At 51.6% G+C, this 115343-nt stretch carries 87 protein-coding genes, 1 tRNA gene and 1 pseudogene; 68 read left to right on the forward strand and 21 right to left on the reverse strand.

Annotated features, from left to right (window positions below):
- Positions 1-218: 218 nt before the first annotated feature.
- The 17 genes from HMPREF2756_RS07100 to der all read left to right on the forward strand — a co-directional run bounded on the left by HMPREF2756_RS07100 (position 219) and on the right by der (position 20103).
- On the forward strand, positions 219-1349 hold the full coding sequence (locus tag HMPREF2756_RS07100; RefSeq protein ID WP_070619793.1) for a tetratricopeptide repeat protein: 1131 nt from the start codon (positions 219-221) through the stop codon (positions 1347-1349).
- Positions 1350-1411: 62 nt separating this feature from the next.
- Positions 1412-2446 carry an HAD-IIA family hydrolase gene (locus HMPREF2756_RS07105; RefSeq protein ID WP_070619796.1) on the forward strand — a complete coding sequence of 345 codons (1035 nt, stop codon included), beginning with the start codon at positions 1412-1414 and terminating at the stop codon, positions 2444-2446.
- Between the two features lie 3 nt (positions 2447-2449).
- Complete coding sequence (locus HMPREF2756_RS07110) at positions 2450-2650, forward strand: hypothetical protein (protein WP_004004338.1); 201 nt, start codon at positions 2450-2452, stop codon at positions 2648-2650.
- Positions 2651-3385, forward strand: a complete 735-nt coding sequence (locus HMPREF2756_RS07115) for a TlyA family RNA methyltransferase (protein WP_070619799.1) — start codon at positions 2651-2653, stop codon at positions 3383-3385.
- A gap of 127 nt (positions 3386-3512) precedes the next feature.
- A complete protein-coding gene (locus tag HMPREF2756_RS07120) occupies positions 3513-4481 on the forward strand; it encodes an NAD kinase (RefSeq protein WP_048777715.1) in 969 nt (322 codons plus the stop codon).
- Positions 4482-4622: 141 nt separating this feature from the next.
- A complete protein-coding gene (recN, locus tag HMPREF2756_RS07125) occupies positions 4623-6332 on the forward strand; it encodes a DNA repair protein RecN (RefSeq protein WP_070619802.1) in 1710 nt (569 codons plus the stop codon).
- Between the two features lie 239 nt (positions 6333-6571).
- Entirely contained in the window at positions 6572-8269 is a 1698-nt protein-coding gene (locus HMPREF2756_RS07130; protein WP_070619805.1) for a CTP synthase, read from the forward strand.
- A 155-nt stretch (positions 8270-8424) separates the two neighbouring features.
- Positions 8425-9147: an NUDIX domain-containing protein gene (locus tag HMPREF2756_RS07135; protein WP_083301694.1), complete on the forward strand. Its 723-nt coding sequence runs from the start codon at positions 8425-8427 to the stop codon at positions 9145-9147.
- A 6-nt stretch (positions 9148-9153) separates the two neighbouring features.
- Entirely contained in the window at positions 9154-10329 is a 1176-nt protein-coding gene (locus tag HMPREF2756_RS07140; RefSeq protein ID WP_070619808.1) for a site-specific tyrosine recombinase XerD, read from the forward strand.
- A 343-nt stretch (positions 10330-10672) separates the two neighbouring features.
- Positions 10673-12100, forward strand: a complete 1428-nt coding sequence (locus HMPREF2756_RS07145; RefSeq protein WP_004004345.1) for a C4-dicarboxylate transporter DctA — start codon at positions 10673-10675, stop codon at positions 12098-12100.
- Positions 12101-12335: 235 nt separating this feature from the next.
- Positions 12336-13232 carry a ParA family protein gene (locus tag HMPREF2756_RS07150; protein WP_013398802.1) on the forward strand — a complete coding sequence of 299 codons (897 nt, stop codon included), beginning with the start codon at positions 12336-12338 and terminating at the stop codon, positions 13230-13232.
- A gap of 144 nt (positions 13233-13376) precedes the next feature.
- On the forward strand, positions 13377-14369 hold the full coding sequence (locus HMPREF2756_RS07155) for a segregation and condensation protein A (RefSeq protein WP_048777721.1): 993 nt from the start codon (positions 13377-13379) through the stop codon (positions 14367-14369).
- Complete coding sequence (scpB, locus tag HMPREF2756_RS07160; protein ID WP_048777723.1) at positions 14366-15301, forward strand: SMC-Scp complex subunit ScpB; 936 nt, start codon at positions 14366-14368, stop codon at positions 15299-15301. The genes HMPREF2756_RS07155 and scpB overlap by 4 nt, the downstream gene beginning before the upstream one ends.
- A gap of 86 nt (positions 15302-15387) precedes the next feature.
- Entirely contained in the window at positions 15388-16461 is a 1074-nt protein-coding gene (locus HMPREF2756_RS07165; protein ID WP_048777725.1) for a pseudouridine synthase, read from the forward strand.
- A complete protein-coding gene (locus tag HMPREF2756_RS07170) occupies positions 16461-17597 on the forward strand; it encodes a prephenate dehydrogenase (protein ID WP_048777726.1) in 1137 nt (378 codons plus the stop codon). Before HMPREF2756_RS07165 ends, HMPREF2756_RS07170 begins: the two co-directional genes overlap by 1 nt.
- Positions 17598-17695: 98 nt before the next feature.
- Positions 17696-18421, forward strand: a complete 726-nt coding sequence (gene cmk / locus HMPREF2756_RS07175) for a (d)CMP kinase (RefSeq protein WP_070619811.1) — start codon at positions 17696-17698, stop codon at positions 18419-18421.
- Positions 18422-18513: 92 nt separating this feature from the next.
- Positions 18514-20103: a ribosome biogenesis GTPase Der gene (gene der, locus HMPREF2756_RS07180; protein WP_070619814.1), complete on the forward strand. Its 1590-nt coding sequence runs from the start codon at positions 18514-18516 to the stop codon at positions 20101-20103.
- 93 nt (positions 20104-20196) lie between these two features.
- Here the strand turns inward: der and HMPREF2756_RS07185 are convergent, their stop codons facing one another.
- Positions 20197-20796 carry an NAD(P)H-dependent oxidoreductase gene (locus HMPREF2756_RS07185; RefSeq protein WP_238789178.1) on the reverse strand — a complete coding sequence of 200 codons (600 nt, stop codon included), beginning with the start codon at positions 20794-20796 and terminating at the stop codon, positions 20197-20199.
- Positions 20797-21087: 291 nt separating this feature from the next.
- Here HMPREF2756_RS07185 and HMPREF2756_RS07190 point away from each other — a divergent pair.
- From HMPREF2756_RS07190 to HMPREF2756_RS07200, 3 genes are all read left to right on the forward strand, one after another.
- Positions 21088-21161: transfer RNA gene (locus HMPREF2756_RS07190), tRNA-Pro, on the forward strand.
- 617 nt (positions 21162-21778) lie between these two features.
- Complete coding sequence (locus HMPREF2756_RS07195) at positions 21779-23437, forward strand: L-lactate permease (RefSeq protein ID WP_070619817.1); 1659 nt, start codon at positions 21779-21781, stop codon at positions 23435-23437.
- Between the two features lie 187 nt (positions 23438-23624).
- On the forward strand, positions 23625-24020 hold the full coding sequence (locus HMPREF2756_RS07200; RefSeq protein WP_070619820.1) for a DUF1304 domain-containing protein: 396 nt from the start codon (positions 23625-23627) through the stop codon (positions 24018-24020).
- A 109-nt stretch (positions 24021-24129) separates the two neighbouring features.
- Here HMPREF2756_RS07200 and HMPREF2756_RS07205 read toward each other — a convergent pair whose 3' ends face one another.
- Complete coding sequence (locus HMPREF2756_RS07205) at positions 24130-24834, reverse strand: DNA-3-methyladenine glycosylase I (RefSeq protein ID WP_070619822.1); 705 nt, start codon at positions 24832-24834, stop codon at positions 24130-24132.
- Between the two features lie 98 nt (positions 24835-24932).
- Positions 24933-25526 carry a methylated-DNA--[protein]-cysteine S-methyltransferase gene (locus tag HMPREF2756_RS07210; RefSeq protein ID WP_070619825.1) on the reverse strand — a complete coding sequence of 198 codons (594 nt, stop codon included), beginning with the start codon at positions 25524-25526 and terminating at the stop codon, positions 24933-24935.
- 194 nt (positions 25527-25720) lie between these two features.
- Here HMPREF2756_RS07210 and HMPREF2756_RS07215 point away from each other — a divergent pair, with 194 nt between their 5' ends.
- The 6 genes from HMPREF2756_RS07215 to HMPREF2756_RS07240 all read left to right on the forward strand — a co-directional run bounded on the left by HMPREF2756_RS07215 (position 25721) and on the right by HMPREF2756_RS07240 (position 36159).
- Complete coding sequence (locus HMPREF2756_RS07215; protein WP_070619828.1) at positions 25721-26698, forward strand: hypothetical protein; 978 nt, start codon at positions 25721-25723, stop codon at positions 26696-26698.
- Positions 26699-26937: 239 nt separating this feature from the next.
- Positions 26938-28173, forward strand: coding sequence for a Swt1 family HEPN domain-containing protein (locus tag HMPREF2756_RS07220; RefSeq protein WP_141747839.1), 1236 nt, complete (start codon positions 26938-26940; stop codon positions 28171-28173).
- Positions 28174-28208: 35 nt separating this feature from the next.
- The gene (locus HMPREF2756_RS07225; RefSeq protein ID WP_210393540.1) at positions 28209-31664 is read left to right on the forward strand and encodes a helicase-related protein; all 3456 of its coding nucleotides are present in this window, start codon (positions 28209-28211) and stop codon (positions 31662-31664) included.
- A 96-nt stretch (positions 31665-31760) separates the two neighbouring features.
- Entirely contained in the window at positions 31761-34703 is a 2943-nt protein-coding gene (locus tag HMPREF2756_RS07230; protein ID WP_070619839.1) for a DNA methyltransferase, read from the forward strand.
- A gap of 178 nt (positions 34704-34881) precedes the next feature.
- Positions 34882-35322 (forward strand): hypothetical protein, encoded by a 441-nt coding sequence (locus tag HMPREF2756_RS07235; RefSeq protein WP_070619842.1) that lies wholly within the window; start codon positions 34882-34884, stop codon positions 35320-35322.
- Between the two features lie 204 nt (positions 35323-35526).
- Positions 35527-36159, forward strand: a complete 633-nt coding sequence (locus tag HMPREF2756_RS07240) for an endonuclease III domain-containing protein (protein WP_070619845.1) — start codon at positions 35527-35529, stop codon at positions 36157-36159.
- Between the two features lie 203 nt (positions 36160-36362).
- Here the strand turns inward: HMPREF2756_RS07240 and glpK are convergent, their stop codons facing one another.
- From glpK to HMPREF2756_RS07255, 3 genes are all read right to left on the reverse strand, one after another.
- On the reverse strand, positions 36363-37919 hold the full coding sequence (gene glpK / locus HMPREF2756_RS07245) for a glycerol kinase GlpK (protein WP_037230800.1): 1557 nt from the start codon (positions 37917-37919) through the stop codon (positions 36363-36365).
- Positions 37920-38025: 106 nt separating this feature from the next.
- A complete protein-coding gene (locus HMPREF2756_RS07250) occupies positions 38026-38817 on the reverse strand; it encodes an MIP/aquaporin family protein (protein ID WP_037230801.1) in 792 nt (263 codons plus the stop codon).
- A gap of 266 nt (positions 38818-39083) precedes the next feature.
- A complete protein-coding gene (locus tag HMPREF2756_RS07255; RefSeq protein WP_070619848.1) occupies positions 39084-40850 on the reverse strand; it encodes a glycerol-3-phosphate dehydrogenase/oxidase in 1767 nt (588 codons plus the stop codon).
- Positions 40851-40983: 133 nt separating this feature from the next.
- Between HMPREF2756_RS07255 and HMPREF2756_RS07260 the strand changes: the two genes are divergently transcribed.
- Positions 40984-41931: a sugar-binding transcriptional regulator gene (locus HMPREF2756_RS07260; protein WP_070619850.1), complete on the forward strand. Its 948-nt coding sequence runs from the start codon at positions 40984-40986 to the stop codon at positions 41929-41931.
- A gap of 16 nt (positions 41932-41947) precedes the next feature.
- Here HMPREF2756_RS07260 and HMPREF2756_RS07265 read toward each other — a convergent pair whose 3' ends face one another.
- Positions 41948-42853 (reverse strand): LysR family transcriptional regulator, encoded by a 906-nt coding sequence (locus HMPREF2756_RS07265; protein WP_004004365.1) that lies wholly within the window; start codon positions 42851-42853, stop codon positions 41948-41950.
- Positions 42854-43429: 576 nt separating this feature from the next.
- Here HMPREF2756_RS07265 and HMPREF2756_RS07270 point away from each other — a divergent pair.
- The 6 genes from HMPREF2756_RS07270 (at position 43430) to HMPREF2756_RS07295 (ending at position 52545) form a co-directional block, all read left to right on the forward strand.
- Positions 43430-46921, forward strand: coding sequence for a bifunctional proline dehydrogenase/L-glutamate gamma-semialdehyde dehydrogenase (locus HMPREF2756_RS07270; protein WP_070619853.1), 3492 nt, complete (start codon positions 43430-43432; stop codon positions 46919-46921).
- Positions 46922-47214: 293 nt separating this feature from the next.
- Positions 47215-47601 (forward strand): glycine cleavage system protein GcvH, encoded by a 387-nt coding sequence (gene gcvH / locus HMPREF2756_RS07275; RefSeq protein ID WP_004004367.1) that lies wholly within the window; start codon positions 47215-47217, stop codon positions 47599-47601.
- 452 nt (positions 47602-48053) lie between these two features.
- Complete coding sequence (locus HMPREF2756_RS07280; protein ID WP_070619856.1) at positions 48054-48830, forward strand: transcriptional regulator FtsR; 777 nt, start codon at positions 48054-48056, stop codon at positions 48828-48830.
- Between the two features lie 588 nt (positions 48831-49418).
- Positions 49419-50006, forward strand: a complete 588-nt coding sequence (locus HMPREF2756_RS07285) for a MerR family transcriptional regulator (protein WP_041322042.1) — start codon at positions 49419-49421, stop codon at positions 50004-50006.
- 189 nt (positions 50007-50195) lie between these two features.
- Positions 50196-51008 carry a ParA family protein gene (locus HMPREF2756_RS07290; RefSeq protein ID WP_070523413.1) on the forward strand — a complete coding sequence of 271 codons (813 nt, stop codon included), beginning with the start codon at positions 50196-50198 and terminating at the stop codon, positions 51006-51008.
- A gap of 100 nt (positions 51009-51108) precedes the next feature.
- A complete protein-coding gene (locus HMPREF2756_RS07295) occupies positions 51109-52545 on the forward strand; it encodes a mycothione reductase (RefSeq protein WP_070619858.1) in 1437 nt (478 codons plus the stop codon).
- Between the two features lie 82 nt (positions 52546-52627).
- On the opposite strand, the gene HMPREF2756_RS07300 is transcribed toward HMPREF2756_RS07295, so the two are convergent.
- Positions 52628-54727 carry an AMP-dependent synthetase/ligase gene (locus HMPREF2756_RS07300; RefSeq protein WP_246825885.1) on the reverse strand — a complete coding sequence of 700 codons (2100 nt, stop codon included), beginning with the start codon at positions 54725-54727 and terminating at the stop codon, positions 52628-52630.
- A 28-nt stretch (positions 54728-54755) separates the two neighbouring features.
- Positions 54756-55619: an alpha/beta hydrolase gene (locus HMPREF2756_RS07305; RefSeq protein WP_037230812.1), complete on the reverse strand. Its 864-nt coding sequence runs from the start codon at positions 55617-55619 to the stop codon at positions 54756-54758.
- Positions 55620-55967: 348 nt separating this feature from the next.
- Between HMPREF2756_RS07305 and HMPREF2756_RS07310 the strand changes: the two genes are divergently transcribed.
- Both HMPREF2756_RS07310 and HMPREF2756_RS07315 read left to right on the forward strand, forming a co-directional pair.
- On the forward strand, positions 55968-56717 hold the full coding sequence (locus HMPREF2756_RS07310) for a lysophospholipid acyltransferase family protein (RefSeq protein WP_070619861.1): 750 nt from the start codon (positions 55968-55970) through the stop codon (positions 56715-56717).
- Between the two features lie 119 nt (positions 56718-56836).
- Positions 56837-58198: a class II 3-deoxy-7-phosphoheptulonate synthase gene (locus HMPREF2756_RS07315; RefSeq protein WP_013398830.1), complete on the forward strand. Its 1362-nt coding sequence runs from the start codon at positions 56837-56839 to the stop codon at positions 58196-58198.
- A gap of 80 nt (positions 58199-58278) precedes the next feature.
- Here HMPREF2756_RS07315 and HMPREF2756_RS07320 read toward each other — a convergent pair whose 3' ends face one another.
- Entirely contained in the window at positions 58279-59943 is a 1665-nt protein-coding gene (locus tag HMPREF2756_RS07320; protein WP_070619864.1) for a serine/threonine protein kinase, read from the reverse strand.
- Between the two features lie 197 nt (positions 59944-60140).
- On the opposite strand from HMPREF2756_RS07320, the gene HMPREF2756_RS07325 reads away from it, so the two are divergent.
- The gene (locus HMPREF2756_RS07325; protein WP_013398832.1) at positions 60141-60509 is read left to right on the forward strand and encodes an Rv2175c family DNA-binding protein; all 369 of its coding nucleotides are present in this window, start codon (positions 60141-60143) and stop codon (positions 60507-60509) included.
- Positions 60510-60617: 108 nt separating this feature from the next.
- Here HMPREF2756_RS07325 and HMPREF2756_RS07330 read toward each other — a convergent pair whose 3' ends face one another.
- Positions 60618-61760: a polyprenyl synthetase family protein gene (locus tag HMPREF2756_RS07330; RefSeq protein ID WP_070619867.1), complete on the reverse strand. Its 1143-nt coding sequence runs from the start codon at positions 61758-61760 to the stop codon at positions 60618-60620.
- Positions 61761-61928: 168 nt separating this feature from the next.
- Between HMPREF2756_RS07330 and dinB the strand changes: the two genes are divergently transcribed.
- From dinB to nrdR, 24 genes and pseudogenes are all read left to right on the forward strand, one after another.
- Positions 61929-63284: a DNA polymerase IV gene (gene dinB, locus HMPREF2756_RS07335; RefSeq protein ID WP_070619870.1), complete on the forward strand. Its 1356-nt coding sequence runs from the start codon at positions 61929-61931 to the stop codon at positions 63282-63284.
- A 236-nt stretch (positions 63285-63520) separates the two neighbouring features.
- Positions 63521-63940, forward strand: coding sequence for a DUF3040 domain-containing protein (locus tag HMPREF2756_RS07340; RefSeq protein WP_048777759.1), 420 nt, complete (start codon positions 63521-63523; stop codon positions 63938-63940).
- A 246-nt stretch (positions 63941-64186) separates the two neighbouring features.
- Positions 64187-64618: a division/cell wall cluster transcriptional repressor MraZ gene (gene mraZ / locus HMPREF2756_RS07345; protein ID WP_070619873.1), complete on the forward strand. Its 432-nt coding sequence runs from the start codon at positions 64187-64189 to the stop codon at positions 64616-64618.
- A gap of 85 nt (positions 64619-64703) precedes the next feature.
- Positions 64704-65783, forward strand: coding sequence for a 16S rRNA (cytosine(1402)-N(4))-methyltransferase RsmH (rsmH, locus tag HMPREF2756_RS07350; RefSeq protein WP_256388187.1), 1080 nt, complete (start codon positions 64704-64706; stop codon positions 65781-65783).
- A gap of 78 nt (positions 65784-65861) precedes the next feature.
- Entirely contained in the window at positions 65862-66839 is a 978-nt protein-coding gene (locus HMPREF2756_RS07355; protein ID WP_246825886.1) for a cell division protein FtsL, read from the forward strand.
- 50 nt (positions 66840-66889) lie between these two features.
- Positions 66890-68737, forward strand: coding sequence for a peptidoglycan D,D-transpeptidase FtsI family protein (locus tag HMPREF2756_RS07360; protein ID WP_013398837.1), 1848 nt, complete (start codon positions 66890-66892; stop codon positions 68735-68737).
- Between the two features lie 127 nt (positions 68738-68864).
- Entirely contained in the window at positions 68865-70583 is a 1719-nt protein-coding gene (locus tag HMPREF2756_RS07365; protein ID WP_070619878.1) for a Mur ligase family protein, read from the forward strand.
- A gap of 9 nt (positions 70584-70592) precedes the next feature.
- Positions 70593-72200, forward strand: a complete 1608-nt coding sequence (gene murF, locus HMPREF2756_RS07370) for a UDP-N-acetylmuramoyl-tripeptide--D-alanyl-D-alanine ligase (RefSeq protein WP_070619881.1) — start codon at positions 70593-70595, stop codon at positions 72198-72200.
- Between the two features lie 2 nt (positions 72201-72202).
- Entirely contained in the window at positions 72203-73408 is a 1206-nt protein-coding gene (gene mraY, locus HMPREF2756_RS07375) for a phospho-N-acetylmuramoyl-pentapeptide-transferase (protein ID WP_070619886.1), read from the forward strand.
- Positions 73408-75009, forward strand: a complete 1602-nt coding sequence (gene murD, locus HMPREF2756_RS07380) for a UDP-N-acetylmuramoyl-L-alanine--D-glutamate ligase (protein ID WP_070619889.1) — start codon at positions 73408-73410, stop codon at positions 75007-75009. The genes mraY and murD overlap by 1 nt, the downstream gene beginning before the upstream one ends.
- 102 nt (positions 75010-75111) lie before the next feature.
- Positions 75112-77088, forward strand: coding sequence for an FtsW/RodA/SpoVE family cell cycle protein (locus HMPREF2756_RS07385; protein ID WP_083301696.1), 1977 nt, complete (start codon positions 75112-75114; stop codon positions 77086-77088).
- Between the two features lie 133 nt (positions 77089-77221).
- Positions 77222-78316, forward strand: coding sequence for an undecaprenyldiphospho-muramoylpentapeptide beta-N-acetylglucosaminyltransferase (gene murG / locus HMPREF2756_RS07390; protein WP_070619892.1), 1095 nt, complete (start codon positions 77222-77224; stop codon positions 78314-78316).
- Positions 78317-79801, forward strand: a complete 1485-nt coding sequence (murC, locus tag HMPREF2756_RS07395; protein WP_070619895.1) for a UDP-N-acetylmuramate--L-alanine ligase — start codon at positions 78317-78319, stop codon at positions 79799-79801. It begins immediately after the preceding gene.
- Between the two features lie 2 nt (positions 79802-79803).
- Positions 79804-81024: a cell division protein FtsQ/DivIB gene (locus HMPREF2756_RS07400; RefSeq protein ID WP_246825887.1), complete on the forward strand. Its 1221-nt coding sequence runs from the start codon at positions 79804-79806 to the stop codon at positions 81022-81024.
- A 209-nt stretch (positions 81025-81233) separates the two neighbouring features.
- On the forward strand, positions 81234-82445 hold the full coding sequence (ftsZ, locus tag HMPREF2756_RS07405) for a cell division protein FtsZ (RefSeq protein ID WP_048777771.1): 1212 nt from the start codon (positions 81234-81236) through the stop codon (positions 82443-82445).
- A 94-nt stretch (positions 82446-82539) separates the two neighbouring features.
- Positions 82540-83355 (forward strand): purine nucleoside phosphorylase YfiH/LACC1 family protein, encoded by an 816-nt coding sequence (locus tag HMPREF2756_RS07410; RefSeq protein ID WP_070619898.1) that lies wholly within the window; start codon positions 82540-82542, stop codon positions 83353-83355.
- A 54-nt stretch (positions 83356-83409) separates the two neighbouring features.
- Positions 83410-84231, forward strand: coding sequence for a YggS family pyridoxal phosphate-dependent enzyme (locus HMPREF2756_RS07415; protein ID WP_070619901.1), 822 nt, complete (start codon positions 83410-83412; stop codon positions 84229-84231).
- Between the two features lie 813 nt (positions 84232-85044).
- A pseudogene (locus HMPREF2756_RS11540) lies at positions 85045-85356 on the forward strand (cell division protein SepF); the annotation flags it as partial.
- 3 nt (positions 85357-85359) lie between these two features.
- Positions 85360-85662 carry a YggT family protein gene (locus tag HMPREF2756_RS07425; RefSeq protein WP_004004398.1) on the forward strand — a complete coding sequence of 101 codons (303 nt, stop codon included), beginning with the start codon at positions 85360-85362 and terminating at the stop codon, positions 85660-85662.
- A gap of 274 nt (positions 85663-85936) precedes the next feature.
- On the forward strand, positions 85937-86521 hold the full coding sequence (locus HMPREF2756_RS07430) for a DivIVA domain-containing protein (protein WP_048777777.1): 585 nt from the start codon (positions 85937-85939) through the stop codon (positions 86519-86521).
- A gap of 170 nt (positions 86522-86691) precedes the next feature.
- Entirely contained in the window at positions 86692-87315 is a 624-nt protein-coding gene (lspA, locus tag HMPREF2756_RS07435) for a signal peptidase II (RefSeq protein WP_070449493.1), read from the forward strand.
- 66 nt (positions 87316-87381) lie between these two features.
- Positions 87382-88290, forward strand: a complete 909-nt coding sequence (locus tag HMPREF2756_RS07440) for an RluA family pseudouridine synthase (protein WP_246825939.1) — start codon at positions 87382-87384, stop codon at positions 88288-88290.
- A 56-nt stretch (positions 88291-88346) separates the two neighbouring features.
- Positions 88347-91889 carry a DNA polymerase III subunit alpha gene (gene dnaE, locus HMPREF2756_RS07445; protein ID WP_013398849.1) on the forward strand — a complete coding sequence of 1181 codons (3543 nt, stop codon included), beginning with the start codon at positions 88347-88349 and terminating at the stop codon, positions 91887-91889.
- Positions 91890-92139: 250 nt separating this feature from the next.
- Complete coding sequence (nrdR, locus tag HMPREF2756_RS07450) at positions 92140-92751, forward strand: transcriptional regulator NrdR (protein WP_070619907.1); 612 nt, start codon at positions 92140-92142, stop codon at positions 92749-92751.
- Positions 92752-92854: 103 nt separating this feature from the next.
- Here the strand turns inward: nrdR and ppgK are convergent, their stop codons facing one another.
- A complete protein-coding gene (ppgK, locus tag HMPREF2756_RS07455) occupies positions 92855-93646 on the reverse strand; it encodes a polyphosphate--glucose phosphotransferase (protein ID WP_172461400.1) in 792 nt (263 codons plus the stop codon).
- A 123-nt stretch (positions 93647-93769) separates the two neighbouring features.
- Positions 93770-94666, reverse strand: a complete 897-nt coding sequence (gene map, locus HMPREF2756_RS07460) for a type I methionyl aminopeptidase (protein WP_013398852.1) — start codon at positions 94664-94666, stop codon at positions 93770-93772.
- 255 nt (positions 94667-94921) lie between these two features.
- On the opposite strand from map, the gene HMPREF2756_RS07465 reads away from it, so the two are divergent.
- Positions 94922-95116 (forward strand): hypothetical protein, encoded by a 195-nt coding sequence (locus HMPREF2756_RS07465; RefSeq protein WP_004004406.1) that lies wholly within the window; start codon positions 94922-94924, stop codon positions 95114-95116.
- Between the two features lie 107 nt (positions 95117-95223).
- On the opposite strand, the gene panB is transcribed toward HMPREF2756_RS07465, so the two are convergent.
- The 3 genes from panB to HMPREF2756_RS07480 all read right to left on the reverse strand — a co-directional run bounded on the left by panB (position 95224) and on the right by HMPREF2756_RS07480 (position 99497).
- Positions 95224-96147, reverse strand: a complete 924-nt coding sequence (gene panB / locus HMPREF2756_RS07470) for a 3-methyl-2-oxobutanoate hydroxymethyltransferase (RefSeq protein WP_070621030.1) — start codon at positions 96145-96147, stop codon at positions 95224-95226.
- A 99-nt stretch (positions 96148-96246) separates the two neighbouring features.
- Positions 96247-97779: a hypothetical protein gene (locus HMPREF2756_RS07475; RefSeq protein ID WP_070619910.1), complete on the reverse strand. Its 1533-nt coding sequence runs from the start codon at positions 97777-97779 to the stop codon at positions 96247-96249.
- A gap of 65 nt (positions 97780-97844) precedes the next feature.
- Positions 97845-99497, reverse strand: coding sequence for a hypothetical protein (locus tag HMPREF2756_RS07480; RefSeq protein WP_070619913.1), 1653 nt, complete (start codon positions 99495-99497; stop codon positions 97845-97847).
- Between the two features lie 480 nt (positions 99498-99977).
- Between HMPREF2756_RS07480 and HMPREF2756_RS07485 the strand changes: the two genes are divergently transcribed.
- From HMPREF2756_RS07485 to HMPREF2756_RS07500, 4 genes are all read left to right on the forward strand, one after another.
- Positions 99978-101318 carry a glutamine synthetase family protein gene (locus HMPREF2756_RS07485; RefSeq protein ID WP_004004410.1) on the forward strand — a complete coding sequence of 447 codons (1341 nt, stop codon included), beginning with the start codon at positions 99978-99980 and terminating at the stop codon, positions 101316-101318.
- A gap of 27 nt (positions 101319-101345) precedes the next feature.
- Positions 101346-104732: a bifunctional [glutamine synthetase] adenylyltransferase/[glutamine synthetase]-adenylyl-L-tyrosine phosphorylase gene (locus HMPREF2756_RS07490; protein WP_070619917.1), complete on the forward strand. Its 3387-nt coding sequence runs from the start codon at positions 101346-101348 to the stop codon at positions 104730-104732.
- A gap of 102 nt (positions 104733-104834) precedes the next feature.
- A complete protein-coding gene (locus HMPREF2756_RS07495; protein ID WP_141747842.1) occupies positions 104835-105761 on the forward strand; it encodes an LTA synthase family protein in 927 nt (308 codons plus the stop codon).
- A gap of 180 nt (positions 105762-105941) precedes the next feature.
- Positions 105942-106202 carry a type II toxin-antitoxin system Phd/YefM family antitoxin gene (locus tag HMPREF2756_RS07500; RefSeq protein WP_070619923.1) on the forward strand — a complete coding sequence of 87 codons (261 nt, stop codon included), beginning with the start codon at positions 105942-105944 and terminating at the stop codon, positions 106200-106202.
- Positions 106203-106270: 68 nt separating this feature from the next.
- Here the strand turns inward: HMPREF2756_RS07500 and HMPREF2756_RS07505 are convergent, their stop codons facing one another.
- Together HMPREF2756_RS07505 and HMPREF2756_RS07510 are read right to left on the reverse strand one after the other, a co-directional pair.
- Positions 106271-106909, reverse strand: a complete 639-nt coding sequence (locus tag HMPREF2756_RS07505) for a hypothetical protein (RefSeq protein ID WP_070619926.1) — start codon at positions 106907-106909, stop codon at positions 106271-106273.
- A gap of 120 nt (positions 106910-107029) precedes the next feature.
- Positions 107030-107659: a hypothetical protein gene (locus HMPREF2756_RS07510; RefSeq protein WP_070621032.1), complete on the reverse strand. Its 630-nt coding sequence runs from the start codon at positions 107657-107659 to the stop codon at positions 107030-107032.
- Positions 107660-107800: 141 nt separating this feature from the next.
- Between HMPREF2756_RS07510 and HMPREF2756_RS07515 the strand changes: the two genes are divergently transcribed.
- Together HMPREF2756_RS07515 and HMPREF2756_RS07520 are read left to right on the forward strand one after the other, a co-directional pair.
- Positions 107801-108055, forward strand: coding sequence for a type II toxin-antitoxin system Phd/YefM family antitoxin (locus HMPREF2756_RS07515; RefSeq protein WP_013398863.1), 255 nt, complete (start codon positions 107801-107803; stop codon positions 108053-108055).
- A gap of 2 nt (positions 108056-108057) precedes the next feature.
- Positions 108058-108318 (forward strand): Txe/YoeB family addiction module toxin, encoded by a 261-nt coding sequence (locus tag HMPREF2756_RS07520; RefSeq protein ID WP_070619929.1) that lies wholly within the window; start codon positions 108058-108060, stop codon positions 108316-108318.
- 87 nt (positions 108319-108405) lie between these two features.
- Here HMPREF2756_RS07520 and hrpA read toward each other — a convergent pair whose 3' ends face one another.
- Positions 108406-112845 (reverse strand): ATP-dependent RNA helicase HrpA, encoded by a 4440-nt coding sequence (gene hrpA, locus HMPREF2756_RS07525; protein ID WP_070619932.1) that lies wholly within the window; start codon positions 112843-112845, stop codon positions 108406-108408.
- 111 nt (positions 112846-112956) lie between these two features.
- On the opposite strand from hrpA, the gene HMPREF2756_RS07530 reads away from it, so the two are divergent.
- Positions 112957-113649 (forward strand): GNAT family N-acetyltransferase, encoded by a 693-nt coding sequence (locus HMPREF2756_RS07530; RefSeq protein ID WP_141747843.1) that lies wholly within the window; start codon positions 112957-112959, stop codon positions 113647-113649.
- Here the strand turns inward: HMPREF2756_RS07530 and HMPREF2756_RS07535 are convergent.
- Together HMPREF2756_RS07535 and HMPREF2756_RS07540 are read right to left on the reverse strand one after the other, a co-directional pair.
- Entirely contained in the window at positions 113646-114590 is a 945-nt protein-coding gene (locus HMPREF2756_RS07535) for an NADP-dependent oxidoreductase (RefSeq protein WP_210393541.1), read from the reverse strand. The two genes, HMPREF2756_RS07530 and HMPREF2756_RS07535, sit on opposite strands and share 4 nt — an antisense overlap.
- Before the next feature lie 223 nt (positions 114591-114813).
- Positions 114814-115332 (reverse strand): HXXEE domain-containing protein, encoded by a 519-nt coding sequence (locus HMPREF2756_RS07540; RefSeq protein WP_070619935.1) that lies wholly within the window; start codon positions 115330-115332, stop codon positions 114814-114816.
- Positions 115333-115343: the final 11 nt, after the last annotated feature.

A 115343-nucleotide genomic window follows, 5' to 3' on the forward strand; every position in this document is an offset into this window, starting at 1 on the left:
AACGGTGGTTTTACTAAACAACCCCAACCCGGTGGTAGCCCGCCTTCTACGAGTAGATGCAGAAGACAAAGCTATCTTGTGATCTAGTATCTCTAGGGTATCGGTCTATGCCAACCTGTACTAGAATATAAAAGGTGCATTTAGCACCCTGAGATTATCTTCCATAATTTGTAGCGAAGATTCTGTGTCTGATCCCGCCTTCCCCTTTGAGGAGATTCATGTCTGAGACCCCCCAGTCTAAAAATAAGCAGGGTGCTATTGGTGCTTCCACTGCGAAAAACTCCCAGAAGAGCAACTACCACAGTAACGCTCAACATTCTGATGGGGCTGGGGCAAATCATAAGGATAGCGATGGAGGACGCCGAAACGACTTGAAAAACCCGCATAAATCGCATCGTTTCGGTTTTCGGAGTAAGTCACCTAGGCAGCACGTGTATAAGGCAGAGTCTCAGGAGAACGTGCGATCTGTTGACGGTCGGGCGGGTTATCGTCCTGCCAAGCCAAAGGCGCCTGAGATTGACAGTGATGTAACAGGTCGTGAATTAGACAGTGCTACAAGCCGTCAGCTTCGCGCGCTTGAGTCTAGGAATGCCGCTACCGTTGCAAAACATCTTGTTATGACTGGACGATATCTGGAGCTTGATCCCCAGTTCGCGCTTGAGCATGCTGTTGCTGCGTCTCGAAGCGCAGGACGTATTTCTGCGGTACGTGAAGCTGTAGGTGTCGCCGCATATGTCGCTGAAGATTACGAACTAGCATTACGCGAATTACGTACGCATCGTCGCATAAGCGGCTCTCTGGATCATCTTGCGCTCCTCGTAGACTGTGAGCGCGCTCTTAACCGTATTTCTAAAGCTCTTGACATGATAGAGGAAGCTAAACGCGAAGAGCTTCCTGCCCAGGTTCGCGTTGAACTCGCCATTGTTGAATCTGGGATATATGCAGATCAGGGCAAAAAATCGCAAGCGATATCGGCCCTTCAAATTCCGCAGCTAAACCCAAAACGTGCTTTCGAATACAGCCCTCGACTCTTCACAGCATATTCCGAGGCTCTAGATAATGCAGGACGAAGTCAGGAAGCAGAGCAGTGGGCACGCCTCGCGTTCAGGGCCGAAGCCGCTTTGGGACAGGGTGAGTTCGCTGAGCCTGAGATTTTCGATATTTATGGTGAATCCGAGCTCTTTGAACCTGAGGAACCTGTGCTTGAAGACCTCGAACAACAAAGCAATACTGACGAGGGAACACAGCCAGAGAAGGAAGAGGCATATAGTTCTGACAAGTCAAAGAACTTGGCGGTTGCATCTTCTGAATATGAAACGAAGCCTTCCCAAAATGAAACAGAGCAGTAGAAACTATCTGTTCCTCGACTGAGGCTACTTGCTTTGTCTATAACCAGAAAGAATTGAACATTATGACGAGCGAACCCCTACTAGCTCAGTACGATGCCTTACTTTCAGATCTCGACGGGGTAGTATACGCTGGACCCTACGCTATTGAGGGAGCGCCAGAAGCCTTAAACCGCGCTGAAAGCAGTGGGGTTCCCGTCGTCTTTGTGACTAATAATGCCTCGCGCTCCGTAGAATCTGTAGCGACTCACCTGCAAGATTTAGGCGTGCGCACCCAGGCGGAACGTGTTGTCAGTTCTGCCCAGGCTGGCGCGTCTTTATTGGCTCAATATGTGCCCGCCGGGTCTAAAATTCTGGTTACCGGTACTGAAGCTTTAGCAGATTGTCTGCGGGCTGTCGGGTTGGAGCCTGTATCATCACAGTCCGACAACCCTGTTGCCGTGGTTCAGGGTTTTAACCCGCAACTCAGCTGGGAAGATTTGGCAGAGGCAGCGTACACTCTCGCTGATCAGAACATCTTATGGGTTGCCACGAACACAGACCAAACTATTCCTAAGGAACGAGGGCAAGCACCCGGTAACGGTTCTTTAGTAGCGGCGGTGGGTATTGCGGCACGTCGTACTCCGATGGTAGCCGGAAAACCTGAAGCCGCTATTTTTGAGACTGCGGCTCAATCAGTAAAAGCCTCAAAGCCCGTTATTGTAGGGGACCGCCTTGACACCGATATTCTGGGAGCCAACAAAGCTCATATGGCGGGTGCACTTGTGCTGACCGGCGTGCAGACATATCAGGATGTTATATCGGTGGTCCCTGAACAACGTCCCACATATATTTTGCGCACTCTTGATGATTTCTTCGAACCATATCCGCAGATCGAAATTCTCCATGAGGACCACGCGATTACAGCGCATGGACCATCATGGACTGCCAAGGTACAGGGAAATAATATCTATTTAACCGTCCAAGGCTCTTTCGCGCCAGAGGGTTTTTCCGGCAGCGATGCGGAAGCAGAAGCCTGGCGCGTAGCCTGCGCTGCCTGGTGGGCGGCGCATCCGGAGCAGGCTGTGACCCCGAATATTCAAGGCCTTCCCGAGGTTTAACTTATGGGTAAGAAACAACAAAACTCTACAGAAAATGCTGATAGCCATGAGTCCCTTGAAGAAGCTGATTACCAGGAGTTTGAAACACAGCTGCAGGCTGTTTTAGCGATGGATCCTGTAGAGCGTATTCGGGCCTATGGAACCTTAGTTGATAACCTCGAAGATAATGTACGTTTCTCCCGAGAACCCGGGGAGAACTCCTAGGTGCGGCTCGATAAATTTCTTGCCGAGCATGGGCTTGCTGCATCTCGTACTTTAGCGGCAAAACTTATTGATGCCGGGTGCGTGAGTGTTAATGGGAAAATTGTGTATAAGGCATCGCAGCCTGTACATCGTGACGATGATGTACTGGTACAAGAAAGCCCTCTTACAGAATATGTGAGTCGTGCCGGGCATAAACTTGCTGGTGCCTTAGATATTTTTACGCACATAACTGTAGCCGGTCGTCGTTGTCTGGACGCAGGTGCCTCTACCGGAGGATTTACCGACGTACTCTTGCGCCGTGGAGCTTCACATATTGCAGCAGTTGACGTGGGTCACGGTCAACTTGTTGAGTCTTTGCGCATGGATCCTCGAGTTGATGCTTATGAAGGTCTTAACGTGCGTTATCTAACTCCAGAGGATATTGGGGGCTTAGTTTCCCTAGTTGTCTCTGACCTATCATTTATCTCGTTAACGTTAGTCATAGATGCTCTTGCGCAGGTGACCGAGGAAGATGGGGACATAGTGCTCATGGTGAAACCACAATTTGAAGTAGGAAAACATCAAATCGGGCGTGCAGGAGTGGTTACAGATCCTCAAGCACATGCTTTCGCCGTGCGTAAGGTGCAAGACTCGGCTCAATCATGTGGTCTTCGCGTGATAGATACTGTGCAAAGCCCCTTACCCGGGCAAGATGGTAACGTCGAATTTTTCTTATGGTGCAAGAAGCAGAAATAGCAAACAAATCTTTTTATCGAAATAATATTCTAGAAAATATGTTCCAGTATAATGGGAAATTCGGCTATACTAAAGAAGTAGTCGTGGGATAATCCGCAAATAATGCCTGCTGTGAGGAGGGTAGAACGTGTCAATAACAGAAAATCGTAAAATTCTAGTCTTTGCGCATACTGGACGCAAAGAAGCACGGGATGCAACCCGCCAGGCGTGTAAACAGCTGCATCGTGCAGGTCTAGTGCCCGTGATGAACCGTTCTGATCTGGAAGCCTTGACGGAAAATTGGGACGATCCGGTGCCTGTGCAGGTGGTGCATGAGAGTGTTGCGCTTATTGATATTGAGCTTGGTATGGTCCTCGGCGGTGACGGTTCTATCCTGCGTGCTGCAGAAATGGTGCGACATACAAGCATTCCGTTGATCGGCGTGAATCTGGGACACGTAGGATTCTTAGCGGAATCGGAAGAAAGTGATCTGCAAGAAACTGTAAACCGCATCGTCAAGAGCGAGTATGCGGTCGAAGAGCGTATGGCAATCGACATTGAAGTATGGCACGAGGAGAAACGTGTTCATACGGATTGGGCGCTTAATGAAGTAAGCGTTGAAAAAGGCAACCGCGAGAAGATGATTGAGGTCATCATTGAGGTAGATCGTAAGCCAATAAGCACATTTGGCTGTGATGGTGTGGTGATAGGTACGCCCACGGGATCCACCGCATACGCATTTTCAGGTGGGGGACCGGTAGTCTGGCCTGAGGTAGAAGCTATATTATTGGTGCCGCTTTCAGCACATGCCCTTTTTGCACGACCGCTAGTAGCATCTCCGTCTTCTATGGTAGCTGTTGAAATGATGGCTCATGGTGCATCCGGTGTGTTGTGGTGCGATGGACGACGTATGAATGATCTGCTGCCCGGTTCCCGCATTGAGGTGCGTAAATCTGAAAAACCAGTGCTTTTGGCACGTATCCACCCCGCCCCGTTCTCTGAACGGCTGGTTCGTAAGTTTGCTCTGCCTATTCGAGGATGGCGAGGCCCAACCTCTGAGGAGGAGCGTGAGGTGTGCGATGCCGGTGAAAAAAACAGCTCGCAAGATCCTCATTGATTTATATCTGGTACTCACACGGAAACCGAATGTTTGGGGTGCTCCAACAGGAAGTCGGTCAGTGCAATAGAGCCGCACATAGCTCGCGTATGTGGCACGACTCCAGCCCCTATGCGGTAAGGACTTTAAGGTAGACGCATCGTGATTGAAGAAATCCATATTCGGGACTTGGGCATTATTACTGATGCTCGATTACCTTTGCAGCCCGGGCTGTCGGTTCTAACAGGTGAAACTGGTGCCGGTAAAACTATGGTCGTTACGGCACTTGGTATGCTTCTCGGGGCGCGTAGTGATGCTGCAAGTGTGCGTCAAGGGGCAAAGAGCGCTTTAGCGGAAGCCAGCGTGCGCCTACCTCAAGAACATAAGGCTTTGACCCTTGCGGAAGAAGTGGGCGGAACAGCTGACCCGGTAGATGAAAAAACAAGCGAACTTCTCTTAGCTCGCACCGTTAATGCTTCTGGGCGTTCTCGGGCACACGTAGGAGGATGCACCGCGCCTGTCGGTAAGCTTTCAGATATTGGGCAAACTCTTGTAGCTGTGCACGGTCAGTCAGATCAATTGCGTCTCAAGTCTGCCAGCGAGCAACGTCGTGCACTAGACCTTTATGCCGGCGAAAAGCTTTTTGACCTGTTGGAGAAGTACCAGCATACCTATGAGCGGTACCGAGTCGCAGCCGCTGAATATAAAGAGGTTCGTGAGAATTCTCGTGCACGAGCATTAGAGGCGCAAAGCTTGCAGGGGGCGCTTGAAGAAATAGACTCTGTAAACCCGCAAATAGGCGAGGATGAAGCACTCAAGAACGAAAGCATCAAACTGATGAATGTTGAGGCGCTTCGTACCGCAACCGACGTTGCAGCGGCGGCGCTGTCTGGCAGCGAATATACGGAAGACACAGAGGCAAATGTACTGAGTCTTCTGGACGCGGCACATACATCTCTTTTGGGGCAAGCCGATGCCGATAGCGATATAGAGAATTTAGCTCAACGGGTTAACGAACTTTTAGTTCTGGCGACTGATGTTGCCACCGATATTTCTACCTATTCGACCTCGTTAGATTCTGAAGGGCCTGAACGCCTAGCGCAGGTACAGGAGCGTCGTGCGCAGCTGAAAAATTTGACGCGAAAATATGGTGCAGATATTGCGGAAGTCCTTGAGTGGGCTGAAGAATCTCGTGAACGCCTGACTCACCTTGTTGATGATCCAGCGCGACAGGAATCTCTGGAACAAGAACTCACCGACCTGCGTCAGGCTTTAGGAGAGCAGGCAGCTCAGCTTATGAAAGCGCGTCAAGAAGCCGCTTCGCGTTTGGCGGATTCTGTCAGTGAAGAACTAACCGCGCTTGCCATGCCGAATGCTTCTCTTGTTGTTGAAGTTGCCGAGGCAGATAAATTTTCAATTCATGGTCGTGACACAGTGACCTTTATGCTTGCTCCGCATCGTGAGGCAACCCCTCGTCCACTTGGGAAAGGTGCCTCTGGAGGTGAGCTTTCACGCGTAATGCTTGCGTTGGAGGTTGTGTTGGCGGAGGTGGATCCGGTACCCACCTTTATCTTTGACGAAGTAGATTCGGGCGTTGGCGGTAAGGCTGCTATTGAGATTGGTCGCAGGCTTGCAATGCTTGCCCAGCATGTACAAGTTTTGGTGGTAACTCACCTACCACAGGTTGCGGCTTTCGCGGATCAGCATATTTTGGTTCTTAAAAATGATGACGCATCGTTATCGAAAGTACAGGTGCTTTCTGATCAAGAGCGTGTTGTGGAACTCGCTCGCATGCTCGCCGGACACGATCAGTCGGAAGCAGCCCAGGAACACGCTCGAGAGCTTTTACGCGCAGGGGGCCAGCTTGAGTAAATAGGTGCTGAAAAGACAACGATCATAGCTGATATACCTGAGGAGTATTCCAAGGATATTCGGTAGTATTGGGTCGCAGATATTTCTAGAGGTCGTTGTGGTTTAACACGGTATTCAGCGGTAGATAGAAGCGTTTATTATGGCGTAAAAACTGCGCGAAATACGGGAAAGAGCTCATTAAATCTAGGGAAGAGAAAAGCTCTCGTCCGCTAGTGTTCTATTGGATAGGGGAGAAGAAAATGGTAAGCTTAAATTCCGTGGTGAATGAAAATAATAACGCTCTTAACGCGTCCGCTAACGGTAAGGTGACCCGCCAAATCTTTGTTACGGGTGGTGTTGCTTCTTCTCTCGGTAAAGGTCTTTCAGCTTCTTCTCTCGGTCAGATTCTACGTTCTCGTGGTCTATCGGTTACGATGCAGAAATTTGACCCATACCTTAACGTAGACCCCGGTACCATGAACCCTTTCCAGCACGGCGAAGTCTTTGTAACTGACGATGGTGCTGAAACAGACCTTGATATTGGGCATTACGAACGCTTTCTTGATGAGAACCTTGACCAATCCGCTAACGTTACAACCGGTCAGGTGTACTCGACCGTTATCGCAAAAGAACGTCGCGGAGAATATTTGGGCGATACCGTGCAGGTTATTCCTCATATCACTGATGAAATCAAAGCCCGTATGCGTTACGCCGCCGAAATCGAGAATGCGCCCGATATTATCATCACCGAAATCGGTGGTACGGTAGGCGATATTGAATCGCTGCCCTTTATGGAAGCGGCACGCCAAGTACGCCGTGACGTTGGACGTCAGAACGTGTTTTTCCTCCATGTATCTTTGGTGCCCTTTATCGGCCCTTCCGGCGAACTCAAAACGAAGCCTACTCAGCATTCCGTTGCAGCATTACGTGGTTTGGGTATCCTGCCCGATGGCTTGATTCTGCGTTGTGAGCGTGATGTTCCGGAATCGCATCGCGCCAAAATCGGTAACGCCTGCGATGTTGATACTGCAGCCGTTATCTCATGCCCTGATGCCCCCAGCATCTACGATATTCCCAAAACCCTTCATTCCCAGAAGCTTGACGATTATATTCTGGAATACTTCGGCATGACTGCCCCTGAGCCCGATTTCACGCAGTGGGATCGTTTGTTGGATGCGGTGCACCGCCCCTCCGCCGACGTTAAAATTGCCCTCGTGGGTAAGTATATTGATCTTCCCGATGCATACCTCTCGGTTTCCGAGGCTCTGCGTGCTGGAGGCTTTGCGAATAATGCAAAGGTCAATATCAAATGGGTCGCCGCAGACCTATGCGCCACTGATGAAGACGCAGACCATCAGCTGCACGATATGGATGCCATTTTGGTACCTGGCGGTTTCGGTATTCGCGGTCTAGACGGCAAGATCGGCGCATTGAAATATGCTCGTGAACATAAGATTCCTACTCTGGGCATTTGCCTGGGGCTGCAGTCCATGGTGATTGAGTACGCTCGAAACGTTTTGAACCTCTCTGATGCATCCTCAACCGAGTTTGACCCGGAGACAACAATGCCGGTCATTGCCACGATTGAAGAACAAAAGCAGTTTGTGGAAGGTGCAGGTGATTTGGGCGGAACCATGCGTTTGGGCCTGTACACAGCTAATCTGGTTCCCGGTTCACAGGTTGCTCAGGCCTATGGCGAGACCGAAGTGGCGGAACGGCATCGTCACCGGTACGAAGTTAATAACGAGTACCGTGAACAGTTTGAGAAGGCTGGTCTGGTCATCTCCGGTACTTCGCCGGATTCCTCGCTCGTGGAGTATGTTGAGCTCCCCGCTGATGTGCATCCTTACTATGTGGCGACTCAGGCGCATCCGGAGTACCGTTCGCGTCCTACGCGGCCGCATCCGCTTTTTGCGGGGCTGGTGAAAGCAGCTCTCAAACGTAGCGGTAAAGAGTAAGAACTTTCTTCATAAGAAGTCGCGGACTGATTGCCGATGTAGTCCGCGACTTTGCTCTACCAAAGGAAAATAGAAACGTCAGCGCTGTCAGCTGATATCTCTGTCCTTAAGGTTCTGACTCTGGCGACCGCACGTATGCAAATTAGAATAGGGATATGAACACTTCAGAGAACAAGAATCCGCATCGAATAGATCCTATGTATGCTGATGTGATCGATGCTCCCTCAACGCGAGAAATCCTAAGCCGTGAGGTGCAGTATAGCGGATATGTTCTCCAAGCAGCCGTGGAACACTATGATCTCGACGGGCACGGTACCACTTTAACGCGGGATGTTATCGACATGCCCGGTTCCGTTGCGGTTGCCGCGTTGAACAACCGGAATGAGATTCTGCTTCTGCGTCAGTATCGGCATCCCGTGCGTATGAACCTCTGGGAGGTTCCCGCAGGACTTCTTGATATTACTGGTGAAGACCCTCTTCATGCAGCCCAGCGCGAACTCGCGGAAGAAACCGACTTTGGAGCTCATCACTGGCGCAGCTTGGTCGATTATTACACGACTCCGGGAGCCGCTTCGGAAGCAGGTCGTATATACCTTGCCCAAGACCTGTACGAGATTCCTGAAGCAAACCGTATAGTACGCAGGGGCGAAGAAGCGGAGATTACCTACCGGTGGGTTCCGCTTGAACAGGCCGTACGCCTTGTGCTCGCGGGCCAACTACATAACGGTTTGGCTATTCAGGCTATTCTTGCGGCATATTGCGCAGTCGAGGCTCAGCAAGAGCAACTGCCCCTGCGAGAAGCCGCCGATACTTGGGATTTTCATCCTTACTTGGGAGGGCGCCGTATCCGACCTGAAACTTTTAAACACGAGGAATAATTCGCTATGGTTTCTCAGCACCTGAGCGAAGGAATACATCGTATAAGTCCGCTTGAGCGAGATATTGATCAGTACCTTATTCACCTGCGAGTTGAAAAAGGCAGCAGCGAGAATACGATAGCTTCGTATGCACGCGATTTAAAGCGGTATGTGGAATTTATGGCGTCACGCGGTATCATTGATGCCCACCGAATTCGCACTGCCGATGTGCGTGCCTTTATGCGTGAACTTGCCCAACCGACACTGCCGCGTGCGGAGGAGAACAGAGATTCGGGGTATCCCAGCAAGAGCCAGGGAGAAAAACTATCTGAATCTGATACCCGAGCAGAGGAACTCGAAGATACCCTGGAGTCTTTGGCGGTTTCCCTCTACACCTCGGATCAGACAAAGGCTCCTTCAACGAGTACGCGTGATGTCACACTGCCTCTGCCGCTGGGTTCTAATTCGATTGCACGCACCATGGCTGCAGTTCGTGGCGCGCATAGTTTCTGGCATGCTTCGCGCATCCTGGAGACCGATCCCGCCGCTGCCGTGAAACCGCCTAAAAATGTGAAGCGATTGCCCAAAGCCGTGTCCGTGGAGCAAATGCAAAAGCTCCTTGCCATACCCAGTCTTAAGACTCCTACCGGCCTGCGTAATCGAGCGATACTTGAGTTCTTATATGCTACCGGCGCGCGCGTGAGCGAGATGCTGGCAACAGACCTGGACGATATACACCTGGGCGAAAAACCCCGCGATGAAAACGGGGAATCTATTGCACTTCCCGGGTATGTGCGCCTTTTTGGAAAGGGAGGTAAAGAGCGTTTAGTACCTTTGGGATCCTACGCGCAGAGGGCGTTGGAAGACTATATTGTGCGCGCTCGCCCCATGTTTGCTTCACATGGTAAAGGCACCGCTGCGCTTTTTCTCAACGGGCGGGGGAGTCGGCTGGGTCGACAGGGAGCATGGCTTATCCTCAAAGAAACAGCTGAGGAGGCGGGGCTGAGCTCTGATTTTTCGCCCCACTCTATTCGACACTCGTTTGCGACGCATCTTGTACAGGGCGGAGCCGATATTCGCGTGGTTCAGGAACTATTGGGACACGCCTCGATTGCGACTACGCAGGTGTATACCAAGGTTACTCCGGAAGGGATGCTGGAGGTTTACCGGATGGCGCATCCTCGTGCACATGAGCGTACTTAGTAGGTGATTAGTAGAAGTAGACTGTGGGGAATAGCTGCGCGGAAGAACGACGACACTATGTCTGTATAGCTATGCCGACAAATATGCGTTTAAAGAGAAAATACGCCAATAAGATACTATAATTTAGCTTATTTATACGATTTACACTCTAAAGATGTAATATTTATGCTGTTTGTAACAGACATGTAAATATTCTGTTGCAATGGCATATTTTAGTCAGAAAACACCCGCGTTAATGTTGCTGTAGGTGTAGCCTGTATAACATCCTGAATCCGGAACAATAAAGTTCTGGTCGGTATAGACACACAGCACCGTGCGTCCCCGGCGCGAAAGGAAAGAATTAATGAGTACGGAATCCGCAAAGAAACCGTTCTACAAAGACCCAACCCATATGCTCTACCTCTCGGTCATTGCCGCTGTGATCCTTGGGTGTATCTTGGGAATGACCGTTCCCGATTTTGCAAAAGAGCTGCAGCCCATCGGTACTGGTTTTATCGCTCTCATCAAGATGATGATCGCCCCTGTAATTTTCTGTACGATTGTGCTGGGTGTAGGGTCTATTGCTAAGGCAGCAACCGTCGGCAAGGTCGGTGGATTGGCGCTGCTGTACTTCGTACTCATGTCAACCTTTGCCTTAGGAATTGGCCTGGTTGTAGGTAATATTATCGAGCCGGGAAGCTCGCTGCACTATGACCCGGCAACAACGAAATACACGCTTCCGAATTCGTCTGAAGGACATGGCGGTGACAGCACTGTCTCGTTCCTGCTCAACATCGTGCCGACTTCTTTGCTTTCGGCATTGACAAGCGGTAATATTCTGCAAACCCTTTTCGTGGCGCTTTTGACCGGCTTTGCCCTGCAGAAGATGGGACCGGTTGGCGCTCCCATTCTCAAATTTCTGACCTACTGTCAGGCGCTCGTATTCCGTCTGCTCATGATGATTATGTGGTTAGCGCCTGCTGGTGCGCTTGGTGCGATTGCAGCTGTTGTAGGTTCTACGGGTTCCCGTGCGATCTCCTCAATGTTTATTTTGATGGTGGCATTCTATATCACTTGTATTCTCTTTGTCGTAATCGTTCTGGGCACTATTCTCAAGCTCGTAACCGGTGTGAATATCTTTACCCTGTTGAAATATCTGGCACGCGAATATCTCCTCATCTTCTCAACATCCTCGTCGGAGGCAGCGCTGCCGCGTCTTATCGCCAAAATGGAACACTTAGGTGTTTCGAAGCCTGTTGTAGGCGTTGTGGTTCCTACGGGGTATTCCTTTAACCTGGATGGCACCGCAATTTACCTGACGATGAGCGCCCTCTTTGTTGCGGAGGCTATGGGGACTCCACTTGCGTTAGGCGAGCAGATTTCTCTGCTGGTCTTCATGATCATTGCTTCGAAAGGAGCTGCCGGTGTTTCGGGCGCGGGGTTGGCGACCCTGGCAGGCGGTTTGCAGTCGCACCGCCCCGACCTTGTTAATGGTGTAGGTTTGATCGTGGGAATCGATCGCTTCATGTCTGAAGCACGTGCGGTCACTAACTTCACAGGCAACGCAGTGGCGACGTTACTCATGGGGAAGATTGTTAAAGAGGTAGATATGGATCGTGTTCATGCGGTGCTGAAAGGGGAGATCCCCTTTGACGAATCCACCATGGGCGGCGAACTACACGGTGACCAATACGTGGATAATGCGGTAAGTCAAAAATCTCCCACCAAACAGATGTCCGTTGTGGCTGAACCAAAGATTAAAAATACTGTGACGCTACCGGAAGATCAATAAGTTAAAAAGTATGCGGGGAGGTGTATCTGTTTCTAGGAGGAAAGCGCCTTCCCGCATATTGCAAGGTCTGATTTAGCATGAGAATTACATAATGCTGTGGCTTATGGTGATCGGGGCCTCTAGAATTCCCGAATTATTTGGTTTATAGACCTGAACAGAGCGCGATGTAACATAATTCGTACGTAAAGCGAACTCACAAACCTGCTGAGCGGGCGTGTGTGGGGTAACCTTATACATGAAGAGAAAATTCGTTGACGAAGGTGAAGATAAGTTGACCGAAGCACCGGCACAAGAACTCGGACCAACCGGCCGACCCCTACGTGAATATCCCGATCCTGCGCCTATAAGCCAACATGGTCCCGCCCGCATCATCTCAATGGTGAATCAGAAGGGTGGCGTAGGAAAGACGACCTCAACCATAAACCTTGGTGCTGCACTTGCGGAGTGTGGTCGTAAAGTGCTCCTTGTAGACTTTGACCCTCAGGGTGCCCTATCCGCTGGTTTCGGTACAAATCCGCATGAGCTTGAGCTGACCGTGTACAACGTGATGATGGATCGTAAGGTCGATATTAACGACGTTATTCTACCGACCGATATCGAGAACATCGACCTTCTTCCCGCAAACATCGACCTTTCTGCGGCTGAAGTTCAGCTAGTAAACGAAGTTGCTCGCGAGCAGGTACTCGCCTCAGCCCTACGTAAGGTACAGAATGAGTACGATGTTATTCTGATTGACTGTCAGCCCTCGCTCGGCCTGCTAACCGTAAACGCATTGACAGCATCGCATGGCGTTATCATCCCGCTTATCTGCGAATTCTTTGCCCTACGAGCTGTGGCGCTTCTCGTGGACTCTATCGAGAAAGTGCAGGATCGCCTAAACCCCGATCTAGAAATTACCGGCGTTCTTGCGACCATGTTTGACGCCCGCACCATCCATTCTAAAGAAGTGCTTGCACGTATTATTGACGCTTTCGGAGATAAAGTCTTTGACACCGTGATTAAGCGAACCGTTAAATTCCCGGATGCTACAGTATCGGCAGAGCCTATCCTCTCATATGCCAGCAACCACACTGGGGCTCAAGCTTACCGGCAGGTAGCCCGCGAACTTATTTACAAGGGCGGAGCCCGATAAGATCCTGGATCCCGTGTGCCTTGACACCACCTATAAACCTTGAAGGTATGGTGTCAAGGCACGTATAATATGGGCGGTACATCCTGTATCTTTCATGATCTCGCAGGTTATCCTGCAATCCCCAGTAAAGGAAATCGGTCACCTATGACCAAAAATGTCGCTGCCGTGAGGGTACCGACACCGCATGAGACGCCTGATGCCTCCAATTCGGTGAACGGTGCCGGATTCACGCTTAATTTACCGAATTTTGAGGGTCCATTCGACCTTCTCCTAACACTGATCACACGTCGTAAGCTCGATATTACAGACATTGCGCTTGCTGAAGTAACCGACGAGTTCCTGGAGTATCTGCATGCCTTATATTCACAGGGCACTGAACGCGCATTAGATGAGGCAAGCGATTTTTTGGTAACGGCCGCGACTCTGCTAGAGCTTAAAGCCGCCCGGCTACTCCCGCAGAATCATGAACCGCTAGATCAGGATGTGGCTCTTCTAGAAGCGCGTGATTTGCTTTTTGCTCGGTTGCTTCAGTATCGCGCCTACCGTGAGGTAGCCGCTATTTTCGCTGATCGTTGGCGCGAAGAGACCCAGCGCTTTCCGCGGACCGTGGCGCTGGAACCTGTATTTGTGAAGGCCCTTCCAGAGCTTGTTTTCAAAGGGGGAGTAGAGGAATTTGCGCGTATTGCAGCGCAAGCATTTGCCCCGAAACCTTCGACTAATCTAGAACCGAATCCGGCTGATGTTGCTGAGGAACTGAATGAGCACCTTCACGGCGCCTCAACAACGATTGCACACGAAGAACAATATATTCTGGATGCACTTCTTGCGTGTAAACCGACGGTATCATCGGTAACATTTTCGGCACTGGTGTATGATGCTCAGGGACTTGACATCGCAGTTGTGCGTTTCTTGGCGCTCTTAGAACTGTATAAAGAGGGCGCGGTAGACGTACATCAGGATGCGCCGCTTGCCGAGATTTCGGTACGTGCTACCGAATATGCGCGTGCTTTTGTTCCTGCTGAACCGGCAGTTTCAGCACATGATACAGGGCGGGGCTACAGCCCAGAACATCGCGATAGCCCGGATGATCTTACCTTTTCAGAGAGCGTTAAAAACGCAGGGGAGGAGACCGCATGAGCGAAGAATCCTTCAACTCTGCTGGTAAGACAGCCGCGCAGCAGCAGGGGAGCCGATTTGAGGATGAATTCACCGAGAATGATTTAGCGATGGTGAACCTAGGCTACTGGGACCCTAGTGCCGATACTGAGACAGACAGTGAATCCGGAGAAGAATCTCATCGCGAAAATGCCTCGGTACCCGAGCAGACTTCTACTGACCAGGAACACAAAGCCGAAACTGAGCGCGATTCTGACAAAAATATAACGTCTTCGGATGCTCGGCATCCCGCGAAGATAACCCGAGCGGTCGCCGCTGATGTAGAGGAATTCTCGCGCGTTGAGCTTATTCCTGGGGGCGTGAAAAGCGCTATTGAAGCTATTCTTGCTGTTGCTGATACTCCTGTAAGTGTGCGCGAACTCTCTGCCGCCCTGATTGTCAATGAGCGCAGTATTGAGCACGCTCTTGACGAGCTTTATCGTGAATATAACGGTGACGATTCGGAATATGGTGAAGACACTCCCGCCCACGAGCCGCGTGGTTTTGAGCTTCGCCAAGTTGCCGGTGGCTGGCGGTTGTATTCTCGCGCCGATTTTGCTCCCTGGGTAGCGAGGTTTGTGACCCGTTCACAGAGCGCTACCCTGAGCAAAAGCGCATATGAAACCCTGGCAGTTATCGCTTACCGGCAGCCGGTTACGCGTGCCGCAATAGCCGCAGTCCGAGGAACAAACGCGGATGCATCGGTACGTCAGCTGCTACAGCGCCAGCTCGTGCGCGCGGCCGGTAAAGAGGAGGGAACCGGCGCGGTTCTTTACGAGACCACGGAACTTTTCTTGACAAAATTAGGTCTCAACTCTCTGGAAGAGCTTCCCGCGCTTGCGCCTCTTTTACCTGATGAAACCGAGGCAGCAGTACTTTCTGACAGCCCCTCTGAACACGGTAATCGTAACTAACCTATCCGCCCGCGGACTAAATCTAGGAAGCGGTGGGCATCAAAATCTTGTGAAAACTTCAAACGAACGACATAAGGAATAAGACTATGGCATATGGAAACTCTCGCGGTAAAAACCCCGGGTCGCGGAAACCTCGACCCGGCGCGAAACGTAATGGCGTGGGCGCTAGCTCCTCAACCCGAGTCGGTAAATTTAGTGGCAAAACTTCAGGCGGCGCAAAGCCTAAATCCGGTACATCAGGGTCTCCACGCGCCGCGCGTAGCCACGGCGCGGGTGCTTCCAAGCGGGATAGGCGGGCACCGCATCGCCCCTATCGTTCCGGCGAAGCTTTCCCACATGAGCGCGGCGAATACAGGGTAAATAACTACTCTGGGCCACATCGCCCGCGCCGTCCCCGTAATGCGCCTGTGGATCATTTTGATTTCTATGATCACGACGGTGTACGTCTGCAAAAATTGATGGCGCAGGCAGGTGTTGCATCGCGTCGTGTATGTGAAGAGATGATCACGGAAGGACGAGTGACCGTTAACGGTGAGGTCGTGACCGAGCTGGGGGTGCGTGTTAATCCTGCCGATGTGATTGTGCAGGTTGATGGTATGACCGTGCAGACTAACGAAAAGCTCATCTACATGGCGTTCAATAAACCTGCTGGCGTCGTTTCCACGATGGAAGACCCCGATGGCCGCTCCTGCATTAAAGATTTTCTACGTGACTCTATGAATGAGCGTGTTTTCCATGTGGGACGATTAGACGTGGAAACCGAGGGTCTGCTGCTTCTTACTAACGACGGCGAGCTCGCAAACCGTTTAACACATCCTTCGTATGAGGTACCCAAAACGTATCTGGTGCAGGTGCGCGGTCCAGTAGAATCAGGTATTGGCGCTGAGCTGAAGAAAGGTATTCGCCTTGAAGACGGCGTATCGAGGGTGGACTCCTTTAAACTTGTGGATTCGGCGCCCGGCCATGTGCTGATTGAAGTGACCATTCACTCGGGTAAGAACCGTATTGTGCGCCGCCTCTTTGAAGCCGTGGGGTATCCTGTGGAGAAACTTGTTCGTGTACAGATGGGTCCCATTCGTATCGGATCGCAGAAGCAAGGGACCATTCGTAATCTTTCTAAAGTCGAAATTGGGCATCTGCTTGCTTCGGTGGAGATGTAATGACAGAAACAACTATGACCCCCATGCTGGAAGGACCGGTCCTCGTGGTAGGGGCTGGCCTATTGGGTGCATCTATCGGGCTAGGTTTGCGTGCTGCGGGGCTTGAAGTTTATCTGCAGGATATTTCGCCCACCGTTGAAGCCGTCGCCGAAGATATTGGAGCAGGAACCCGGCTCGATACCCTTGAGCCCGATGAGCGTGAGTCATTCACCCCGCAGCTGGTAGTTGTGGCTTCTCCGCCGGATATAGCCGGAAAACTTTGCATACAGGCATTGCGGGAGTATGCGCCTAGCCCCGGATATGCGGGCGCTACCGTGACCGACATTGCCTCCGTTAAAGTACAGCCTTTAGAACAGGTACTCGCCTCTGATGCTGATGCTTCACGATACGTTGGTTCGCACCCGATGGCTGGGCGTGAAAAGACCGGCCCGGTTGCGGCGCGTGGGGAGCTTTTTCAGGCGCGTCCCTGGATTATCTGCGAACATGACGATGCACGTATCGAGTGCGTGCGATTAGTGCGCGCCCTTGCGGTAGAGCTTGGCTCTTTTGTGACGACTCTTAGCGCTGAAGAACACGACGAAACGGTTGCGTTGATTTCCCATCTGCCGCAGGCTATGAGCTCCCTGCTAGCGACTCGGCTGCAGGAAACTCCCTTATATGCGCTTGGTTTAGCGGGGCAAGGGCTTCGCGATACGGTTCGCATTGCTGCTTCCGACCCTGCACTCTGGGTGCAGATTTTTGCGGCGAACGCAGCGCCTATCGTGAAAAGCCTCTATGGTGTGCGAGAAGATTTAAACCGTCTGATTGAAACATTGGAAGATCCTTTGGCATCGGGCGCCAGGCTTGATCTTGCGCAGCTGATGAGCGAAGGCAACGCTGGTGTGGCGCGCATCCCCGGTAAACACGGCGGAGTTCCGACGGCTTTTGCGACCCTCGCCGTTTTGGTTGATGATGAGCCCGGAACTTTGGCACGGATGCTGGCAGATATTGGCGACTTGGGGATTAACCTTGAAGATTTGCGGCTGGAGCACTCCACAGGCGCGCCCGTCGGCATGGCTGAGGTCTCGGTAAACCCGGCAAAACACGACTATTTGGTAGACGGGCTTACGGAACGAGGCTGGAAAGTCGTAAAATAGCTGGCGTTCCTCAGCAGTTACCCCTCCCGTAAGCCTGGATATTCAAGATTATTTTGACACTCAACATGCGGGACCCCTCGCAGACAGAAAGTAATGTTATGCATGAGAACCCTAAACTTACGATCGCGATTGATGGACCGTCAGGTTCTGGAAAATCATCGGTCTCAAAAGAAGTCGCACGCCATTTTGGGTTAGCGTACCTAGATACAGGCGCTATGTATCGTGCCGCAACCTATCGTGTGCTTCAACTCGATATTGATCTTGCTGACCAAGATGCTATCGGGAAAGCTGTGCAAGAGATGCCGCTCGTCTTCGGAACCAATATCAAAGAAGAAGAAATTTTGATGGGCACCACCGATATTCGCGAGGAAATCCGCACTGAACGAATTTCTGGTGCGGTCTCTGCCGTAGCCTCTGTGCCTGCCGTTCGTGAATACCTCATCGAGCTACAACGCTGGACGATCAATCAGGCGGTCAACGGTATTGTGGCGGAGGGGCGAGATATTACAACCGTGGTGGCACCGGATGCAGATGCACGCATACTGCTAACCGCATCGGAAAAGGTGCGCATGGCACGCCGTGGACTAGAGAACACCGAAAAATCAGGAGAGTCCGGCGACCTTACGCAGCAGATCTCTGAACGCGATACCCAGGATTCTAAGGTAAACAATTTTATGGAAGCCGCCCCCGGTGTAACCCTGGTAGACAGCTCGGATCTGGATTTTAACGAGACCGTATCAGCAGTTATTAATGCTGTTAATGCACAGGTGAAGGCGAAACGAAAGGCATCACGGGATGCCTCTGCAGGGACCGAGACCGCATAAAATACTTGAAAAGACAGCGAACATACTAGTGAGAAATTAAAGCTGCTAGGACAAGCCTTAAGCTGGCGTTCGCGCAGAAGAAAGGACGGCGCATGGTTGAGAACGACGCTACCCGCAACGACTACGAAGACAAATACCTAGGCGGCGGAGAAGATGACCTCACCGAACGTTTAGCCGATATTGACGACGAAACCGCAGAAGCGCGTGCGCAGGCTCTTCTGGAAGGACTCGACGACTATGACCTTGATGAAGAAGACCGTGCCCTTCTTGGCGCTTGGGGCTTCGACTTTGACGAAGAAGACGAACAATTCGCCGATCCTGTAGTAGCTATCGTGGGGCGCCCCAACGTGGGAAAATCCACCATTATTAACCGCATTCTGGGGCGTCGGGAAGCCGTGGTAGAAGATAAGCCGGGCGTGACTCGCGACCGCGTCTCCTATAAAGCCGAATGGGTTGGCAAACGCTTTACCCTCGTCGATACCGGCGGCTGGGAGTCCGATGCTCGTGGTATTGATGCTCAGGTAGCGGATCAGGCGGAGATTGCGGTTGAGCAGGCCGATGTTGTCATCCTCGTTGTGGACGCACGCGTGGGAATTACCGCCTCAGACGAACAGATCGTGCGTATGCTTCGCCGTGTCAAGAAGCCCATCATTCTGATGGCAAATAAGATCGACGATTCCCACTTGGAACCGGAAATTTACAGCCTGTGGTCGCTGGGCATGGGACAGCCCTTCCCGGTTTCGGGCTTGCACGGTCGTGGTCTGGCGGATGCCCTCGATGAGCTTCTAGAGGTTATGCCCGAACACTCCCAGTATGCGCAGCCGGAGGTACCGGGCGGACCTCGCCGTGTGGCACTTATCGGCCGTCCCAACGTGGGTAAATCCTCGCTGCTGAACAAATTAGCGGGTTCCGAACGTGCCGTCGTGAACGATCTCGCGGGTACTACACGCGATCCTATTGATGAGGTTATTGAGTTGGGCGGCTACCCGTGGCGATTCATCGATACGGCGGGCATTCGCCGTCGCCAGCATATGGCGAAAGGCGCCGAATTTTATTCCTCACTCCGCACCCAGACAGCCCTGGAACGTTCCGAAGTCGCAGTCGTACTTCTGGATGTTTCTGAACCACTGAGCGAGCAGGATGTGCGCATCATTCAGACCACGATCGACTCCGGTCGCGCTATGGTGCTGGCTTTCAACAAATGGGATACCCTCGATGAGGAACGCCGCGACATGCTCGAACGCGAAATTGACCGCGACCTGGCACATGTGAAATGGGCTCCGCGCGTGAATATCTCGGCAAAAACCGGCTGGCATAAAGATAAGCTGGTTCCCGCCCTGGAACGCTCGCTGGAATCCTGGGATTCGCGTATTCCAACCGGGCGACTGAACGCTTTCTTAGGCGAATTGGCGGCGGCGCATCCCCATCCGCTGCGTGGTGGTAAGCAGCCGCGCATTCTCTTCGGCACACAGGTGTCATCACGCCCGCCGAAGTTTGTGCTCTTTACAACCGGGTTCTTAGACCCGGGGTATCGGCGTTTTATCACGCGCCGCCTGCGTGAAACCTTTGATTTCACGGGCACGCCGATCGAAATTTCGATGCGCGTGCGCGAACGCCGCTCTCTCGGGGATCGTCAGGGGAGCAAAGCGAAAAAGGGTGGCAAGGGCTCACGCAAACGCTAACGTGCTACCCAAACGTGAACGAGCATAACTACCCCACCCTTTATATCTTTGGTGGGGTGCTTATGCTTCCCTTGGCTAATTCGTCGCGCTCATCTAAAAAGGTACGTTTGCGAGTAACTGGGCGCGTTGCTCAGCCGTCATTTTGTCTACCCGCGCATAAGGAAGCCACCGGAAATTTTTGATCCCGGTCTTCCGGAAAATACTTTGTTTGAAAATTCTGACGGCGGGCGCTCGCATGATGTATTTGTATATGGGTAAGGGCATACCGAGCGGGGTTACAAGAACGATTTCGGTATCGTGATTCAACGTAGTAACAAGCCGGTATTCGCTGGGCTGTGTGTACAGTAAATCTTTGGCGTAGACTTTATCGATAAAGCCCTTGGTCATGGCTGGCATAGAATCCCACCAGATAGGGAAGATAAAGATCAAGCGGTCTGCGGATTTTATGTGCGCCTGATAGTCTGCTATCTGGTCATTGATGGGATTACCGCGACGCCAGTTAGCAAGGTCTTCTGCTCGCATGACCGGGTCGAAACCATCGGCATGTAGATCAAGAAGATCGACCTCGTCGCCGCGTGCCTCAAGCTTGTCGGTTATATTCTTGCATAGGGCAGCGCAAAAAGACCGCTGATGGGGGATATTACGCCAAGCCTCGGCAGTGTAGGGATGATCGAAAATAATGAGGTTTTTCATGATGCCCTCTCTAAAAATCTGTAGCGTCTGTGAAGAGTCAGTGTGTTTTAACACTGTCATCGCAGTAGCCTACATGCAAGCAGGGCTTTGGCAGGAATCCAAGCATTCTGAAGAGACGCTATGTTCTCAAAGTTCCCTTAGTCGTCTGCGTGGAATATATATTGAGCGGCAGCGAAAAATCCAGTATTTTCACGTTTTCTAAGTTGCACGGGGTGAGAACCTGGGGTATAGTTATTCGAGTGTCCGCAGGGATTTCCTGGAAACACGGTACATAATAGTGGTGATGTACATCGGGTTGTGGCGCAGCTTGGTAGCGCACTTGACTGGGGGTCAAGGGGTCGCAGGTTCAAATCCTGTCAACCCGACGCAGGAAAAGCTCTAATCGGTAAAACTATCGATTGGAGCGTTTTTCTATTGGGTTTATCGTATATTGCTGTTTTCCGTCTACAACGCCGTTTTTTGTTAAGCTCTGCCGTGGTACGGGTAATCCCCGTCTTGGTTATTGAGCTGCTACTCTCGTATTTTTTTACCGCATCTGAACATTCTTTAGATCTGTGAGGGCGATGTCGCTGCAAGATCCTTCTTGGATAGATTATTTCGCGAATTAATATCGTTTTTTCTCTCGATTCGTATGCTTTGCGTATTATGGTTTTCACTAGGCAAGAATACGCTTTAGGTGAAAGTACAACTATGATGTTCCTGTCTTTGAGTGGGAATACTTGCGAATTATTCTGTCGATAGTGGTATATTTTGGAGTGGATGAGGTGTCTACAGCTGGTCTGCCAAGGTAAATTCCTTGAACCTACAAAGAGGTACTGGTAGCGCAGTGTGGAAGCAACATCCGCACACACTGGCTTTCGTAGCCAAAAACCACAGAATCGCAACCGTGGATCTTGGGTAAAAGTTCATGAACCCACGTTAATCCACATTAGCGGTACGCAGTGACCACTAAGAACCGCGTATGTCGCGGAAAGGAAAAACCATGTGGCAGCAGGTATATGACCCGCTCAATTCCACTATGCTCTCAGCACTAGTAGCGGTAATCCCCATTGTCTTCTTCCTCCTTGGACTAACCATTCTCAAACTCAGCGGTATCAAAGCGGCGATTATTTCTCTCGCACTCGCACTCGGTATCGGAATCTTCGTATTTGGGCTGCCACCCGGCGCTGGAGCGGGCTCAATCCTTTATGGTTTCTTGGCTGGCCTATGGCCTATCGGCTGGATCGTGCTCATGGCGGTGTGGCTATACCGTATTACAGTGCGTTCCGGTCACTTCGACATTGTTCGCTCCTCTATCTCGGCCATCTCCACTGACCAGCGTATCCAGATGCTGCTGATCGCATTCTGTTTCGGTGGATTTCTCGAAGGCGCGGCAGGGTTCGGTATTCCGATCGCAATTTGTGCGGCTTTGCTGGTCAGCCTCGGGTTTAACCCGCTCAAGGCCGCAATGTTCGCGCTGGTTGCTAACGTTTCATCCGGTGCATACGGTGCTATCGGTATTCCGGTCAGCACCGGCGCCGAGAAAGGTGGTATTCCTCTGGCCGAATTATCGGCAAATATGGTTCCTGTGTTGCAGATTTTTGCGATGCTTATCCCAGTGCTCATGGTCGTTATCCAAGACGGGATACGCGGGTTACGCGAAACCGGCTTGGTGGCTCTGATCGTTGGTGCCGTTTACTCTGGCGGACAATCCCTGCTGCTACTGACCTTGGGAAACCCTGAGCTGGTTGATATTATTCCGCCGCTTCTATCATTGATCGTTTTGGCTCTCATCATGCGCGCATGGCAACCCAAGCATATTTTCCGTGAGCCTACCGCTCCCTCCCTGGAGGAAGTGCAAGCACAAGGCGAGACCAAGCATACCTCCGGTGAAATATTCAAGGCTTGGAGCCCATTCATCTACCTGTCCGTCGCAATTCTGCTCTGGTCTACGGTCCTAAAACCGGTATTCGCTAAAGCAGCTAAAGCAGGGGAGAGTGATGGTCCCCTAGGTTTCACTAATATCCTTGTCAATGTTCCTGGTATTCATGGGGCGATCGAGCAGGTGGCTCCTATCGCTAAAAACCCGACCCCTGTGAAAGCCGTCTTCACCTGGAATATTCTGGGAGCCTCGGGTACCGCTATCCTTGTGGCTGTTATTATTACCGTGCTGTTCTCCTCCATCAGCTGGAAGGCCGCTTTCGAAGAGCTGGGCGGTGCTTGGAAACAGCTGCAGACGCCCATCATTATGATCTGCCTTGTGATGTCAGTTGCTAACGTGATGAACTATGCGGGGATGATCTCTTCCATCGCACTGGCCGTTGCGACGGTAGGGACGTTCTTCCCACTCTTCTCGCCGATCATCGGGTGGATCGGTGTGTTTGTGACCGGTTCGGTGGTTAACAACAATATTCTCTTCGCGGGTCTGCAATCGACCACCGCGCACCAGATCAGCGTGAACCCAACCCTGCTGGTGGCATCAAATACCGCCGGCGGTGTGATGGCGAAGATCGTCTCGCCGCAGTCTATCGCTATTGCGGCCGCAGCTGTGGAAAGCTCTGGGCAGGAGTCGAAGATCACCTCAATGGCGATCAAGTACAGTGCTATTTTGCTGGTGCTGACCTGCGTGTGGGTATACCTGCTGTCGCTCGTTGTCCACTAGCACATACCCCCCCGAATGCGCCAGTCTTGTGCCTCAAACGAGGTACGAGCTGGCGCATTCTGTATGTAAGTGGGAGGAGGTTCCTCTTGTTCATTCTTGAGCCTTGGCTGTCTTACGGATTATGACGATGAGATAGTAAAATTGGTGCTTGATTTACCGAACTACCTTCGAGAAAGAGGAAATAACAATGTCTACCTTGGCAAGCGTCGTCACGGTCTTCGCATTCGTGTCCATCGCTATTCACGTGTATATCTGGATTCTTGAGACTTTCCTGTGGACTAAGCCTCGGGGTCGGAATACCTTCGGTACCACGGAAGAATTTGCCGAAGCCACCAAAGAAATGGCTGCAAATCAAGGGCTCTACAATCTCATGCTGGCCTGGATTGCAGCAACCGGCCTGTTAGCGTTCTGGGTTGGTGGTCTGCCGCAAGTTGGCATCGCCCTCATGTTTGCCGGTCTAGGTTCGATGGCCGTCGCGGGAATTTATCTCTTCGCGACCTCACCGGATAAGCGTAAACCCGCGCTTATCCAGTGTGTGCCACCAATCCTATCTCTCATATTGCTTTTCACTATGGTGTCATAACGCAGGACTTTAAAAACAAGACCCAACTAGCCACACAGTAGAGGTTTCTGCTTTCGCCTTTCAGCAGGCGAGGCAGGAATCTCTTCATTTTAACCAAAACTCTTTATATCTATGAGCCCCGGCGCAATTCTCCCTCGGGAGTAAATAAGCCTGATGACCCACGCCGGTGTGAGTCCAGTAGGTGCGCATCCACCATACCAATGGCACTCATTAAGGCGTAACAGCTGGTTGGACCCAAAAATTTGCCTCCGAGCTTCTTGAATGCTTTCGACATAGCTGCAGAGACATCATTTTGCGTAGGAACCTCCTCAAGAGTTTTCGGAGTAATAGTGCTTTCGGGAAGGAAAGACCAGATAAAAGCGGGTAAACCAGGTTCAACCCATAACCCGTTCGGAAGGTGAAATCCCGCTAATGACTCGTCTCCAGCAGCTGCACGCTTGCGTAGGTCAAGAGTTAGGCGCGTATTTGAGATAGTGGCACGAATCTTGAGGTTATTCCGAATGATACGTTTATCGTGGAGCAATCGTTCAACATCATCGTCTGTAAATGCTGCAAGCTTTTCAGGAAGAAAGTTGGCAAAGACTTCCCGAAACACTGGCCTTTTGACTAAGACCGTATACCATGAAAGACCGGCCTGAAACCCTTCGAGACAAACCCGTTCAAGCATCCCGGTTTCATGGGTGATAGGTATGCCCCACTCCTTATCGTAGTAGTCGCGTTCAAGATCATGACGTACCCAAGCAGGATATTTTCGGTCTGCGCTCGTTTCGACTTTGCCAGAAGCGACAGCGTTCGCAGAATCATCTGACGACATGGCTACCTCCTAATATCGTAAATATGTACTAGTATAGTATATAGAGATTCAGTTGGAAGGCAACTATAGAATATTATTTCGATAAAATAGTCGAGAGCCTAAAAGAGTCGACCCTCGCGAATTTCTGCAGGTTCTTCGAGGTCGAGAAGGAACTGTTTGCGGTCGAGCCCGCCTGCATAGCCGGTGAGCTTGCCATTAGACCCCAAAACGCGATGGCAAGGGATGATGATTGAAATTTTATTGCGCCCAACAGCTTGTCCGACCGCCTGTGCGGGTGCGCCTGGTCCCACGGCATGTGAGATGGTTCCGTAGGTTGTGGTGTATCCGTAGGGGACTGAACATAAATATTCCCATACCATGAGCTGAAAATCTGTTCCCTCAGGCGCTAAAGGAATTGTGAAGGTTGTACGTTTGCCGGCGAAATACTCCTGCAGTTCGCGAGTGGTGTGCTTAAGGATGCTCGCTGCAGGCGCTGGCTCGCTGTTTGCAGCGATTGCCGAGGGGTCTGGAATAAACTCACCGAGCTCGTCTGGTATAGGAAAATGTGTCTGTTCCTCATACCAGAGCCCGGTAAGAGCTTTGGTGCTTGCTGCAAGATAAAGGCGTCCTACTGGGCTGTCGATGAGGCTGTGCCAGCGTTTTGCTGTGTTGTTAATGAGTTCTTGTGGTGCTTTAAGTTTCTTCTCGCTCATGACAGCTCCTTTGCGTTTTTACTTCCTTAATCATAAACTCTGCCGCGAAAACATGACGTAGAAAAACTTTACATTGCATATTATTATATAAAAATATGATATAAAATACATAGTCATTTTTAAATTTTTTAGTTATTTTGGGTAAAATAAAACTTACATACTCACTCTTTCACTCATATATTCGGGACCCAAAGATGACTTCCTTGACTTACCCGCAAAAAACTGTGGGCGCGCATACCGTACATTCGGTGCCAAACCTAGATTACTGGCGTAATTTAGTTCTTGACTATCTTGATGATAGTGATGACATAAATCTTTATTTCGCTGCGCAAAAACTCAACGTTTTAGCACCTGAAGACCCTGTAGGTTTATATGGACTAGCTTGCGCTCAACGGTATAGAGGGGAACTTAATACCGCATATTTTAATGTTATCCAAGCACGTCGACGATTGGCATACAATTCCGGGTTTCCCGTAACCTACGAGGAAGCTCTAGAACTTGAAGCAGCTATTGCCGTCGATCTGGGACATATTGCAACTGCGATCGATCGTTATGGGGAACTCATTGAGTTGAACCCCTTAGAACCTAACTATGTATCGGCTCGCGCAAAGTTATTCGATACCGCTGAGAACATGACGGTTAGCGCGCATAAGCGACGGCAGGGACAGGACGATTCCTCTCTGGCTGATGCGCAGACCAGCCTGTTTTTGCGCGCTGCTGAGGCACACGCAATTGAGCTTGAGGGTAAGCCGGTTTTCGTTTCCTACGAAGCCGCTCTTGAAGCATCCAAGGCACTAAGGCGCATTCGGGATATTCAGAAGGCGTCGCAAAGTCTCAGAAAGCGATATGCCGAATTGCAATCCGCTGTTACCTATGCTCTCTGTAGAAATTTTGTGCGTTACCAATGGTGGCAATTTTGTCTTTACGTTCTGTGCGGAATGACTCTGCCAGGATCGGTCATGAACAATATTGCAAAAGATATTGCAGAAAAGGGGAGCGCCGGAGTTTTCTCTGGAATATTCACGAGTATTATGATGATTTCTCTCTTTATTCTTGTGGGACTTTATTTTTTCTACCCCGTAGGGCATAAATACAATGCTCGTCGCGTGCGTAAACGTGATGCAAAACTACGTGCAGAGATGCTTGAAGAACCTGAGGGCATCTCTAGTTAACCCTGCGAATCCTGCGATGATAGACTCGTATCCCGTACACTTTCCTGCATATCGTACGCTTTTACCCTACGAAGATGCGGCAAAGTGTACGGGATACTTCTCTGTCCGAAACCAGTGACCTAAAGTCAAGCAGAGCTTTCTAAAACAAGTAATATTAGATATGGTCCCTCTGCGTCGAGGGAAGGCTTCTGGAAAGAAAGACATCAATGACAACCGTTGGCACTCACATTCAAAGTTGTATGGGGTATTTGAGCAGGGAACTCAACCCGGTGATTCTCCGCCAAGTACTCGCTAAAGGTATAGCCCGACCTGAGGTATTGCACAATAACGATTGGAGTATCGTGCTGCGCCTTATGGATGAGAATAAAGGGCGACGCCGTGATCCAAAAGTTTATAAACCTACGGATGTACAGTGTCAATTACGTATGCTGACTGAGCGGCTTGGTTCAGCGGGGTACCCTTTCGACAATGCTAATCGCGAGGTCAGTACATACGCCGCTGAGCTACGTATTTTTCGAAATCGATGGGCACATAATGAAGATTTTGACCGTGATGACGCTGTGCGCATCTACGGTACGACAGCGCGCCTTTTTACTGCTTTGGGCGAGCACACACATGCTTCTCAGCTGGAGCGGGTACGCGATGACCTGCGTGTGAAACTTTTTGGGCTTAAAACTCCAGTTCCGGTAGCACCGCAAATTACCGAGGAAGTACGCCAGGCAATCGCCAGAACCGAGATGCGTAAGAGCGATGTACAGGCACCTGTGGGAGCTTTTGCTAAGAGAACAGCCCCGAAGAGAACTGCCGTACCGCGGATGCCCTCGCAAAGACCAATGGTTCCGCAGAGATCCCAAGAACCTGTGACGGTGACTCAAACAACCCCGAAATCTTATCCAGCTTCAGATAAGGAAATACCTAAACAAGAGTCTGAAACCTCTCGCCCAGTTCTTGCGCTTGAGAGTAAACGTTACCCATTCGAACCTTGGCAGACCATACCTATGGGTGAACCTAGCGTTTTTGAAAGCATGCGTAATAAAGCGAACGCGGCGAGTGTACGCTCAACGGCGAGCGAAATTGCTGAATTCGAAGGGCCCATCGAACTTAACCGACTGTGCCGCCTCGTGACTTACTGTTTTGGGCTGGGACGCGCCTATAAGAACCGTCTGAACCAGGTATCACATCAAGTGCGTAATAACTCTGAAGACTTGACAGTTGATGAGCACGGATTTGTATGGCCTGAGAGTATCGACCGCGAAACCTGGGCTGAATTTCGCCCGCATGCAGAAATCTCAGGACGGGCATTTGAAGAGATTGGCCCCGTCGAAATTGCCAATGCCTGGCGATATTTTGACGCAAACCCAGAACTTTTGGATGACGGGCAGGATGTGCAAAGCGCCGTTTTGGCGACTTTCGGGCGTAAGCGCTGCACCGCCGTGGTTAAGAAACATCTGGAACTTGCAAAAACACTTATCTGATCCAATACTGGGGCACAAAGGTACGCAGTCGTAACGTGCAAACCTTACAGAGCCTTCAAAGCGGACTCACTAAACACTACTTCAAGAAAGCTTATGGCACTATGCCGAAAATTTTCGATAACCAGCCAGTACGCCGAGGAACACAGGAGCGTAACTCTTTGGCGATGGGTGTGCACAATGTTTTTCGTAAATTCCGTCACCTGGATATTGCCACGGGGTATATCAATTTGAGTGCGTGGGACGAATTTGCACATGAAATTGCCGCAAAACCATATGACGGGGAAGAGCCGGTGGCGCGCATCCTTGTAGGTATGGTTACTCGTTCGACAAGCGAACAGATGCGTCAGTACCAGCAGCGTGAACTACGTGGAGAATGTGCTAAGTCAAAAGTGCTTCGAGAGCAGCAACCGCAAATTCGTGATGAGTTAGTGGCTCATTTACGGGAACAACTTATGTCTGGAGCCTCTAGCTCCATCCGTGCACAAGCCCTGCGCACTCTCAAAGAGCAGCTACGTGAGGGGCGCGTGCAAATCAAGGTTTTCACCTCGGAACCTCTGCACGGTAAGACTTATATAGCCCGTCAACACCTTGACGTGCACGATCATGTTCAGGCTATAGGCTTTGTGGGGTCATCGAACTTTACTCACGCGGGGTTGCATACGAATCGCGAACTCAACATTGATGTGCTCGACAGCAACGGTACCGAAGAGCTTCAAAAATGGTTCAATAAACTCTGGAAAAGCAGATCCTCATATTTAATAAATGATGAGATTATTGACCTGATCGAACAGTCTTGGGCCGTGAAACAACCGAGCCCGTATGACGTGTATTTGAAGGTCTGCTACGAGCTTTCTGCAGATATGCGCGAGGGAGGTGAATATACACTCCCTAGTTCATTAGAGAATATCCTTTTGGACTATCAGAAATCAGCAGTGAAGGTCCTGGCACGCCGCATTATGCGCCGTGGCGGCACCATGCTGGGCGATGTGGTGGGTCTAGGAAAAACTCTGACTGCCGTAGCGACCGCCTCCATGCTGCAAAACGCGGAGAATTTTCGCACGCTGGTATTGTGCCCACCCAACCTAGTACAGATGTGGGAAGAACACCTTGACGCTTATGAAGTCAACGGTAGAGTTATTCCGTACTCAATGGCGCATAAGAAATTACCAGAAACCCGTCGATTCGGTTTGGTGATCTGCGATGAATCCCATAACTTGCGTCACGAAGGTACACTTGCTCACGGTGCTATTCGGGACTATATGCGTGAAAATGATGCGCGCGTACTCCTTCTTACAGCGACCCCTTTCAACCTTTCATTCAAGGACGTTAAGGCTCAGCTTTCCCTCTATATTGATGATGACGATGATTTAGGTATTGCTCCTGTAGAAGCGTTAAAGAAGAACCCCAAAATTTCCGAGTTGGTGGATGGCAAGGTAACGACTCTACGTGCCTTTGAGCTCTCTGAGGAGGTAGAGGATTGGCGCCGCCTTATGAGCGACCATCTGGTACGCCGCACCCGTTCTTACGCACGCCGCAGTGCGCCAGTAGAAATGTATAAAATGCCTGATGGGCGCATAATTGAACGTTCTTATGTGCTCTTGAGCGACGGCAGGAAATTCTATTATCCTGATCGGGTATCAAAGGCAATCAGCCACGACTTTGCTGCAGATGATCCGGCGCGGCTTATGGAGAGCGAACAAACGCTTGACGACATTAAAAATTTGAATCTGCCTCGGTATAATATCTCTGCCTTTGACGACCCTTCACATGCACACGATAAGAATGACCTCGAAATTATTGAGAATGCGAAGTCTGGTCGAGGTAATGTTCGTGGCTTCGTGCAGGCAGGTTTGTACAAACGCCTAAGTTCTTCGGGCGATGCTTTTATCAAGTCCCTCAAGCGTCAGTTACGCCGCAATGAATTATGGTTGTATGCGATTGAGAATAAGCTGCCAGTACCTACGGGAAGCTACTCTGAGAAACAACTGGGTACAACCGGGGACGGTGATTTTGACACCTTCTACGGCAGCGATTCCGCACGCAGCGACAACCAAAATGTCTCAAATGCGGCGGCATACGAATCTTTACGGCAAAACGCCCCGGCACAGCTGCGCTGGGTAAATTCAACAATTTTTCGCAATACCTTACGCCAACAGTTAGAACACGATAACGATATTCTGCGTTCTATGCTGGCACGCTTTGGGAGTTGGACGGTTCAGCGTGATTCTAAGCTGAAAGCTCTCAAAGATCTGATTGAGAATACTCATGCGGGCGATAAAGTTCTCGTATTCACCGAGTACAAGGACACCGCACATTACGTTGCTCAAGGTTTACGAGAGTTGGGCGTTGAACGTGTTGCGGCGGTCTCGGGCGATTCTGAGAACCCTACAGATTTAGCGCGTCGTTTTTCACCCGAGTCAAACCGACTGCCGGGAGAAGAACAAGAGCACTCATTGGCCCCTGAAGATGAGCTTAACGTATTGATTGCTACCGATGTTCTGTCTGAGGGCCAAAACCTTCAAGACAGCCATGTGGTGGTGAATTACGACCTTCCGTGGGCGATTATTCGCCTGATTCAGCGTGCCGGGCGCGTAGATCGTGTGGGGCAGACCTCCGATATTGTGAATGTGTACCTGATTTCACATGAGAACGTTGAAGAAACGTTGAACCTGCGCTCGCGCATTAAGGCGCGCTTGGATTCTTCTGCTCTAGCGTTTGGATCTGACGAGAAATTTTTCGACTCGGAACTCAGCAACGAAGCCGAAACACGGATTTTGCAAGATTTCTATGCCGGTCGAATGGAAGACCCTGAAGAAGACGATCCTTTTGCAGATGCGGTCTCCGAGGCTGGGCTGGTATGGTTCGACCTGCTGAAAAAAGACCCTGGTAAAGCATCTGAGATTGCCAATGCGCAGGATAAACTTATGGCAACACGAGCGGTTCGGGCTGGTGACGTTAATGCCTCATTCGTGAACTACGTGGCGACCGCATCCGGCGTCGATCTATTTACAGTACTTCGCGAAGACCCTGCCACGGCTGAAATCAAACCCGCTTTGGTAAGTGCGGCGGAAGCCCTAAGGCTTTTCTACGCTGAACCTAGCACTCCCACTGCAGAACCTTTAGACAACGGGTGGGATATGCAGCGACAACTTACCGAGTTTTCGTTTACTCAGGATGCTATCTCGAACGGCAATTTGAAGGGTACCCGTAAACGCTTATTCCAGCGTTTTCATGATAGAACAAATACCCGCTCTCTACTGCACAATAATACGGCGGCTGAGCAGCTTCTTGACAGGATCTTTCACTATCCGCTCCAGCGCGATGCCGAAATTTCATTACGCCGAGCTATGCGCCACCTAAACGATGAGGAATTGTTGGCTGAGCTTAAGCGTATGGATGATTCCGGCAAGCTTGTGCTGTCATCTTTGGCTGAAGATGATGTGCGCGTAGTCTGTTCATTGGGCATTGCACCTAGGGGGTTCGAGCACTAGAGCATTCGTAACTATAAATATCTAAACCAGTAACGCAAGATCACTCAACATATGCATAACTGAATACGTGCATAACTGAATATGAGAGGAAAGCCGGTGGCTTTTACTGATGAGCGCGATGAAGCGCTTGAACTGCTCAAAACAGGCGAAATTGAGCCCTTATTTGAGCTTTTGGGGTGGGACGAACCGACCCATGCTGACCTTACGTACGATAACGGCTCTACAGTTTTTATCGTGCAAAATATTGCTGAGCTCAAGGGCGTGCGCGTGTGGCTGTGCCGCAGCGAAACCTTGCCCAGTAACGAGGACCAGTTAGGTATTGACCGTGAACTAGCGAAAACGAATACGCATCGGCTATGTGTGTACGTGAGCGAGGGCGCGGGTGGTCGCCAAATGTGGCGGTGGCCGTCAGCATCCTCTAGCCGTCTGACTCGTCACGAATACACGCCTGGGAACAGCAAAGACGACGAAGCACTCTTAAGCCGTCTTGCCCTGCTGTACCTGGAACAGGAAGACTTTGAGAATCTGACGGTTTTGCGCGTGCTCGACCGTATACGCCAGGGATTCGACATTGAGGCTAGGCATGAAAGCCGCGTGGCATCTAAGCAGATGGCGCGCCTCTTCGGAGCACTAGAGAAAGCGAGCATGGCGGAGTCCGATATTTCGCAGACTATGGCTCGGCTGCTTTTCGTGATGTTCGGTGACGATACCAATATGTGGGGTGAAGGCGTAGGTGCCTCCTTCGAGCGGTATCTGAACCGGCATACAAGCCCCGATGGCAGCGATATTGCCGAAAAATTAGATGTGCTTTTCGAGCACCTGGATAAGAAACCCGAAGCCGGTCAGCAGGCCGCCACCTCCAGTTACGAGTTGGAGGGGTTTGCCTATGTGAACGGCGGTATTTTTGCGAATCCGGTGAGCATTCCTGCTTCCGTGGGTAAAGATTTTCGAGACGGTCTCTTGGAAGCCTCGGCGACGGATTGGTCGAAGGTTTCTCCCGCTATCTTCGGTTCGATGTTCCAATCGGTACGTAATGAAGTAACCCGCAGACAGTTAGGAGAACATTACACATCAGAAGAAGACATACTTAAAACTCTAAATCCTCTATTCTTAGATGAGTTGCGTGATGAGCTTGAGCGTGCAGGGAAGAACAAGCAGAAAGAGCTTTCACGTCTTAAGGGTCTTAGGGCACGTCTAGCCAATATTCGTTTTATGGATCCTGCCTGCGGGTGCGGAAATTTCATTATTATTGCTTATCGTGAGCTTCGCAAGCTTGAAATTGATGTGATGCTTCGTCTGCGTGATTTGGGTAAGTTGAATCCTGACGCTTTGGTTATGGGTAACAATGCTGGTGTACACACAGACGATAAGCGTCTTGTAGCGATAGAACCGTTGGTGACCATTGACTCTTTCTATGGAATTGAATGCGAATCATGGCCCGCAGCCATTGCGCGTACCGCCATGTTCCTGGTGGAACGCCAGATTGACCAGAAGATGAGTGACGAACTGGGGTACGCGCCGGTACGGTTACCGCTGCGGCAGAGTGCGCATATTTATGAGGGTGATGCGCTGCGCACCGATTGGCGGCAGGTTCTTCCGGTTACGCCGGAAGATACCGCGCGAGGTGTGGTGACCTATATTGCCGGGAACCCGCCGTTTAGTGGGCAGGGGAAGAAAGATCCGGAGAAGACTGAATCTCTGAAGATCGTATGGGGAACCGACTATACGGGATACTTGGATTTTGCAACGGGCTGGTACCGCAAGGCCTCACGGTTCTTCACACCGGAGTCTGGAACAGGATACACTGAAGTACCGGGGGAATTTGCTTTTGTGTCCACCAACTCGATTACGCAGGGACAGCCTGTTCCCGATCTGTTTGTACCGTTATTCCGTGATGGATGGAAGATCCGTTTTGCGTACCGTACCTTCCCGTGGCAGTCGGAGGCGAGCGGTAAGGCTGCGGTACACTGCGTGATTATTGGCTTTGCCCGGAGTATTCCGGGCGAGGATTTTAAAAAACGGCAGAGGATCTTTGAATACTCGTGGCAGACCAAAACTACGGAAGAGCTGACGGTAACAACAGGAATTAATGCATACCTATTAGATGCTCCGCAAGTTTTTGTGACAAAGCGGATGAGGGTTCTTTCTCCGGAATTATCCGAAGTCTCTCGTGGCAGTCAGCCTACTGATGGGGGAAACCTGATTGTAGAACCGGAAGACTACGATGAGGTCATGAGCGACCCCGTTGCTGCGAAGTATGTTCGTCCTTACCGTCAAGCTAAAGAGCTTATTAGCGGTGCAGACCGCTGGTGTTTGTGGCTCATAGGAATTACAGATAATGAAGTTTTTCAGAGTCCACTTCTTCTTAAACGTCTTGAATCTGTATCAGAAATGCGTTTAAAAAGCCCCAAAAGAGCAACCCAAAAGCTAGCAGAATCTCCTCATCTTTTTGGGGAGATACACCAGCCTCTAGAAAATTACGTTGGGATTCCCCGTGTAGTATCAGAACGACGTCCTTGGTTTACCGCTAGACATTTAAACTCTGATGTTATTGCGGGAGATGCGAACTTTATGGCGGTTGATCCAGATGGCTTTTTATTCTCCGTCATTAGTTCGTCCATGTTTATCACATGGCAAAAGGTATTTGGCGGGTATTTAAAATCTGACCTTCGTTTTTCAAATACTGTCGTCTGGAATAACTTGCCCCTCCCATCCGTTTCAGAGGATCTTCGTGCTCGCATCATTGCCGCCGGGAAGAAAATCCTTGCGGCGCGTGAAGCGACTGAGGAACGCGCGGGGGAGCGCGTAGGCCTGGATAAAATGTATGCTTCGCTCAACGATATGGATCCGGCGCTGCGTAAGGCTCACGAAGAGCTGGATTTGGTAGTTGATGTTGCTTTCGGCGCCTCGCGTCCTTGTACTTCCAACGACCAGCGCATCAGCATCCTCATTGACCGTTACCTCGGACTCACAGGTGCTGCCCCGAGCACGCCACCGGTGAACGAGTCTCCCGCATCCACTCCGCCGCTTGCGGCGTAACCGGTGCGTATCCCGTACACTTTCCTGCATATCGTACGCTTTTACCCTACGAAGATGCGGCAAAGTGTACGGGATATTTCTATCCTTCTAGGCGTATCACCTAATCATCTGAGACGCTGACTGCTTTTTCGATAGGTTTGATACCCTAGACATGCGCAGTGCTGAAGGGAGTGCGTAGATGCCCATACGTTTTTCTAGCGAGCAGGAAGCCAGAGACTATTCTCAGAGCGTGCCGGTTCTCCCGCTTTCGACGATGCGCGTGAGTATCAGTCCTGATGCTCGTAAACACAAGCGGCTATTTTTTGCCCCGGTTTATTATATAGATATACAGTTTGAGACCAGCCAAGAGACCGTTGTTATTGGTGGGTATGAGTTCTATGACCGTGCGTTGACCATGTTAGACACTGATCCTGATCACGTGCTTATTGGTGATAATGGGCCACCTTTTCTGATGGGCGGTGGTTTCCCAGGTGTGTATGCAGGAGAACTCAGAGATGCATATCATGTCCCAGAAGATTATTTAGCTTTAACCAGCGCAGATTGTGAACGTATTATCGCGACCGTTGCTCCGAACGAAATTCCTATGCTTCGTACTTGGATGGCTAGAGTTGTCTCTTAAAACTCGAATAGCATTTATCTTGTCTTGGGTCGCTCAACTACTCGACGGCGTAGTCTGCCAACGCTGTAAAAAGAGAGAGCTCAGATTCCGAATAGAGATTGCCGGTTTTCAATCCATATCAAGTGTGAAGGTGCTGAAATTGAACTCTGTCAAGATTTCAGGTGCACTATGCGATGACGTGAAAACCTATTGGAGGGGTCTGTTATGGAATCGATGCGCCAGATGATGACGGTGCTCCAGCGCGCGATTCCTGATGTGGGCGTGTGGTGGCCAGCCGAAACAAAATTTGAGATCCTGGTAGGCGCAGTATTGGTGCAAAACACCACGTGGACGAACACCGAAACCGCATTGGCAAACCTGCGTACCCTCAACCTCCTCACTCCTGAAACACTCGCTGCAGCTGATTCGGCTGTGGTGCAAGACGCGATCCGACCCTCAGGATATTGGCGCACTAAAACCATCTATCTGCAAACCATCACCGATTGGTTCCTCACTACTGATACCCTCGCTGAATCTATGAGTGATACACAGTTGAGAGCATCGCTGCTTGGGGTGAAGGGCGTAGGCGAGGAAACCGCTGACGACATTTTGCTGTATGCCTACCACCGAGGTGTGTTTATTTACGATGCTTATGCGCGCAGGCTTCTCGCCGCGGCTGGATGGGGAGACTACGCTACCTATGTGAAAGCACGCAAAGCGTGCGATGAACGCATCCGTTCTGAAGTATTGAGCGTTGAAGAGTATGCACTGTTACATGGGTTAATCGTCCAAGCAGGCAAAGCGGCCCGAACCGCGGGAGGATGGCAAACCTATTGGCCTGCTATTGCTGGTAACTAGGGTTGTTCTCATACCTGATATAGACACGTGCTGTAATTACCCCGTACATTTTCCTGCAATTTCGTAGGGTAGAAGCGTACGATATGCGGCAAAATGTACAGGATACAGTAAGAATATAAAGCCCGCACTCTTTTGCATGTCTCGAACAGCGGTGCTGTGCGTTTTACGCAAAAGAGTGCGGGCTTTATGTACGAAGAAAATTCTTAGGAAGTCGGCACGTCCTCATCCACCCAGTCGAGGGTACGTGCCACGGCTTTCTTCCAGAGGCGGTACTGGCGGTCTACCTCGGACTGCTCCATGGCAGGCAGCCACCGCTTATCCTCAGCCCAGTTTTCGACAACGTCTTTCTCGCCGTCCCAGAAACCGACCGCAATACCGGCTGCGTAGGCGGCACCCAACGCAGTAGTCTCAATAACCTTCGGACGGATCACCGGAACCCCTAGAATATCTGCCTGGAACTGCATCAGGAACTCATTTGCGGTCATACCGCCATCCACACGCAGCTCGGAAAGCTTCACACCGGAATCGGCGTTCATCGCGTCCAACACCTCGCGGGTCTGGAAAGCGGTTGCCTCCAACGCCGCGCGCACAATATGCGCCTTGTTTACATAGCGGGTTAAGCCCACGATCACGCCGCGTGCGTCCGAACGCCAGTGCGGTGCAAACAGGCCCGAGAATGCAGGAACCACATAGCAGCCACCCGAATCCTCAACCGAAGTTGCTAGTGCTTCGGAATCGGAGGCGTTGGTGAGCATGCCCAGGTTATCGCGGAGCCACTGAATCAGCGAACCGCTCATCGCAACCGAACCCTCTAGGGCATAAACGGGGTCAGCGTCACCAATCTTGTACGCCACGGTCGTAAGAAGGCCGTTATCTGAGAACACGGGCTCATTTCCGGTGTTCATCAGCATGAAGTTACCGGTGCCGTAGGTGTTCTTCGCCATGCCCTTCTCGAAACAAGCCTGCCCGAAGGTTGCCGCCTGCTGATCGCCCAGAATACCAGCAATGGGTGTGCCGCGCATCAGACCGGTGGGGCGACCATAGCCGTAGACCTCAGATGAAGACTTGATTTCGGGGAGCATACTCATGGGAATGCCCATATCGGCAGCGATCTGCGGATCCCACTCAAGAGTACGAATGTTCATGAGCAAAGTGCGGGATGCATTCGTAACGTCGGTTACATGTACACCGCCATCAACGCCGCCGGTCAGGTTCCACACTACCCAGCTGTCGGTGTTGCCAAAAAGCAGATCACCACGTTCGGCACGCTCACGAGCGCCGGGAACGTTATCAAGAATCCACTTAATCTTGGGTCCTGAGAAGTAGGTTGAAAGATTCAAACCCACAATGTCATGGTATTTACCCACGCCGTCATCGCCAGCGAGCTCATCAACAACTTCTTGGGTGCGAGTATCCTGCCAGACAATTGCGTTATAGACCGGCTCACCAGTGTTCTTATCCCACACCACCGTGGTCTCACGTTGATTGGTGATGCCCACTGCGGCAATCTCGTGATGGTTTACCTCACCGTTTGCCATCGCCATTGCAGTGGCTTTACGCACGTTATCCCAAATCTCAACGGGGTTGTGTTCAACCCAGCCTGCCTTGGGGAAAATCTGCTCGTGCTCAAGCTGACCCACAGAAACGATCTTGCCCGCCTTATCGAAAAGGATAGCTCGGGAACTGGTGGTGCCCTGGTCGATAGACATAATGTATTTACGTTCAACATCCAAAGTTGCCGAATGCAAGGAAGTAGTCATGAGTAACCTCACTTAAATGGTTGGGGGGGGGCGCATGACCGCGCCATAACAAGGAATAATGGGTGATGCCCACTCACCAAAATATCTTTAAACCGTGTAGTGGTTTCTAAAATCCCAAGACTGCAGGCACAATCAAGCCAGCCAATACGCCACCGATGATAGGGCCCAGAATCGGAACCCAAGAATATGCCCAATTCGAGCCGCCCTTACCGCGAATAGGCAGAACAGCATGGGCCATACGAGGGCCAAGATCACGTGCAGGGTTAATAGCGTACCCGGTAGGTCCACCTAGACTCATGCCGACAGCTACTACAATAAGTGCCACGGCCAGTGGACCCAAGCCGGAAGGAGTCTGTCCGGAGGCAACAACCCAGCCAACAAGTACGAATGTACCCAGAATCTCCGTCACCAGGTTCCAACCATAAGACTTGATCGCGGGACCGGTCGCAAAGATACCCAGACGATTACCGGGCTCTTCATCAAAGTGCTTCTTGTAGGCCAAGAACGCGGCAACAGCACCTAGGAAAGCACCAAGAATCTGCGCCACAATATAGATCGCAATGTTTTCCGGAGTTGCTGGAACACCCTTGGCCAAATCTTTACCGGCCGCCGCTAAGCCAAGGGTAACCGCCGGGTTAAGATGCGCACCCGAAGGCCCGGAAAGATAAACGGCCGCAAAAACCGCAAATCCCCAAGCAAAAGTAATGACAACCCATCCGGCGTCCTTCGCATATGATTTGGGGAGTGAGACACCGGCGACCACGCCAGCGCCCAGAAGAATCAAAATGAACGTTCCAAAGAGCTCAGAAGCAAAAAGCCCAAGATGGGTAGCAACACCATTATCTCCCACCAGCAGGCTTACCGCCTGTACGGGAATGGTTGCAGCCAAGAGAGACATATTTTTCCTTTCGTTGCCGTACAAGACATCCGCATTAGGGCACGTTACCGGGTAGCCCGGTCGTGCCATTGCGGATGCGCCATGACGGTGCGTTTGTGAGGTAGAGGAATCTCACGGAATACAACATATCGTAGGATTCCAAAATTATGGGTGGTGTGCCTGCTGGAAAAATACTAAATCAAACAGGCATACCATGCAGGATACGGCAACTATAAATGCCGTATCCTGCGGCAGTATTGAGCGAAACTCTGAGCTTCGCACAAGTTTTAGTGGTGCTGCACGTTGAGCTTCCTGCGGGGAGCCACCGGGTCTACAGCCACAATCTTGGCAGACGCCTCAGCATCGGTAGAAGTGGACTCTGCCTCGCGAATAGCTTTCACCCGTTCGGTGTAGAGTGCAAGTTCGCGCGCGACCTTCGCATCATCCCAGTTGAGTTCGGATCGCATAATCTCAAGGATCTCAGGGGCCGCAGCCAACCCGCGATCACGTTGTTCAAGGTCAAGACGCACGCGGCGAACCAGTACATCCTCGAGGTGCAGGACACCCTCGTAGCGAAGAGCGAACACGACATCGGCGCGTAAGAACTGCGGTGCATGTTTAAGAGGTTTGCCAAGATCCGGGTCAGCATCAATAAGTGCACCAAGATCTTCAATCTGTGCGCCATAGCGTTCCAGCAGATGGGTAATACGGTCTTCATCCCAACCATAGCGTTGTGCGTAACGGTCACGGCCCGCCTCAATAGCGCGATACCCCTCGGCACCCACCAGCGCGATTGTTTCCGTCACCGATGGACGTTCCTGCGCACGATCACCGAGCGCAAAATCAACCGCATCCGCTGCCATTACGCGGTAGGTAGTCAGCTTGCCGCCAGCAATGGCACTCATACCGGGGGCAACCTCCGTGACAGTATGTTCACGAGACACCTTGGTGGACTGTGCACCATCACCCTTAACCTTCGGCTGCAAGAGGGGGCGCAGCCCCGAATAGGTACCGATGATGTCGTCGTGGGTCAGCGGATTAGCAATCAGCTTATTCGCCTGCTCCAGCACATAGTCAATATCCTGACGCGTTGCCACAGGACGCTCGCGATCCTCGGTATACGGGGTATCGGTCGTACCAATAATCCAGTAGCGCTGCCACGGGATAATGAAAAGCACTGATTTTTCGGTCTTCGTGAAAATACCACTGGTAGCCTGGATACGATCACGCGGCACGACAATGTGAATACCCTTAGAAGCGAGTACTTCAAGGCCAGCATCCGGGTTTGCCAGAGATTCGGATTCTTCGGTCCAGACTCCGGTGGCGTTAATAATGTGCTTGGCTTTGACCGTGAGTTCCTGTCCGCTTTCAAGATCGGCCAGTCGCGCACCTACCACCTTGCCAGAGGTGTCTTTATCAATACCCACCACCTGGGTACGTGAGGCAGCCAGGGCACCATAACCGCTGGCGGTGCGAACAACATCAACGACCAAGCGGGCATCATCTACACGGGCATCGTAGAACTGAATAGCGCCGGTAAAAGCGGAGTCTTTGATATCTGGGAAGACTGTTTTGGTGCCCTTTTTTGTAAAGTGACGTTGCGAAGGAACTCCCTTTTTACCACGCGAACCGATATATGCGAGAGAATCGTACATGCCAATGCCGATAGCGGAATAGGAGCGCTCAATGACCGGTGTCTTCAATGGCCACAAAAAGGGCTGCGCGTGTACAAGGTGAGGTGCAATTTTTTCGAGTAACAGACCGCGTTCCTTGAGAGCCTCGGTTACGAGTTTGAAATCTAGGTTATAGAGGTAACGTAGGCCACCGTGAATAAGTTTTGAGGACCAAGCGCTGGTGCCCGCAGCCCAGTCTCCGGCCTCCACAATACCTGTACGTAGGCCGCGAGTCGCCGCATCAAGGGCAATACCGGCACCAGTAATGCCGCCGCCAATTACCAGAACATCAAGTTCAGTACCGCTGCTCATCTCAGCTAGGGCACGTGCACGGGAATCTGTTGTTAGGTGCGAGAGTTGCGCAAATTGTTGAGAGCTCATAGGTATCTTTCTTCTTGTGAGTATGGAGGCCGGACTACATGCCGAACCGAGGACGTATTGCTCTCAAGTAAAACTTAGTGGTGAAATAATTACCAAGTGGAGTGAACGGATTTTCACTTAAGGTTAGGAACGAATGAACGAACGACTCAGCCAAACCTACGAGGTTGCGCAGCTGTATTACATCCAAAATCTCACAATGGATACTATTGCATCCCGCCTAGGAGTTTCACGCGCAACTATCTCGCGTTTACTCAAAAATGCGCGCGAGACAGGCATGGTGCAAATTCGCCTCGACGACTCGTATAGAACCCGACATGAGCTCGAAAAACGGTTGGGGGAGCGGTACAAAGTTCGCGTTACTCTTGTGAATACCAAGCAGGACGCTACCCCAATCGCTAGGATGAGCCAGGTTGCGCGTTCTGCCGCGCAACTTCTTGATTCGCTAGTCGATAACGGCACAAGCATCGGGGTGGCCTGGGGGGCAACTCTCACAGAGGTTTCGCGGCATCTGCCTAAACGACCACTAGAGGGGGTGAGCGTGGTGCAATTAAATGGGGCAGGGAATGCGCATCATTCTGGAATACCATATTTAGGCACGCTATTGGGACGCATGGTAAGCGCCTACGATGCTTATATGATTCATTTTCCGGTGCCCGCATTCTTTGACTTTGCCGATACCAAAGCTGCGATGTGGCGCGAGCGGAGCATCCAGGCAACACTGCAGGTGCAAAGCCGGGTCGATGTAGCAGTTTTCGGTATTGGTGCTTTCGGAGGGGCTATTCCCTCTCATGTGTACTCGGGTGGGTACTTTGATGTGACAGAACAGCGCCTACTGCGTGAGCAGGGAGTGGTTGGCGATATATGTACGGTGCTTCTGCGGGAGGACGGAAGCTGGAATGACCTTGAGATTAACCGTCGGGCATCCGGCCCCAGCCCTCAAGAGCTTTCCCGCATTCCTCGTCGTATATGCGTAGCCTCCGGAACGCACCGTGCGGCAGCGCTAAGAGGAGCGCTGCGTACGGGCGCTATTACAGACTTGGTGCTCGACGAAAAACTCGCCCGAGCCGTGATAGAGAAATAAGTGTTTAGTTTTCTTGTTATGAGCCGAATGCTTCTTTAACGGCATGCTGAAGTGCATCACGAACCATTACTAGAGCCGGATTCTTCGCCGACTCTGTGCGGACTGCGGTAAAGATCTTGCGTGAAGGCTTACCCGGAAGATCTACTGTGCGAATACCCTTTGTGTTAGAGAGGCTTGAGAGTACGAATCCAGGCACTATAGTGGTTGCGCAGCCTGAACGCACCAGGTTTGCATTAGTGATCATATCATTTGCGCTGTACCGAATATCTGGTTCGAACCCTACAGTGCGGCACTGATTGATAGCCCACTGACGTGATGTATTCTGCTCCATCTCAAGAACCCAAGGCAATTCGTTGGCTTCTTTGAGAGATTTGATGCTGGATTCTTCGGGGACGATAAGACTCAGGGGATCCTCTACCAAAAGCTCAGAGTGCAGGTCTGGATACTCGGGGATAGGGTGGTGCGGATAAGCCTCTGAAAGAACCATGTCGTACTCGCGGCTTCGAGTGAGTGAAGTTCCCGTCTCTGGGTCGATCTGTAGAACGTGCAGAATTAGACGCGGTGCATGTTCTTCGAGGTATTTGATAGCGCGGGGCAGAAGCGCAAAGGAAGCGGATTGGAAGATCGCCAAGCGCACGGTTCCTGCTGGTTCTCCTGCAAGGTTTGCTACTGCTGTCTGCATGCGGTCTATCTCGCGCAATATAGTACGAGCACTATCGACCATGACAAGACCGGCGTTCGTGAGCTGAACGCGCCGCCCAACACGTTGTAATAATGCTGTACCTGTATCTTTTTCGAGGTTTGCAATTTGCTGTGACACAGCAGATGGGGTCAAGCTAAGAGCATCCGCAGCAGCGATAATGGTGCCGCGTTCGTGAATCTCCAGAAGCATTTGCATACGCCGGATATCAGATACAGACATAAAGTCTCCTTAAATTAGCGCGGTCGTGGTTGGTTTAGTGGAGTAAGGGTGCGCTGTTCGCATCGGTCTTGCTGCCCCTCATTTTGCGGAGTACTAGGCTGCCTGATGCGGTATCTTAAACCACCTTAAGCTTTTCTTCATGGTATCGAAATAGGTACTTTCTGTGTCGCAGAAACGACGGACGCAACGATAAAGTTTTCATAAACATTTTGGGATGTCATTCTCTTGTAATAAATGAACTCTGTTCGTTTTGTCCGGCATTAAGTACTGTATTTTGATTGCAAACAAGTCGGGCTTAAGGCCGTAAGTCTTTAAGGTTTAAAGTGCTTGTTGAACGTTGGATGAGGTGGGGTTGGATGGTAGTTGTTTGGCTTGTAGTGCGCTCAGGCCCTTCCGCCTATTTCATGGGGCTTAGTGGGGATTTGTGGCCGCCAAAAATATTTAGATATTCTAAAATATTATTGGCAAAAACATTCAGTTTTTCTAATGAGGTATTCAATACCCTTTTGTGGTGAAATAGAGACATCAATACGCTTCGTGTGCTTATAGCACACCGTAGTTAGTTAGGAGTCAAGGATGACGCATCCTTTCGCATCTGAGCATTACCAGAAATTGGCTCAGGACGCTCGTGCACTCGTTCGTCAATGGGTGACTGAGTCTCAGTCCATTAAGCCAACTTATGCTGCCAAGCAACTGGCTGGTGTTTTGAAAGACCCAAAGGGTCTGCCCTTTACCGTTGGATTTGTCGATGGCGTCATTCGCCCTGAGGACGACAACGTTTCGGGTCGTAACCTATCTCGTATTTCTGGTCTAGCTCCTTCCTTCTTGCCGTGGTACATGAAGTCCGCCGTTGGCTTCGGCGGCAAGCTGGCAGGTAAGGTGTCGTGGCCTACCGTTCCTGTGGCGCGTCGAGTATTGCGCGAAATGGTGGGTCACCTGATCGTCGATGCTTCCGAAGAGAAACTGGGAGATGCCATCGCAGAACTTACCAAGAGTGGTAACCGTTTGAACGTTAACCTGCTGGGTGAGGCAGTGCTGGGTGATAATGAAGCCGAGCATCGTCTCTCTGAGACTAAGCGTCTGCTCGCTCGTGACGACGTTGATTATGTTTCTATTAAGGTATCTGCTGTCTCTGGCCCTCATCAGCACTGGGCATTTGACGAAGTTGTCGAAGAAGCAGTTCGACGTTTGACTCCGCTGTATGAGCTGGCCGCATCCTCTTCCCCCAAGAAGTTCATTAACCTGGACATGGAAGAGTACAAAGATCTCGATATGACTATTGAGGTCTTTACCAAGATCCTGGATCAGCCTCATCTGAAGGATCTTGAAGCAGGCATCGTGCTTCAGGCATACCTGCCCGATACTCTCGCCGCAATGCAGCGGTTGCAGACATGGGCAGCGGAGCGCGTTGCTAACGGCGGTTCTTCCATTAAGGTTCGTCTGGTTAAAGGCGCCAACCTCTCCATGGAAATCGTGGAAGGTGTTATGCATGGTTGGCCTGTTACCACCTGGGACACCAAGCAGGCTGCAGACACCAACTACAAGCGCATCCTCGATTACGCACTGCGTCCCGAGCATGCGAAGAACATCCGCCTAGGCGTTGCCGGGCACAACCTCTTTGACGTTGCGTTTGCGTTGCTTTTGGCTGAAGACCGCGGCGTTAAGGATCGCGTGGAGTTCGAGATGCTGATCGGCATGGCCGAGCAGCAGGCAGAAATCATTCGCCGTCGTGTGGGACACCTGCTTCTGTATGTGCCCGTGGTGAACCCCAAGGAATTCGACGTTGCTATTGCATACCTGATTCGTCGCCTAGAAGAGAACGCATCTTCCGAAAACTTCATGTCGGGTATTTTTGATCTCGCAACTGACGAAGAAATCTTCAAGCGCGAAGAAGACCGCTTTATGCGCTCACTGAACTCGGTCACTGATGAGGTTCCGGAAGGCAAACGCCATCAAAACCGTCAGACTGAGAATGCAGATAACGTCTTCGTGCCCGCAGGTCGTTTTGAGAACACACCCGATACCGACCCATCGCTGTCTGGCAACCGTGAGTGGGGCCGAGCAATCCTTGAGCGTTCCAAGACCACTCAAATCGGTATTGCTACTTTGAAGGAAAACGAGCTAACTTCTGCCGCTGAGACTGAACAGCTTGTTGCTGATGCTGAAGCATCGGGTAAGGTTTGGGGTCGTCTCTCCGGCGCTGAGCGTGCTGCCGTACTGCGTAACGTTGGTAAGGAAATCGCCCTGCACCGTGCCGAGCTTCTGGAAGTTATGGCTGCTGAGGCTGGTAAAACTCTGGATCAGGGTGATACCGAGGTTTCTGAAGCTATCGACTTTGCCTACTACTACGCAATGCTTGCTGAAGACTTGGAAAAGATTGACGGTGCTCAGGTACAGTCGGTTGATTTGACTGTGGTTGTTCCGCCGTGGAACTTCCCGACGGCTATTCCCGCCGGTGGTGTTCTTGCCGGTCTGGCTGCAGGTTCGGCTGTTATCTTCAAGCCTGCAACTATTACCGCACGTACTGGTGCTCTGATTGCTGAGATCATGTGGAAAGCAGGTGTTCCCAAGGACGTTCTGAAGCTCGTCAAGGTTGTTGACCGTGAGGCTGGCAAGGTTTTGATCTCTCACCCCGAGGTTGATCGTCTGATCCTCACCGGTGGTTACGAGACGGCAGAGCTCTTCCGCTCCTGGCGCGATGATCTTCCGCTATTTGGTGAGACCTCCGGTAAAAACTCTATCATCGTGACCCCCAACGCTGACATCGATCTTGCTGTCAAGGATGTTGTATACTCGGCATTTGGACACGCAGGTCAGAAGTGCTCCGCAGGCTCTACTGTCATTTTGGTAGGCGCTGCCGCACAGTCCGAGCGTTTCCGTCGTCAGCTTCTTGACTCCGTCAACTCTCTGCACGTGGCACATCCGCAGGATATTGAAGCTCAGATGGGGCCCGTTGCACAGAAGCCTGAAGAGAAGCTTCTGCGTGGTTTGACTACTCTAGGGCCGGGGGAGCGCTGGCTCATTCAGCCTAAGGAACTTGACGATACCGGTCGCCTATGGAGCCCTGGTGTTCGTGAAGGTGTTAAGCCTGGATCTGAGTACCATATGACCGAGTATTTTGGTCCGATCCTGGGCATCATGACCGCGGATACTTTGGAAGAAGCTATTGAGCTTCAGAACGCACCGGATTACGGCCTCACCGCTGGTCTGCATTCGCTGGATGCAGAGGAGCTTGAGCTCTGGCTCTCCAAGGTGCAGGCAGGTAACGTCTATGTGAACCGTGGTATTACCGGTGCTATCGTCCGTCGTCAGCCCTTTGGCGGATGGAAGAAGTCCACTGTTGGTTCTGGTACCAAGGCAGGCGGTCCCAGCTACCTTATTGCATTGTCCGATTGGGAGCGCGCCAAGGCTACCGCAACCGCTGTTCCTCAGTCAGTTGCTGTACGTGAAGTTCTGGCAACAGCAGATAATGCCGATTTGTGCACCGCAGAAGATTTCGCCTTCCTGACCCGTTCGGCGTCCTCGGATGCTGAAGCTTGGGAGAGCGAGTTTGGTTACGGCTACGATCCCTCGAAGCTTGGCGTTGAGCGTAACATTCTGCGTTATGTTCCCACTCAGGTTCTGGTACGTGCTGACGAATCCGCCTCTGTGGCAGATGCTGTTCGTGTGGTTCTTGCCGGCTTGGCTGCGGGTGCGCCGATGGCTCTGTCTGTGGGCAAGGATCTGCCGGTCGCTGTACGCGGTATTCTTGAAAACAAAGGCATTAAGTACCTGGTGGAGTCCGATGAAGCATGGCGCACATACTTGGCTTCTAACGCTAAGACTCCGGTTCGCGCTCTGGCTGGTACTCCGCTTGAAGGTACTCGTATCCGTTACATCGGTGATGACGTCAAGTCTGTGTACACGGCGCTGGGTGGTCGTCCTGACGTTGCTGTGTACTTCCACCCCGTGACCGAGGCTGGTCGTATCGAGATGCTCCCCTTTCTGCGTGAACAGGCCGTTTCGATTACCGCACACCGCTTCGGTAACCCGAACCCCTTCTCAGAGAGTGTTATCTCCTCTCGATAAGTGAGGTTCTAGCCTGAGTTGGGCTAAATAGAATGAGATGCCTCGTCTCTGCTATATGTAGAGGCGAGGCATCTCACTATATTCTGTCTGGTTTTCAAAGTGTGAAGTTTTAATGAGGTACGTTTTCAACCTTATAGAAATTGCTTCTAAGAACCCATGACACGATTCGGAAAAAACGTGCTCAACATTACGTATCTATGAGATAATTTGTGTATTGCCTCTCGTATCCCACACCGTGAGAGGTTCGCACAGAACCGTGCGTAGCAAGAACACACTGAAAGGAAATCGCTGCTATGAGCAACGTTCCCGCAGAACTTCTGTACACATCTGATCATGAGTGGGTTTCCCCCCTTTCGGCTGAAGGTACTGTTCGCGTCGGTATTACCGATCATGCGCAGGATGCGCTGGGTGACGTGGTTTATGTAGACCTGCCCTCTGTCGGTGACTCCCTCGATGCTGAGGGTAGCTTTGGCGAGATTGAGTCCACTAAGTCCGTATCCGATCTTCTGTCACCAGTTGCTGGTGAGGTTGTCGCCGTCAACGAGGCGCTGGCTGATGACCCCGCACAGGTGAACTCCGATCCTTACGGTGAGGGCTGGCTTATCGAACTTCGTCCTGAAAATGCTGATGATGTGGCAAAGCTTCTTTCAGCGGAGGCCTATCAGGCTGAGTTGGACTAATTACCGGTACCTAGGCGTAGATATATATCCGGTGATTACCGTCTTTTTGGCGGTAATCACCGGATGATTTTGTAAAATGTGACGAAAAATAAATACAAATAATTCTAAAAATTTATCAATACCTATACTTATATATCGCGTGGAAAAATAAGGGTTTTTGAATAAATTGGTATTGTTTTACTACTTGATGGTTAAAGTTTTGTAATCTTTCGGCATTGAAAATGCCGTTATTCGGCGGTTTTCTAATGGAATTCTGAGACGGAACACTATAAGATTGACTCAAAGGTTCAGTGTTTATCATTTTGTGATAAATTATCTGAACCTCACTCACTCACAATACAAAAGAACAAGTAACGCCGTCTGCGAAGAAGCCGATTAGGTACTATGCAGCACGCCGAGGCGGTCTGCGCATCGGCGTAACTTTGATGAGCACAATTTCTCAAAGGAATACTATGAACTCCCGCATTGATGACAATCTCGCTCGGGCAGAGGCTCTAGTAGAGAGCGCTGAACGTGGCAAAGATAGTCGTGACCCCCGAGATATTAAGAGCCGCACTATAGGACAGGTTTTAAGTCAACTGGATCTTGATTTTCCGGGAATCAGCGCCTCTAAGATTCGTTTTTTGGAGGAGCGTGGTTTGGTCCACCCCAAACGTACCGATACTGGGTATCGAAAGTACTCACAAACCGACATCGAGCGCCTGCGGTATATCTTGACGATGCAACGCGACTACTACATGCCGCTCAAGGTTATTCGTCAGCATCTTGACGATCTTGAGGCGGGTCGCGCCATTAACTCTGTACCTGCACCCGTTTCGGACGAGATGTTGGACCAGGTTTTGGGATCCACTAACGTTGCGGAAGGGCGTACATACAGTATTCGTGAACTCGCAGAGTACTCAGGTGCGCCTGTTGAGCTTATTCGTGAGCTTATTGACTTCGGCCTTCTGGATGACGAGGCAAATGCGAAATACACTGAATATGATGTGCTTATTGCCCGAGCTAGCGCTGAACTTATGGGACATGGCATTCAGCCCCGTCATCTGAGAGCTTTCAAATCTGCAGCAGACCGTGAAATCTCTCTTGTTGAGATCGCGGTAGCTCCTTTAGCTTCGCGCCGTGACGCAGCTTCTCAGACGCAGGCTCAAGAGCGAGCCGATAAGATTCGCAAACTTTGTCTGCAGTTGCATGCAACCCTTGTAGAGTCTGCAATGCCGACGTATAACTAGGGCTTTCTGTACGCATGTAGTTAGAAACTTACGCTGGCTTCTGCGTCTGTCTACGAAGCAGGGGCTAGTCCTGCCAAGAAAAATATCACTCAATCTCAGTGTTGGATGCGTGAAAGTTTGATCGCTTTTGCGCATCCATTTTTTAAGGTTTGTTGCAGATATGGTGCTCAATATGAGTAGGGTTTACATGTTTCCATGACCGCATTCTAGGCGCGCTTAGACGTTGTATGGGCGGAGAATAATCTACTAAAGCTCAACTCCCACCCTGAAGATGTGCAAGTTTTATGCTAAAGGGAGAGATAGGTTAAACTATAAAGGCTGCCGTAGCTTTCAGAAGGCGCGGTTCCCCTTTTTATCCCGTAATGTATTTGCTCTCTAAACGTGTAAAAACTGCTGGAGCTTAGTGCCCGGTATTTCCGTGCATTTGAACGGGTAACAAGGTAGGATAACAAACAGAAGTAACCCGTTCGGCTACGGACATCGGATAAGAAGGAGGTATTGCCAATGGCGCGATATAGCGTCGGTGACAAGACCACACCAGGGAATACCTCAAAAACTGGATCTCGTTCTTCTGAAGCTTACCATGATATGCATGGTACAGCCGAGCAGTTAGAAGGGTTTGAAGTTCTTCTTCCGATGGCACCACCTCCGCGTGGTGAACAGGGGGTTCTTTTTAAAGATCCTGTATCAATCGTCGACGAGAACCTAGGGTACCGCGGATCTGTTGCCAGGAAAGCTGCCGGGATTAGCTATCGGCAGCTTGACTACTGGGCTCGTACGGAGCTTGTGGTGCCTACTGTGCGCTCCGCCTCAGGGTCTGGGACTCAACGGCTCTATAGTTTCCGCGATGTATTGGTTCTCAAGATCGTTAAGCGCCTTCTCGATACCGGAGTATCTTTACAACAGATTCGTACCTCTATTGACCATCTTCATACTCGGGGGATCGAGGACCTTGCAGGAATCACCCTGATGAGCGATGGAACCACCGTTTATGAGTGTACGTCGCCGAGCGAAGTTATTGATCTCGTACAGGCTGGCCAAGGTGTCTTCGGAATTGCTATTGGGCGAGTCTGGCGTGAGATCGAAGCGAATCTGAATGGGCAACCTGGTGAAGAGATGCAGACGGTATCGGACGCGGAAGATGAACTTGCCGCACGCCGCGCCCGTAAAGCCTGACGTGCACTAAAACCTCAATACTCTAGTAGAGTGGTCTTAAAGACATACGCTGTGGTACCACATATGCGTGATATACACGAGTGTAAAGATTATTGGGAAAAATTGCGATCGAGAGTTATCGAACGCAAGTAATTTCGATAAAATAAGAGTGCACTCGTTCAATTGTTGAACTTATAACTTCGGAGCGCCATGCCTAGAATTGTCAGTGTTAGTAGCCTCAAAGGTGGCGTGGGTAAGACCTCCATTGTGTTAGGTCTTGCATCAGCAGCGTTGCACGGTGGGCTCAAAACCCTTGTCATAGATCTCGATCCCCACGGGGATGCTAGTACCGGACTTGCCGCAGAAGGTGGGTGCCCGGACATTGCTTCTATCCTGCTTACCCATGACACCGATGCGCTCACCCGCCTTGTGAGCCCGTCAGCTTGGAATAACCTGGTGGGTACACCTACGCTGCTCACGAGCAATCCTATAGAGGGCGGCGAAATTCATGTAGCTCGTGGTTCGGCGCGTTCGGCTCTTCTCGATACGAAAGAGCCCGCGCCCTTCATTGAACGGTTGCAGAACCTTATCGAAAATACTGGGAGCACATACGACCTAGTCCTCATCGACTGCCCACCGTTTTTAGGGACCCTTACAGCAACTGGATGGGGCGCAAGTCAGCGAGTGCTTTCGATTGCGGAGCCTTCACTTTTCTCCGTGGCGGGTACTGAGCGTACCCTCCGTGCGATTGTTAGGTTCCAGAAGGACGAGAATAGTTCTGTTGAGGCTGCTGCCGTTGTCGTGAATAAATTACGTGCCGACGACCCTGAGCACAGCTATCGGTACGAAGAGTTGAAGGCACTCTTTGGGCAGCTTGTTGCTGAGCCTACGTTCAACGAAGAAGCTGTTATTCAGCGTGCTCTTGGGGCAGCACATCCGATTCACTTCTGGCCCGACGAAGAAGCTGTGGAGCCCTCCATACGATTTACACGTCTGCTTGCCGGACTCATGGCAGCACTGTAGAGCCTAGAGATGGATGTCCTGTGCCCCGGAATAAAACCCGGGGTATAGCGTTGTAACGTACGTATTAAGACTCAGTAATCTTTATTGCAGGTGAGGGACTATGAGTATCAAAGAGCTCGAAATTATTGATGGCGTAGCACAGTACGACCTTATCGTCATCGGCTCGGGATCGGGGAACACCCTGATAGGACCGGAATGGGATAACAAAAAAGTAGCGCTTATAGACGGCGGTACTTTCGGCGGAACATGCCTGAACGTTGGGTGTATCCCTACGAAAATGTTTGTGTACCCGGCAACTACTGCGCAGAAAGCACGTGAGCTCAATAAGTTGGGTATTGAGGCTGAAATTACTGCAATTAACTGGGCACAGATACGCGATCGTATTTTCCCTCAGCGCATCGATAAGATTTCTGCTGGTGGGCGTGACTGGCGCGCTGGTCTACCTAATGTGGATTACTACCCCGAATACGCTCATTTTGTTGATGCTCACACAGTGCAGACAGAGTCCGGGCAGAAACTTTATGGTCGCCAGGTTGTAATTGCTGCGGGTTCGCGGGCGGTTCTTCCTGCGGTTCCCGGTATTGACTTACCACAGGTTCATACAAACGACACGATTATGCGTTTGGAAGAGTTCCCTCAACGTCTTGTGGTGCTTGGCGGCGGGGTTGTCGCCGCCGAGTTTTCGCATGTATTCTCTGCTTTGGGGGCACAGGTTTATCAGGTTGTTCGTTCTAACCGTATTCTCCGTGAGGTAGATAAAGAAGTTGTAGACCGGTTCATAGAAGCTGCCTCTCACCAGTGGAATATTCTCCTAGAGCGCTCCCTTGTTGAGATACGCGAGAACGGCGATGGAACCGTTACCGTCGTAGTTGAACACGATGGTGAGGTAGAGGAGATTGTTGCGGATGCCGTACTTGCCGCAACTGGTCGTCGTTCCAATAGCGATACTCTTAAAGCATCCAGTTTCTTTGACGTCGATAGCCGCGGGTTTATTGGAACTGATAAATACCAGCGCGTACTGTATAACGGTTCTCCCGTACCTGGAGTATTCGCGCTAGGTGATGTCTCCTCGTCGTTCCAACTCAAGCATGTGGCAAACCATGAGGCACGGACCGTTCAACATAACCTTAGCCATCCCGATAGCTTCGTTGCCAGCGATCATCGTTTTGTTCCTGCTGCGGTTTTCAGTAATCCGCAGATAGCAACTGTAGGGCTCTCGGAAGAGAACGCCCGGAAGCTGGGGGAGCGTGAGGGCTTCGAAGTTACGGTGAAGAGCCAGAACTACGGCGATACCGCTTATGGATGGGCTATGGAAGATTCCGTGGGACTGGCGAAACTTATTGCCCGCAAAGACACGGGACAGCTCTTAGGCGCCCACCTTGTAGGGGAAGAAGCCTCAGTACTGATTCAGCCGCTTATTCAAGCCATGAGCTTCGGATTGGGTGTGAAAGACATGGCTCGTGGTCAGTATTGGATTCACCCTGCTTTGACTGAAGTTATAGAAAATGCTCTTCTCGGGCTAGATGTAGATAACTAGTTTTCATATATAAAGCTGTGGAGGCTCTCACCAATCTTGTTGAGAGCCCCCACAGCTTTTAGCCTCTTTTCGCGTTCAAGAGCTACGATTCTTCCGAAGAGATTCGTGGAGCTTTTTTGTCGTTTTCTAAATCTCCGCGCACGTGCTCTTTACCATCAGGGTATGTACGCTCTTCATCTGAAGGTGTGGCTCGGACTGGCTGATGCTGAGATAACTTTTCTGCCGCCTGTCCTTTAAACTCTTCAAGGCGTTCAGTCGCTTCGACCTTTAGATCATGAAGTTTTTCTGTCTTCTCTGTTTTGAACTCTTGGAGCCTATCAGAAGCTTGCTCGGCGTAGCTTTGCAGACGTTCGAGTTTATTATTAGCGCTTTCCGAAACACGGCTATAGATGTCATCCACATAAGCAGAAAAATCCTGCAGAATCTTAGCCCGTTTGAGCTTTTGAGAAGGTGTTAAATAGCCGTTCGCCTCCGTCAAATCCTTACCCATAATGCGGAATTCGCGAATAGCTTCTGCGCGAGATACCAGTTGATTAGCCTCGTCAATAATGCGCTGGATCGCGGCACGCACGGCAGGATGCACGGCGGCCTCCGGTATGGAAAGGGAACGCGGAAGCCCCAAATGTTCAAGCTGATCGGGGAGAGTATCGGGATCGAGAGTAACTAAAGCCGCAATAAAGGGTTTCTGGTCTCCCACGAGCATAGCCTGAGATACTAAGGGAGAAGTTCGTAGATGGTTCTCCGCAGTGCCGGGAATAACATTCTTGCCCCCGGCCGTCACGATGATTTCTTTTTTGCGCCCCACAATTTTGAGGAGCCCTTGATCATCGAAACGGGCTAGGTCACCGCTCTTGAACCATCCATCGTCAGTGAAAGACTGGGCATTTTCAGCGGGATTTTTGTAGTATTCCTTCATCACGCCGATTCCACGCAGTTCAAGCTCGCCATCTTCGGCAAGACGGCCTTGAGAACCTGGCAGGAGCGGACCAATAGCCCCGATCTGAAAATTGCTGATGCGCCCGGCAGCAATTGGCGCACATGTTTCCGTGAGACCATAACCCTCAACCACTCGGACTCCTACCGCATGGTAGAAATGATTCAACCGTGGAGAGAGAGGCCCGCCTCCGCAGACTGCGTAACGTAATTTACCGCCCATAGCGGCACGCAATTTTGTGTAAACTAGCTTATCGTAGAGTGCGTATTGTGCCGCCAACTTGAGGGGGAGTCGTCCAGAAACTTTAGCCTCAGACCAAGCGATGGCAACCTTAACCGCTCGCTTAAAAAGATTTTCGTTTATGGTTCCGCCATGAGCCGCCTTAGCCAATGCTCCCTCATAAATCTTTTCAAAGACACGCGGTACCACCAGCAACATGGTGGGCTTAAAACTATCCAGATCAGCCGCAAGATTCTTGATGGTAGGGGAGTGTCCAACAACAACCCCGGAATCCAAAGCAAGAACCTGAATAAACCTTGCCAGAACATGCGCTAAAGGTAAGAAAATAAGAGAAGAACTACGCGGATTAGCGATCTCCGGCTCTGCGATGCGCGTATTAAGACTCAAATTAAGAAAGTTTCCGTGCGTGAGCGCACATCCTTTAGGCTTACCTGTTGTTCCAGACGTGTAGACGATGGTTGCAAGCGAATCGGCATGGGCATGCGTGCGGGCCGCTTCAAGTTCGGCATCGGAGACATCTAGACCTGCCGTGATGAGTGTATCCAGATCTCCATTTTCAATAACCCAACGATTTTTAATATTGAGAGGCTGAAATTTATGCGCTTTATCAGTAATCTGAACCAGATTATCGTTCTCCACAAAAATTGCTTGTGCCTCAGAATGCGATAAGGCCCAGGCAACTTGTGCGGGTGCGTTCGTCTCGTAGATAGGTACCGATATGGCACCGGCATACCAGATAGCAAAATCTATTAAAGCCCACTCAAAGCGGGTGCGGCTCATAATACCTATGCGATCACCAGGTTTAACGCCATGCGCAATGAGTCCCTTGGCTACGGAAACCACCATGTCATGGAACTGATGTGCGTGAATGTCCTGCCAATTGCCAGGCGACATCTGCCACCGATACAGCACGGGATTTGAGGTGTCGGAGGCATGGCGTTCCACAATACTGGTGAGATTCAACGCTGGATCTACCATAGCTTCTGCGGGTACGGAGACAATTTGCATACAAGGCCTTTCAACGCTGTAGCTTGGATTATGCTTCACAGTCAACGACAAAATCTTGTATCACGGATAAGACAAGTTCCGCGTCGTAGTCTAGAGTCGGCACATGGTAACTGTGAGTCAACCATTTAAAGTTTACCGGTGCTGAGCAGTGTTCCAGAAAATAGCGGTGCGAACTATCTGAAACAACATGATCATGAAGGGAACGCAGGTAAAGCACCGGAGCTCGTAGCAAGGGTATCAGCTCACGAGTCTCTCGGCCCAAAAGGTGAAGCTGCCGTACAGAAACGGTAGGAGTTCGCGGATATGCACCTTCATCAACTCCAGGACGGGCAATGTCAGATCCTACAGATTTGAGCGAAGGAAATATAGGGGCAACTCGGTGTGCCACTTTCATCATGGGGTTTACATCCACAAAATAGGGGTTAATGAGCACCATGCCTAGAACATCATGCCGAGCCGCTAAATTGGTAGCAATGCACCCGCCCATAGAAATACCGATTATGATAACTCGATAGCCTGCATTGAGGAGTTTCCAATATCCTTCTTCGACACCATCAACCCACTCTTTATACTCGGTCGCCACCATATCTCGCCAGTGTGTGCCATGCCCAGCAAGACGAGGCATCTCAACAGGGTAGCCGAGCTTAATAAAGTGATCTGCTATAGGTCGCATACTGTGCGGGGATCCTGTGAAGCCATGAATGATGAGAAGGCCAACATCACCCTCATAGAGTTCATGGTCAGCCGGATGGGAAATAGGATCGTGGTTGAACTCCGACTCTAAAGAGTTTTGCACACGCATTGTCGAGGGCTGGATGGCAAGCTCACGACGCTGATGCGCCTGACGGCGGATGCGGCGAAACGGTTCACCTGCATTCTCGAAAATACTCATGGCATCCTTTCAACAGTACACTCTCACTTTGAGACTTGGAACCGTTCAAGAGTTGAAATAGGTTCGTGGTCAATTATTACCTACAGCTCTGGGATAACTGGGATAACACCGTCTGAGCTACGCTAAGAGCGCGAAAACGATAATATTCACAGATAACTATCAGACAAAAGTCACCTCGGTGTCGGGAAAGAGGGGATTTAGGCACGGTACTGCTAAACCCGTTACAATCTAATCACGTAGAGGTTTCGCATTGTTGCCGTCCTCTTGTGATATGTGCTCGCTAACCACATCCGTCATATACGGGTACGCGTGCCTATCCCACATTTATTGTTTTATGACGGAAGAGTTATGACCCTCGCCTACAGCACCCTCAAATTTCTTAGTACGCCCATTCTGCATAGTCTCTATCGGCATGAAATTATCGGGCTTGAGAACATACCCCAGGGACCGGTCATTATTGCAAGTAACCACCTAGCATTTTGCGATTCAGTTTTTATACCTCTTGCACTCGATCGCCCTATTAATTTCTTGGCGAAAAGTGATTACTTCACAACATCCGGTGTCAAAGGTCGCGCTATGGCTAAATTTTTTACAAGCATGGGCCAGCTTCCGATGGATCGTTCCGGTGGGGTCAAAAGTCAAGAATCTCTTGCCAGAGGCCTTCGGGTGCTAGAATCAGGCGGCATACTGGGGATCTATCCCGAAGGCACCCGCAGTCCTGACGGGCGTGGCTACCGTCCCAAAGTTGGAGTAGCAAGATTAGCCCTTGAATCTGGAGTTTTCGTCGTACCAGTAGGGCAGATTGGTACGGACCTGGTGCAGCCGCTGGGAACAAATAGGCCGCACCTGCGCAATCGCGGACAAAAGATAACGATCCGTACAATTTTTGGAAAGCCGCTAGATTTCTCCAGCAGAAGTCACGAAGCGCATCTTTTCTCCGTACAGCGTGAGATTGCGGATCGTGTAGGTGTAGCTATTCGTGAGCTTAGCGGGCAAGAATATGTTGATGTGTACGCGGATGCGGTGAAAAAACTCATGGCATCCGACAGTTTAACCGCCGAACAGGCTGTAAACCGTCTATGTGCAGAGTGCCCATAAACTTATCTAAGACTGCGCCATATGCTCAGATACGGCATTTTAGGAAGGTACAATAATCTTTATCCTTGTAACGCCGCGTCAGCGTGCTGAACCATACAGAAATTCTGGAGTACACACCCATGAGCAACGCGAACCATAACCATCAGCTTGGCGCAGATTACGGGTTGGATACCTGGCGGAATCTGCACATAGATCAGCAGCCTACATGGGCAAATCACGCTGATTTTGACGCAACTGTTGCCGAGCTGAGCTCTCTGCCCCCGCTAGTTTTTGCTGGTGAGGTAGATTCTATGCGCGAACAGCTGGCGGAGGTAGCCGAAGGACGTGCGTTCTTGCTACAGGGCGGTGACTGTGCCGAAACTTTTGAAGGTGCCACAGCCTACAAAATCTCTGGGCGCATCAAAACTCTTCTCCAGATGGCGGCGGTTCTTACCTACGGCGCTTCGATGCCTGTGGTGAAGATGGGTCGTATGGCTGGCCAGTTCTCAAAGCCACGTTCCTCGGATACGGAAACACGCGGCGATGTTACTTTGCCTTCCTTTCGGGGCGAAACCGTCAACGGTTTTGAGTTCACGCCTGAAGCTCGTGAGCATGATCCTAAACGTATGCTGCGCGGCTACCACACCAGTTCCGCCACCCTTAACCTTGTGCGTGCTTTTACAAAAGGTGGCTTTGCAGATCTACGCGCAGTACATCAATGGAACCGCGGGTTTACTTCAAACCCAGCGCATGAGCGATACGAACAAACAGCTGATGAAATCGGTCGCGCCCTCAAATTCATGGAAGCCTGTGGAGTTGATTTTGATGCGCTCAAAACTACCGATATGTATGTGGGACACGAGGCATTAGTCCTTGACTATGAAAGGTCCCTCACCCGCATCGATTCACGAACCGACTTGCCCTATGACACCTCAGCCCATTTCTTGTGGATTGGTGAGCGAACTCGTGGGATTGATGATGCGCACGTGGATTTCCTCTCTAAGGTGCGTAACCCCATCGGCGTAAAACTCGGTCCCACAACCACCGCCGAAGATGCACTGGCCCTTATCGATAAACTTGACCCGAATCGTGAACCCGGTCGCCTCACTTTTATTACCCGTATGGGGGCTAAGAATATTCGAGAGAAGCTGCCTCCTATCGTCGCAGGGGTACAAGCTGCTGGTGCACAGGTTATCTGGGTAACCGATCCTATGCACGGTAACACAATTTCCGTTCCTTCCGGCTATAAGACCCGCCGTTTTGACGATGTACTCGATGAAGTTCGCGGTTTCTTCGAGGTACATGATGCTCTCGGCTCATTTCCTGGCGGTATTCACGTTGAGATGACCGGGGATGACGTTACTGAATGCCTAGGTGGCTCAGACGCTATTGATGAAGAAGCCCTGGCTGATCGTTATGAATCTCTTTGCGATCCCCGGCTGAATCACTCGCAGTCGCTTGAAATCGCGTTCTTGGTATCCGAGTATCTCAGGAACCGATAAGCAATCTAGTTTTAGCTTTATGCTGAAGGTCGCATAGAACTCTGTAGAGTTCTATGCGACCTTCAGCATATGGGATTACTCTATAATCCGCCGAAAAGCCTGGAAAAATCTTGCCACCAGGCGGCCTGCAGCACTGATGTGGCGAGCATCCAGCCCGTAAAACCAGCCGCCATAAAGAGAACGACCACCACTAATGCGGCGAGACTCCACGCTGTAGCTGAAGGTGGCTCGGCAAGAGACTCGGTAGGGAATCGAGGATCAAGAATGTGCCGACGTTCGCGCTCCTGCGTTTGAGAATCCCAGCTTTGTTTAGAGTCTAGAGAGGAATTTTGCTCTTGGTTTGCTTGAACAGGAACACTTGAATTCCGGCGATCATATATTCGTTGCGGATCTGCATAAGCAGAGAACGATTCATTGTCCAGCTGCTCTTTGGACATAGACTTTTCTTGCTGAGGAACGTGCTGAGTGGAAGGTGATTCTGATCGTGGTACTGGCGATGGCTCTGGTCGTAGCGCGTTATGGAGATTCGCTGGTGCACTAGGGGTTGAAGATGGGGGAGATATTAGGCTCTCGTCGGGACCATGTGGTTCTGGGCCAATACCTATATGCCCTTGTTCATGGACAGCAGGGGAGAGAGGGACACCAAAATCGTCAATTACCGAATTCTCTGCATCTACGTCGAGAATCAAATCTACCGCGCTGCCGTACGCGCTAATAGGAGTATCACGCACCATTTGCGCCATGCCGCTGCGCTCAGCAATATCACCCACCTCATCCCAAAGTGCAAGCTCTGGAGGTTCAAGATGCGGGGAACGCCATGCACGATCTTTAGGATTCATCCGCTGGGCTATCTCGGATAAAGCAGTGAAAAGTTCCGTGGCGTCCTCGGGGCGTGCATCCGCTTGTTTACGTGTGCACCACCTGATAATCCCCGCTATATCGGGGTCGATTCCCGGAGCTACTTCCGTAATTGGAAGCATCTCAATATTGGCGTTGTGGTAGAGAACCTGTTGATCGTTGTGTAAACCGGTAAATGGTAAACGACCGGAGAAAATACGGTACATCATAACGCCCAGCGCAAAAATATCCGCTGGAGCACCAACACGTCCTTGCGGGTCTAAGATTTCAGGCGCCACATAGGCGGGGGTACCCATAAGAACCCCAGAGTCATATTGGTCATTGCGGCGCGTAAGACCAAAATCTGCTAACTTAATGCGCCGCTGAGTATCTAAAAGAATATTCCCCGGCTTCATATCGAGGTGAACATACCGATGCGCATGCACCTCTGAAAGCCCCTCAACAACGGGAAGCAAAATTTCAAGACCTTCCCCCATAGACAGCGCTTGGCGAGAGCGAAGGAGCTGGCTGAGCGTACACCCATAAACGTACTCCAAAGCGATATACATAATGCGCTGCCCCTGAAGATACTCGGTACCTGAAGACAACACACCTACTGTGTGACCCCCGCCAATTTTACGCAGAGAGCTTTCCTCACGATGGAATTTTTGCCTGTTCTCCGCTTGTTCGGCAAGTTCGGGCGTAAGCACTTTAATAGCTACGGGATTATTCGACCACAAGTCAGAAGCGTAATAGACTTCACTCATGCCTCCGCGGGCTATCATTCGTCCCATGAGGTAGTGCTTTTCGAGCACTTGACCGGTTAACCGCAGCGGCTGCTTATGATTCGTCTGGGGAGCAGGACCGGGCACAGAGGAACCGGAATTAGGCTGTGGAGTATGACTCATAGTGATAAAAATTTTAGGCGATGCATTTGAATGATGCGACCCTATTCGTCATGTCGGAACCTAACCCTCAGCAGATTTTCAGGAAAGGTGCATACCTGTGATTTAGTCGTAGGCTAGATGAGCACGCTACTTGCAACACACCAGCTTGCGGTACGGAATAAGTGGTAATTGATTAGGCTCTCTGGCACTCTTAAAGGGTGACTAACGAAAATATTGCTCAGACCTTTGCCCTTGTAGGCGAGTGGGTCACTATTCCAGAGATCTCTGAGATCCTCGATCTGAAGATCACTCGCATACATAATCTTCTTTCTGACGGGTCTTTGATAGCCTTGCGCGATCCCGAAACCAACGTGCGTAAAGTCCCCGCACTCTTTTTGAACGGGAACCGCGTCTTGGAATCTTTAAAGGGAACTCTAGTCGTACTCAAAGACTCAGGGTTCAGCGATGAAGAAGCAATCGTCTGGCTATACACGGATGATGACTCTCTTCCTGGGCGCCCTATTGATGCTTTGAAAGACGGACGCAAGACAGAGATCCGCCGTCGCGCACAGGCGCTTGCCTGGTAGAACAAAACTAAGAAGAGTTTTTATCAAGATCGAGTTCCAACGGTACCCGAAAAATATATAGTTATGCGGCGCATCTAACAGCTTGGATGCGCCGCATCACCATTCTCTCTAAGCTTTACGGTGCAGCGCCTTAGCCGCTATCGCGCTGAGCGCGCAGCGTATCGGCTCGGATACCGGCAGCGCATGAAGAGCAGTATCTACAGCTTCTGACTTCTGAGCGATAAGCTCTTCGACATGCTCTAGAGCCCCAGAGCCTATCATAAGCTCTCGGATTTTAGAGATTTGCTGGTTCGTGAGTTCCGGGTTCCCTAAGGCGCCTTCAAGCATCCTGCGGTCTTCAGCAGAGATATTTTGTGTTGTTAGCGCTATGAGAACGGTGCGTTTTCCCTCACGAATATCATCTCCGGCGGGTTTGCCTGTGGCGCTAGGTTCTCCAAAGACACCAAGTTCATCATCACGAAGCTGAAATCCTTCTCCCAGCGGAAGTCCGAAAGCACGATATTTCCCAAGAATCGGGTGGTCTTGATGCGCGATTGCGGTGAGTGCTAAAGCCCCTCCTAAGGCGAGTGGGTGCTCACAGGAGTACTTTGCGGATTTGTATTGAATAACACGGTGAGCACGAGCGAGGGCGTTCTCAGGAGTCTCTGCTGGAATAACTTCGGAAAGCACATCAAGGTATTGGCCAGCCATAACTTCGGTACGCATAGTATCGAAGATATTTCGCGCTTCGGTGCCGGATAAAGCACCTTCTCCGATGGATGAGAACATCTGTTCCGACCACGAAAGGCACAGATCACCCGCAATGATTCCACCGGTTAGTCCGTAGTTGAAAGTATCGCCCACCCATGAGTTCTGGATGTGCTGCGTTTCAAACTTTTTATGTACTGAGGGCTTTCCGCGGCGTGTATCAGAGCGATCGATAATATCGTCGTGAATAAGAGCCGCTGATTGAAAGAGCTCAAGGGCAGCCCCTGCTCGAATAATAGGGGTAGGAGCCGACCTTTCGAGTATGGAGTCTCCTCCAGCACCTCGCCATCCCCAATAGCTCAGAAGAGCCCGGAGACGTTTCCCCCCGGAAGAGAGCGACTCGATAGCTTCAAGAAGGGGCAGCGCATCGTGAGATATAGCGGTCAGCAGGGTGCGTTGTTGTGCGAAAAATTCTGACATAGTAGCTTCGACTGCGCGTAGGTAAGCTTCTTGCTCAGACTTAACGCCGTCGCTGAGATTTTCAGGTTTCGGCTGTTCTGTCATGTTTGTGTTCCTTAGGGGAGTGCGCGCGAATACTCCTCTAGAGTAAAGCACCGGTTGATATTTGCGAATATTATAACCTTCCTGAGGTCTGAGGTTTCTATGATGTAGAATACAAGTACTAATTATAGAATATATATGCTATTATATTGTGAATTGGGAAGGAGGGGTATGAACCAACAACAGGGGCGCGTTGTTATGCATCTTGATATGGACGCTTTTTTCGTTAATGTGGAGCTTCTGGAGAGCCCCGAATTACAGGGTGTACCTATCATCGTTGCTCCACAGGGGCCTCGCGCCGTAGTGTGTTCTTCCTCGTATGAGGCTCGCATATATGGAGTTCGTTCTGGCATGCCCCTTTCACGAGCTCTTTCTCTATGTCCTGCTGCTGTGGTCATGCCTCTTCGCGGTAACTATAGGTATTATTCGCAGGCTGTTATGGATATTTTGCGTGCAGAAAGCCCGTTGGTAGAACAGGTAAGCGTGGACGAAGCTTTTGTGGATCTCACGGGTGCAGTTATCCATGGAACGAGTCCTGTAGATATCGCTCAGCGTGTGCGTTCACGAATTGCGGAGGAGCTTCATCTACCAAGCTCGGCAGGCATTTCCGTCAATAAACTTATTGCCAAGATGGCTTCGACCGGTAGTAAACCTAATGGGCTATGGGTGGTTCCTCCCGCAAAAGTCCGTGAGTTTTTAGATCCACTTCCTGTCTCAAAACTCTGGGGTGTAGGGTCTAAAAGTACTGCAGCCCTCGGTAAATACGGTATTACAACAATTGCTGGTTTACGCGAACTCGACATAAGCTGGCTGCGTGCACGGTTCGGACGAGCTGCTGGAGAACACCTTTGGGCTACATCTCGTGGGCTCGATAGCCGTGATGTTGTGCCCTATCGTGAAGAGAAAAGTATAGGCGCTGAGCACACATTCGGGACTGATACTACGGCGGGGTATGAGATTACGGATGCTTTGCGCTCGCTTTCGTTTAAAGTGGGTATACGTTTGCGCCGTGCACGTAAGCTGGCAGGTTCTCTCAGCCTCAAAATTCGGTATGAAGGATTTGAGACTCATACGAAATCTGTGCCGTTGTCGGTTTCTTGCGATTCAGGTATGGAAATTTATCGGGCATCTCATGCTGCACTGCGCGGGATGGGGCTTTTGGCCTTTTCTGCTGAGCAGTCTCAGGAGTATGCGACACGCGCTATTCGCCTCATTGGTGTTCGCGCCGAAAAACTTGAACGTAGTGAGCTCGGAGTGCAGTATCCACTCTTCGACGATGCAATACTGTTAGATTTAGAGGCAGGTTCTAAACATCTTGAAGATACTGTGGGTGATGATAGGTTCAGGGTCGGTGCTTGGAATGGAATCCGCAGTGCTCCTGACTGGAGCGCAGTGGAACATGCTCTCGATAGTATTCGTCAGAAGTTTACTGATGCAGCCGTTTCTAGTGCTTCTGATCTTTCATATATTCACAAGAGCAGCCCAGAAAAAACAGAAAACTTCTTAGGGGAGCGCTCTGGAGTATAGGGGAGTAAAAAGTGGAGGGAATCGAAGAATCTGGGGTAGAAAAATCTGTCCTGAGGTGAATCTTCCCATAAAGAGCGTAAACAAGACCATATTTGGTTAGAGAAGAAAATTTTCACGCGAGCGAACGGTAGGTATCTTAAAAAAGGATTGCGGGGTAGTATAAAAGCAACGGAGTGTTATAGGTTTAGGATAGACGAATAAGCACTCATGTCACCGGTTCGTTCAAGGAGAATGAAATGGCACTTTCTGAGCGTGAACAGAAGGTTCTCGACCAGCTCGAAGAACTGATGAGCGCTGAGGACCCACATTTTGCGTCATCAATGTCATCAACGGGTAATACAGCTCCCGTATTTAGTGCCCGACACATGGCTCTCGGCATTTTGGGCGTGTTAGCTGGGTTGGGTATTATTATCGGTGCCGTTGCCTCAAAGATGATATGGCTGGGCATTATTGGATTTATTATTGCTGCCGGTGGTGTTTATTTGGCGACAACGAGTAAGAAGACTCCGGTGGATTCGTTCTTAGGAGACAAGGCGCAGGGAACAACCCAAGCTCGCCGGGAAGGTGCGGGTTCTTCTGAAAAATCTACAAAGCAGTCGAAGTTCATGTCTCGCCTCGAAGAGCGTTGGGACGATCGTAACCGTGGTGAAAACTAACTTTTGATGATTTAAATTTTACTAATAAGTTTAAAGAAACGTCCGAGAGGGCGAGTGGTTTTTGATAAACCACTCGCCCTTTTTGGTGCTTAAAACTAAGGAAAAGCTGTGTTCTTTCTGAGAAAAATCCTCATGAGGTAGGAATAGTGGAGCAAAATGGAGTAAAGTGGAGGGGAAGATAGTTTCAGGGGTAGACATGCCTAATTGGAGTCGCGGGTATTCCGCTTGTCAGGAAAGGGGTGCCGCATGTTTCTTGGAACATATACACCCCGCCTGGACACCAAGGGGCGCATCATCTTGCCAGCGAAATTTCGCGATGAGCTATCAGCTGGTCTCGTGCTAACACGCGGTCAGGAACGCTGCCTATACGTGTTTCCTGTCGCCGAGTTTGAGCGTATCCACGAAACGATGCGAAGCTCTCCGCTTCCTGGGCGGCAAGCACGTGACTTTATGCGTATGTTCCTTTCGGGAGCTTCTGATGAGGTGCCTGATAAGCAGGGACGTGTAACGATCCCGCCTGTGCTGCGTGAGTATGCAGGTCTGTCGCAAGAGCTGACTGTGATTGGTTCAGGAAGCCGTGCGGAAATCTGGGACTCCAAAGCATGGGAAGAATATATGACACAGACAGAAGCAGAATTTGCGTCGTTAGACGAAGACCCTTTCGCCCCGATTCTGTAATGACTATGTCACCACACAGTTTTTTGCCCAAAACGTAACCTGTGATCCGCTGTGAACGACCGCTAGAGCTATGGGAAGGAGCATTATGATCGCCGAGTCTCACTCACTTACCGGCGTGGTTGCCCCAACGCACGATGTTTTGGCATCCCCCAATGCTTTATCTGGCGACCCTGGATATCGGAAAGGGCTTTTGGGACAGCTTTCACAACGACAGGCACAGGAACGCCATGTTCCGGTTATGCTCGATCGTTGCCTGGAGCTGTTGGAGCCCGCTATTTCGCGTCAGGATGCGGTTGTCATTGACGGGACTTTGGGTATGGGGGGTCATACAGAAGCAATGCTTGAAAGGTTCTCCAACCTAACGGTTATCGGCATAGACCGTGACGCACAGGCACATGCTATTGCTGCCGAACGTCTGGCGCGTTTTGGAGATCGCTTCGTGCCTGTGCACACCGTATATGACCATATAGAAGATGCGATGTCTGCGGCGGGAGCCACCTCTGTAGATGGCGTTCTTCTGGATCTAGGTGTGTCTTCGATGCAGCTGGACGAGCGTTCCCGTGGGTTCGCGTATTCCTATGATGCACCTTTGGACATGCGCATGAACGGTGATGATGAGCTAACTGCCCGCATCGTTGTCAATGAGTACAGCGAGAATCAGCTGCGTCGCATCATCAAAAACTGGGGTGAGGAGAAATTCGCTGCCCGTATTGCCCAGCATATTGTGGAACAGCGAAAACACACACCCTTCACCACCACTGGGGAACTGGTAGCTGCCATTCAGAAGGCTGTACCCGCTGCAGCACAGCGCAAGGGCGGTCATCCGGCTAAGAGAACTTTCCAGGCTTTGCGTATCGAGGTTAATCATGAGCTAGAAGCTCTTGAACGGGCGGTTCCTGCGGCTTTGGATGCTCTGAGACTCGGCGGTCGTTTTGTCGCTATGAGCTATCACAGCCTTGAAGACAAAATCGTCAAACGTGCTTTGACCGAGGCTGCTACGTCGAAGGCCCCTAAAGGCTTTCCCGTGGAGCTCGACGAACATCAGCCGACGATAAGAGTTATCACCCGCGGTGCAGAGCCGCCTACAGAGGCTGAAATCGCCGAAAACCCGCGTGCAGCAAGCGCTAAACTGCGTGCCGGAGAAAAAATCAAAGTATCCAGCTGAATCTCTAAGACAGCTTAACTCTCCCGGCACATCTACCTAATTGGTATAACAACAGATACAGACTTGAAAGAGCAGGATATGACCCCTCCGCAACACTCTCCGAGCGTTACCACTCCCGAAGCGCCGACTGTAACCGGCGTAGAGGAGACGCCCCGCGCTGCCACTCAGCGCAGGGGAACTCGGAACGCTAATTTGCGTATTATTCCTGAGCATAAACCTGCTCAGAAACACCCAACGCGCCGGGGTGTACCGGGGCGGAATAAACCTGCGTCAAACGTGAAAAGCCGTGTTTCTCAAATCCAGGTTCCACGTACTTCTGTAACTTCTAATACGCACGTTCGAATTGCTCATCGTGCACAGAACCGGTTGTCGGAACATGTAACCGCATACGCTGGTCCGCGCACTGGCGGTGCTCAGCATCCGCGTACTATCGGATACCCGGCGAAATCTGCATACCCAGCTCGTTCGATTGCGGCTAAGAGTTCACGAGTAAAAGCCCAGGCTCGGGAGACTCGTCGTGTACCGCTTGCCCTGTCACTGGTACGTCCGCGAAGCTGGAGTCCTGTGGCGTTGGTGGGTGTATTTGTTGCTATCCCGTTGACCTTGGTCTTTATCTTGATGCTCAATATCTTGATCGCAACCCGTCAATACGACCTTGTGGACTTGCGTACCCAAGAGCAAACACTGACCCAAGAGAACCAAGCCCTGCAACAAGAAATTGGGTACCAACAGGCACCTCAAAACCTGGCGAATCGTGCAAGTTCGCTGGGCATGCACGCGACGAATATTCCGGCAACTTTGGATATCAACAGCGGGCAGATTAACGGCACGGCTACCCCTGTAGCGAAGCCTAAAGATGATGCCCCGGGCGCTCGCAACCTCGTGGATGCCCCCGCCGTTCCCGGTCAGGGGAGTCGCGCTTCGACATCTGCAACGCCGAGTGCAGCACCGTCTGCATCGGCGGATAAACAGCAACCGGCTTCGAGTGCGTCTGCTTCATCGTCGGCGTCTGCAAAACCCTCGGCATCCACTAACCCTTCAGCATCTCAACGATAGTATATTGGTGGGGACTGGAACGAACTGTTTAAGAGTTTGAAAGGACACCTTTGAGCTTTCATGAGAATGCGCCCGTGCCGCCCGAGCCTCAACAGCTTGGGCGTCGCGGGTTTGTAGTGGGTGCTTTGGCTACTGGCGGCTTGGCGGCCGTGGGTGCACGGCTTCTCTATCTACAGGGGTTTGATCCACAGCATACTGCCGAGAAATCGCGTGAGAAACGCATGCGCTCTCAGACTGTTCCAGCGGTTCGAGGTCAGATTCTCGATATTAACGGAGTGGTACTTGCTCGAAGCGTGCAGCGGTACAACATCATTGCGGATCAGACTATTGTTGCTTCGTATAAGCGCTACGATAATGACCGCGATACTAAGAGTGAAATCACTCCAGAACAGTTGGTGTATGAGCTAACCGACATTCTGCATACCGTTGACCCTACGGTTACCGACGAGTTTATCAAGTCTAAGCTTGACGGAGACTCAAAATATGCCGTCGTGAAATCAAATGTCACCCCTGAGATATTTCGCCGTATTGATGCTCTAGGAGCCCCGTTCCTTTATGGGGAAGCCATCTCTGAGCGCCTGTACCCAAACGGACCCGTGGGCGGCTCTGTTGTGGGTCGTTACCGTATTGTTGATGAGGCAACCGGTAACGAGAACGAGACGATCAAGAAGAATTTATCTGTAGGTATTGAGCGCGTCTTTGAAAAAGATCTTGCGGGCGTGGACGGTCAGCGTACCTACGAAATTAGTGCCGATGGTGTGCGTATTCCTGTTACTAAAGAAGAGGCGACCGATGTAGAAAATGGGAAGAACGTACGTTTGACCATTAACCAGGATATCCAGTATTTCGCGCAGCAGATTGTCAAAGCGCGTGTGGACGAGCTCAAAGCGGAATGGGGAACCGTTATCGTTATGGATGTGCGGGATGCCTCGATTTTGGCAATGGCCGATTCTACGATGATGGATCCCGGCGCTGAGAAAGTTAAGAACGAGCAGGATACAAGCCCACGTGCTATTTCCCAGGTTGTTGAGCCTGGCTCGACTGAGAAGATTCTGACTGCATCAGCTTTGATCGAAAGCGGCATTACGACCCCTACCTCGGCGTATGATGTTCCGGAACGTTTGGTGATCAACGGGCAAACATTCACGGACGCCTTTGACCACCCCGCACAGCGCCGGACTTTTTCAGGTATTATTACCGATTCAATGAATACCGGAACGGTACTTGTCGGGCAGAAACTCCCCAAGGAAGATCGCTATAACTGGCTCAAAAAATACGGTATGGGGGATTATACGGGTATTGAGCTGACTGGCGAACAGCAGGGGCTAGTAACTGATTGGCATGAGTGGGACGGTCGTCAGGAATACACAGTTTTCTTCGGGCAGGGTATTGCCCAGACCCCTCTACAAACCGCCATGATTTTTCAGGCACTCGGTAATAACGGTGTGAAACTTAAACCGCGCATCGTTGACGCTTTGATTGATGCCGATGGTACGGTGCATAAACGCGATGTGGAACCCGGCACCAGGATGGTGAGCGAAAAAACTGCTGAACAATGTCGAGAACTAATGGAGAATGTTGTACTTCAAAGCCATGCGAAAACAGCCTCTGTCGAAGGGTACCGGGTCGGCGGTAAGACGGGTACAGCTGAAGCTCCCAGCGATAAAGGCGGATATGACGGATACACCACATCCTTTATAGGTCTTGCGCCTATAGACAACCCGCAGTTTCTCGTAAGCGTTACTCTGCAGCGCCCTCAGGGTGATGTGCGTAGTGTGGGAGCAACAAGCCAGTTCTCACAGATTATGGAGAAAGTACTGCACACGTATAACGTGCCTAAATCCACCACAGATCCAGTAAAAATTCCTATTTTTGCGGATGGAAAATCTAACGGGTAAGTCACATGCGGTCACCCGACCGTGTAGAACTTATTACAATAGGAACGTACCTTGGCGTTGATCGAGGACGATAACAATAAAAATCTCGGCGGCAAGAAATGCGTATGACCGTCAGGAAAGAAGGATAATGGACAGCGAAACGCGCTTGGCTCAAGATGCTCGTCGCACCTCGCACTTGGGAGGCGATGTGCAGAGTCTGCGACCTCGGAATCCACGAGGGAGCACGGTTACTGAGCTCGTGGAGCATCTAGAGGCTTTAGGTGCGCATCCTGTTCTAGAACATCAAAGCTCTGAAGAAGATGTGCGAGGGATCAGCATGGATTCTCATGCAGTTCGTCCTGCAGACCTATATGTTGCTCTTCCAGGCGCGAAAGCTCATGGTGCACAATTCGCGCAAAAAGCGCTGGAGGCCCAGGCTCACGCTATCCTCACGGATACTGCAGGCGTTCGGATGATTCGGGAGGCAAATCTTTCTTTAGATAGGTGCTCCCTGCTGGTCTGTGACTCTTTACGTCCTGTTATAGGATCACTCGCCGCTTTGATCTATGGGTCACAAGATTACAAGGGTCTGAATCGCTACGCTGTCACAGGAACCAATGGAAAAACGACGACTACCTACATGCTGGAGTCGGTATTCCGAACTGCTCTCAAGGCTAAGACCGGTCTTATCGGTACTATCCAAATTCTTGTTGATGGTGTGAGCGTTCCTTCAGCTCTAACCACCCCAGAGTCTGTTCACGTTCATTCTCTCCTTGCGATTATGGGGGAGTGCGGCGTGTCTCATGCAGCAATGGAAGTTTCCTCGCATGCTATCGACTATCACCGTGTAGATGGTGTAGTTTATAAGGTCTCTGGGTTTACAAACCTCACCCAGGATCATTTAGATTTGCATGGCACCATGCAGAATTATTTTGATTCTAAAGCACAGCTTTTTACACCCGAGCGGACTGAGCGCGCTGTCATCACTGCCGATGACGAGTGGGGCGAGAAGATGCTTCGCCACGCCCAGATTCAGCTGGGGACAGGTAATGCTGTTCGGCTTGTTACTGAATACGGCGTGGGTCTAGCCGAGGTTCCAGCTGAGTTCGGTCCGCTTGATTGGGCGGTAATCAACGTTGAACGTGATGGGTTAGGGCATCGTTTCACGTTGGCTAACGGCGCGGGAGACACCATTCCCTGTTGTACCCATCTTCCGGCAGATTTCAATGTTTCAAACGCCGCGCTCGCCGCGCTGATGGTATATATTGGTGCTTCTGAGGAAGAACGCATTATCCTACGACCTGCCCTAGCTGATGGCACGGCATTAACCCCTATAGTGCCCGGGCGTATGCAGCTGATTTCTCTGGCACCGCATACTATTGTCGATTTTGCCCACAACCCTGACGGGCTCACTCGGGCGCTTGAAGCCATGGACCGACCAGGTGGTGGGCGAGTCATCATTGTTTTCGGGGCAACAGGCGAGCGCGATCATCTCAAACGTCCCCTAATGGGAGAAATTGCTGCGCAGCACGCCGATATTGTGATTGTGACCGATGACGATCCGCACGGTGAAGACCCCGCCCCAATTCGCGAGGCTGTTGTTGTCGGGGCTGAACGAGCTAATGCCGAAGGTGCGCGAGCATCCCAAATCCTTAATCTTGCTCCGCGAGAAGTGGCGATTGCTCGGGCAATTGAACTCGCAGATGCGAGAGATGCTATTCTTATCGCCGGTCGTGGACATGAAACGGCGCAGGATGTTGCCGGTACCGATGTGCAACTTGACGACCGCGTGGAGACCGCGAAAGCGCTTGTCTTTAACAACTTCGAAATTCTTCCGGATTATCGACGCATGCTTGAAGAAGCATAAGGAGCATAGATGATTAAGCTTTCCGCCGCCGAAATTATTACGGCAACAGGCGGCTCACCGCTCGGCTTAGCCAGGCGTGAGAGCGAGCTAGGTGCTACCTTCGCGACCACCGATTCGCGTGAGGTTATACCAGGCACCCTATTTGTTGCTAAGCCAGGTGAGGTGACCGACGGACACAACTTCGTGTCGGGAGCCTTCGACAAAGGTGCTGTCTTAGCGCTTGTCGAACGCCCTGTTAAAGATGAGCGGGGTATTCTGTACCCCAGCATCCAGGTTGATGATGTGGTTCTCGCCATGGGTAAGATCGCACAGTATGCTGTTGAAAAGATGCGGTCTCTAGGCGATCTTACGGTTATTGGTATTACCGGTTCTGCGGGGAAGACCACCACAAAAGATTTATTAGCAGCGATCCTAAGTTCTCAGGGCGAAACTATAGCCCCTGTAGGTTCGTACAACGGCGAAGTTGGCGTACCTTTGACTGTATTCCGCGCTGACGAAAGTACTCGCTACCTTGTGATTGAGATGGGTGCCGATCATGTGGGGAATATCGAATACCTGGCAAATATTGTGCACCCTGACCATGGTGTGATTCTTAAAGTTGGCACCGCACATGCTGGCGAGTTTGGCGGGGTCGACAACATTGAACGTACTAAAGGGGAGCTTGCCGAAGGTATTCATACTGGCGGAACCTTGATCCTCAATGCTGATGATGAGCGTGTTGCACGCATGTCAGCTCGCGCAAGTGTGCCGGTAACCTACTTTGGGGTGGGGGAGAAACCGCAGTACGAACGCTATACTGCCGCTTTGGGGCTGCATACTAATGATGCTGGTTGTCCGGAATTTACTCTTCGCCTTCCCGACGCCAGCGAATATGAGATTTCCTCCAAACTCATTGGTGAGCATCATGTATGCAATATTCTGGCGGCTGCTACGGTAGCCTATAACGCTGGTGTTCCTGGAGACGCTATTGCCCATGCCCTCAATAACACCGGTGCACTGTCTAAATGGAGGATGGCTCGTACAGACCGCGCAGACGGTGTGACTGTCATCAACGATGCGTATAATGCTAATCCCGAGTCAATGACAGCCGCTTTACGCACTTTGGCCCAACTGGGACGAGGCGCGAAGCCACGACGGACTTGGGCAGTTTTGGGGGCTATGCTCGAACTGGGCGAGGCCTCTTTGGAGGAGCACGATCGACTCGGTCGTCTGGTGGTACGCATGAATATATCAAAGCTTATTGCGGTTGGGAATGAGGCGAAACCAGCCTACAACGCCGCGCATCTTGAAGGTTCATGGGGTAACGAAGCTACCTGGGTAGAGACACCGCAAGAAGCACTAAATATTTTGCGTGCAGAGTTACGTTCTGGCGATATTGTGCTGTTTAAATCTTCAAATGGCGCTAAACTAGGTTCTTTGGGCGATGAGGTTGCCTTCTGCACCGAGACCTTTGGCGAGGCTCAAGAACAGGCTCCAGCTTGGCTGAGTGCTGGCGATTTTGTTGAGGTGACGGATTTAACGGGCGCCGCTCTGAGCACGGTATCAGCTGGTAGTTCTGCAGCGCAAACCTCGACGACCGCCCTAGACCGTAGCCATCTTCACGAAGGAACACATTAACCATGATTACTGTGCTTATTGCTGGAATCCTAGGGTTTATTATCTCCTTCTCAGCAATACCGCTCTTCATCAAGCAGATGCAGAAGCTCAAGTTGGGGCAGCTGATTCGTGAAGAAGGCCCCGCCGCGCATCAGCATAAGGCGGGGACGCCCACGATGGCAGGTCTTATTTTTATCCCAGCCGCCGTTGTTGCCTACTTGCTTGCGTTGATGATTAACGCTGCGGTTTTTGGAACCTCGCCGGTTCCTAGTGCGACGGCTTTATTGACCCTCGGGTTTACACTAGGAATGCTCGGAGTCGGTGCCGCCGACGATATTATGAAGTTCCGCAACCAGGGGAACGAAGGACTTACCGAGAACCAGAAGACTATTGGTCTGCTGGCGGTGACTCTTCCTTTTGCGTATTTGGTGTTTCAATTTCCTAATGCGGCGGGAGTGACCCCCGCCTCGACGGCGATTTCGTTTGTGCGTGATCTTCCGTTCGACTTCATGGCTGCTGGGGCTATAGGCGGTACTATCCTCATGGTGTTGTGGATTACCCTGATTTCTCTTTCGGGCACTAACGCCGTGAATTTCACTGATGGTCTCGATGGACTTGCGGGTGGCGCAACGATGACCATCTTTACTGGATACCTTGCCATGACTATCTGGCAATACGTACATGCCTGCAGCGGTGGGGCGGGAAATGCATGCTATGATGTGCGGGATCCAGGGTCGCTGGCACTTATTGCAGCCGCACTTGTTGGTTCCCTCGCCGGGTTCCTATGGTGGAACGTTTCTAAGGCACAAATCTTTATGGGAGACTCTGGTTCTCTTGCTTTGGGGGGTGCACTGGTCTCCTTCGCTATTTTCACCCGTACCGAGCTCCTGCTTCCCATTATCGCGCTTGTGCCGGTTCTGGAAGTGTTTTCGGTGATTGTGCAGAAAGTTGTCTTCAAAGTTAGCCGTAAACGTTCTGTATCTGTTGGCGATAAAATTCCTCATGCCTACCGTTTCTTCCGCATGACTCCTTTCCACCATCATCTTGAGAAAACCGGTGCAAACGGAAGATACTCCATAGATAAGAAGGGTCTTGTCCCCGGCTCTGTCAGCAGTGGTGAAGTGAACTCGGTATTCCGTCTGTGGATTGCAAATGCGCTTTGTGTGCTGGTTGCTCTTGCAATTTTCTTTGGAGATTGGTTCTCACAGACGTCTGGAGTGATTCACTAATGCCTGACGCTAAGAACTCGCAGCGGGCCTCCAAGTATCAGGCACAGCGTGCCCAATATGCAGATGTTATCGCTGTCAATCCAGTCGTCAATAATCCTCGGCTTGCTGAGCTCACTACCTGGGACGGGCCTTGGGCGGGGCTGAAGGTTGTCGTGATAGGCCTCGGCACCAGCGGCGATGCTGCAGTGGATGTGCTGGCCCAGAAAGGTGCCCACATTACCGCTATTGATGCGCAGGATACGCAAGAAAAGCGAGAGCGCATCCGAATTTACCAAGAGGCCTATGGAAGCGTGGCGGGTTTATTTGGTGAGGAATACATGGAATGTGTGCCTCGTGTCGATGATCAAGACCCGGATGTTATCGTGACTTCGCCAGGAATTCGTCCAGATAGCCTGGTCATGCTCGATGCTTATGAACGGGGTATCCAAATTTGGAGTGAAATCGAACTGGCATGGCGTCTGAATCAACGTCAAGGTCGGGTTACTCCAAAGTGGCTGTGCCTGACGGGAACCAATGGGAAAACTACGACCGTGGGCATGGTCGATTCGATTCTTAAAGCAGCCGGTAAAAAATCTCTGCAGGTTGGGAACGTGGGCATGCCAGCAGTCTACGCTGTTGCCGACGATGAACCCTATGAATTTTTTGCGGTAGAGCTTTCGAGCTTTCAGCTGCATTGGACTTCTTCACTGTCGCCATACGCTTCCGTGGTGCTTAACGTAGCGGAAGATCACGTCGATTGGCACGGTTCCTTTGAGGCTTACAAGGCCGATAAAGCACGTGTGTACGAAAATACTCAGGCAGCGTGTATTTTCAATACCGATCATGCTGATACTTTGCGTATGGTCGAAGAAGCAGACGTTATAGAAGGTGCCCGTGCCATCGGTATTAGCTCAACCGAGATCCCCTCAGTCTCCATGTTGGGCTTGGCGGAAAACATTATTGTTGACCGTGCGTTTTTGAAGAATCGATACAGCGAGGCACTTGAGCTTGGTGTTCTTGAAGATTTAGCGCCCGTTCCCGGTCAAGCTCCCGCACAGCACACTGTGGAGAATGCGCTAGCCGCTGCCGCATTATGTCGTGCTGCAAATATTGCTCCTGAGGCTGTGCGGGATGGACTGCGTTCTTATAAGCCTGGTGCGCATCGTAATCAGACGGTGCTTTACCGCGATGGAATCCAGTGGGTCAACGATTCTAAGGCTACTAACCCACACGCCGCTAACGCTTCAATGAGCGCTTATCCTTCGCTGATTTGGATTGCTGGAGGTCTTTCTAAAGGGGTGGAGTATGATGATCTTATAGATCAGCATGCTTCACGTTTGAAAGCAGTATTAATCATTGGCACTGATACGGCGGGACTTAAAACATCTTTGGCGAAGTATGCAAGCCATGTTCCTACCTATAATATGACGGCTTCGGCGAATGATCCCTCTGACGGGGTTACTGTTATGGAAGCTGCCGTAGTCAAAGCAGAAGAGCTAGCCGCTGAGGGTGATACAGTACTCATGGCGCCTGCCGCTGCTTCGATGGATCAATTTAACAATTATGCCGTTCGTGGTAACGCTTTTGTGGATGCGGTCAAATCTCATATTGTCGGTATCTGAAGGCATATTGATTGCTCTGAAACGATAAACGCCGTGTAGACTTTTCTGCTGTAGGAAAAATCTATTGAGTTTGTCGTGTTAAGACACAGAAGAGGAGAACGCATGAGTAATGCACCCGGTCAGACTCACTCGTCGGCCCGTGGAGGCGTAAGTCATGCACAGCGCCAGGGCAGGAACGGCTCAACGAGGCTCGGTTCTTTTCTGCATAACGCTATCTCGTCTCTTTATAAGCGTTCCGCATCGCGCGATTTAGCGGATGTGCCGCGACTGATTCTTTTAGCATGCGCTGGTCTCACAGTTTTTGGCGTGATCATGGTACTGTCTGCATCATCTGTGAGCATGATTTCACAGGGAATGTCCCCTTTCTCACAGGTAACCCGTCAGGTAATGTTTGCCGCTCTAGGCGCCGCTGCATTAGGGGCTATAGCAGTATTGAAAGTACAGCGGTACCGCAAAATGTGGGTCGTTAATATCCTCTTAACCCTGGCGATTCTTGCCCAGATTGCCGTTCTTGCTATTGGTACCGATATTAATGGCAACCGTAACTGGATTAGGTTCAGCGGCATTCAGATTCAGCCTTCGGAGTTCTCTAAACTCGCTATTGTGCTGTGGATGGCGATGGTCATGACTCGGCAGGGCAGTAAACTCAAAGAGAAGACATCTCGTGCAATTTTTCCCGCACTTTTTGGACTCTTGCCTTTGATGCTGCTTATTCTGGCAGGTAAAGATCTCGGTACCATGATCGTCTACGCCTTTATCTTCTTGGGCATGGTATATATTGCGGGTGCAAACCGTAAGACTATGGTATGGCTTTCGATTATTCTGATCGTGAGTGCCATAGTGGGGTCAATTTCGAGTTCAAACCGTCGTGAACGACTGATGAGTGTTCTCGGTGTGTGCACCGGTTCTGTCTGTGATCAATCTCAGGCTGGCGGGGTTGCGTTGGCAACCGGTGGGTTCTGGGGCGTTGGTCTAGGACAATCCCGCCAGAAGTATAACTATTTGCCCGAAGCACATAACGATTACATTTTCGCCATTATCGGCGAGGAACTGGGGCTTTTGGGCACGCTTACCGTAGTGCTTTTGTACCTGGGCCTGATCTATTGTGCGTTACGCATTATCGCCCGAACTGCAGACCCGTTTATTCGTATTGCAACGGGCGGTATTATCGCATGGCTTTCCACTCAGGCTATTGTGAATATGGCGATGGTTTCCGGTATTCTTCCCGTGATTGGTGTGCCGCTTCCCTTTATTTCATACGGCGGTTCATCCTTGATTTCATCAATGCTTGCCGCAGGTATGCTCTATGCTTTTGCGCGGCAAACTCCACTTGTAGGTGGGCCCATACCGGCCGCCGATTTAACGAAACAGACACCTCGCGAAGTGCGACGCGCTAATGAAGACTGGAAGCGACGACTGTCTCTTCAAGCCATCGTTGAAGATGAGCGGCTTCAACTGCAAGAAGCCGGTGGAGCTCTTGGTAAAGATTACTGGGGTGGGGGCTTACTGCGTAGAGTCAAAGAACTGCCATCCTGGTTGGGAATAACCCAGCGACAGCGTGAGCATACTCGCAAGACGTATGAGCAGCGCGCTCAAGCACGTGCCGATCGTGCTGCTGAGCGTCGCCGTGAGGCGGAGCATCAGGAAGCTCTCGCTCATGAAGAGCAGCGTATTCAGCGTGAACGGCAGCGACTTCGTGAGCAGCGGTTCCAAGAGGAACATCCAAATGGATTGCATACCCATGAACGGGTTCCTCAATTGCGCCGTAAGGGAGATGCGCATCCTGCATCTCGCCCCTCGCAGGGCAAGCAACGGTCAACCCCTGCAGACCATGAAGACACAATTCCTCTGCAGAACCTGCAAAAGCGCACAAACGCCAATCGAGCGCGTCACCGTTCTTCGTCATCGGGACGTTTGCCAGCCGGGTTGCGACCTTTGCACCCTCAACCGGGTTCCCAAACATCTTCTTCAGGGCAGCCTTCTGCGGGAACATCACGTCAGATACGTCGGCAGCAGCCTTCACAGAGTCAGCAGAACCCGCGAGGCCGTAAACCTGGCCAGGGTGGTTCACGCTCATAGCCTCTGAAATAGGGAAAGGAGGAATACCAGGCTCGGGACGTGGGTATATACCCGACTTCATATTCTTTCACTACGGGGTTAGTCCTGCTATGTCGTAAAATGAGGTGAATGTATTTGTTGGGAGTTATTATCTATGTCTAAGGCACCCTCTGTGGTTCTCGCTGGCGGCGGCACCGCTGGTCATATTAACCCGATGCTTGCTATAGCACGCGAAATCCGCCGGATTGAGCCGGAAGCTAATATTCTGACTCTTGGCACCAAGGATAAGATGGAAGCTCAATTAGTTCCTGAAGCTGGATTTGATATTGAGTTTATTCCGCGTGTAGCTTTCCCCCGAAGCCTATCGCTTAACGCATTAACCTTTTTACCAAGATTCGCAAAAGCGATTTCGCAAACCCGTAAAATTCTCAAAGATGCGAATGCAGATGTTGTAGTAGGCGTAGGTGGTTATGTGTGTCCGCCAGCATATCTTGCCGCTTTTTTCTCCCGCATTCCTGTTGTTATTCACGAGGCTAATGCAAAGCCCGGTTTAGCAAATAAACTGGGTGGTCCTCTAGCGAAGTTTGTGGGTGTGGCTTTCTCCAACACCCCTTTCCCTCGCGCCAAACTTGTGGGTATGCCCATGAAAGATGAGATCGCGCATCTGAACCGTCGAGCGGCACGAGCACAGGCGAGGCATACTCTAGGTCTTGACCCCGATAAGCCTGTTCTGATTGTGACGGGCGGTTCCTTAGGCGCACAAAGCCTTAATAACGCCGTCGCTGAGAACATTACGAATTTTGAGGACTGGGGTTTTCAGGTTTTGCATATTACTGGTAAAGGCAAAGCTATTGTGGATGATTCAGGCGAGCCCGTTACAGCCCCAAATTATCGTCAGATTGAGTTTAGCCACGGCATGCAGGATGTTTATGCCGCAGCCGATCTTTTGATAGTCCGTGCTGGAGCCGCAACCGTAAGCGAAGTTGCTGCGGTGGGTGTACCCGCAATTTTTGTTCCGCTCCCGTTTGGTAATGGTGAACAAAGTCTCAATGCTCGTTCTCTGGTTATGGCAGAAGCCGCGCTTCTCATCGAAGATAAGAAAATGACCGGGGCGTGGTTTGACCGTGAAATTCCATCGTTGATGGCTGATGCTCAGAAGTTAAAAGAAATGGGTCGTCGAGCATATAAATTGGGCATTCGTGATGCCGCACATGTTATGGCTGAGGCAACCCTGAAGGTGGTTAAATAAATGTCCGAATTGATGAACCTTAACATGGTGCTTCCTGAGCCCCTGAACCCGCCGTTTCCCGCGCGCGCATCTCTGCAGGAGTTGGGACGTGTGCATTTTGTAGGGATCGGCGGTGCTGGTATGAGTGCTATTGCAACGTTGATGCTGAAAGCTGGTATTCCCGTAAGCGGCTCTGACCGAGCAGAAACGTCGACTATTCAGGCTTTACGTGAAGCGGGCGCTCGTGTTTATACTCCCCAAGATGCTGCGAATATTCACGATATTGATACCGTTGTTATCTCAACGGCCATTCACGAAGATAACCCCGAACTGATTGCGGCTCGTGCTCAGAACCTTCGGGTATTGCACCGCTCTGAGGCTTTGGCTGCCGCTATGGGAGCATCACAGGTTGTAGCGGTTGCTGGCACGCATGGTAAGAGCACAACCAGTTCCATGATTGCCGTCATGCTGGATAAGTTAGGGTTTCACCCGTCTTTCGCGGTAGGAACAGTTATTGCAGGATACGGCAGCAACGCGCGATTGGGGGCCACTGGTGAAGGCTCTTGGTTTGTAGCAGAGGCTGACGAATCCGATGGGTCTTTTGTGCGCTACCAGCCTGCGATCGCAGTGGTTACCAACGTTGAACCTGACCACTTGGATTTCTACGAAACTCCCGAACGCGTGTATGAGGCGTTTAACCGTTTTGTTGCCTCTATGGCCCCTGGGGGCGTCTTGGTGACATGCTGGGATGATGAAGGCGCTCGTGCGCTTGCAGAACGTGCGCGCGATGCTGGGATTGAAGCGGTAACTTACGGCCAGTCTACCGAGGCTGATCTACGGGTTTCACGCATTACGAGCCACGGCTCAGAGTCTTCGGCAACACTGCGCTGGTCTTTCGAGTGCGCGAGTAAACATTACGAAGGCGAACAGGATGCTCAGCTGCGGGTACCCGGTATTCACAATCAGTTGAACGCAGCGGCAGCTTTTATTACCGCTCTTCTCGCTGGAGCACAACCTGAGGGCGCGGCCGCCGCGTTATACGGCTACGGAGGAGCAGATCGACGTTTTACTCTGCGTGGTGACGTAGCGGGTATTAAAGTCTTTGACGATTATGCTCATCACCCAACAGAGGTATTCCGTGCACTTGAGACCGGCCGCACGGTTGCCGATGGGCATAACCTCTATGTGGTTTTCCAGCCGCATCTGTTTTCACGTACCCAAGAATTTGCCGCCGATTTCGCGCAGGCTCTTTCGAAGGCTGATCGTTCGTATGTACTGGATATTTATCCTGCCCGGGAACTTCCGATTGAGGGAGTCACGAGTGAACTTATCACCGGTGCTGGATTTTCTGAGGTGCATTATGCGTCGGATGCAGCTGCAGCCATTGAAGATATTGCTATGTGTGCTGTTCCAGGCGATATTATTATGACCATTGGTGCAGGTGATGTTACCGCATTAGGAGAGCGTATTCTGCATGAGCTACATGCCCGTTACCCTAAGGAGTAATAGTGGCTAAAGGACGTCAAGAGCGAAAACCGGGCACGGAAGCGTTTGCAACCTCGCCGATACGTACTCCGAAGTTACCGGTTGTTCGCGGCAAAAAGAAAGCTAAACCTGCTGAAGATACGTCAAAATCTTTTGAAGGTATGAGCCCTCAGAACCAGACGAATCCTGTTGAGCAAGAAACTCATACCGAAAGTAAGAGCCAGACGGGTTCTTCCCGTGCAACGTATTCTGAATCTTCAGAGCTCAAGGACCGTGATATACGTCTGGATGCAGGGGAATCTGAACCGGATGAGCTGGATTCACAATCGGCGAAATCTACCTCTAGTACCTTTGGCCGATGGCGTCGTGAACGTGAGAAGGAACGCCAAACCGAGATAGCGCGGGAACAGGAGATCCGCGAAGAGCAGGGGCGTATCGCCCAATTACGCAATGACCCCGGACTCGACGGGCTTTTGGCAGAAGACCAAAGTAAGAGTCAGACTTCGAAGCGCCGACGTCCGCTCACTCGCTTGCGGAAAATTCTTTATGGCGTTGGTGCGTTTATGCTTGCTGTGCTTCTATATATCGGTTTGGTCTTTTATTCTCCGCTGCTCTCTGTTCAGACTATTCGAGTTGAAGGCGCTTCGCTATTGGATAGCGTGCAGGTTGAGCAGAAACTGGAACCGCTCAAGGGCACGCCGCTGACTCGTATTAATGATCAGAAGGTGCGTGAACTTATCGACCAGGAGCATGTACTGCGCGGCGTGCAGATTGAGGCGCATCCTCCGCATGAACTAGTTGTAACCCTCAAAGAGCGTACCCCTGTTGCCGTTATTCATCAGGACGGGAAATATGTGGTTGTTGATAGTGAGGGAATCAAACTTCGTGAAGTTGAGAATGCTGATGGAATCAATGTTCCGCTTGTCGATGTTGGACAGGAAGCTCCCCAGGACTCTGCGGCCTTCCGCACGGTTGCAAATGTGCTCTCTGCTTTGCCCTCGTCAATCCTGACACAGGTGAAGGAGGCACGGGCAAGCTCAACCTCAAATATTAACTTAACCTTGAAGGATGGGGTTGTCGTACAGTGGGGTACAGCTGAAGAGAGTGACCTTAAAGCTAAGGTTTTAATCAAACTGATGGAGGCGGTACATGAGGACCAGTCAAAAACCGCACAACAAGGACAAGCTACTAATAAAGTAAACACTTATGATGTTTCTTCGCCGCGTGTTCCGGTTACTCGTTAGCCTTTAACCTTATGGTTAAGCATCGGGTAAAAAGATAGATTTTTTATAAAAATCTATAAATAATGCACGTCAAATACCTCAGGCAACTAGGAACCTGGTGAAACTGTTGGTATCCTTGCAGATAAAGTCACTATGAGGTTAGGAAGACTAAGGTTCTACTTGAACCTTTGGTTTTTTCTAGAGATTTACACGAAATAATCGAGGGATAAATGGACGCTGGAACTCCCCAGAACTACTTGGCAGTCATCAAAGTCGTCGGTATCGGTGGCGGTGGCGTCAACGCAGTCAACCGTATGATCGAGGTTGGCCTGCGAGGCGTAGAATTCATCGCTATTAACACAGATGCTCAGGCACTTTTGATGTCTGACGCTGACGTCAAACTTGATGTTGGTCGTGAGCTAACTCGCGGTCTCGGAGCGGGCGCAAACCCCGAGGTCGGTCGTCAGGCTGCTGAAGACCACGCCCAGGAAATCGAAGAGGTTATCAAGGGTGCAGACATGGTCTTCGTGACTGCAGGTGAAGGCGGCGGCACCGGTACCGGCGGTGCTCCCGTTGTAGCACGTATTGCACGCTCTTTGGGTGCCCTCACGATCGGCGTGGTAACTCGTCCCTTTACCTTTGAAGGTCGTCGCCGTTCGAACCAGGCGGAAACCGGCATTGCTGCACTTCGTGATGAAGTAGATACCCTCATTGTGATTCCGAACGATCGTTTGCTCTCTATCTCTGATCGCAACGTTTCGATGCTTGACGCCTTCAAATCGGCAGATCAGGTTCTTCTCTCCGGTGTGCAGGGTATTACCGACCTGATTACTACTCCGGGTCTGATCAACCTTGACTTTGCAGACGTTAAGTCTGTTATGCAGGGGGCTGGTTCGGCTCTGATGGGCATTGGCTCTGCCGCTGGTGAAGACCGCGCTGTTAAAGCCGCCGAGCTTGCTATCGCATCCCCACTTTTGGAAGCATCCATTGATGGGGCACACGGTGTACTTCTCTCCATTCAGGGCGGTTCCGATCTTGGTCTATTTGAGATTAATGAGGCTGCACGCCTGGTTCAGGAAGTCGCACATCCTGACGCAAATATTATCTTCGGTGCTGTGATTGATGACGCCTTGGGTGATGAAGCACGTGTGACCGTTATTGCCGCTGGATTTGACGCTGTCAATCCTGAGACTAACACCAACGCTAACAGTTCAGCTTCGGCAAATGCTCAGGCGCAGCGTACTCAGCAGGCATTCGGCGGCTCTGGGCAGGCCGCTCCTGCAGCTCCCGCATCAACCGGATATGGTTTCGGCGGTGCGCAGAATGGTACTCAGCAGAATGATGTTCCTGCCGCAGCTGGCTTTGATGTTGATCTACCGCCCGTCGTGGAAGAGTCCCCGGCGCGGCGCGATACCCTCGATGTGCCCGACTTCCTGAAGTAAGTCGCACACATCCTTTTTAGACATAAGGGAGCCAAGGACATATACGTCCTGGCTCCTTTGTGTATGCTTTGACCTTATGACAGCAGAAAGAACCATGAGTACCCTCAACCCGTTCTACTCCACAGGAACTTATACCAGCGGCCCATATACCGTGCATATCGGATTTACTTCACGGTCGGCCGGTAATTTGGGGCTTCATGTTAATGCGGGCGAGCCCCATACCGCAACGCTGAAAAACCGTGCTGATGTACAAAGTCTCTGCGGTTCAGCTCCTTTCCTCTACCTCAATCAAGTACACGGTGCAGATATTGTATGCGCCGATCATATTCTGAGTACACAGATTTCTCCGAATGACGAGCGTGGAGCATATACGTTGAAACGTGCCGATCAATTACGCGAGCAGGCTCCGCAAGCAGATGCTGCCTACAGTACAACAGGTCAGCCTCTAGCTATTATGGTTGCTGACTGCATTCCACTCGTGTTCGTGGGAGAGAAACCTACCCCACATGACGTGCCCATTATTGCTGTGGCACATGCAGGGCGTCCTGGGCTACTTGCAGGAGTTATTCAACGCACAGTTGCGACGATGCGAGAGCAGGGCGCAACACAGATTCACGCGTGGTTAGGGCCTAGTATATGCGGAAGCTGCTATGAGGTACCTGAAGATATGCGCGAACATGCGACACAGCAGATTCCTGAAACGTACGCTCAGACAAGCCAAGGAACACCGGCTTTAGATTTGCCAGCGGGAGCGATTGCTCTCTTGAATAAGCTGAAGATAGAGGTTTCTACCGACTTGGCAGCCTGCACTTATGAAAGCACCAGTCTTTTTTCACATCGAGGATTTATGAATCGAGGTGAAGCACCCGGACGTATCGCTGGGCTCGTATGGGTGACGAAACCTTCCTAAGATCTTAAAATCGAAGAAGAGCTGAGTATGAGGGTATATCGGTAAAGGGGACTGATGATGAGCGAAGAACAGACATTGACGTACACCTCGGAACGCGCGCAGCAGCTTGCGGATAACTACGCACGGGTTATGGCGCGCGTCCGCGATGCTGAAGCCGATACCAGTGGTGTGCGCACCGAGCATAGCCCTACAGTTCGCCTTGTTACCGTGACCAAGTTTTTCCCTGCCTCTGATGTAGCAGCGCTTTACACCCAGGGAGTACGTATTTTTGGTGAGAATCGTGATCAAGAGGCGGCTCCTAAAGCTCGTGCTCTTCGAGCCATCGAAAAACCTGCCGACCCCGCTTACTGGGCGTTTATTGGGCAGTTGCAAACAAATAAGGCAAAGTCCGTCGTAAAATATGCCCATCAGGTACAGTCCGTAGATCGTGCGTCTCTGATTGATTCTTTAGCAAAAGCCTATCGCAACCAAGTAGCTCGCTATGAGGCGGGGGAGCAGGACGCCCCAGTGGCTCTATCCCAAGGAGCTCTAGAATGTCTGATTCAGGTTTCGCTTGAAGCGCAGGCAACGGCCGGACATGCATCGGAAGGGGCGCGTGGTGGAACGGACCAAGACGAGATTTTAGAGCTTGCTGAGCGTATCGAAGCTCAAGAAGAATTACGCTGTGGGGGTATTATGGCGGTGGCGCCACTGGGTGCGAACCCCGACGAATCCTTTGAAAAACTCTGGGAATTGGCGCAGGGTCTGCGCGCCGAGTTTCCGCATGCAGATCAGATTTCGGCGGGTATGAGTGCAGATTTAGAAGCCGCTATTCGCTGGGGGTCTACGTGTGTGCGGGTAGGAAGTGACATCATGGGGAAGCGAGATTACCCCTAGATTTTTTACTAGGTTTTGTTGTGCAAGGCATGCAGCAGATGAGAAATACGCTGATAGGATTTTCAAGCGCTGGTAGAATGTACACCTGTGAGGGATGGTTGACGTCGTCTTTAAGAATATGCATCATCGTCAATAAAGCCCGTGGGAATACCCCCAAAATTCTCTGTGAACATATATAATCGGTGTCGAACCGACAGCGTGTGCGGTGCTATTTCCCACGTTAGAATCTCAGGTATCGGTGGAGCGAATCTCCCGCATATATGTGAATGTACGACTGCGAAACGAGAGTAAAGAATGGCGAAACAAGGCGGTGGCAAACTTGCCAATAGCCTCGGTTCTTTCTTCGGCGTGACTCGTTATGGGTCGGAAACTGAAGAATTATCGGAAGGTATGCAGGATGTCCATAGTCACGATTCGACGGATGAGGCATCTATTCCTTCTGCTGAAACTCCCGCTCCATCACCTGGAACCCGGCTGAATGCATTACCCACACCACCATCTGCTAACCCTGACACCGCAGCTATGCCGCAGGCAACGGGCGCTGCGGAGCCACTATCTGTAGAATCAGAAGCGATTATGGCATCGTCTGCTTATCAAACTTCAGCTCAGCGGCAAGAAACCAACCAGTTTGCCGCGACTTACACGCCAATCCCACACCGGGAACAGAAAACTAACCGAGAGGAATACCAGGTGCAAAATCACTACGAGACCGACGAGTACCCCTACCCTTCCTCCGGCTACGATCAAGTTCATGAGCTTGATGTGAATTCTTACGGCATTGACGAGGGTCTTGGTGCCGGATACCCCTACGAGGAAGATGAGGACGAATTGCGCCGCATTACAACAATCCACCCCCGCTCATACAATGACGCCAAAATTATTGGTGAAGCGTTTCGTGAGAATATTCCTGTGATTATGAATGTCGCTGAAATGAGCGATTCAGATGCTAAACGTCTTGTGGACTTTGCCTCCGGACTCGCATTCGGGCTCTCAGGTCGCATTGAACGTGTGACCGGGCAGGTATTCTTGCTAACCCCCGAAAATCTAGAGGTACTGGGGGCTGACACGACTCCGGCACCGGGCGCTTTTGAGGCTGAGGGCCCGTTTCCTTTTGACCAGGGGTAATGCATGGGGTACATCTTCGCCATCATTACCATAGCCCTGCATATTCTCTACATTGGGTTGCTCTTGCGGATGCTTCTGGACTGGGTGCGTGTCTTTGTGCCGGGGTGGCGTCCGCGAGGGATTGCCCTGCTGTGCGCCTCTGGAGTGTATGCTCTGACGGACTGGCCTATGAACCAGCTTCGCAAGGTTGTACCGCCACTGCGTATTGGTAATTTCGCCCTTGATACTGGGTTTCTGATTCTGATTTTAGGCGTGGGACTTTTATTGTCAGTGATGACCTCTTTGACACTAACTTTTTCACGCTAAATAACAGTTATATTTCCTGGTCAAAGCATAAATTTTTCTGATATGCATAAAGATGTATGAAGCAATAACGGCGAGGCAGACTTTCCGTCAGGAAATACATTTACTATGATGGTAAGAGGTTCTCTGCGCCGAATTCCTGGAAAATCGGGTCTTGAAGTGTAGAGAAGAGTAGAATAATGGGCGGTACCCTAGCCAGCACCGTAAGTTTATTTAATAAATTTATGGGCATCCCAAAACCTATTCACAGATAACTTTATTCTAAAGGAGATAAGCTGTGGCTATCACCCCCGAAGATCTGATTAACAAGAGCTTCAAAATTGTGAGAAACGAATCCGGGTACGACCGCGATGAGGTTGATAATTACCTTGATGAGCTTGTTGTTGAGCTCCGCGCGCTGTACACCGAAAACGAATCCCTCAAGCGTAAGCTTGCGGCCGCCCAGTCTGGTTCAGCAACTCCGGCGACCAACAATACGTCTTCTTCGTCTGCAACGGCTAAGTCCGCTACACAGGATAAGACCAGCACCCCAGCACCCGTTGCTGCTGGCGGCGCTCAGGATGCAGCAGGTCTGCTTGCCATGGCCCAGAAACTCCATGACGAATACGTCTCTCAGGGTGAAAAAACCCGTGCAGAACTCGTTGCTAAGGGTGAGAAAGAAGCTAAAGATCTGGTGGCAGCTGCACGTTCTCAGCGTGATGAGGTTCTTTCCAAGCTCACCGATGAGCGTGACAGCTTGGAAATCACCGTGGAGTCCCTGCGTGGTTTTGAGTCGCGTTACCGTTCGAAGTTGCAGGAACACCTCACCTCTCAGCTTGAAGAGCTGAAGACTCTTAAGTCTTTTGAAGCAGATGCTCGCTAAGCTCTAAGTTTCGATACCTTTTTATAAACACCGTCCGCACCCGTGGCAAGAAGAACTTTGCTACTGGCTTTGCGGGCGGTTGTTTATACCTGGCTTAAGATAAGCTAGAGGAGGGCGAATTCAGGTACAACATCCGCCGCCCCGCTCATTGCCCTTCACCGAGGAGATACATGGAATCTGAAGAGACCACTGCGTCTGCCGCTGGTTCAACAGCATCGCATAAATCTGTTACGCGTATACTCTCATCACGCGGCGCATGGGTAGTCGGGATTCTAACGGCTCTTACTATTTTTTTCATTGACCAGGGCACAAAACTTCTGGTGGTTACCAAGATGCAGATTGGGGAGCGCATCCCCGTAATCGATGGTCTTCTGTGGTGGTATTCCATCAGGAATTCTGGCGCTGCCTTTTCTCTCGGCGAGAATGCAACCTGGATATTTACGGTTATTATGGCGTTTGCCGCTGCAACCGTCCTTTACCTCTTCCGAAGGACGCGGGCTCTGAACTGGACCCTTGCCCTTGGAGGACTGCTGGGCGGTGTTCTCGGAAACCTTTTTGATCGTCTTTTCCGTGAGCCAGGATTCGGTATGGGACACGTGGTGGACTTTATTTCGGTGCCTAACTTTGCCATCTTTAATATTGCCGATTCGGCGATCTGCGTTTGTATGGCTTTAATCGTACTGCTTAACTTCCGTGGCATAACGCTGCTTGGTACACGTGCTAAATCCTCTGCGAAGAAGGCTTCCGCACTATCTACCCACGTGAAAACTCAGAAGATCTCCGAAGGGGAATAATTGACCGATAATGTTGCGCCAGCAGGCATAACCGCCGAGTTCGATGTTTCTGAGGCTCTAGTAGGTATGCGATTGGACGCTGCTCTCGCCGGTGCCCTTGAGATACCGCGTACCCGCGCATCCAGCTGGATTCGCGACGGGCATGTGCGTGTGGTTCAGCGTGGAAATGAGCTGAAAATCGGTAAGTCGCATAAACTTTCTGCGGACGAAACTGTAATTGTGAATGCGCCTGCTCCGCGTGACCTTGCCGATATTCAGCCCGAAAAGGTAGATGGCTTCGACATAGTCTATTGCGATGACGATATTGTGGTGGTCGATAAACCTGCTGGCGTTGCCGCGCATCCTTCTCACGGGTGGCATGGGCCCACTGTTCTTTCGGCTCTTCTGGGAGAAGGCGTTACCGTAGCTACCTCCGGGGCGGCGGAGCGTCAGGGGATTGTGCACCGGCTGGACGTCGGCACTAGCGGGCTTATGGCGGTGGCGCGCAGCGAGCGGGCATATACCGAGCTTAAACGTGCCTTTAAAGACCGTACCGTTGAGAAGGTATATCATGCCCTGGTACAAGGACTGCCGGATCCTCTCATGGGGACTATTGATGCTCCTATCGGCAGGCATCCCGGGCATGAATGGAAATTCGCCATTATTGAAGATGGACGTTCTTCTGTTACCCACTATGAAACTTTGGAATCTTTCGGATCCGCCTCTCTTATTGAGGTGCATTTAGAGACAGGACGGACTCACCAGATCCGTGTGCATTTCTCGTCATTACGGCATCCCTGTTGCGGCGACCTCACTTATGGAGCTGACCCCCGGTTTAGTGCTGAACTTGGCCTGACTCGGCAGTGGCTGCATGCACATCGCCTAGGCTTTACCCATCCGGGAACTGGAGAGCACATTAAGTTTGAGAGTCCCTATTCGCAGGATTTAGACTATGCACTTGAGGCTCTCCGCACCGGGAACATTACTAGAGCATAACTAAAATTCAGTCAGCACACTAAGAGACCAACAACCACAGCTAACGAGGAGAAAACGTGGCTAAGAAGGGCTTCGCGCATCTGCACGTGCATACCGAATATTCCATGCTGGACGGCGCTGCCCGCCTAGGCGATCTCTTTCAATACGCACGGGAACTCGGAATGGACTCTATGGCCACTAGCGATCATGGGTTCCTTTTTGGTGCTTTCGACTTTTGGCGTCAAGCGAAGGCCAATGACATTAAACCCATTATCGGTGTGGAAGCGTACCTGACTCCCGGAACCCACCGTACCGACCGTTCACGTGTGCGCTGGGGCGATGGCTCTCGCGACGATGTTTCCGGTGGTGGTGCATACACCCATATGACTATGTGGGCGGAAACCACCGAGGGCATGCACAATCTTTTCCGCGCATCATCTGTTGCCTCACTGGAAGGTCAGCTGTACAAGCCGCGTATGGACCGCGAAGTACTGCAAACCTACTCTAAAGGGCTCATCGCCACGACCGGATGTCCTTCCGGAGAAATTCAGACTCGTCTGCGTTTGGGTCAGTACCAAGAGGCAGTCGCAGCGGCAGCAGAATTCCGTGACATTTTTGGCAAAGATAACTTCTATTGTGAGGTCATGGATCACGGGCTTGATATCGAGCGTAATGTGCAAGCAGATCTGCACCGTCTGGCCAAAGAGCTTAACCTGCCGTTTGTCGCGACGAACGATCTGCACTACACTCGCCAAGAAGATCACACCGCGCACGCTGCACTTTTGTGCGTGCAGTCCGGTTCGACCCTGACCGACCCTAAACGCTTTAAATTCGATGCGGACAACTTCTACTTGCGCTCGCCGGAAGAGATGTATCAGATATTCGGCGATGTTCCGGGTGCCTGCGAAAACACTCTTGAAATCGCCGAACGATGCAACGTCGAGTTCAATACCAAAGCGAACTATATGCCAAACTTCCCTGTACCCGAGGGAGAGAACGAAGAATCCTGGTTCGTGAAGGAAGTTGAACGAGGACTGCACTACCGATTCCCCAATGGCGTGCCCGATAAGGTACGTGAACAAGCGGAATATGAGGTAGGCGTTATTACCTCCATGGGGTTCCCCGGATACTTCCTTGTGGTGGCGGACTTTATCAACTGGGCGAAGAACAATGGTATCCGTGTGGGCCCAGGGCGTGGCTCCGGCGCAGGCTCGATGGTCGCCTACGCCATGCGTATTACCGATCTGAACCCGCTCAATCACGACCTGATTTTTGAGCGCTTCCTCAATCCCGACCGCGTGTCGATGCCCGACTTCGACGTGGACTTTGACGATCGCCGCCGTGCCGAAGTGATCGACTATGTGACCGAGAAATATGGCGAAGACAAAGTCGCACAGATCGTCACCTTCGGAACCATTAAAGCGAAGCAGGCGCTCAAAGATGCTTCTCGCGTGATGGATCAGCCCTACTCGGTAGGTGAGCGCCTCACGAAGGCGATGCCGCCGGACGTTATGGGTAAGAACATTGCACTTGCCAATGTGTATAACCCCGAAGATAAGCGCTACTCCGAAGCGGGCGATCTGCGTGCACTTATCGAGGATCCGGTCGATAAGATTTACGGCGAAGTCTTCGAGACCGCAAAAGGTCTGGAAGGTCTGAAACGTCAGTGGGGCGTGCACGCCGCGGGCGTTATCATGTCGAGCAAAAACCTGACTGACGTGATCCCTGTGATGCGCCGCGAGGCTGATGGGCAGGTTATTACCCAGTTTGATTACCCCACCTGTGAAGGTCTGGGTCTTATCAAAATGGACTTCTTGGGTCTTCGCAACTTGACGATTATTTCTGATGCGCTCGATAACGTCAAGATGAACCGTGGTATAGAGATAGACCTCGAAAACCTAGAGGTTGATGACAAAGAGTCCTACCGCCTACTGGCGCGTGGTGACACCTTAGGCGTATTCCAGCTTGATGGCGGTCCGATGCGCAGCCTACTCAAACTCATGGAGCCTGAAGAGTTCGAGCATATTTCCGCTGTGCTTGCCCTGTACCGTCCTGGACCTATGGGTGCGAACTCACACACGAACTATGCCCTTCGTAAGAACGGTAAGCAAGAGATTCAGCCGATTCACCCCGAGCTTGAAGAGCCTCTTGCCGAGATTCTTGATACTACCTATGGCCTGATTGTGTATCAGGAGCAGGTGATGGCGATCGCCCAGAAGGTTGCAAATTATACGCTGGGTGAAGCGGATCTGCTGCGTCGCGCGATGGGTAAGAAGAAGAAAGCTGAGCTGGATAAACAATATGAGGCTTTCCACGATGGCATGATTTCTAACGGGTACTCGGAGGGCGCAGTTAAGGCCCTGTGGGATATTCTGCTTCCGTTTTCCGATTACGCATTCAACAAAGCCCATACTGCGGCATACGGTTTGGTATCGTACTGGACCGCCTATTTGAAGGCGCATTATCCGCAGGAATATATGGCGGCTCTGCTAACGAGTGTGGGCGATAACAAGGATAAGCTGGCTCTATACCTCAACGAATGCCGTGCCATGGGTATTACCGTGCTGCCCCCGGATGTGAACGAATCCACCCTGACTTTTGCGCCTGTGGGGAAGGATATCCGTTTCGGCATGGGCGCTATTCGTAACGTGGGCGCAAACGTGGTCGACGGCATGATTGCAGCCCGCGAAGAGAAGGGACACTTTGAGTCTTTCAACGACTTCCTGAAGAAAGTTCCGCTGGTTGTGTGTAATAAACGCACCATAGAATCGCTGATTAAGGCGGGTGCTTTCGACGAGCTGAAACATACTCGCCGTTCGCTTTCGCTGGTACACGAGTCGGCAGTGGACGCGGCGGTCTCCGTAAAGCGCAAAGAAGCAGCAGGCCAGTTTGACCTCTTCGGTTCCCTGGGCATGGATGATGCGCTCGGTGACGATCTTTCGGTGACAGTTCCAGATATTCCCGACTGGGAACGCCGCGAGAAATTGAATTTCGAACGTGAAATGCTGGGCCTGTACGTTTCCGATCATCCGCTGCGCGGTCTGGAACGTGCGCTTTCGGACGCGGCAACCGCATCTGTGCACGATATTATCGACGAGGACTCGCATATTCGCGACGGCGAAGTGGTAACGATCGCGGGCATGCTCACGAGTGTTTCGCGGCGTATTGCCAAGTCGAGTGGTAATCAGTATGCCTCGGTAGAGCTTGAGGACTCATCGGGTGCTACCCTGACCGTCATGTTCTTCTCCCGTGCATATGAGACGATGGGCAACGCCCTGGCAGATGACCTGATTTGTTCTATTAAGGGCCGTATTCAGCGGCGTGATGACGGTAGCGTGAATATGAGCGCTCAGGAAATGCAGATTCTTGAGCTGAGCGATGATGGTCGCGGCGCCCCGATTACGATTTCGGTGCCCGAGTACCATGTGACGGAGGACCGTCTCAAGGAACTGAAGGACGTTCTGCGTGATCATCGCGGGAATGTGGATGTCCGGATGCTCCTGCGCACTCGTGATAAAGAGCAGCTGGTCCTTCTGGATTCGAGTGTGCGAGTTGATCCCAATCCCAGCCTCTTTGGTGAGATTAAGACGATTTTCGGTCCCAGCTGCATTCGCAGGTAGGGGAGAAGCCCTCAATATCTAGCGGTATAGGTAAGGCTTATTCAGGAGGGATAATTCCCCTGGATAATCCTTACCGAACCGTTAGGTCAGCTCTTCAGAGATCTACACAGCGGGCTAATGCTGGGTGTTAAACCATCGTGGGCGTGGCTGGATGAACACATGCCTCTGACGGTTCTCTTGACGGCATCTGTAAAATAAGAATGATGATGCTCGACGCGGGTGCTGCACAGTGCCCACCTGAGGAGACACCATGTATTGCCCGTACTGCAAACACACAGACTCTCGCGTAGTGGATTCGCGAACTACCGACGACGGCGCGGCCATCCGCCGCCGCCGCCAATGTACCGCGTGCAGTCGGCGTTTTACAACCGTCGAAACAACCACTATCTCCGTCATCAAACGCTCCGGTGTGACTGAGCCCTTCGACCGTTCCAAGATTGCTGCCGGTGTGCGTAAAGCCTGCCAGGGGCGTCCGGTGGGCGAAGACGATTTGGCAAAACTTGCTCAAGAAGTCGAAGAACTTATTCGGGCCCGCGGACTCGCCGAAATTAACGCGCACGAAGTGGGACTTACCATCCTTGAACCGCTCTCCAAACTGGATGCGGTAGCCTATCTGCGCTTTGCTAGCGTTTACCAAGCGTTCGAGAACCTTGAAGACTTTGAATCCGCGATCGCTCTTCTGCGTGAGGACCGCGTGGGAGATGCCGAGCCTCCAGAGGATGCGGTAGCCTCTTCGGATAAAACTTCCCAAGTCAAACGAAATAAAGACGCGAAGCTCGCGAAGAAAAATACCGCCAAAACTACCAAGGCTCGCTCCGGGAAATCAAACGAGAGCAACCCGCTTCAAGGTACATTCCTCTAAGCACCAGTTGTTTAACCCCGCGAACAGAGAATATTTTGACGAAACAGGGCTACCTGTTTCGTCAAAATATTCTCTGTTCGCGCTTTATGAAGTTTTACGGGCTTTAGAGTTCGCCGCGCCGCTGACGTTCGGAAGGCATTCCGCCAGCCCAAAGCGCAGCGCCCACGATGCCTGCATTATTGCGCAGAGTCGCCATCACCATAGGGGTACGAATCTCGTCCTCGAAGTAGGGCATAAATTTTTCGGGGTTCTTTGAGATGCCTCCACCAATAATGAAAAGGTCAGGGGAGAACAACGCTTCAACATGCTGGAAATACCGGCGCAGACGCTTTTTAGCGTACTTCTTCCACGAAAGATCATGAACTTCGCGTGCTCGCGCGGATGCGCGGGACTCCGCATCATACCCGTCAATTTCAAGGTGTCCGAGTTCGGTGTTCGGCACCAAAACCCCGTTGTTAATCAGGGCGGAACCAATACCGGTTCCTAAAGTGATAACGGCGATGAGCCCCGTCTTGTCTCGTCCTTGCCCGTAGGTGGCTTCGGCAAGACCTGCGGCATCAGCATCATTAATGCCGTAAACAGTCCTTGAATCCAGAGCGTCGCTGATGAGCTGCTCAAGGTTAGTGTTAATCCAGGCGGGATCAACATTTGCAGCTGAGAAAACCACACCATTCTTCACAACGGCGGGGAAATCGACGCCGATAGCAGAATAAGGCTCTGGCGCTATCTCACGTGATTGAAGCTCATCAACAATCTGGCGTGCCACCTGTGCGATAGCCTGTGGGGTTGCTGGCTGCGGGGTGGGAATACGAAAACGCTCGGATACCAGGTTACCGGTTCGCAGATCGACGATACCGCCTTTCATACCGGTACCGCCAATATCAATACCGATCATCAGGTCTTTGGGGGTGGGCGCCGGAACATCGACGTATTCTACCGAGTTTTCGACCGGAGGAATTGCAGCAGTAGTCTCGTTCATAGGTCTCTCTTTCGTCGTGTCTGTGTTATTGGGAGGAAACTAAGGCAGGGTGAGAACATCCACGCCGTCTGCTGTGACAACCATGGTGTGCTCAAATTGGGCGGTGCGTTTGCGATCGCGGGTGACCACAGTCCAATCGTCATCCCACAGATCCCATTCGATCGTGCCGAGGGTCAGCATGGGTTCGATGGTGAAGATCATGCCCTCTTTGATTTCCATATCATAGGCGGGTGCCGCATCGTAGTGCGGGATAATAAGGCCCGAGTGGAATTCGCGCCCCACGCCGTGCCCGGTATAGTCACGCACTACACCGTATCCAAAACGCGCCGCGTATTTTTCAATCACGCGACCGATAACGTTGATCTGACGGCCCGGTTTAACCGCCTTCATCGCACGGTTGAGGGCTTCTTCAGTACGTTCGACCAGCAGACGGGATTCTTCATCGACATTGCCCACCAACAAGGTTTTATTGGTGTCGCCGTGCATTCCACCAAGGTATGCGGTGACGTCAAGGTTCAGAATGTCGCCGTCCTCAAGTACCGTGGAGTCTGGAATGCCGTGGCAAATAACCTCATTCAGTGATGTGCATACCGATTTCGGGTAGCCGCGGTAATCCAGGGTGGAGGGGTAGGCACCGTGATCGCAAATATACTCGTGGATCAGCACATCGATCTGATCGGTTGTCGTGCCCGGGACGGCAATCTTTGCCGCTTCCACAATAGCGCCTGCAGCAACCTTACCCGCTGCACGTACTCTCTCAACCTCTTCAGGGGTGTACATATTTGAGTCGTTGCCCTCATTGGGGGTTTTCTTCCCCACGTATTCGGGGCGAACAATATCTGCCGGTACAGTGCGCATGGGGGTGACAACTCCGGGGGTCAGGCACCCTATGGGCGCGGCACCCGGTTCTGCGGGAAGATTATGAGAAGTAGCCATAAAATTATCTTACCGGCAGAACACAGGTGTATCGCTAGGTACCCCATACAAAACCCGAACCTTTTTCCATATATGCAGAATATTTTTCATCATGCGCGCACAAGCTCTAAAACGGCTATAGAGTAGTCCACGAAAAATAGTGAAACGGTACATGAGGATGTAAAAGATGTGTAAATACGTTACTGTAAAGGGCATAGAAAACCCGCATAGTTTTCTGCCACCAAAGCGCAAGCGTGGGCATGCTGAAGGAGAATAATGAGCATTACTGAAGACATCACCCCCGGCCCGCACCCGGTGCAGTACTGGTACAACACCTTTACTGGGCAGGTAGAAGAAGGGCAGCAGAGTAAGATTACCCACCTGTGGGGTCCTTATGCGACACGCGAAGAGGCCGAAAAGGCCATGGAAACAGCGCAGAAGCGTAATGAAGAATGGGATAACCAGGACTAGCCGATTTCCGCGCAAATCTATAAGAGCCAGACTCACCGCGTGTGAGGCTGGCTCTTGTGCTTTGTAGATTTTCCGCTGCCCCCTAAGACGGTTTTTCTGAGGAGATCCTACTCAAAAGTGTGTTCTTGGGCGGGGAACTCACCCGAGCGCACCTCGGCGCGGTAGGCACGTGCCGCATCTTCAAGAAGCGAACCGATCTGCGCGAATTGTTTGACGAACTTAGGGAGTTTGCCCTCGCGCATTCCCATAGCGTCTTGCCAGACAAGCACCTGACCGGTAGTGACGTTGCTTGCGCCAATACCGATAGTAGGAACTGCGCCCACCGCCTGATCAACGCGGCGCGCGGTCTCTGTAGTCACCATTTCAAGAAGCACACAGAATGCGCCAGCTTCGGCGAGGGCGCGTGCATCCGCAACAACGGCATCGCTTTTTTCGCCGCGGCCCTGCACCCGGAAACCCCCGAGAGCATGCTCCGACTGCGGGGTGAAACCGACGTGTGCGACAACCGGAATACCTGCACGAACTATGGCACGAACCCACTCGGTCATAGCGGCGTTGGCCTCGATTTTGATAGCGTGTGCCCCGCCTTCTTTCATGAGGCGCGCCGCCGAGGCGACTGCTTGTGCGGGAGACTGCTCATAGCTGCCGAAGGGGAGATCAGCAACCACCATAGCGCGGGATGCGCCGCGTGCTACTGAGGCTACGAGCGGAATCATCTCGTCAAGAGTAACGGTGAGAGTGGACTCATATCCGTAGACGACATTAGCGGCGGAGTCACCGATAAGAAGCATATCGATTCCCGAGCGGTCAAAAATCTGGGCTGTTAAGAAGTCATAGCAGGTGAGCATTGAGAACTTTTCGCCCGCAGCTTTGGCTTGCGCGAGGTGGAGGGTACGCACTTTCTTCACCGCTTCAAGGTTGAAAGGCTTATCCCCGGTTCCTGTGGGGGCGGCGCTCGTCGCGTTGTGCGGGTGCTGTGCAGATGCGGCAGACGCGGATGGTGCGTAAGGGGCGTTTTCGTTCTCGCTCATGGGGTCTATTTTATCGTGGTTGCTCCGGTAGTGCTGGGGAGCGGTTCGCTGATAGATAACGCCTGATGCTATGGCATACCAAAACACCCATCATCTGATTTAGTACAGGGCGCGTAATGGAGAGTAGTCGCCTCTGACAAGGGACTTTCGCCAGCCCCAGCGCCAACCGTGACGTTCTGCGTGGAAGAGGAAAATGGTATCTTGTGTGAGAGCAGGGGGCCAGTACACGAGAGGGTCGGTACCGGAGCCTCGTTTCTCAGCGGCGAGCGCATCACATTGGAATTGTTCAAGACAGCGTTGTGCTTGGGCTTGCAGTTCGGCTGAAGACTGGGTCAGAGCCTCCGTTACAGTCGAGAGAATTTCTTCATGCGTAAAGGCTGAGAATTTTTCGTGATATTCAGTGCGGGCGCGATGGTGCAGCGCAGATGCGGATTTCATGAGGTGTTCGCACTCGCGGACCATCTGGCTAAGCGACATCATCTCGTAGAGTTGGGGTACCTGAACATGTGCCTGAGAGAGGGCGGCGCGAAGCTCTGGGCTTATAGGCAGAAGGCGACCGAGCGTGTACACGTTGGTGCGGGCTAGATTAGCCGAGATAAGTGTTTCGGTAGTGGTGCTCAGGAGGGCGCGCGCATCGTTTTTAGTGTCTGCGGAAAATGCGTATCCGAAAGCTTTGACAATATCGAGAGTAAGCTGTGTTGCCTGTACTAGTACGGTGATGGGGTCTTGTGATGGCACCGCCGATTGTAGCTCGGTGAGCCTTGCACGATATTCGGTAAGTGTCTGAAAATGCTCTGATGCGTGGTCAATATCAATCTGCTGAAGCAGACGCTCAAGGGTTTTCAGCGTTGGGCTCAGCTGTGATTGTGCGGAGTCGAATGCATCCGTGAGCAGAGTGAGGTGTCGATAAATCGTCTGGGCACCTTGGAGATATCGTTCATGGTGTGTATTCTCGTGCAGCGTTTGGGCTAGGCGAAGGTGCCTATGTAGTACATCAAATGGGAATGAGGTAATGGCTGGATAGCGTGTCTCAAGATCGTGAATTTGGCGCGATAAAGCCTGTTGGTGCTCCCGAGCACAGTCGGCGATATGCGCGAGTTTTTCATCGGTGAGATAACTTTCGGGAACGGGCAAATAGGCAATGCTCAAGAGCACTCCGAAGGAACAGCTAAGAGACTGCGCTACAGCGGTTTTGAGGGCTTGATCGTCTCTGTGCACCGTAGTCGCGAAAGCATAATATGCAGCGTGCATATTCCGGATGAAACTATCGGTATCTTCCAGATAGTCACGACTGACGGCTTTGCTGACTCGAACTTGGGCTATCTGCGCCCGTTCTCGTAGCAGCTGAAAATATTGGGCGGCGTATACAGCTTCGCGGTACCATGCGGTGCATCTGTGCATGAGTTCCGCCTGCGATAGCTCGAAAATTGAGGGGTGAGCGTTGGCAGGGGCGAACCCTTGGGGAGAGAGTGCGACTGCCGAGAGCGCATACGGATCGGCCACGATAAACTCGGGCTCATAGACTCCATTGGGTAAAGGACAGGGTTCTTTGAAAGAAGAGATATAAGAAATAAGCCAGATGATACTGAACATAACGAGCATGAAGGCGCCGCTGAAAATAAGATACTCCACAATTATTCCTTCCTGGTTTTACGAAGGGCAGCTTCGCCACTTTATACGACGTGATGAACCGAGTATCAGACCTTCAGATAGTCCGGTCGTGGGCAGTCTGGCTCCTCCCACACCTTATGCCAGGGTACAAAAAAGTCATCCTTATACAGGGAATGATAAAACCAACTAGGATTTTGCAGCATCCAGTAATGATATTCCTCTGAATCGGGCTGCAGTCTGCTGCGCTTATCGCGTTCGAGCATACGCTGGCATTCGTCATATGTCGCATACATTTCGGTGTCAGATACAAGAAGCTCGTAGCTTAGCGCCGTCACAAACCGTTTTTGGCTTGGGGAATCTGGTGTCATATCGGGGAAGTAGCCGTCGTATGTTTGCAGCATTTCCTCTCGCGTATGCCGTAATTGTTTCACCAGATTAACCAGGTACTCTAAAGAGCCCGATAGATCATCTTTATTCTCTAGAAGTATTTGGCAAGCATACTGATTCAGCATAGCCGTGCAGAGCTCATGTGTATTCAGCGGCGCGTATTCCCCAGCAAGAAGGAGCTTTGTGTAACCGTATTCGCGTCGTATCTGCGTTATGCATAGGCGTTGAATAAGGCGCTCGCAGCGTGTATAAGACTCCTCTGAAAGTACCGGCTTCAACTCGGCAAGAAGATCTATGCAAAAGCTCGTTATACGGTCTCGAATCTCATGATTCTGCGGCAGGTCAGCGGGTGCTTTGCCAGTTGTTGCTAGGATTTCTTCGAGCTGTTCGGCACGGTGGCTAACAATTTGCCGATAAAAACGGTTGCGGCGTTCTTCGGCTCCGTACTGCGCCGCTTCAAGAAGTTCAACGGCAGTCTGCGCTTCGGGGGCGGCACGGCAGTACTCCTCGCATGCATCAAGGGCTTCTTGCAACGCCGTCAATATAGTCCTAACGCCGCATATTGCACGTTGAATTTCGTGGTGCAGGTAAGTTCGTGCCGCATCCCCGCGAATATGCGGATGTTCGGCGAGTTTATGCTGCGCTGCCTCTAGAACCTGTGTTGCGGCGGCAAGTACCGCACAAGCAATCTGGTGGGGAAAAACACTGTTCTTATGTTGCGATAGTGCGGTGGAAAGATGCTGTTCGGTTTCATCACGGATGCCGCAAAGTTCTTGTACCTTAGCTTCTTGCCCTTTAAAGATTTTTGCGGATATATTTCGCGGTTCTTTCCAATCTCCAAGTATCAAACCTGTCTGACGTATAACACCCCGAGAGTATCCGAGAGCGTCGGTACTCGCCTGACGGAGTTTCTGCGGTTGAGGAGATTTAGCATCTAGCGCGTATTCATATCTGTTCAAGGCCGTGTAGGCTCGCAGAATGTCAACACGGACAGCTTCAGAGTAGGCATCGTCCAACGCGGATTTTTTGAGGTTATCGGGGCGGATAGCGATATTGAGGTAAATACGATGCGCCCATCGTATATACAGTTCATGCCGGTCGCGCAGTTGGCGAGGCGATAGAGCCCAGGTAATTTCGTCGAGTTTAAACGGGTTTTTGGGAGTCTCTGGAACCGGGGTAGGATTTCGGTTCCGGAACTTGTCTATGACCCATAGGATTGGCGTGAGGGGTATAGCTAGAAGGGCGCATACGATAAATCCAGCGAAAATGAGAACGGGAATTCCTAAAACGATAAAACATACGATGTACATGAACGCTATAGCTATCAATCTGCATATTTCTGCAATGCTCATGTGTATTTCCTCTGGAACGTATTCAGTGATTTCGTGGTTGGGATGTCCGCAAAACTTTGAAGTGATGGAAGTCACCCAATAACTTCTATATTAGGCGACTTGCCGGACAGCTCAGCGCCCGTTAGCGTGAATTGAACGTGAATTTTGGGGGAATAAACTACTGTGTGCATATGAAGCGGGCTTTTTTGGTTGGGAACGAGAGAGGTCTACTTTCTCAGCCAAAAGCCCGCCTCTTGTGGTTCAGTATTTAAGGCTGGGTAAAACGCGGAACATACAACAACTGAGCTAAACCCGCCTACCTGACCCACAGAATTTACATAAACGAAACCTGAACATCAGGCGTTTGCGGGAAGAAACCGATAGTCTAGAAAGAGACATAAACCGTGCCAGCGCACTCGCGTCTTGCGGCACCAACATATGCGTGAGCACGGCATCACTCACCGCCGAGTCAGCTACCGCCCGGAATACAGGGAGATATCTATGGACCGTCAACAGGAATTTGTACTGCGCACCATCGAAGAGCGCGACATTCGCTTTATTCGGCTGTGGTTTACCGACGTGGTGGGAACCCTCAAATCCGTGGCATTAGCCCCAGCTGAGGTTGAAAGCGCCTTCGAGGAAGGACTCGGCTTTGACGGTTCCTCTATTGAGGGTCTTTCACGCGTGTACGAATCCGATATGTTGCTTCAACCCGATCCCTCCACATTCCAGATATTGCCTTGGCGCGGGATTGAAGACCATACCTCCCGCATGTTCTGCGATATTCTTACACCCGATGGTGAGGCGAGCGCATCCGACACTCGCGGCGTACTCAAGCGAACCCTCAACAAAGCTGCTGAAATGGGGTTCACTTGCTATACCTCGCCCGAAATTGAGTTTTATCTGCTCAAATCTGCCCAGCTGGGTGATGACGGTTTTCCGGTACCGGTAGACTATGAATCCTATTTTGATCACACGCCCGGCGGGATTGTACAGGATTTCCGTCGCAAAGCGGTGACCATGCTTGAAGAGGTTGGTATCTCGGTGGAGTTTAGCCACCATGAAACTGGTCCCGGGCAGAACGAGATCGACCTGCGCCATGCTGATGCCTTGCAGACCGCCGATAATGTAATGACGTTCCGTACCGTTATCAAAGAGGTTGCGTACACGCGGGATCTTTACGCAACGTTCATGCCCAAGCCTTTCACCAAATATGCCGGCAGCGGTATGCACACCCATTTCTCGCTTTTCGAGGGCGATACCAACGCTTTCTTTGAGGCCGGGGCTGAGTATCGTCTCTCAAAGACGGCACGGCACTTTATTGCCGGGGTACTCAAGCATGCCCCGGAGTTTACCTCGGTCACCAATCAGTTCATCAACTCATACAAGCGGCTGTGGGGCGGCGGGGAAGCACCCAGCTACGTGTCATGGGGACACAATAACAGGTCGGCGCTGGTGCGTGTACCGCTCTATAAGCCAAATAAGATGCAGGCGGCGCGCATCGAATACCGCGGGCTTGATTCGGCCTCGAACCCTTACCTGGCATATGCGGTAATTCTCGCCGCAGGGCTCAAAGGTATTGAGCACGAGTATGAGCTTATGCCTGCCGTGACTGAAGACCTTGCCGCTATGACAACTGCAGAACGCCGCGCTATGGGGTACAACCCGCTGCCTGCTTCTCTGCGTGAGGCTATTAACCGTACCGAGGACTCCGAATTTATGGCAGAGGCTCTGGGGGAGCAGGTTTTCGAACAATTCTTACGCAATAAGCGTGCCGATTGGGAGCAATACCAGGCGCAGGTCACCCCGTACGAGCTCAAGCATAATCTGGGTATTCTCTAGCGGATAGGCGAGTTTCGGGAGGGGACCATGCCAGAGCAGCAACCTACTGAAGGCACAACGGCGGCACCGGCGGATGCGGAACGTCAAGAACACGCACGCAGGCGCACGCGCATGGTCGCCGCTGGGTTCTACGATGCCGCAAAGAGCGAGCGCTGGCTTGATTCCCCCGAACTCGCCCAAGTTAATACGGATGCCCTCTTTGCCGGGCTGCGCTGGGCACCCTCGCCGGATATCGCGTTACCTTCGTTGGTGAGGCTTATCGAAAAGCACCCCGCAACGGCGGAGCGCGCGAACCGCGGGGATGCCGAATTTAGCATGTTCCGGCTTTTGGGCTCTTCGCAGGCATTGGGCGATTTTCTGTACCGCAACCCGCATTTAATCGACCATGTTCTCGACAGCCACGGGCTAGACTCTGAACCCGAGCTTATCGCCACTCAAGAGCCCAGCACCGTTCAGGCGGAGGATATTGAGCCGCAGATAGACCCGCACGATGTTGAAGAAACCCCGCATATTCGCGGGTACAGCGGTACTGCCGGGGGTAAAAAGCTCGACGATATTGATGAGCCTACGGCCCCGCTGGCAACCGCATACCGTACGGATCTGTTGGAAGCTGTGGGTGCAAATCCCGACGATGAGCGGCCGCGCGCATCACGTGAGATGACGGGTAAAGACGGGTATACGGCGCTGCGCGTGGCGTACCGTGCCGCACTCACGAAAATTGCGCTTGTTGATGTGTGTTCGCCCGATCCTGTGGAACTTATGCCCACGGTTGGACGGCATCTTGCTGATCTTGCCTCCGCCGCTCTGGAGGGGGCGCTCGCGATAGCCCGCACCGAAGTTGCTGAGGGTCTGGGCGGTGGACTGTGCGCGGCACCTGCTCGGGGCGCATCCGTAGAGGCCCTGGACTTGGCAATTATCGGTATGGGCAAATGCGGGGCGCGCGAGCTGAACTATATTTCTGATGTAGATGTGGTGTATGTGATAGCACCCGTTCCCGCCAGCGAACTGCCTGAGGGAGTAGAACCCCTCACCGAGCAGGACTGCGCCCAGATCGGTACTGAGCTGGTGCATGCGCTAACGAAGGCGATCATGGCGCCTGCCGCTGAGCCTCCACTGTGGGAGGTGGACGCGAATCTGCGCCCAGAAGGCAAGGACGGGCCGCTGGTGCGCACCGTCGAATCCTATGTGCGGTACTACAAGCGTTGGGCTGAGAACTGGGAGTTTCAGGCGCTTTTGAAAGCCCGACCGATCGCTGGGTCTGCGCATTTAGGTGAAAAATACGCGCGCGCAATCGAGCCGTTCGTGTGGGAATCAGCCGCTCGGGATTCCTTCGTGGAATCTGTGCAGGCTATGCGCGCTCGCGTGACCGATAATATTCCTGCCGCTCAGCTGGAACGTCAAATAAAACTCGGTCCCGGTGGTCTGCGCGATGTTGAGTTCACAGTTCAGCTTTTGCAGCTGGTGCACGGGCGAACCGACCCTGCGGTGCGTACCAAATCTACCCTGGATTCGCTTGCCGCACTTACCCGTGCCAGTTACATTAGTCGCGCCGATACCGAAGCGTTCTCACGCGACTACAAGAAATTGCGTCTGCTGGAGCACCGCATTCAGCTTATGCACTTGCGCCGCACCCACCTGATGCCCGACCGCGCCGGAGAACAGCGCGCTCTTGCCCGCTCCTTAGTGCCCGCTGAGCGTATGGGAACGCTCTCGGCTGAGCAGATGCTCAAAGCATGGCGGAAACTCAAACGCAATGTGCGTTCCCTGCACGAACGTATTTTCTTCCGCCCGCTGCTGGCCGCGGTTTCAACCCTGAGCCGCGATGAAGTGGCGCTTTCTGACCAGGCGGCGCAGGACCGTCTGGCTGCTCTCGGCTACCGCGACCCGCGCGGAGCCATGCGGCATATCGAAGCGCTCACCAACGGGGTCAGCCGCCGCGCCGAGATTCAACGGCATCTGATGCCTGTGCTCTTGGGCTGGTTTGCTGAGGGCGTGGATGCAGACGCCGGGCTGCTGGGGTTTCGCCTGGTCTCAGAGTCTTTGGGCACCACGAGCTGGTACCTGCGTATGCTTCGCGATTCACCCGCTGCAGCGGAGCGGCTATGCCACATACTCTCAAGCTCACGGTATATTACCGACCTGCTGGAAGACGCGCCCACCTCTATCACCTGGCTTGATAAGGTTGCCGACCTGCAGCCGCTGAGTGCGGGCGCGCTCAAGGCCGAAATTACCTCGCTCCTATCACGACATGAAGATTCTGCGGACGCTATGCGCGCAGTACGGTACCTGCGCCGCCGCGAGATTCTTCGTATTGCGATGGGGGACGCCCTGAACCTGCTGAGCGTGCAGCAGGTGTGCACCGGGCTGGCGACCGTGGACGAGTGCACCATCGGCGCGGCGCTAGCCCTGGCGGAACGTGAAGAGGTCAACGCAGGGGAGCGTGACGAGAAAACCACGCCCCAGAAGAGCGACGCACCGCAGCACGATTCTCAAGATGCGGCGGGGGAGAACCCCAAAGACGAACAGCGGAATCCGCTAATAACCGAGATCACGGTAATTGCGATGGGCCGCCTAGGCGGTGCAGAGAACGGCTTCGGTTCGGATGCGGACGTGATGTTTGTGCACCGGCCTGTGGAGGGGGCTGACGAGGGTGAAGCTCAGACGCAGGCGAACCGCATTGTGAACCGGCTAATGCAGCTGATTAAACAGCCGGTACGCCCGGCAATCCGTGCCGAACGCCCGCTTGAGGTGGACGCGGATTTGCGCCCGGAAGGTAAGCAGGGGGCGCTGGTGCGCTCGCTGGATTCGTACCGCGCCTACTATGAGCGCTGGGCTGAGACCTGGGAGTTTCAGGCGCTCTTGCGGGCGCGCCCGATCGCTGGTTCTGAGGACTTGGGGAGCGCGTTTGTCGAGCTGATTGACCCGTACCGGTACCCGCGTGAGTTCACGGTAGAACAGGCGCAGCAGGTGCGGCGCATGAAGGCGCGCGTGGAGCATGAGCGGATGCCGCACGGTGCGGACCGTACCCGGCAGTTGAAGCTGGGGCGCGGCGGGCTCTCGGATGTGGAGTGGCTGGTTCAGCTGATTCAGCTGCAGCACGCCCATAAGGTTGAGGGGCTTCGCACGACCTCGACTCTGGAAGCATTGGACGCCGCCGTGGAAGCTAACCTGGTGGCTGCCGAAGATGCTGAGGTTCTGCGGGATGCGTGGTTGCTGGCGACCAAGATTCGCGGCGGTAATGTGCTGCGTGGTGTGCGCCAGTCCGATCTGCTGCCGACTCTGCGCGATGCTTTGGAGGCGGTTGCCCGCTGGAGCGGCTACACCCCAGGCAGCGCCCGCCAGTTAGAAGAAGATTATTTACGAGTTACCCGAAATGCTAGGAAAGTTTATGAAAGGCTTTTCTTTGAGGGATAAATATTTATAGAATGTATTCACAATGTTAGTTGATTAATATCTCAACATGTGGTTAATGTATAATATAGTTAGAAAGTGGTATATAACCACAGAAAGGATGTTATGATGTCCTCGTTATGGAGGCAAAGTCGGTTTCTAAGAAACGAATCAAAACTATTTTCAGCCACCATAAATAAGTCTAAAGAACATAAAAGTCCCGTTGGTAATTTTTTTGACTTTATAAAACAATGGTGGTTGTTAATATCAGGGGGATCTTTTACTCTGACGATTGCGCTTTTGATTGGTGGGTACTCTTCTGTTTTCTCCGGGGATATTGGGGCTTCGATAGAGTATGTTCAAGCTTATATATTTTCAACGGGTATTATTAAGATTGTTGTAACCTTAGCGGTAGTCATATTATCTTTCACTGCCTTATTCTTTATACCAGCACATGCTTCTACGTGGCTACTCGAGAAAAAATGGCATGGGCAACCTGTACGAAAGAGAATTCTCTGGGTATTCACTGTTTTTGCTATATGTATAATAGGTTCTCTTTTTACTGTTTTTATACTCACTTTTCTATCGGGTGGGTATTTGACCAATCCGCGTATAGCATTCGATTATTTTATATATTATTCAGTGATGGTATGTATTTCGGTATTTTATTTTATTATTGTGCTACCAAGCCTTATGTGGCTCTTAAGGATGTTTGGGATTAGGGAAGAAAGGGACCGCCGCTCTTGGATTACCAGATTCCTTGTGGGTGTCATGATAATTGTTCTTTTATGGCAGCCAGAAAATATATTGTCAGTCATTAATAGCGGCAATAATGAGGGCTACGTGGCGTGTGTATACGGTGATAGGGTTATTAACGGAAAATCTGAATTTTTTGCGAAATCTGTATTTCCTGTATCCTATGATACTAAAGGTGTGCAAGTATTTGCAGGAGAGTATAATGATGAAACTAAGAGGTGGACTAATATTCGGCGAGAATATCTATATTTTAATGAAGGATACGAAGTAAAGCTTGGGGGAAAATGTCCTGAGTGAGCGAAATTGAAATAATTTATATATAAATATTATTATCAGATCCACAAATTAATTTTTGTGGATCTGATAATATCTATTTGCAGTACTATTGTGTTTTTCGTGTTTTATATAGACATTAGAAGGTTTTTATCTATCTTGTTTAAATATATATTTCTGTTCTAAATGTTCAAGGATTGTGCGATGAAAAACTTTTTCTATAACGGATCTGCCGAGCAATTGACCGAAATTCTCGACTACGGCGAAGTGCATCGTGAGGAAGCTACGATTACCCGTGCTGGACATGAATCCATTGTGGTTTTACCTCTTTCTGAATACGAATCACTTCGAGAAACTATGTATCTCATGAGCTCTCCGACGAATGCTCGTCGCCTCATAGATTCTATAGCCCGGCAGCAGCATATTCACAAAACAAGAGCGGTTTCTTTATCTGAGGGTATTTGAACCGCTCTTGGATAAAGAAACCGCTCCCGAAATGGGCGACGACTCTATGTATATGTCCCTGCTGAACGTTATACCTGTTGACCGCTTAGATTCTGACCGGTGGGGTTTTCCGTAAGATATTGCGGAGCGGCTGCCAATGAGGCTTCTTGCATCAAAACCTGCTGATCCTCGGGGCTCGTTGGGGAAGGCCAGCGACCATTAATCTGACGAAATACCAGTGCACACATAACCCGTTCGCCTCGCAGATACCGGGACGTAAATGCGATCTCGCGCTTATCTGCTGTCTTGAGAACTAGCCATCCACCAGGATGCCCCGAGCTATACGCATACGAATCAATCTCGTGAAAGGGGATACGGGTAACTTTGCCGTACCATGTGCACTGCTCAATATAATCTACGCCGGTTTCAACATACTGACGTTGACCCATGAGAATTGCCCAGGTGCCAAACACTAAGCAGATTCCAATAATCCCAAACGCCATATACGGAGGCATAGGATTACTGCCCGAGATCAAGGCTGGGGTGATAAGGGCAAAGAGCACTCCCACAGCAATAAGGAAGTAACCACAAAATCTGTACCAGCCGGGCAGCTTTGCCCTGATCGTTCCATCGGGTTGAGGTTTTACCTGTGCGGCATGTTTTCTATAGAAGTAGCCGCTAACCGCACCGATACACACCAGAAGAATCGCAGTAATAATAAAAGTCATATATCCATAATACGTGTTCAAAAACTGAGGAAGAGGAGACCAGATACTTGCGGGACCGACCTTAGAGCAAGGTTTTCTTGCCCACCTCCGAGTCTCTTGACGTTGTAGGCACCGTATCCGTCACCTCCGCAAACCCCGAGCTCTCGGAGTCTTCGCAAGGTACTGCTGAGCGGCTCTCAGGGATGATTCCTCTCCTAAGACTCGTTGTTCCTCCTGGTTATACGGGGAGGGCCAGCGACCATTAATCTGGCGAAACGCCAACGCAGCAATCACCCGTTCACCCCGTAGAAAACGAGAGTTAAACGCTATCCTACGTCTATCCGCCGTCTTAAGAACCAGCCAACCGCCAAGGCCCGCTGGACTATACGAGTACGAGTCAATCTCATGGAAGGGAATTCGGGTAACTTTGCCGTACCAAGCGCGGCGTTCGATATAGTCCACGCCGGTTTCAATGTATTGGCGCTGACCCATAAGAATCGTCACGATACCAAGACCGAAGGTCATAGCAGGAAAGCCAATCGCCATGTTTAGGGGCATAGGATTGCTGCCTGAACTTAAAATAAGTGAAGCAAAGGCTAAGAAGACTCCTGCTGCAATGAGAAAATAACCAAACGCGATGTACCAGCCGGGCAGCTTCGCTCGAACGGTTCCATCAGGCTGAGGTTTTATCCGCGCGGCATGTTGTCTGTAAAAATAGCTGCTTCCCGCACTAATACCTATCAGAAGAACCAACGTAGCGATAAAACTCATATCATCATCATACGTGTTCAAAACCTGCGGATTGGTGCAGAAATAACTGGAGAAACCGACCCAAGTGCATGGATACCTGAGCTTTATTGCTTTCCTATCAAGCTTTCTGTACATTATACCGTACAGGGAGGGAAGGTGTTTATGAAAACCATGTCTTACACCGAGTCGCGGGCTCGATATGCTGAAGTACTTGACCACGTTGAAGATCACCGTGAAGAGGTTATTATTACACGTGCCGGGCATGAACCGGCAGTCATTCTCTCATTGTCTGAGTACGAATCCCTTCAAGAGACTGCCTACCTCATGCGTTCCCCGGCTAATGCACGTCGTCTTATGGAATCCATCTCCCGTCTTGAAGCTGGTCTTGGGTCTGAGCATCAGCTGGTTGAGGAATAGTTGTGAGAATTATTTTTGACGATTCCGCTTGGAACGATTATCTCTGGTGGCAGATGCAAGATCGGAAGGTTCTCAAGCGCATTAATCCACTGATCAAAGATGTTGAGCGAAATGGTAATGAAGGTATAGGGAAGCCTGAAGCTCTCAGACATCAATTTTCAGGCTGGTGGTCACGCAGAATTACTGATGAACATCGTCTCGTATACAAGCTTACTGATGACTCTATTGCCATAGCTTCATGCCGATATCACTATGGCGCGTAGAAGGGTTGGTGTTGCCGCAAGATTCAGAATCTTGCGGCAACACCAACCCTTCGAGGAACGAAAACCTAGACAGAGCCTGCCGAAAACCTACCTTTTCACCTGTTCCAGCGCCTCACGCTGAGCCTTGGCGATGCGCTTCTCAGAGACCGTGTACGCCGTGCCGAGTTCCTGGGCGAAGAAGCTCACGCGCAGCTCCTCAAGCATCCAGTTCACGCGGGCGAGCGCATCGGGAATAAGAGTCCCCTCGGGCAGAGACTTGACGGCGGAATCGTAGGAGTCCTCCAAATCCTGCACCGTGAGCATGAGCTGATTATCTCGGTTTAGATTCGGTCCCAGCTTCGTCAAGCGTATCTGCGCGGCCTTCAGATAGCGCGGCAGGTGAACCAGCTGATCGTACCCGGTATTCGCCACGAATCCGGGGTACACCAGATTATCGAGCTGCCCCTTCACGTCTGAGACGGCGTGCATGGTGCTCAATGAGGTTGCTTTCTTAATGGCTTTGCGCAGCGCCGCCGCCTCTGAGAGGATTTCGGCAACCAGCTTGGTGACCTCAAAGACGGTATCGATCAGCTCGGCGCGCACATGCTCGAACAGCTCGCGGTATTCGGCGCGCGTGAACACGGGCGTATGCGGCACCAGCTTGTCGAGTGCGGCAACCGTGCAGTCCCGAATCAGTTCATCAATCGAGCCGTGCGGGTTCTGTGTGAACACAATCTTCTCTTTATTTGACAGGTGATCGCTCACGTACCGCTCAGGCGAGGGCACCTGCAGCTGCAGAAGACGAATAATACCGCGCCGCTGCGAATGCACCTGCTCGACCTCGGTGGGGAAAATGCGGATGCCCACGCTTGTTTTTTCGTCCACCAGTGCCGGGTATCCGCTGACCGCCTGGGTCGCAATAATGCGCTGCACCTTGCGTGGAATCTCCTCGCCAGGAAAATCGGTCAGACCCGTGGTCTCACGGATAGAATCTTGAGAGCCTGCGCCCTGAGCGGCGGCTTTCCCAGGTTTTGCGCCCGATCCTGTGCTGTTTTTCTTCGCACCCTGCTGCGCCGAACCGGTTCGCGATGAGGTACCCTGCGCGGAGTTCCCACCTGCGAGCGCCGCCATCTTCGCCACCGTATCTTCAGAAGCGCCCAGCGAATCTGCCAGGGCGGAGCGGATCTGCGCATGGAGTTTTTGCTGCAGTTCACGGATATCTTTGCTTTCGCCCAGAATCTTATTGCGGGCATCGCGCACCTGGAACGTGAACTTCAGATGATCCGGCACGGAGTCCCAGTCGAAGGCATCCGGCTCAACCACCACGCCGCGCAGACGGCGCAGCACCAGCGCGAACGAAGGCAAAAGCTCGTCAGTCGCGGGGGAGTAGTCCGCCTCTAAAGACTCCAGCGCCATGCGTGCAACATCCGGGGCGGGCACAAAATTACGGCGAATCGCCTTCGGCAGCGATTTAATGAGTGCCGTTAAAAGTTCATGGCGCATTCCCGGAATCTGCCAGCGGAACGGCTCGGGGGTCAGCTGGTTCAAGAACAGAATCGGTACCTGAACCGCCACGCCGTCGCGTTTTGCCGCATCCGTGCGGGCACCCCCCAACCCTGCACCCGGGGCGTATTCGTACCGCAGATCCAGAGTGAGTTCGCCGCCGTCGGTACGCTGCACCCACTGGCGCGGGAATTGCGAATCGTCATAATCGGCGGCATCCTCATTAATAAGGTTTTCCGGGTTGAAATCGAGTAGGTTATCGTTCTCTAAACGCGCGTGCTTCCACCATTTATCGAAGGACCGAACGTCCGTCACATGCTCGGGGATGCGCGCATTATAGAAATCGAAAAGCACGGCGTCATCCACTCGCAGATCGCGGCGGCGCAGGCGGGCCTCAAGCTCCTCAACCTCAGCCAGGGCACGCAGGTTGCGCTTGTAGAACTTGTGCTGGGTGCGCCAATCGCCCTCCACCAGGGCGGAACGAATAAAAATCTCACGTGCAGCGGCGGCATCTACCCGGGAATACTGCACTGGACGGTCAGCATAAATCGTCAGTCCGTACAGTGTGCCCTTCGTATACGCCACGGCGGCACCTCGGCTTGCCGACCAATGCGGCTCGGAATACTGCTTTTTCAGCAGGTGCCCGCCCACTTCTTCAACCCACTGCGGCTCAATCGCGGCGTTTGTGCGTGCCCACAGCCGGGAAGTCTCCACAAGCTCGGCAGAAAGCACCCAATCGGGGTTCTGTTTGAAAAGCCCGGAACCTGGGAAGATAGCGAATTTTGTGCCGCGTGCCCCTAGATATTCGCGCGGACCACGCGGGGCTTTGCCGTAGGTTTTCTCACGCTCCTCTTTAGCGCCCACATGCGAGAGCAGACCCGAAAGCAGGCTCTTATGAATCTCAACCTCACGCCCCGAAGCGTTAATATCGCGCCCGTTCGACACGCGGATATTCGCGGTGCGCCCCATCTCACGCAGCTGGGCGAAAAGATCCTGCCACTCACGAATACGCAAAAAGTTAATAAACTCGCGGTGGCACATTTTTCGCAGCTGCGAAGAGGAAAGCTCAGCCTGGCGCTCATTAATGTACTGCCACAGCAGCAGGAACGACGAAAAATCAGATTTATCGTCCGTGAAACGGGCGTGCATCTCATCGGCAGTGCCACGCACCTCAGCCGGGCGTTCGCGCGGATCCTGAATCGTCAAAGCAGCGGCAAGAACCATCATCTCTTTAGCACAGTCACGGCGCGAACCCTCAATAATCATGCGTGCCAAGCGCGGATCGACCGGGAACGCACTCATTGCACGCCCCGTAGCGGTCAGCGTCGAGGTAGTACGATGATGCTTCCCCCTTTTATCCGTGCGCGCCGGTTTTTCAGAAAGCGCCCCAAGCTCACGCAGCAGATTCACGCCGTCATTAATCGCGCGTGATGCGGGCGGCTGCACAAACGGGAAACGCGCAATATCGCCGGGCTCACGCACCACGCCGATCGCAATCATCTGCAAAATAACGGCCGCCAGGTTCGTGCGCAGAATCTCCGGGTCGGTAAACTCGCTGCGCGACGCGAAATCCTCCTCAGAATACAGCCGAATCGCAATACCATCGCTCACACGGCCGCACCGCCCCGAGCGCTGGTTCGCGCTTGCCTGCGAAATCCGTTCGATCGGCAGGCGCTGCACCTTCGTGCGCGCCGAATACCGCGAAATGCGGGCGGTACCGGTATCGATCACATACTTGATACCCGGCACTGTCAGCGAAGTTTCCGCAACGTTCGTCGCCAGCACGATGCGCGGCCGACTCCCCGGCGTAAACACACGATGCTGCTCCGCGAGAGACAGACGCGCATACAGCGGCAGAACCTCATAGTTCATACGTGGGGACTTGGCAACCAAAGACTCTAAAGCATCGTGAGCATCGCGAATTTCGCGCTCGCCCGAGAAGAAAATCAGGATATCGCCAGGTGCTTCCTTCGACAACTCCTCAACGGCGGCAAGGATTCCATCGGTTGGGTCACGGTCTTTGTCGCCTTCATCTTCATCAGCGTAGTCGTCCCCATCGAGCGGGCGGTAGCGAATCTCCACCGGGTAGGTGCGCCCCGAAACTTCAATAATCGGGGGAGCGTCATCGGGAAGAATCTGCTCGGCAAGCTCACGTTCCTCATCGCTGAGAGAATCGTCTACCGCACCCTTACCTGGCACGAAACTCGGTGCGAAATGCCTCGCGAATCGTTCAGGATCAATGGTTGCGGAGGTAATAATGACCTTCAAATCGGGGCGCTTCGGCAGAATCCGCTTCAGATACCCCAGAATAAAATCAATATTTAGGCTGCGCTCATGTGCCTCGTCAATAATGAGCGTGGAATACTTGCGCAGCAGCTTATCGTGCTGAATTTCGGCGAGCAGAATACCGTCCGTCATGAGTTTGATAGCGCTGTTCTCGCCCACCTCAGAGGTGAAACGCACCTGGTAACCCACGGTCTCACCAATTTTCTGCCCCAGTTCTTCGGCGATGCGCTCCGCCACCGAACGTGCGGCAAGGCGGCGCGGCTGGGTGTGCCCAATCATGCCTTTTTCAGCAAGACCGAGTTCCAGGCACATCTTGGGCAACTGCGTGGTCTTACCCGAGCCGGTCTCGCCAGCGACAATGATGACCTGGTGATCACGAATAGCCGTCTTAATGTCTTCGCGGCGCTCGCTGACGGGCAGTTCTTCGGGATAGGTAATCTCGGCGGGAATCAGCGGGTTGTAGGGACGCTGTTCGGGCCGGTCCCGGTGGTTCTTGTGATGCGCGCGTTTTTGCGGGTTTTTGGAGCGTGAAGCGTTATTTTTACGCGAGGAATTCTTGTGGGAAGTATCCCGCTTTGCACCTGGCTCTGCTGCGGAAGCATCGCCGGGTTTCTCATCGGATGTTTGGGATGTGCGCGCGGGCTTTTGAGGTGCGCGCACCGGCGCCGCATGAATGGCAGCCGCCATACTCGCCATACTGGGCGCGGTTCGAGTGGTCTTAGGAGTATCTGTGTGTTCGGTGGGTTTCTGCTCAGACATATCGTTACTAGTTTACTCTTCTGTATTTGGTGCCCAAGAAAGCCGTATTTTCGGCGAAGTCTTGTGTAATCTTGGAGCAGATACTAATAACCTCAAACGCGGAGGCGGATCATGAAAATAAAACTGCGGGCTTGGCGGGAAGATGACGCCTCAAGACTCTATGACATATACCGTGCAACGCCCGACCTTGTACATCAGATGCCAGCTCTCGGTAGTGTAGAAGATGCACGAACTCTCATCTGCGAAGAGCTTCTTCCGTCTTCTGAACACATAGCATGGTGTCTGGAAGCTGATAACCAAGCTGCCGGGTGCGTAGGTTTCAGATGTATGGGGCGCCAGCCTTCTGGAACCTGGGATAGAGCTTGGGTTTATTACTGGATGTCGGCAGAAACCCGTGGGCTCGGTATAACACGTCGATGCGTGAGTGCGGCGGGCGACTGGGCACAGAATATAGACGCGTCGGATAATAGCGCTGTATCACCTGGAAAACCCGCAGAACAAGCCAAGATCAGCTACGATTTCTCAGCTCTTACATCCGCGAGGTCCCCACGTGTTCGCCGTTTAGAGCTTGGGTACCGTACCAATAACCCGGCATCAGCGGCAGTGGCGCGCCATACGGGGTTCGTGGTTGAAGGCGTAGAACGTGAAAAGTTCTGCTACAACGGCGTGCTCTATGATGCCGCCATAGCCGCGCGTCTTCACAGAGACGTGGACCATATGCTGGCAGCACCTCATCGTCTGGAGCATCAGCAGCCCTATAAAGATTCAGGATCGTCTTCTTCCAGAGAACACGTAGAATCCTAAGGAACAAGCACCACTTTCCCGCGCACATGACGGGAGCCTACAAGCCCATGAGCCTTCGCTGCCTGCTCTAGTGGGAAAGTCTGATCCACGTGAACTTTCACAATCCCCAGCGACATGAGTCGGGCAATCTCACCCAGCTGATAACGGTCGGGGTGCACCGTCAGCCACTCTGCCGTAAACCCGCGCTCGCGTGCAGTCTCTAAAGGATCGGGGCTTGTGAGGGTCACGATTCGACCGCCCGGAACCAGTACATCCAAAGAATCTACGAAGGTTTGTGCACCCGTAGAATTCAGTACCACATCAAGGGTAGGACCTAGAACCTGCCGGAAATCTTGGGTTGTGTAGTCGATAAATTCTGCGCCCAAAGACTGTATAAACTCACGGTTTTTCTCAGAAGCCGTGGCGTAAACTGTAGCGCCAGCGTTGAGGGCAAGCTGAATCGCGAGATGACCAACACCGCCGGCGCCCGCATGGATTAGCACGCGCTCGCCGGCAGAAAGTTTCGCAACCTCAAAAAGTGCCTGGTATGCCGTCAAGGCTGCCAGGGGAGCGGCACCCAGCTGCTCATCGGGAATACCTGCAGGTGCGTGCACAAGCTGATGGGCAGGAGCCAAAACGTATTCGGCATATGCCTTACCCGGATGCGGAAACTGCACCAGCCCGAAAACCTTCTCGCCTGGCTGGAATCCAGTGTAATCGCCCGCCGTTTCACAAACTAAACCGGCAATATCCCATCCTAAAACGGCGGGTTCTTGGTCAAGATTAATCAATGATGCCGCAGGACCCAATCCCTTGCGCGTTGTAAGGTCTATAGGGTTAACACCAGCGGCGGTAACTTTGAGAAGAACATGCCCGCGAAGGGGTGAAGGCATAGGAGCCTCTGTAAAATGCAGATTCTCGGGCTCACCCCATACGGTGAGCTGTACCTGGTGCATGGTCATGATGAGCCCCTTCTGCCGTGACGATAACGGTTGGAAACATTCTCTCAAGCGCAAGTCACGGGGCAAAATAGCATGTCATAAAAGGCAACTCTCACACATTCCGTTTTTGTGGCGAGTGTGTGCATATCCTAGCTAAATTGAAGCCCTATAAGTTCCTGTAGCAGAGAGCTATCAGCGCCGTGAGGGCTTATTGTCTAACTATAGAAATCCGGGGTCCCTAGTATTACGCAATCTTCTGAATGAACGTTTCAATCTTTCCCGATAGTCGGTAAAGCATCTGGAGGTTAATAAGAACCACAGCGCTCAAGACCACGGTCAAAATAACTAATTTGAGGTAATCGATATGCTGGGTAGCAAAGATAGCGTATAAGGTAATAGCGTTAAGCGGCATCGTAAATACTGCGGTCCTGCTGCCCGGTGCCCATCCCGGAAAGATAAACGCCTCGCGGATATGAAGGATAAGATGCAGGATATAAGCGATAAAGATAGCTGTGACGGTCTCAATGGAATCAAATATGACCCCGCTAAAAAGGATCAGACAAGCAACAATAAATTCCTCACCGATCATGGCGGCAATAGCTGCGGTTGAGGGGTAATGGTCTTGCCCCGCTATAAACATTTCGTCGTGGTACCGGTTATCGCTGGAGTACTTCTCGATATAGCGGCGCACGAAGATGATCTCCTCAAATTCGTGCACCATGAAGAGAACGATCGTAATAAATGCAAAAGTGCCTATAGACATCCTAGCCTCCC

It is taken from the genome of Rothia sp. HMSC067H10 (assembly GCF_001810635.1).
Lineage (GTDB): Bacteria > Actinomycetota > Actinomycetes > Actinomycetales > Micrococcaceae > Rothia > Rothia dentocariosa.

Bases quoted from the DNA above. Each gene is read 5' to 3' on its own strand.
- HMPREF2756_RS07100 (WP_070619793.1), top strand. From the start codon at position 219: ATGTCTGAGACCCCCCAGTCTAAAAATAAGCAGGGTGCTATTGGTGCT.
- HMPREF2756_RS07105 (WP_070619796.1), top strand. From the start codon at position 1,412: ATGACGAGCGAACCCCTACTAGCTCAGTACGATGCCTTACTTTCAGAT.
- HMPREF2756_RS07110 (WP_004004338.1), top strand. From the start codon at position 2,450: ATGGGTAAGAAACAACAAAACTCTACAGAAAATGCTGATAGCCATGAG.
- HMPREF2756_RS07130 (WP_070619805.1), top strand. From the start codon at position 6,572: ATGGTAAGCTTAAATTCCGTGGTGAATGAAAATAATAACGCTCTTAAC.
- HMPREF2756_RS07135 (WP_083301694.1), top strand. From the start codon at position 8,425: ATGAACACTTCAGAGAACAAGAATCCGCATCGAATAGATCCTATGTAT.
- HMPREF2756_RS07140 (WP_070619808.1), top strand. From the start codon at position 9,154: ATGGTTTCTCAGCACCTGAGCGAAGGAATACATCGTATAAGTCCGCTT.
- HMPREF2756_RS07145 (WP_004004345.1), top strand. From the start codon at position 10,673: ATGAGTACGGAATCCGCAAAGAAACCGTTCTACAAAGACCCAACCCAT.
- HMPREF2756_RS07150 (WP_013398802.1), top strand. From the start codon at position 12,336: ATGAAGAGAAAATTCGTTGACGAAGGTGAAGATAAGTTGACCGAAGCA.
- HMPREF2756_RS07155 (WP_048777721.1), top strand. From the start codon at position 13,377: ATGACCAAAAATGTCGCTGCCGTGAGGGTACCGACACCGCATGAGACG.
- scpB (WP_048777723.1), top strand. From the start codon at position 14,366: ATGAGCGAAGAATCCTTCAACTCTGCTGGTAAGACAGCCGCGCAGCAG.
- HMPREF2756_RS07165 (WP_048777725.1), top strand. From the start codon at position 15,388: ATGGCATATGGAAACTCTCGCGGTAAAAACCCCGGGTCGCGGAAACCT.
- HMPREF2756_RS07170 (WP_048777726.1), top strand. From the start codon at position 16,461: ATGACAGAAACAACTATGACCCCCATGCTGGAAGGACCGGTCCTCGTG.
- cmk (WP_070619811.1), top strand. From the start codon at position 17,696: ATGCATGAGAACCCTAAACTTACGATCGCGATTGATGGACCGTCAGGT.
- der (WP_070619814.1), top strand. From the start codon at position 18,514: ATGGTTGAGAACGACGCTACCCGCAACGACTACGAAGACAAATACCTA.
- HMPREF2756_RS07185 (WP_238789178.1), bottom strand. From the start codon at position 20,796: ATGAAAAACCTCATTATTTTCGATCATCCCTACACTGCCGAGGCTTGG.
- HMPREF2756_RS07195 (WP_070619817.1), top strand. From the start codon at position 21,779: ATGTGGCAGCAGGTATATGACCCGCTCAATTCCACTATGCTCTCAGCA.
- HMPREF2756_RS07200 (WP_070619820.1), top strand. From the start codon at position 23,625: ATGTCTACCTTGGCAAGCGTCGTCACGGTCTTCGCATTCGTGTCCATC.
- HMPREF2756_RS07205 (WP_070619822.1), bottom strand. From the start codon at position 24,834: ATGTCGTCAGATGATTCTGCGAACGCTGTCGCTTCTGGCAAAGTCGAA.
- HMPREF2756_RS07210 (WP_070619825.1), bottom strand. From the start codon at position 25,526: ATGAGCGAGAAGAAACTTAAAGCACCACAAGAACTCATTAACAACACA.
- HMPREF2756_RS07215 (WP_070619828.1), top strand. From the start codon at position 25,721: ATGACTTCCTTGACTTACCCGCAAAAAACTGTGGGCGCGCATACCGTA.
- HMPREF2756_RS07220 (WP_141747839.1), top strand. From the start codon at position 26,938: ATGGGGTATTTGAGCAGGGAACTCAACCCGGTGATTCTCCGCCAAGTA.
- HMPREF2756_RS07235 (WP_070619842.1), top strand. From the start codon at position 34,882: ATGCCCATACGTTTTTCTAGCGAGCAGGAAGCCAGAGACTATTCTCAG.
- HMPREF2756_RS07240 (WP_070619845.1), top strand. From the start codon at position 35,527: ATGGAATCGATGCGCCAGATGATGACGGTGCTCCAGCGCGCGATTCCT.
- glpK (WP_037230800.1), bottom strand. From the start codon at position 37,919: ATGACTACTTCCTTGCATTCGGCAACTTTGGATGTTGAACGTAAATAC.
- HMPREF2756_RS07250 (WP_037230801.1), bottom strand. From the start codon at position 38,817: ATGTCTCTCTTGGCTGCAACCATTCCCGTACAGGCGGTAAGCCTGCTG.
- HMPREF2756_RS07255 (WP_070619848.1), bottom strand. From the start codon at position 40,850: ATGAGCTCTCAACAATTTGCGCAACTCTCGCACCTAACAACAGATTCC.
- HMPREF2756_RS07260 (WP_070619850.1), top strand. From the start codon at position 40,984: ATGAACGAACGACTCAGCCAAACCTACGAGGTTGCGCAGCTGTATTAC.
- HMPREF2756_RS07265 (WP_004004365.1), bottom strand. From the start codon at position 42,853: ATGTCTGTATCTGATATCCGGCGTATGCAAATGCTTCTGGAGATTCAC.
- HMPREF2756_RS07270 (WP_070619853.1), top strand. From the start codon at position 43,430: ATGACGCATCCTTTCGCATCTGAGCATTACCAGAAATTGGCTCAGGAC.
- gcvH (WP_004004367.1), top strand. From the start codon at position 47,215: ATGAGCAACGTTCCCGCAGAACTTCTGTACACATCTGATCATGAGTGG.
- HMPREF2756_RS07280 (WP_070619856.1), top strand. From the start codon at position 48,054: ATGAACTCCCGCATTGATGACAATCTCGCTCGGGCAGAGGCTCTAGTA.
- HMPREF2756_RS07285 (WP_041322042.1), top strand. From the start codon at position 49,419: ATGCATGGTACAGCCGAGCAGTTAGAAGGGTTTGAAGTTCTTCTTCCG.
- HMPREF2756_RS07290 (WP_070523413.1), top strand. From the start codon at position 50,196: ATGCCTAGAATTGTCAGTGTTAGTAGCCTCAAAGGTGGCGTGGGTAAG.
- HMPREF2756_RS07295 (WP_070619858.1), top strand. From the start codon at position 51,109: ATGAGTATCAAAGAGCTCGAAATTATTGATGGCGTAGCACAGTACGAC.
- HMPREF2756_RS07300 (WP_246825885.1), bottom strand. From the start codon at position 54,727: ATGCAAATTGTCTCCGTACCCGCAGAAGCTATGGTAGATCCAGCGTTG.
- HMPREF2756_RS07305 (WP_037230812.1), bottom strand. From the start codon at position 55,619: ATGAGTATTTTCGAGAATGCAGGTGAACCGTTTCGCCGCATCCGCCGT.
- HMPREF2756_RS07310 (WP_070619861.1), top strand. From the start codon at position 55,968: ATGACCCTCGCCTACAGCACCCTCAAATTTCTTAGTACGCCCATTCTG.
- HMPREF2756_RS07315 (WP_013398830.1), top strand. From the start codon at position 56,837: ATGAGCAACGCGAACCATAACCATCAGCTTGGCGCAGATTACGGGTTG.
- HMPREF2756_RS07320 (WP_070619864.1), bottom strand. From the start codon at position 59,943: ATGAGTCATACTCCACAGCCTAATTCCGGTTCCTCTGTGCCCGGTCCT.
- HMPREF2756_RS07330 (WP_070619867.1), bottom strand. From the start codon at position 61,760: ATGACAGAACAGCCGAAACCTGAAAATCTCAGCGACGGCGTTAAGTCT.
- dinB (WP_070619870.1), top strand. From the start codon at position 61,929: ATGAACCAACAACAGGGGCGCGTTGTTATGCATCTTGATATGGACGCT.
- HMPREF2756_RS07340 (WP_048777759.1), top strand. From the start codon at position 63,521: ATGGCACTTTCTGAGCGTGAACAGAAGGTTCTCGACCAGCTCGAAGAA.
- mraZ (WP_070619873.1), top strand. From the start codon at position 64,187: ATGTTTCTTGGAACATATACACCCCGCCTGGACACCAAGGGGCGCATC.
- rsmH (WP_256388187.1), top strand. From the start codon at position 64,704: ATGATCGCCGAGTCTCACTCACTTACCGGCGTGGTTGCCCCAACGCAC.
- HMPREF2756_RS07355 (WP_246825886.1), top strand. From the start codon at position 65,862: ATGACCCCTCCGCAACACTCTCCGAGCGTTACCACTCCCGAAGCGCCG.
- HMPREF2756_RS07365 (WP_070619878.1), top strand. From the start codon at position 68,865: ATGGACAGCGAAACGCGCTTGGCTCAAGATGCTCGTCGCACCTCGCAC.
- murF (WP_070619881.1), top strand. From the start codon at position 70,593: ATGATTAAGCTTTCCGCCGCCGAAATTATTACGGCAACAGGCGGCTCA.
- mraY (WP_070619886.1), top strand. From the start codon at position 72,203: ATGATTACTGTGCTTATTGCTGGAATCCTAGGGTTTATTATCTCCTTC.
- murD (WP_070619889.1), top strand. From the start codon at position 73,408: ATGCCTGACGCTAAGAACTCGCAGCGGGCCTCCAAGTATCAGGCACAG.
- HMPREF2756_RS07385 (WP_083301696.1), top strand. From the start codon at position 75,112: ATGAGTAATGCACCCGGTCAGACTCACTCGTCGGCCCGTGGAGGCGTA.
- murG (WP_070619892.1), top strand. From the start codon at position 77,222: ATGTCTAAGGCACCCTCTGTGGTTCTCGCTGGCGGCGGCACCGCTGGT.
- murC (WP_070619895.1), top strand. From the start codon at position 78,317: ATGTCCGAATTGATGAACCTTAACATGGTGCTTCCTGAGCCCCTGAAC.
- ftsZ (WP_048777771.1), top strand. From the start codon at position 81,234: ATGGACGCTGGAACTCCCCAGAACTACTTGGCAGTCATCAAAGTCGTC.
- HMPREF2756_RS07410 (WP_070619898.1), top strand. From the start codon at position 82,540: ATGAGTACCCTCAACCCGTTCTACTCCACAGGAACTTATACCAGCGGC.
- HMPREF2756_RS07415 (WP_070619901.1), top strand. From the start codon at position 83,410: ATGATGAGCGAAGAACAGACATTGACGTACACCTCGGAACGCGCGCAG.
- HMPREF2756_RS07425 (WP_004004398.1), top strand. From the start codon at position 85,360: ATGGGGTACATCTTCGCCATCATTACCATAGCCCTGCATATTCTCTAC.
- lspA (WP_070449493.1), top strand. From the start codon at position 86,692: ATGGAATCTGAAGAGACCACTGCGTCTGCCGCTGGTTCAACAGCATCG.
- HMPREF2756_RS07440 (WP_246825939.1), top strand. From the start codon at position 87,382: ATGCGATTGGACGCTGCTCTCGCCGGTGCCCTTGAGATACCGCGTACC.
- nrdR (WP_070619907.1), top strand. From the start codon at position 92,140: ATGTATTGCCCGTACTGCAAACACACAGACTCTCGCGTAGTGGATTCG.
- ppgK (WP_172461400.1), bottom strand. From the start codon at position 93,646: ATGATCGGTATTGATATTGGCGGTACCGGTATGAAAGGCGGTATCGTC.
- map (WP_013398852.1), bottom strand. From the start codon at position 94,666: ATGGCTACTTCTCATAATCTTCCCGCAGAACCGGGTGCCGCGCCCATA.
- HMPREF2756_RS07465 (WP_004004406.1), top strand. From the start codon at position 94,922: ATGAGCATTACTGAAGACATCACCCCCGGCCCGCACCCGGTGCAGTAC.
- panB (WP_070621030.1), bottom strand. From the start codon at position 96,147: ATGAGCGAGAACGAAAACGCCCCTTACGCACCATCCGCGTCTGCCGCA.
- HMPREF2756_RS07480 (WP_070619913.1), bottom strand. From the start codon at position 99,497: ATGAGCATTGCAGAAATATGCAGATTGATAGCTATAGCGTTCATGTAC.
- HMPREF2756_RS07485 (WP_004004410.1), top strand. From the start codon at position 99,978: ATGGACCGTCAACAGGAATTTGTACTGCGCACCATCGAAGAGCGCGAC.
- HMPREF2756_RS07490 (WP_070619917.1), top strand. From the start codon at position 101,346: ATGCCAGAGCAGCAACCTACTGAAGGCACAACGGCGGCACCGGCGGAT.
- HMPREF2756_RS07495 (WP_141747842.1), top strand. From the start codon at position 104,835: ATGATGTCCTCGTTATGGAGGCAAAGTCGGTTTCTAAGAAACGAATCA.
- HMPREF2756_RS07500 (WP_070619923.1), top strand. From the start codon at position 105,942: ATGAAAAACTTTTTCTATAACGGATCTGCCGAGCAATTGACCGAAATT.
- HMPREF2756_RS07505 (WP_070619926.1), bottom strand. From the start codon at position 106,909: ATGACTTTTATTATTACTGCGATTCTTCTGGTGTGTATCGGTGCGGTT.
- HMPREF2756_RS07510 (WP_070621032.1), bottom strand. From the start codon at position 107,659: ATGAGTTTTATCGCTACGTTGGTTCTTCTGATAGGTATTAGTGCGGGA.
- HMPREF2756_RS07515 (WP_013398863.1), top strand. From the start codon at position 107,801: ATGAAAACCATGTCTTACACCGAGTCGCGGGCTCGATATGCTGAAGTA.
- hrpA (WP_070619932.1), bottom strand. From the start codon at position 112,845: ATGTCTGAGCAGAAACCCACCGAACACACAGATACTCCTAAGACCACT.
- HMPREF2756_RS07530 (WP_141747843.1), top strand. From the start codon at position 112,957: ATGAAAATAAAACTGCGGGCTTGGCGGGAAGATGACGCCTCAAGACTC.
- HMPREF2756_RS07535 (WP_210393541.1), bottom strand. From the start codon at position 114,590: ATGACCATGCACCAGGTACAGCTCACCGTATGGGGTGAGCCCGAGAAT.
- HMPREF2756_RS07540 (WP_070619935.1), bottom strand. From the start codon at position 115,332: ATGTCTATAGGCACTTTTGCATTTATTACGATCGTTCTCTTCATGGTG.